Source organism: Cryptosporangium japonicum (genome assembly GCF_039524755.1).
GTDB classification, from domain to species: Bacteria; Actinomycetota; Actinomycetes; order Mycobacteriales; family Cryptosporangiaceae; genus Cryptosporangium; species Cryptosporangium japonicum.
Genome location: NZ_BAAAGX010000018.1, coordinates 110581 through 222732, shown reverse-complemented (window position 1 = coordinate 222732; position 112152 = coordinate 110581). Strand labels below are relative to the sequence as shown.

Sequence of the window (112152 nt, the reverse complement as noted above, 5' to 3'; positions counted from 1 at the left end):
GGCCGGCCACCGCCACCGACGAACCGGCGCTGTAGTACTCGAGCGCGTAGCTGTAGACCTCGCCGACCACTCCCCCGGTGAGGTACAGCGCGAGCCACGCGCGCCGGCCGAACACCCGCTCGGCGATCGCTCCGAACATCAACAGCCCGATGCCGTTGGTGAGCACCTGCCCCCAGCCTTCCGGGTTCACCAGGATCGGCGTCACCAGGCGCCAGACCTGCCCGTCGAAGAACGCGGGGTCGCGGGCCAGCGCGTCGGAGAAGGCGGGCACCGCGTACCCCAGCGCGGTGGTCGCGGCCGTCACCGCGAACACCGCCCAGGTGAGCGTGGTTTTCATGCCTCGAGGGGTATCACGCCCGTCCCATCGTCACCGAGGCATAGGGGGAAGTGGGCTGGGGGGCGCCGCCCTCGTTCTCGACGCTCACCGCCAGCTGGTCGCCCGGCGACAGGTTCTCCACCACCCGGGATCCGCTCCGGGCGTCCGGCGGCAGCACCGAGAGGTTGCGTGCGACCCCGCCGGACACCCGCCAGAGCTGGTACGTCTTTCCGCTCGGCACGGCGCCGAGCCCGTCGAACGTCAGCACGGCCGCGCCCTGCGACGCCGAGTACACCGCGGTGAAGCGGCCCGCGGGCGCGTCCGGTGAGACACGCAGCGTCGCGTCGGGCGCGGCGAGCACGGCACGCATCCGAGCGCTCTCCTCCTGGGCCGCCACGACCCGCGCGCGCTCGTCGCCGACCCGCGTCTCCTGCACCCACCAGGTCGTCCCGATCGCGCCGGCCAGCACGGCGACCGCGGCGGCCACCGCGGCCAGCCGCCGGCCACGCGGCGGGCGCAGGCCGGCCACGCGTGACGGGGTCTGCCGCGTGGCCCGCGCCGCGGCCAGTACCCGGTTGCGCAGCTCGGGCGGCGGCGCGACCGCCGAGGCGCCGCCGAGTCGCGCCGCCGCCTCCGCGAACCCCGCCACCTCGGTCGCACACGTGGGGCACGTCCGCAGGTGCCGCTCGACCGCGGCCCGTTCCGTGTCGTCGAGCGCGTCCAGGGCGTAGGCGCCGTTCAGCAACTCCGGGTGATCGTTCATCGGCCTACTCCGAGGCAGTCGCGCAACCGGATCAGGCCGTCCCGCATCCGGGTCTTCACAGTGGGGAGAGCGAGGTCGAGCGTCGCCGCCACCTCGCGGTAGGTCTGCCCGCCGTAGTACGCCAGCGTGATCGCTTCCCGCTGGACGTCGGTCAGACCTTTCAGGCACCGCCGCACCTGCTGGTGCTCGAGCCGCCCGGCGACCTCGTCGGCCACCACGTCGTACGCCGGCGCTTCCGGCACCGCGACCCGCTTCTCCCGGTCGGTCGCGGCCTGCGCCGCGCGTACCCGGTCCACCGCGCGCCGGTGCGCCAACGTCACGATCCATCCCGACGCCGTCCCGCGGGCCGGGTCGAACCGGGCGGCCGTGCGCCAGACCTCGACGAGCACCTCCTGGGCGACCTCCTCGGCCTGCGCGGGGTCACGCACCACGCGCAGGATGACGCCGTAGACACGCGGCGACACCTCGTCGTAGAGCCGCGCGAACGCGTCGTCGTCGCCCCGGCCGACCCGGGCGAGCAGGGTGCCCAGCACGTCGGTGTCACCACCGTCGGGCGGTGGTGCGGCAGCGCGAGCGCGCCTCCAGCGGTCCATTCGTGCCCTCCTGAGTCGACGGGTCCGCTGGTCATTCGGAGCCGGTGGCCCGAGGGATTGGTGGTGCGTCGAACCTTCGCTACCACACGCTACGGGGTTGATTCCGACGCTCGAGAGGTTCAGCCTCAGTGCGCGGCGGGTGAGGGGGATTCGCGCCATGGGCGGTTCGGTCAACGTTGAGCGGGACAGGTTCGACTCCCGGGACATGGGGGAGGTTCAGGAGCTGATCAGCCGTCGGTACGTCGAGCACCAGCCGCGGATCTCCGGTGACGTGCGCGCGTTCCGGTTCTCGTCCCGGTCGGTCCGGGCCGGGGGCCTCACGCTGGACCGGGCCAAGTACCGGGCGAACATCGTGATCAACGCTGACCCGTTCGACACCACGCTGGTCCTGCGGGTCCGCGAGGGGCGCTTCGACATGTCGTCCGGCCGTGCGCGGGTGGTGGCCGGCCCCGGCGAGTGCGTGCTGTACCCGCGTCACGTCCCGCTGGACTTCGTCATGGACGAGGTGGCGTACGAGGTGATCCAGATGCCCGGTGAGCTGACGAGCCGGGCCGCGGCCCGGCTCGGCGTCGACCCGGCGGAGTTCCGCTTCGAGGGCATGACGCCGGTGTCGGCGGCCATGACCAGGCACTGGCGGGCGACGACGGCCTACATCACGGGCGTGTTCAGCGGTCCGGAGCCGCTCGAGGTGCATCCGCTGCTGTTGTCCGCGGTGCTGGAGGCGGCCACCACCGCGGTGCTGGCCACGTTCCCGAACACGACGATGACGACGGACTACGTGCCCGGGTCGGGCTGGTCGGCCCCCTCGGTGGTGCGTCGCGCGGTCGAGTTCATCGAGGAGCACGCCGCGGAGCCGGTGACGCTCGAGGCGATCGCCGCGGCCGCCGGCGTCGGCACCCGCTCGTTGCAGGCCGCGTTCGCCCGGCACCTGGACACCACGCCGCTCGGCCAGCTGTACCGGGTGCGGCTGGGCCGGGTGCGTGAGGAACTGCAGAACGCGCAGCCCGGCGACGGTTCCACGGTCGCCGACGTCGCCCGCCGCTGGGGCTTCGCCGACCGGGGCCGGTTCGCCGCCGCCTACCGTTCCGCCTTCGGCGAGCTGCCCAGCCAGACCCTTAGGCAGGGATGAAAGATCCCTGGATGAACGTGTCCTACCTGTTGGCCGCGGAACGGGTGATGCTTGGTCCCGTCGGCAGGCGACGAGGGGAGGAACGATGGCGGACCGGGCGCAGTTGGCGGATTTTCTCCGCTCGCGGCGGGAGGCGTTGCAGCCGGAGGACGTCGGGCTTCCCCGCGGGCCGCGCCGGCGCACCGGTGGGCTGCGTCGCGAGGAGGTCGCCGCGCTCTGCGGTATGTCGACCGACTACTACAGCCGGATCGAGCAGCAGCGCGGTCCGAACCCGTCCGAGCAGATGCTGGCGGCGATCGCCCGCGGGCTGCACCTGACGCTGGACGAACGGGACCACCTGTTCCGGATCGCCGGCCACACCGCCCCCCAGCGGGCCGTCCGCACCGACCACGTCAACCCCGGCATCATGCGGATCCTCGACCGGCTCGACGACACTCCCGCACTGGTGTTCACCCACCTCGGGGAGGCGCTGCGCCAGACGAGGATGGCGAAGGCGCTGCTCGGCGACCAGATGAAGTTCACCGGCATGGCCAGGGCCACGGTCTACCGCTGGTACACCGACCCCCGGTCGCGCCTGATCTATCCCGAGGAAGACCACCCGATCCACGGCCGGGCGTTCACCGCGAGGCTGCGTGACGCGTACCTGGTCGAGGGCAAGGGGTCACGGTCGGCGGCGCTGGTGGAGGCGCTGCTGGCCGAGAGCCAGGAGTTCGCCGCGGTCTGGTCCGAGCACGACATCAGCGCGGGCCATCCCGAGTTCAAGCGCATCAGCCACCCGGAGCTCGGCGTCCTCGAAGTGCAGTGCCAGACCCTCCTCGACCCGGACCAGTCGCAGAGCCTGCTGGTCTTCACCGCGACGCCAGGCACCGAGAGCTACGAGAAGTTGCAGCTCCTGTCGGTCATCGGCGACCGCGTCGACGTCTGAATTCACTCATCGCACCACTTTCCTGGAGACACCCATGTCCAAAATCGCCCTGATCACCGGAGCCAACCGCGGGCTCGGCCGGAACACCGCGCTGCGCCTCGCCGAGGACGGCGTCGACGTGATCCTCACGTACCGGTCGAACGCCGACGAGGCCCAGGAGGTCGTCGACGAGCTGACGAAGCTCGGCCGCACGGCCGTGGCCTTCCGTCTCGACGTCGGTGACCTCGCCGCGCACGAGGCGTTCGTGGACGAGGTCCGCGCGGCGCTGGCCGACCGGTGGGGCCGGGACACGTTCGACTACCTCGTGAACAACGCCGGCACCGGCATCTACGCGACGGTCGCCGACACCACCGTCGAGCAGTTCGACTCGCTGCTCGGCGTGCACCTGCGCGGCCCGTTCTTCCTCACCCAGCGGCTGATCCCGCTGCTGGCCGACGGTGGTCGCGTCCTCAACCTGTCCACCGGTCTGGCCCGCTTCACCAGCCCCGGCTACGCGGCGTACGCGGCGATGAAGGGCGCGGTCGAGGTGTTCACCCGGTACCTGGCCCAGGAGCTGGGGCCGCGTGGCATCACCGTGAACACGCTGGCTCCCGGGGTGATCGCGACCGACTTCGCCGGTGGCGCCGTGCGGGACAACGCCGGGCTGCAGGAGATGCTGTCGCAGCACATCGCACTGGGCCGCGTCGGGCTGCCGGACGACATCGGCAGCGTGGCCGCCTCGCTGCTGAGCGACCGCAGCGGCTGGATCACCGGTCAGCGCATCGAGGCGTCCGGGGGCCAGAACCTCTAAGGCGTGTCCCCCAGCGCGACGAGCACGTCGCGCAGGGCGTCGAGCGCGGCCCTGGTCGTCTCCGGCGGAACTCCACGCAGGTAGGCGGCCTGGGCCGCGGCGGCGGCCCGGACCGCGTCCTCGGCGGTGGCCACCCCGGCCCCGGTGAGGACGACCCACGAGCTGCGGGCGTCGGACGGGTCGGGGTCGCGGTCGACGAGGCCGGCCGCGGCCAGGCGCCGCAGCAGGTTGCTCATGCCGCCGGACGAGAGCATGAGCCGTTGGGCCAGGTCGGACGGGCGGAGCCGGTACGGCTCCCCGGACGCGCGCAGCACCGACAGGATGTCGTTCTCGGCCTTGGTGAGTCCGAGCTTCGCGAGCTCGGCGTCCACCGCGCGGGCCATCAGCGCGGAGAGCCGGGTGGCCCGCTTGGCCAGCGCCCACTCCTCCCCGACGGCGCCGGGCAGCTCGGCGCCCCAGATCTCGAAGGCCCCATCGGTGCGGTCCCGCTTCACCTGGCCATCCTAGCGCCGCCCTTGCGTCGCAAAAGCTTTCGGAATAGCTTTGCAGAAAGCTTTCTAGGGAGGCGCTTTGCGTACTGCACTCGTTCACGCCCATCTCGTTCCCGGCGACGGCGGTCCCGAGGTCCCGGACGCCACCGTGCTGATCGAGGACGGCGCGATCGTCGACGTCGGAGCGGGCATCGAGCCGCAGGGGGCGGAGATCGTCGACGCCACCGGGCTGACCGCGATTCCCGGTCTGGTCGACGGTCACCAGCACGTCTGGCAGGCCGGGCTACGGGGCGCCGGCGCGGATCTGTCGATCACCGGCTACCGCGACACCGTGCTCCCCCGCCTCGCGGCGTTCACCCCCGAGGACCTGCACGCGGCGACGCTGCTCGGCGCGGCCGAGTCGCTCAACGCCGGTATCACCACGATCTTCGACTGGCGGCACGGCGCGCTCGCCCCCGAACACACCGAGGCGGCCGCGGACGCGCTCGCCGCGGTCGGCGTCCGGACGTTGATCGGCACGCCCGAGGTGAGCGGGCCGGACCAGGCGCTGGCGATCATGGGGCCGGAGATCGACGACTACGACCGGGCCGTGCGCGACATCGAGCGCGGCCGCTCGCTCGGCGTCCTGATCTCGTTCCACGCCCAGGGCGCCTGCGTCGCGCGCCTGCACGCCGACGGGCTCCTCGGCCCGGACCTGAACATCGCGCACCTCAACGCGATGAGCGAGCCGGACGCGGTGTGGCTGGCCGAGGCCGGCGTCGGCGTGACGATGGCCCCGACCTGCGAGGCCGCGATCCGGGCCGCGGCCGCACCGTACGCGCGGTTCGCCGCCGCCGGTGGGCGTCCCGGCCTGAGCACGGACACCGCGATCAACGGCCCGGCCGGCTTGTTCGAGCCGCTCCGGGCCCTGCTCTGGTCCGAGCGGGTGCGCACCGGCGAGATCGTTCCGGCGGCGAGCTTTCTCCCGTCGGTCACTGTCGACAGCGCGCGGGCGATCGGGCTGGCCGACCGGATCGGCACGCTGACCGTGGGCAAGCGGGCCGACGTGCTGCTCATCGACGGCTTCGCGCACCTCACCGGCGACCGGGCCGGTGCCGTCGTCACGTCCGCGGGCGTGGAGAACGTCCGCCACGTGCTCGTCGACGGGCGCGTCGTGAAACGCGACGGCCGCCTGGTCGGCCTCGACCTGGCGGCCCTCCGCGGGTCGGCTCAGAGGATCGGGCGACCGCCGGTGACCGCGATGCGCGCACCGGAGATGTAGCTGCCCTCGTCCGACGCGAGCAGCACGTAGACCGGCGCGAGCTCCGCCGGCTGTCCGGCCCGGCCGAGCGGCGTGTCCTGGCCGAACTTCTCCACCTTCTCCGGCGGCATCGTCGCCGGGATCAGCGGCGTCCAGATCGGGCCGGGGGCGACGCTGTTCACCCGGATGCCCTTCTCGCCGAGCAGCTGCGCGAGGCTCGCGCAGAAGTTCGCGATCGCCGCCTTCGTCGCCGCGTACGGCGCCAGCGTCGGCGAGGGCATGTCCGAGTTCACCGACGAGCTGCCGATGATCGCCGAGCCGGGCCGCATGTGCGGCACCGCGGCTTTCGCCAGGTAGAAGAACGCGGAGATGTTCGTCGCGAACGTGTGCTCCCACTCGTCGTCCGGGATCTCCTCCAGCGACTCGTGGGTCATCTGGAACGCGGCGTTGTTGACGAGGACGTCGACCTGGCCGAACTCCTCCACGGCCTTGGCGACGATGTCCTTGCAGTGCTGGGGCTCCGACACGTCGCCGGGGACGAGCACGGCCTTCCGGCCGGCGTCCTCGACGTACTTCGCGGTCTCCTTGGCGTCCTCGTGCTCGTTCAGGTACGAGATGAGGACGTCTGCTCCTTCCCGGGCGTAGGCGATCGCGACGGCGCGGCCGATGCCGCTGTCACCGCCGGTGATGATCGCGGCCTTGCCGACGAGGCGGCCAGAGCCTCGGTAACTGTTCTCGCCGCAGTCCGGGCGCGGCGTCATCTCCGACTGGGTTCCGGGAACGTCCTGTTGCTGCGCGGGCTGGTTCATGCGCCCCGGCTTCCCGACGAACCAGCCGATAAACAGTCTATGAACCCAGGTAATAATGAAGTACATTCACTATGTGCCGACTTCAGTGAATGCCCTCGACCTCGTGCTGGAACTCACCGTCCTGCTCGGTGAGGACATGACGCAGAGCCTGGCGAGCGATCACCTCACCGAGCCGCGCGCGCACCTGCTCTGGGTGCTCGGCGCCCAGGGGCCGAGCACCCAGAAGAGCCTGGCCGAGGCGTTGAACGTCAGCGCACGGAACATCACCGGGTTGGTCGACGGGCTGGAGCAGACCGGGTACGTCATCCGCGCACCGCACCCGGACGACCGGCGCGCGACGCTCGTCTCGACGACCGAGCGGGGCGCGGCCATCGTCGACGCTTTCCAGTCCGGCCAGAAAGAACTCGCCGAGCAGCTCTTCGGGCCGATGGCACCCGGGGAGCTCGATCAGTTCGTCACCAGCCTCACGGGCGTGGTGGAGCGGCTGCGTGCCGCGATCGCCGAGGGGAGACCAGCATGATTCGCCGGGCCGTCCTGTTCGAGCTACGGATCTACCGCAACCTGGCGCGCTGGGTGGCGCGCCGGCCCGACGTGCGCGGCGGGGAGCCGTTCGGGTACGCCCAGCTGGTCACGCCGGTGCTGTGCCTCTGGATCTTCGGGTCGGCCGTCGAGACCGTGGTCGTGCACTTCATCCTGCCGTGGGAGGGCATCCGGCTGGTCGCCGACGTCATCGGCGTCTGGGGCCTGCTCTGGATGCTCGGGCTCCTGGCCGGGATGCGCACGTACCCGCACCTGGTGACACCCGAGGCGCTCCGGGTGCGCCACGGCGGGAACTTCGACCTGACGCTCCCCTGGGGAACCATCGAGAGCATCACGCAGCAGCGCACGAACCTCGAGTCGTCGATCCGGACCCTGCGGCTGATCGACGACGAACTGTTCGTGGCCGTGAACAACGAGGTGAACGTCCGCGTCGTGCTGACGGAGCCGATCGTCGTGAAAGGTCAGGAGGTCACCGCGGTGAACTTCCTCGCCGACGCCCCGAAGGCCCTGGTGGCTCGGGCGAAGGCCCCGGCGGCCCCGTAGGACCGCCGGGGTCACCGCCTACGTGCCCTGGAGCCAGGCGTCGACCTTGTCCTGGTTGGCCTCGACCCACTTCTTGGCCGCCTCGTCGGCCGGGACCTTGTCGACCGCGATCGCCTTCGCGACCTCGTTCTGGTCCTCGGCCGACCAGGTGAAGTTCTTCACCAGCGTGTACGCCGGGCTGCCGGAGTCGGCGAACTTCTTGCTGACGATCTTGTTGAGGTCGTACTCGGGGTAGTCACACGCAACCTTCTTCGCGTCGGCGTCGCACCCCGGCTTGTACTCGGGCAGCTTCACGTTCACGGCCGGCACCTCGTTGAGGAACCACTGCGGCGTGTAGAAGTACATGAGCAGCCACTTCTTCTGCTGCTCGGCCTGACGCATCGCGGTGATCAGCGCGGTCTCCGAACCCGAGTACACCACCTTGAAGTTCAGCTTCAGGTTCTGCACCAGCGCCGCGTCGTTGGTGACGTACGACGGGTCCCCGGCGAGGAACTGTCCCTTGTCGCCCGACTCGGACGTCTTGAACTGGGCCGCGTACTTGTTCAGGTTCTTCCAGTCCAGGACGTCCGGGTGCTCCTTGGCCAGCCACGGCGGCACGAACCAGCCGATCTTGCCCGGCACCCCGGTGGAGCCCGCGTCCACCGCCACCTTGTCGTCGGTGATGTACTTCTTCACCAGGTCGTCGTGGCCCCAGTTCTCGATGACCACGTCGACGACGCCGGTGGAGAAGCCCTGCCAGGCGACCTGCTCGAGGATGTTCTTCTTGACGACCTTGCAGCCGAGCTGCTTCTCCGCCACGTACGCGACGACCGCCGCGTTCGACTCGTAGCCGACCCACGGGTTGATCGCCAGGTTGACCGTGCCGCACTTGCCCTTGCTGCCGGCGTCGCTCCCGCCGGAGTCGCCGACCTTCGCACCGCCGCAAGCCGTCGCGGCCAGCAGTAGCGCGGCGACCGCAGCAGTAAGTCTGAGCTTGGAAAACATGCTGCTCCTAGCGGGGGTTGGGGGAACCTAGGAAACACGCTCCTGCGCCGCGGCCCGGGTGATGCGGTCGAGCAGGACGCCGAGCAGGACGATCGCGGCGCCGGCGGCCAGGCCCTTGCCGAACAGGCTGATCTGCACGAACCCGGCGACGACGTCGTAACCGAGCGCGCCTGCCCCCACCAGGCCACCGACCACGACCATCGCGAGCACGTAGATCGTGCCCTGGTTGACCGCGAGCGTGATGCCGCGCCGGGCCATCGGCACCTGGACCTTCGTGATGATCTGCCACGGGCTGGAGCCGACGGCGGTGGCCGCCTCCACGGTGGTCGGCGAGACGCCGCGGATCGCGTCGGCGATGATCTTGATGCAGACCGGGGCGGCGTAGACGACGGCCGCGACGATCGCGGTGAACCGGCTGGCCTCGAACAACGCCAGGAACGGCACCAGGTAGACGAACGCGGGCATGGTCTGGGCGGCGTCCAGCACCGGCCGGATCACCGCGTCGGCGCGTTCGCTGCGTCCCATCCAGATGCCGACGGCCAGACCGAGCACCACGGTGACGACGGTGGCCACCAGCGTCGCGGCCAGCGTCACCATCGCGTCGAACCAGACCCCGGTGCCGATGATCAGCACGAGCAGCACCAGCGACAGCAGCGCCGTCCGCCAGGTGCCGAGCACGTAGGCGAACGCGGTGATCGCCGCGATCACCAGCCACCACGGCGACTCGGACAGCAGCGCCTCGAGCGGGTTGAGCACGGCCGCGGTGAAGCCGTCCTTGAGGCCGCCGGTGAACCCGGCCAGGTGGAGTTGACACCAGTCGCTGACCGAGGTGGCCGCGCGGATGATCGGCGAGCCGACGTTCGGGCTGTCCGGGAACTCGGCCGCCCAGAGGTAGGTGTAGGAGAGGTACACGCCGACCAGCGCGGCGACCCCACCGCCGAGCACACCGTAGCGCCGCGTCTTCGACGGGCGCACTTCCCGTTCGGCGCGCACGCTCGCCGCCGTCGTCACCCGGTCGAGCACGATCGCCAGTACGACGATCGACAAGCCGGCGTTGAACGCGGTGCCGACGTCGAGGGTCTGCAGGGCCCGGACGACGACCTGGCCGAGGCCGGGCGCGTCGATCAGCGCCGCGATCGTGACCATCGAGAGCGCGGCCATGATCGTCTGGTTGATGCCGACGACGATGCTCGGCTTGGCCATCGGCAGCAGCACCTTGCGCAGCAGCTGCCCGCGCGTGGAGCCGAGCGACTCCCCCGCCTCGACGCTGTCGGTGGGCACCTCGCGGATGCCGTGCGCGGTCAGCCGGATCACCGGTGGCACCGCGTAGATCAGCGTGGCGATCGTCGCGGCGGCCGGTCCGATCAGGAACAACAGCGTGAGCGGCGCGAGGTAGACGAACGTCGGCATCGTCTGCATCAGGTCGAGCACCGGCGTGACCACGTTGTTGAAGCGGTTGGAGACACCGGCCCAGATGCCGAGCGGGATGCCGATCAGCAGCGAGAGCAGCACCGCGGTGATCGTCAGCGCGAGCGTGTCCATGCTTTCCTGCCACAGGCCCTGCGCGCCGACGAAGAGCAGGCCGGCCAGCGTCAGCAGCGAGACGCGCCAGTTGCCGAACGCCCACGCGGCCCAGGTCGCCAGTGCGACGACGCCGAGCCAGCCGACGTAGGGCAGCGGCCGGTCACCGACCGGCTGGGAGATCAGATGTTGCAGGAAGACGACGATCTGATCGATGCCGACCTTGATCTCGTTGAAGAAGTAGAGGAAGAGCGGGTTGGAGTTCCGGTTCGCGCCGACCGAGCCGTTCAGGTCGTTGAGCGACTGGTGGAAGTCGTTGATGTCGGCCGGTGCGAGCGCGAGCGTCTGCTTGCCGTGGAAGACGGCGTAGCCGACCAGCCACACGGCCAGGATGCCGACGATGCTCCACCCGCGGTTCGGCTTCCCCAGTGCTTTCGTGCGGGGCAGCGCGATGCTCACGATTCGGCCACCACGCCGAGCACCTCGGCGTCGCCGACGACCCCGAGCAGCTCGCCGTCGTCCACCACCTTCAGCGGCGCGTTCGCTTCGAGCACGGCGCGGACGGCGTCCTTGACCAGCACGTCCGGGCCCAGTTCGGGGCCGTCGAGCGTGTCGTCCGGCTCCGGGGGCCGCATGATCCAGCGCAGCGTCAGCACGTTGGCCTTCGGCACTTCGTGGACGAAGTCGCGCACGTACTCGTCGGCGGGCGCGCCCACCAGCTCCGCGCCGGTGCCGAGCTGCACCTGGCGTCCGTCGCGCATGATCAGGATGCGGTCGCCGAGCTTGAGCGCCTCGGACAGGTCGTGGGTGATGAAGACCATCGTCTTGCCGACCTCGCGGTGCAGCCGGATGACCTCGTTCTGCATGTCGCGGCGGATCAGCGGGTCGAGCGCGGAGAACGGTTCGTCGAACAGCAGCACGCCCGGGTCGCCGGCCAGCGCGCGGGCCAGGCCGACCCGCTGCTGCATGCCGCCGGAGAGCTGACGCGGCAGCGAGTTCTCGAAGCCGCTCAACCCGACGAGGTCGATGACCTCGTGGGCCCGGGCCAGGCGGTCGGTCTTCTTCTCGCCGCGGATCTCCAGCCCGTAGGCCACGTTGTCGATCACCCGGCGGTGCGGCAGCAGCCCGAAGTGCTGGAACACCATCGAGACCTGGTGGCGACGCAGCTCGCGCAGCGCCTTGTCGTCGGCCTCGCGGATGTTCCGGCCCTGGATCAGGACCTCGCCCGCGGTCGGCTCGATCAGCCGGGTGAGGCACCGCACCAGCGTCGACTTGCCGGAGCCCGAGAGTCCCATCACGACGAACACCTGGCCGGGCTCGACGTCGAAGCTCAGGTCGCAGACCGCGGCGAGGCAGCCGGTCCTCTCCTTGAGTTCGGCGCGCGGCAGCGCGGCCAGCTCGGGGTCGGCGGGCACCCGGTCCGCTTTCGGCCCGAACACCTTCCAGAGGTTCCGGACGCTGATGTCCGCGTCGCCGCCCGGGAGGTCGTCCGCCCGCTCCGGTGTACCTGATCGTGCCGTGGTTGCCGTCACCGTTAAGGCTCCTCACGCGGGCGCCAGAGTTGCGCATCATGCAATGAAGCGCAGTGAGTGCAACACAGAGTCTTGCGCGCGACCCGGAGTGTCAACCCTTCCTCGCAGAATTAACGACCCGGGTACTTTCGGCGGCTCGCGGGGGCGGGCGACGCGTGAATTAGATCGGCCGCAAAGTCGCCTTAAGCGCGACTGAATGATGTTCACGGTTCGCCTGTTACGCGTGAGGCTGAGGACCGTGCACAGACGCCGCCGCTCGCCGAACCGTGCCCGTCTCGTGATCGGTGGGGTGGCCGTCGTCGCGGCGCTGGCTACCGGCGGCATCGCCGTCGTCGGCCTCATCGGCGACGACACGTCCGGGGACACCAGTGCGGCGATCCAGGCCGCCGAGACCCTCGAACCGCAGGCGACGGACTACCCGGTGGTCGACGACGAGTCGGCCGAACCGTCGGCGAGCCCGAGCGCCTCGGCCGTGCGGCCCCGCTTAGCCGGCGGACTTCCCAAGGCCGCGACCGGCACCTCCGCCGACCCGAAGCCGAGCAGCGCGAGCCCCAGCCCACGGCGCTCGACGAAGGCGCCCGGCGCGAGCACCGGATCGCCGGAGCTCGCGGTGCTGGCCCGGATCAACGAGGCCCGCGCCGAGGAAGGGCTGAGCGCGCTGACGATGGACACCAAACTCGTCGCCGCCGCCCACCTGCACAACCTGGCGATGGCTGACGGGTGCGGGCTCTCGCACCAGTGCGACGGCGAGTCCGGCATCGGCGACCGGATCAGCGCGCAGGGCGTCCAGTGGTCGTCGGTCGCGGAGAACGTCGGGACCGGCGGGCCGGTGGACGACAACACCAGCGGCCAGACGCAGATGGCGGTCGGTCTGACCGACAGCATGCTGGCCGAGGTGCCGCCGGACGACGGTCACCGCAAGAACATCCTGAACCCGGACCTGTCCCGGATCGGCATCGACGTGATCCGGGACGAAAACGGCACGGTGTGGCTGACGCACGACTTCTCGGGCTAATAGCTGTCTGGTGCGCTACACATTGACGTGAATCCCCACGCCCCGGGGAAGGTTGCTGACCACAACCAAGCGAAGGGGATGGACGTCATGAGGTTCGCGCGTCGCTGGTCCTGGGTGGCCGTGCTGGTCATCGGGCTGGCCCTGTTCTACGCCGTGCGCCGGGCCACGCTCGACACCGGGAACCCGAATCTGATCCCCTCGCTGATCCTGCTCGGCGCCGCCGTGGTGCCGATGGCGTTCGTCGCGTTCCTGGCCGGGCGCCGGATCGAGTACGGCGTCAGCGGCGGCACCCTCGCGCTCACCGCGCTGGTCGGCGGCGTCATCGGCGTCGTGACCGCGGGCGTTCTGGAGTACGACACGCTGCACGGCCTCGAGGTGCTGCCGATGGTCGCGGTGGGGCTGATCGAGGAGAGCGCGAAGCTGATCGCCCCGCTCGTCCTGGTCTTCGTGCTCAAACCACGCAAGCCGGCCGACGGTCTGCTGATCGGGGTGGCGTCCGGTGCCGGCTTCGCGACGCTGGAGACGATGGGCTACGCGTTCGTCACGCTGATCCAGTCGAAGGGCGACATCGGCGCGGTCGACGACGTGCTGTTCCTGCGCGGCGTGCTGAGCCCGGCCGCGCACATGGCCTGGACCGGCCTGACCGCGGCCGCCCTCTGGTACGCGGCCGATCGTCGCTGGCACACGTCCGCCGTCGCGCGTTTCGTCGGCATCTTCGTGGTGGCCGTGGCGCTGCACACGGCGTGGGACTCACTCGGCAACACGGTGGCCTACGCGATCCTGGCGGCCGTGAGCCTCGGCCTGCTGGGCGTGACCACCCATCGGCTCGCGGCCCGCGGTTACGCACTCGCGCACGCATAGAACGCCGACCTCCGGGCACGCCTGGACGACACCGGAGGAGGTTGTGCAGATGACTAGTAAGCCGTTCGCCGTGGTGACCGGCGCGTCCAGTGGCATCGGGTACGAACTGGCCAGGCAGTTCGCCGCCCACGGATTCGACCTGCTGATCACCGCCGAGGACGAGGACGTGAACGCTGCCGCGATCGACCTGCGCCGCGACGCCGGCCACCGCGTCGACGTGGTCCAGGTCGATCTGGCGTCCGCCAGCGGCGTCGAGTACCTCCACCAGGCGATCGTCTCGGCCGGCCGCCCGGTCGACGCGATCGCGCTGAACGCCGGGCGCGGCGCCGGTGGTGACTTCGTCCGGGACACCGACCTCCGCGACGAACTGGAGATCGTCGACGTCAACGTCCGCTCGACGGTCCACCTGGCCAAGCGCGTCCTCCCGGCCATGGTGGAGCGCGGTGAGGGCAAGGTGCTGTTCACGTCGTCGATCGCGTCGACGATGCCGGGCACGTACCAGGCCGTGTACAACGCGTCGAAATCGTTCGTGCAGTCGTTCGCCGAGGCGCTGCAGGCCGAGCTCAAGGGCACCGGCGTCACGATCACCTCGCTGATGCCGGGGCCCACCGAGACGAACTTCTTCGAGCGCGCCGACATGCTCGACACGAAGGTCGGCGCGAGCGACAGCAAGGACGACCCGACCGACGTCGCGAAGCAGGGGTTCGAGGCGTTGATGAAGGGTGAGTCGCGGGTCGTCGCGGCGAGCTTCAGCACGAAGGCGCAGGAGGCCGCGGCGAAGGTGATGCCCGACCGCTTGAAGGCGGAGATGCACCGGAAGATGGCCGAGCCCGGATCGGCCGAGAACTGAAACGACCGGCCGGGCCGCTTACCGCGGCCCGGCCGACCCGTCAGGGCTTGAGCACGACCTTGATGCAGCCGTCCTTCTTGTCCTTGAACATGTCGTAGGCCTCCGGGGCCTGCTCCAGCCCGAGCGCGTGCGTCCGCAGGTCCTCGGTGCCGAGCGGGTCGTCGGCGCCGGTCAGCGCGGGCATGATCTCGTCCACCCAGCGCTTGACGTGCGCCTGGCCCATCCGGAGGGTCACGCCCTTGTCGAACAGGTCCATCATCGGGAACGGGTCGGCCTGGCCCCCGTAGACCCCGATGATCGACACGGTTCCGGCCCGGCGGACACTCGCGAACGCCGTCCGCAGCGCCGCCATCCGGTCGACGCCCATCTTGTCGATCGCGGGCTTCGACAGCGCGTCCGGCAGCAGACCGGCGGCGCGCTGCGCGAACTCCTGGAACGGCGTCCCGTGCGCCTCCATGCCCACCGCCTCGACGACGCCGTCCGCGCCGCGCCCGTCGGTGAGGTCGGCGATCGCCGCCGGGACGTCGTCGACCTCGCGCTCGTCGAGCACGGTGATGCCGTGCCGGCGGGCCATCTCGAGCCGCTCGGGCACGTTGTCGACGGCGATCACCTGGTTCGCCCCGAGGTACTTGGCGATCCGGGCCGACATCTGCCCGATCGGGCCGAGACCGATCACCGCGATCGTGTCACCGGGGTTCGTGTCGGCGTACCGGACCGCCTGCCAGGAGGTCGTGAGGACGTCGGACAGGTAGAGGAACCGCTCGTCCGGGTGGTCAGACTCGACCTTGATCGGGCCGAACTGGGCCTGCGGGACACGCAGGTACTCCGCCTGCGCGCCCGGCACCTGCCCGTAGAGCTTGGTGTAGCCGAACAGCGACGCACCTTTGCCCTGGTCGTAGTTCTGGGTGGTCTCGCACTGGGCGAAGAAGCCGCGGCTGCACATCCAGCAGTGCCCGCACGAGATGTTGAACGGAATCACGACACGGTCGCCGGGCCGGATGTGGGTGACCTCGGGACCGACCTCCTCGACGATGCCCATCGGCTCGTGGCCGAGGATGTCGCCCGGGTCGAGGAACATTCCGAGGACGTCGTAAAGGTGCAGGTCGGAGCCGCAAATCGCGGTGGACGTCATCCGGACGATCGCGTCTGTCGGCTGCTGGATGGTCGGGTCGGGGACCGTCTCGACGGAGACCTTCTGGGTACCTTGCCAAGTCAGAGCACGCATCGTCGCGTGATGCCCCGGTTGCCCCTCACCTATGCGCCAGGACGGCGGCGCAGAACACGAAGCTGACCGCACTCCGTGCCGATTTGACCGAACAGAGGTCTGGTGTGCGGGAGGGGCGCGTCGTGCGGCGTTCTGCATTCTTCAGGGCGGCGTGCACGGATCGTGGCCTGCTCGCCCTGGTGGGTGGGCTCCTGCTGGCCTCCTCCTGGCTGATCTTCGGCAACACGCCCGAACCGCACCGCACGACGCTGTTCTGGGCCGTCCAGGCCCCCGGCGACCTGATGTTCTTCCTGAGCGCGCTGGCCGTGACGCGCAACGTACGCGACGATCGGCGCGCGTACCGGTTCTGGCGGCTGTTGACGTTCGCCGGTGGCGTGTTCGTGACCGCGGACGTCCTGCGCACGGCCGAGGGCGTGGTCGGGCTGGAGACGACCGAGTCCGGACCGGTGCAGCTGGCCTGCCTGGCGATCGGGCAGACCGCGATCTTCGCCGCGCTGATCGGCTATCCGATGCTGATCGGCTCCGGGGCGGCTCGGCAGCGGTTCCTGCTGGACGCCTCGATCGTGCTGGCCGGGGTCGGGGCGATGGTCTGGTTCCTGCTCGCTGACCCGCGGGCCGCGAACACGACCGGCGGCGGCGTCATCGGCGGTCTGGTGATCGGTGTCGGCGTTCTCGCGGTCGGGTTCTTCGCGGTGAAGCTGGTGCTGAGCGGCCACAGCCCGGTCGGGTTGCCGGCCGCGGCGACGATGATCGCGTCGGCGATCGTGCTGGTCGGACAGATCGTGGTGCTCCCGATCTACGCCGGGCCGCTGGACCCCGGTGTCGCGCTCGCCGCCCAGTTGCTCCCCACCGCGTTGATCGCCGCCGGACCGCGGCTCGAGCTGCTCCGGTTCCGGGTGGATCCCGAGCACTTCCGCCTGCGGACCCGGCGCCGCCCCTACAGCGTGCTTCCGTACGGGGTCGTCGGCGGAGTGCAGTTGCTGTTGTTCGGCGCGTTCGTGATCGACGACGAGCTGACACTGCGCTGCTGGGGCATGCTGATCGCGATGTGCCTGGTCACCGGCCTGGTCGTCGTCCGCCAGCTGTTGTCGTTCGGCGAGAACTCACGCTTGATCGGGGAGCTGGACCACGCGAACCTCCAGCTGCGTCACCAGGCCGACCACGACGTGCTCACCCAACTGGCGAACCGGCGGCTGTTCACCGAGCGGCTGGACGCGAGCGCGGGCGCCGGCGAAGACTCCGTGGCGTTGCTCGCGATCGACCTCGACGGCTTCAAGCCGATAAACGACCGCTACGGCCACCACGTGGGCGACGCGGTGCTGATCGCCGTGGCCGAGCGGATCCGTCGCTGCGTGCGTCCGACCGACACCGCGGCGCGCCTCGGCGGCGACGAGTTCGCGGTGCTGATGCCCGGTGCGACGCCCGAGTCGGCGGGGCAGCTGGTCGCCCGGCTCGAGCGGGTGCTGTCCGAGCCGATCGGGATCGGCGAGCTCCGGCTGAGCATCGGGGCGAGCATCGGGGTGACGGTCGGCAGCGCGGAGGACCCGGAGACACTGCTCCGGGCCGCCGACGCGGCGATGTACGCGGTGAAGCACCATCGAGCGCCGAAAGATCTCATGCAACACCAGTAGCTCGGCCGGCGACGGACGGGGTGTGACGATCTCCGACCAACGGACCGACCGCCAGTTGTGGGCGGACGCCGCGCAGCGGGACGGCGACGCGTTCGCGGCCCTGTTCCGGCGGCACGCGCGTGCGGTGTACAACCACTGCTTCCGGCTCACCGGCTCGTGGAGCGTCGCCGAGGACGCGGTCTCGGTCACGTTCCTGACCGCGTGGCGCCGCCGCGACGAGGTACGGCTGGCGCGCGAGTCGGCGCTGCCGTGGCTGCTCGCGGTCGCGACGAACGTGAGCCAGCACCAGCAGCGCTCGGCTCGGCGCCGGCTGGCGCTGGTGGGGAGGTTGTCGGCCGATCCGCCGACGATCGACCACGCCGACGACGTCGCCGCCCGCCTCGACGACGAGCGCCGGATGCGCGAGGTGCTCGAGGTCGTCCGCGGCTTACCGAACGCCGAGCGGGAGGCGCTGGCCCTCTGCCTGTGGTCCGGCGTCTCCTACGCCGACGCCGCCGAGGCGCTCGGCCTCGCCGAGAGCAGCGTCCGGGCCCGGGTGAGCCGTGCCCGCGCCCGCCTCGCCGCCCACTTTCCCCAGCCCGACCTGTCGCTAGGGGGCGACCGATGAACCTGCAACTCCCGCCGGAACGTGACCTCCCTCCGCAGGCCTTCCGGTCGATCGAGTCAGCCTTGATCACCGAGGTGACCAGCGCCCCTCGGCGGCGGTGGCTCGCGCCCGTCGCCGCGGCGGTGGCCGTGCTCGTCACGCTCGTGGTGGTCGTGGGCGCGCTCCGGAGCGGCGACGAGGAGCGCGTCAGGCCGGCGGCGCCCTCGCCGGTACCTACCCGATCGGTCGAGCAGCCGACCGGGAAGCGCGAGTCGATCGTCCCCGGCTGTGTCGCCTCGTACGTCCTCGGCGGCACGCCGGCGGAGAAAGCCGGGGTCAAGGGCGCGAAGCTCTACAACCTGCTCGGCACCCCGTCGGACGGCGTCGCGCTGATCTACGCGGGCGACTACGCCCTCTACTGCACGATCGGCGGAGACGTGATGGCGTACAACGCGGGCGGCGGCCCGGTCGCCTCGATGAACTGGATACCCGAGCCTTACCGGATCGACTTCCAAGCCGCCGGCCGGAACGTCGACCGGGACGGGCGGACCACCGCGGTCAGCGAGTACCGGGGCGGCCGGATCACGAAGAACGTCGCCCGGATGACGCTCGAGTCCGGCGGCACCATCACCGAGGCGCACCTCGAGAACGGCACGTTCCTGGTCCGCTTGGAATACCCGGCGCATTCCACCGGCGAGCCGCCGCGGCCCACGTTGCGTGCCTACGACGCCGCAGGCAACGAACTGCCGGACCCCGGCCACCCCGAGTGCCTCGCGACCCCCGACGGCCGGATCGTCGACAACGACGACCTGCGCAGCGGCGCGACGACCGGCTGCGCACCGGCGGCGGCGTGGCCCTAGGCCTGCTGGTTGATACGCACCATGTTGCCGGCCGGGTCGCGGAACGCGCAGTCGCGGACGCCGTAGGGCTGGTCCATGGGCTCCTGGATGACCTCGGCGCCGCTCTTGGCCACCTGCTCGAACGTGGCGGCGAGGTCGTCGCTGGAGAGCACGATGCTCGCGTAGCTGCCCTTGGCCATCAGTTCGGCGATCGTGCGGCGCTCGTCGTCGGTGATGCCGGGGTCGGCGGCCGGTGGGTGCAGCACGATCGAGGTCTGCGGCTGGTTGGGCGGGCCGACCGTGATCCAGCGCATCTCGCCGTACCCGACGTCGAGCCGGACCTCGAACCCGAGGGCGTCCCGGTAGAACTCGAGCGACTTCTCCGGGTCGTCGGCCGGCAGGAACGTGTTCGCGATGGTGATGTTCATGCCGCTCACGGTAGGTGAGGTCAGCCGGGGGAAGCTTCTCGATTCCTGACCGGTCGCACGACTTGTTTGGCGACGCAGCGAGGGACGCCCTCGGCGTGTGCGCCTTTCTGGCGACGGTACGCGGACGGGGACATCCCCACGAGCTCCGAGAACCGGGTGCTGAACGTACCCAGCGACGAACAGCCGACCGCGAAGCAGACCTCGGTGACCGACATGTCGCCCCGCTGCAGCAGCGACATCGCCCGCTCGATGCGCCGCGTCATCAGGTAGCTGTAGGGCGACTCGCCGTACGCCGCCCGGAAGGCCCGGCTCAGGTGACCGGCCGAGAGGTGGACGCCCCGGGCCAGCGCCTCGACGTCGAGCGGCTCGGCGTACTCCCGGTCGATCCGGTCGCGGACGCGGCGCAGCAGCGCGAGCTCACGCAGACGCGGGTCGGTGGTCACGGATCACAGCCTGCCTCGCCGACTAGCGTGGAGTCCATGGACCTCGCGGGGAAAGTCGTACTCGTCACCGGGGCATCGGCGGGTATCGGAGCGGCGACCGCACGGCTCGCCGCGAAGGAAGGGGCCCGGCTCGTGCTCGCCGCGCGCCGGAGCGACCGGATCGACGCGCTCGCCGACGAGCTGCCGGACGCGGTCGCGATCCCCACCGACCTCACCGACTCCGCGCAGATACCGACCGCGGTGCAGGTGGCGCTCGACGCGTACGGCCGGGTCGACGTGCTCGTCAACAACGCCGGCCAGGGCCTGCACGTGCCGCTCGAGCACGTCGACGCGGACGACTTCCGCGCCGTGCTGGAGCTCAACGTCGTGGCGCCGCTGATCGCGATGCAGGCGGTGCTCCCGACGATGCGACGCCAGGGCGGTGGCGCGATCGTGAACGTCAGCTCGGGCACGTCCCGCCTGGTGCTGCCCGGCCTGGGCGCCTACGCGGCGACCAAGTCGGCGCTCACCATGCTCTCGGCGGTGGCGCGCAAGGAGCTCGCGGCCGACGGCATCGTGGTCTCGACCGTCTTTCCGGCGATCACCGCGACCGAGTTCCACGACGTGCTGCGCGCGGGTTCGCTCAGTACCCGGCCGGGTATGCCGCCGCCGCAGTCGCCGGAGCAGGTGGCCGACGCGATCCTCGACGTGATCCGCACCGGCGCCGAGGAAGCCGTCCTCGCCAACTGAGCCCTGCCCGCGTTCCGCGCGGTCGAGGCGGCGCACGACCACTTCGGCCGGCTCGACGTCGTCGTGAACAACGCCGGGTACGGGCAGTTCGGGATGATCGAGGAGATCTCCGAGGCGGAGCGGGCCGAGCGGGTGTCCAGGCCGGGCGACCCGGAGGCGAGCCGGGCGGCGATCCTGAAGGTCGTCGACGCGGAGAAGCCGCCGCTGCGGGTGTTCTTCGGCGACGGCCCGTTGGCGATCGCCACCGCGGACTACGAGTCCCGCCTGGCCGAGTGGCGGGAGTGGGAGCCGGTGTCGATCGAGGCCCACGGCTGACGCGTGGGCACCGGGTGGCGGCACGCCACCCGGTGTCCGGCGCTCAGGCGGCGCCCCGTCGCATCGCCCGGATCCCCACCCAGAGGCCGCCGACGCCCACCAGCACGGCGGCCAGCAGCCCGGCGCCGACGGTGCCCGAGAACACCTCGCCGTTGAACAGCACCCGTTCGGCGTCGACCAGGTAGGTGAGCGGGTTGACGTGGGACAGCGCCTTGAGCCAGCCCGGCCCGTTGTCCAGCGGGAGCAGGATCCCGGCGATGAGCAGCAGCGGGAAGAGCAGGGTCTGCTGCACGGTCCAGAAGATCCACTCCTGGCCCTCGCTGACCAGTGCCAACGCGTACGACAGCGAGCCCAGCCCGACGCAGAACACCGACAGCATCGCGAGACCGACGAGCACCCCGACCGGATGCAGCCGGAACCCGAACGGGATCGTGGCCAGGATCAGCACGACGGTCTGCGCGAGCATCGGGACGATCTCCTTGAGCGCACGCCCGATCAGCAGCGCCGGCCGGCTCAGCGGCGAGACGAGCATCCGCTCGTGCGAGCCGGTCTGCATCTCCAGCTGCAGGTTCGAGCCGGTGACCGACGTTCCGAACAGGCACGACATCACGACGACGCCGGGCACAAACCACTGCAGCGACCCGACGGTGTCGGGCAGCAGCGGCGCGAACAGCGCCAGGAAGAACACCGGCTGCACCATCGTGAAGATCAACGAGAACGGGCTGCGTAGAACGGGCCGCAGTTCGCGGCTGAAAACCACAGCGGTGTCCCTCATGCTGCTGCCCCTTCCCGGAGGCTCCGGCCGGTGAGTACGAGGAAGACGTCGTCGAGCGTGGGGCGGGTGACTTCGACCGCGGTCACCGGGATCTCGGCCTCGTCGAGGCCGCGCAGCAGCTTGGGCACGAGCTGGGTGCCCTCGGGTACGGAGATCGTGACCGTCGCCCCGGCCACCTCGACCCGGCCGCCGAACGCTCCGGCCCGGTTCGCGGCCGCCGCCGCCGCGGCCGCGGTGTCGAAACCCAGCACGATCCGGTCGCCGACGTGCTCGGACTTCAATCGGGCCGGGCTGTCGTCGGCGATCAGCTTGCCGTGGTCGATCACCACGATCCGCTCCGCCAGCTGGTCGGCCTCGTCCAGGTAGTGGGTGGTCAGCACCATCGTCGTGCCGTGGTCGGAGTGCAGCCGCCGGATGTGTTCCTGCAGGTTGACCCGGTTCTGCGTATCGAGACCGGTGGACGGCTCGTCGAGGAAGAGCAGCGGGGGCGTGTGGATCAGCCCCATCGCGATGTCGAGCCGGCGACGCTGGCCACCGGAGAGCGAGGACACCATCCGGTCGGCGACCTCCGCGAGCCCGAGCGACTCGATCAGCTCGTCGGCCCGGCTGCGTGCCGCCACCCGGCCGAGCCCGTACGCGCGGCCCTGGCTGATCAGCTCGTCCCGGCCGCGCTGGCTGTGGCCCGCGCCGTTGCCCTGGCCGATGTAGCCGATGCGCGCGCGTACGTCGCGCGGGTTCGTGCGGACGTCGAACCCGGCCACCTCGGCCGTGCCCGACGTCGGGGTGAGGAGCGTCGTCAGCATCCGCAGCGTCGTGGACTTGCCGGCGCCGTTCGGGCCGAGGAACGCGACGAGCTCCCCCGGCCGCACCTCGAGGTCCAGGCCGCTCACTGCTTCAACCGTCTTCTTCTTCACGGTGAAGTGCCTGGTCAAGCTCTCTGTCTTGATCATAGGTCCAACGGTAGAAGTCATTCCGGCCACTTCCTGACCGCAATGTCGAGCATCCTGGAGCCATGGCGAACACGAGCGAGCGGACGCTGCGGTTGCTCTCCCTGCTGCAGACCCACCGGTACTGGGCGGGCACCGATCTGGCCGAGCGGCTCGGCGTCAGCGAGCGGACGCTGCGCCGGGACGTCGATCGGCTGCGTGAACTCGGGTACCCGGTCGACGCTTCGCGTGGCGTCGCGGGCGGCTACCAGCTGCGGTCGGGCACCGCGATGCCGCCGCTGCTGCTCGACGACGAGGAGGCCGTGGCGATCGCGGTCGGGCTGCGCACCGCGGCCGGCGGCGCGGTCGAGGGGATCGAGGAGACCTCGGTGCGCGCGCTGACCAAGGTCATCCAGGTGATGCCGCCACGGCTGCGCCGCCGGGTCGAGGCGCTCCGCGCGTACACCGTGCCCGGCGTCTTCTCCGGCGGTCCCACGGTCGACGCCGAGGCGCTGGCCGTGATCGCCAGCGCGTGCCGTGACGACGAGCGCCTGCGCTTCTCCTACACCGCGCGGGGCGCCGAGCGGACGTCACGCCTGGTCGAGCCGCACCGGCTGGTCTCGCTGGGGCGACGCTGGTACCTGGTCGCGTGGGACGTCGAGCGCGGCGACTGGCGGACGTTCCGCGTCGACCGGCTGAACGCGCCCCAGCCCACCGGGGCCCGGTTCCGCCAGCGCGAGCTCCCGGCCGAGGACGCGGCCGCCTTCGTGCGGCAGCGCCAGATCGATCGCCCGCACCGGTACACGATCGAGGTCGTCGTGCACGCGCCCGAGGCGGCGATCCGCAGCGCGTTCGGACGCGAAGCCGACGTGTCGGCGCTGAGCGAGGGCACCTGCCGGGTGGTGATCCGCAGCGACTACCTCGAGTGGCCGGTGGCGTCGCTGGGCTGGCTGGCCGCCGACTTCGAGGTCGTCGGTCCACCCGAGTTCGTCGAGGCACTGCGGGCCACCGGCGAGCGCTACCGGCGGGCGGTGTCAGGCCCAGCCGGCGTCGTGGGCTAAGAGGGCCACCTGGGTGCGGTTGTCGAGTTCGAGCTTCACGAGCACGCGGGTGAGGTGCGACTTGACCGTGGCCACGCTGACGTAGAGCTCGGCCGCGATCTGGGCGTTCGTCCTACCCGACGCCACCGCACGCACGATGTCGCGCTCGCGTGGGCTCAACGCGTCGAGCGCGGCGCGGGCCCGTTCGAACGCACCGGCCTCGACCGCGACCCGGTCGATGAGCTTCCGCGTCACCTGCGGCGACAGGATCGGGTCGCCGGACGCGACCCGGAGCACCGCGTCCACGAGCTGGTCGGGCGGCGTGTCCTTCAGCAGGAACCCGCTGGCCCCGGCACGCAGCGCCTGCAACACGTACTCGTCGGTGTCGAACGTCGTCAGCACGATCACCTCCGGCGCCTCGGGGCGACGGCGCAGCCGCCGGGTGGCGGTGACCCCGTCGACCTTCGGCATCCGGATGTCCATCAGCACGACGTCGGGTGCGTGTGCGCTCACCGCCGGCGGGACGTCCACCCCGTCCGCGACCGCCCCCACCACCGCGATCGTGGGTTCCCGGCCGGCGCCGTCGAGCATCATCGTCAGACCGGCACGCACCATCGCGTCGTCGTCGACGATGAGGACCCGCACCGGCGCTGTCACGCGGGCCAGGGTAGCCGCACCCGCAGGTGGAACTCCCCGTCCGGACCGGTGCCGTGCTCCAGCGCGCCCCGGGCCAGCTGGACCCGCTCGGTCAGGCCGAGCAGACCCAGGCCGGCGCCGGGCAGCGGCGACGCGGTCGTCGCCACCGGCACCGGGTTGCGCAGCTCGATCCGCAGGCCGTCGCCGGGCGCGCCGGTCAGCGTGATCGTCACCGGTGCGCCGGGCGCGTGCTTGCGGGCGTTCGTCAGTCCTTCCTGGACGATGCGGTACACGGTGCGCCCGGTCGCGGCGGGCACGTCGGCGTCGGCGAGGTCGTTCTCGAACGCCACCGTGGTGCCGGCGTCCCGGGACTCGGCGACCAGCCGGTCGAGGTCGGCCAGGCTCGGCTGGGGGCGGAACTCGTCGTCCGGTTCGTCCTCGCGCAGCACCGTGATCACCCCGCGCAGCTCCTCCAGGGCCTCGCGCACCCCGGACCGGATCACCCCCGCCGCGGCCGAGAGCTTCTCCGGCGCCGAATCCGGCCGGTACTCCAGGGCACCCGCGTACGTCGCCAGCAGCGTCAGCCGATGCGCCAGTACGTCGTGCATCTCGCGGGCGATCCGGGTGCGTTCGGCCAGCCGGGCCTCGGCGATCCGCCGGTCCCGGTCGGCCTCGGCCCGGCGGGCCCGCTCCTGCAGGGACACCAGCAGCTCGCGCCGGACCCGCACCACCGTGCCCCAGCCGATCAACGCGGCCCACGCGACCGTGATCAGCACCAGCCACCAGGCGTAGCCCAGGCTCCCGGTCGGACGCCACGCGGCCTGCACGGCCTGCGCGGCGACGCTACCGACACCGACCAGCGCCGCCACCCGGAACGGACGCGACTGCGCGACCAGCATCGACGCGGCGGACGCACTCGGTGTCGCCGCCGGGGAGATCAGCGTGAGCACGGCCAGGACGATCGCCGCCGGCACCGGCCAGCGCAGCAGTACCGGCACGAACGCGACGCTGACCACCCCGACCACGAGGTCCAGCACGAGCAGCCGGTGCGCGGCCTCCGGGAGACCGTAGAGCGTCGCGGCGACGATCGCGGTCAGCGCCACGGCGATCGGGATCTCGACGCGGAGCCCGGGGCTGCGTCCGCCGCCCCACCCGGGGCGGGTGTCGGCGCACTCGGTGGTGGTCATCTCGTCAGGCTAGGTCGGGCCCACCGCCGCCGATACCGACCTTGGTCGGAACCGCTCTCGCCTTTGTGCCGAAGCGGTGGGACGCCGTTCGGCCGCAGTCTCTGGGCACTGTCCGAGCCGGTAGGAGGCCGAAAATGTTCAAGACCGTCCAGCGTGGTGCCGCCGTCGTAGCGGCCGGGGTGTGCGCACTGGTGCTCTGGGCCGGAGCCGGTGGCGACGCGGTCGCGAACGGCCGGCCCGTCGGCGGCGGTGCCGTGCTGGTCACCGGTGTCCTCGCCGGGCTAGCCGGGTGGGCGCTGCTGGCGATCCTGGAGCGCTTCACCCGCCACGCGTACGCGATCTGGGCCACCGTGGCCACCGCCGTCTACGGCCTGTCGCTGATCCCGATGGCGGCCGCCGCGGAGGGCGCCGCGAACGTCGGCGTCCTGCTCGGCCTGCATACCATCGTCTACGTCGTGCTGATGGTCGCGTTCGGTCAGTCCGTCAGGGCGGCCCACTGCGTGAAGCCGGTGGTGTGACGGGTGCGGCCGGTGGGCAGCACGGCGAGCGCCTCCAGGCCGGGCTGGCCCTCGATCCAGGCCAGCCCGCGGTCGGGCCCCATCGCGAACGCGGCCGTGGCGCTGGCGTCCACCCAGGCCAGCCGCGGCCCGACGACGGTGACGCTGGCCAGCGCGTCGGCGGGCGCACCCCGGTGCGGGTCGACGATGTGCCTGCCCCGCTCGGCGGTGCCCGACGTGGCCACCGCGACGTCGCTCGCGGTGACCACCGCGACCAGCTGGCGCGGGCGCAGCGGGTGGGCCACCCCCACCCGCCACGGGCGCCCGGCACCGGCCTCGCCGACCAGCTGGACGTCGCCTCCGCCGTTGACGACGTGGCTGGTGGACCCGGCCGCGACGAGCATGTCGCTGGCCCGCTCCACCGCCCAGCCCTTGACGATGCCGGTCGGGTCGAGGAACCCGTGCGGCGCCTCGCTGAAGTACCCGTCGCTGGCGATCGACGCCACCCGCACCAGGCCGAGCACCTCGCGCACCTCGGCCGGGCACTCGTCGACGGTCAGCTCGCCGCGGCTGAGCCGGGAGACGACGCTGTCGGGCTGGTAGGTCGAGAACGTGCGGTCCACCCAGTGCAGCCAGCGGATCGCCGCGTCCACCGCGTCCGGGTCGACGCCGACGCCCCTGGCGTCGAGGGAGAAGACCGTTCCCATGCACTCTTCGACCCGTCGGACCGGCGTGGCCCGCAGGGCCGCGGTGAGCGACGGGCTCGCGTACGCCGTCGCGGTCAGGCTCACAGCCCCGCCTGGTCGAGCGCGCTCTGCAGGGACTCCTGGTAGCTCTTCGTCGTGTAGGTCGCGCCGGAGACCGTGTCGACGTCGGCGCTCTGCGCGTCCAGCGTCGCCTTCTGCAGTTTCGGCAGCGCGTCGCCGGTGACCTGCTTCGACTTGGCGTCCTTGGTGGTCAGCCCGGCGATCTCGACCTTCGTGATCTGCTTGCCCGAGACCGTGACCTTCACCTGGAACGACTCGTACTGGTTCGTCGCCTTGTCCCCGGTGGCTGTCTTCGCCTCTCCCGCCGGTGCGCCGGCGTCGGCGGGAGGCTGCTCGACCTCCGCCGCCGGCGGCTGCTCGGCGGCCTGCGCGGGCGTCTCGGCCGGTGCCAGGTTCGCCTTGAGACCGATCAGGCCGCCCAGACCGGCCACGGTTCCCAGGAGGGCGTACAGGAATCGACGCACGGAAGAGCTCCTAGAACTCGAACGACTCGTGGTGGATGCGGCGACGCGCGACCCCGGCGTCCCGGAGCGACTCCCGCGTCGCGGACGTCAGATTCTCCGGGCCGCACAGGTAGACGTCGTGGTGGCGCAGGTTCGGCACCAGGTACTCCAGCTGCTCGGCCGAGAGCGGGTCGCCGCCGAGCTGCTCGCGGGTGCCGACCAGGTAGTGCACCCGGGCGCCGCGGTCGAACGCGATCTCCTCGATCTCGGCCCGCAGCACCAGGTCGGACATGTGCCGCGCCCGGTAGATCAGCGTGATGTCGCCGGGCCGGCCGGGCAGCGTCTCGAGCAGCGCACGCAGCGGGGTGATGCCGACACCCGCGCCGATCAGCAGCACCTTCCGGCGCCGCCGGACACCGCCGGTGAACGCGCCGTACGGGCCGCTGGCCATCACCTTCGTGCCCGGCTGCAGCTGGGCGAGCGACGCGCTGTGGTTGCCCGCGTCCTTCACCGTGATCCGCAGCCGCCCACCGGAGACCGGCGCCGAGAGCGAGTACGGGTTCGACGCCCACCAGCTCGACGGCGTGAGGAACCGCCACCGGAAGAACTGGCCCGGCTCGGCCTTGAGCTCGTCGAGGTACCGTCCGCTCAGGTACACCGAGACGACGTCCGGGCCTTCCGTCCGGACACCCTCGACACGGAGCCGGTGACGCATCGCCGAGCGGATCGGCGTCAGCACCCGGTACCAGAGCAGCAGCAGGCTGACCACGCCGTACAGCGCCGACCAGGCGTACTGCGCGGGCTTGTTGCCGGCGAAGTCGGCGCCGGTGGAGAACTGGTGCAGGAACGACAGCGCGATCGCCAGGTAGGTGCCGAGGTGGATCAGGTGCCAGGCCTCGTAGCTCATCCGCTTGCGGGCGGCCCGGGCCGAGAGGGCACCGATGACGACGAACATCGCCGCGCCGATCGTCGCGTAGAGGACGTCGGGGTAGTCCTTGAGCAGCGAGACGCCCTGGCCGACCACCGACGTGCGTGCGTTGACCGCGTAGCCCCAGGTGATCAACAGACCGTGGGCGACCAGCATGCTGACCGTGTAGCGCCCGCCCATCGCGTGCCAGCGGGTCAGGCGGTCGGTGCCGATGCCGCGCTCCAGCGCCGGTACCCGGGCCATCAGCCCGAGCAGGATGATCGCGCCGTAACCGGCGAGCAGGCCGGTGATGCGGCCGGCGTTGGTGAGCCAGTCACCGAGCCCGGAGATCGTGGTGGTGTTCGTCCACCACAGCCACAGCGCGCCGACGGCACCGACGCCGATACCCACCAGAACCGGCGTCGGGCCGACCCGCAACGCCGGAGCCCGACCGGCCGGCGCCCTGACCCCGTGCGCCGGCACGTACTGATTGTTCAGCGTGGCGGTCATGTTGGCCTCCTGTGCCGTCCTGTAGAGAAGGCACGCGGGAGGGCGGTCAGAAGTTCAGGGGTTCCCGCAGGATTCTCGCTCTACGAGACGGACCGGGAGTACCGTGAGCCGCCGCAGCCGCCGGTCGGGCTGATCGATCCGGTCGAAGAGCCGGGTGGCCGCGAACCGCCCGAGCGCCTCCGGATCCTGGTCGACCACGGTCAGCGCCGGACGCAGTGAACTCGCCAGCGGGAAGTCGCCGAAGCTGACCAGCGCGACGTCGGTGCGGTCGAGCCGCTGCAGCGCCGGCACGATCGCGATCGAGCACTTCGGGTTCGACGAGAAGATCGCGGTCGGCGGGTCGGCGCACGCGAGCAGGTCGGCGGCGTGGTCACCGGCCGCGTTCCCGCCCGCGCCGGCGAACCGGATGAGCGATTCGTCGGTGTCCAGGCCGGCGTCGGCCAGCGCGGCCCGGTACCCCTCGAGGCGGCGGCGGGTCGTCGCGATCTGCACCTCGTCGCCGATGTAGGCGATCCGGCGGTGGCCGTGCCCGATCAGGTGCGCGATGGCCGTCTGCGCGCCGCCGACGTCGTCCTCCACCACGGTGTCGGCGGTCAGCTTGCGGGGCGGGCGGTCGATGAAGACCAGCGACGTCCTGCCCTTCCAGGGCTCCAGATAGGACTGGTCCGCGCTCACCGGCGTCGAGATGAGGCCGGCGATCTGGCGGCCGAGCAGGGCCTCCACGCCGGCGCGCTCCAGCGAGCCGTCGGTGCCGAGGCTGGTGACGAACGTCGCGACGCCCCGGCCCCGTGCGACCTGCTCGACGGTATGGGTGACCGCGGCGAAGAACGGGTCGGAGATGTCGGGCACGGCGACGCCGATCGCCGGGTCGCGCCCGAAGCGGAACGTGCGCGCCAGCAGGTTCGGGGTGTACCGCAGGTCTTCGATGGCCTGCTCGACCCGCCGCCGGACGTCCTCGGAGACGTATCTGTCGTTGTTGACCACCCGCGACACCGTTTTTGCGCTTACCCCTGCGCGTTCCGCGACCTGCCGCATGGTGGCCACAGCGTCACCTCCGGACCGGCATGTTACCGAGTCGGCAACCGGTTCTGACACCGGTGACATCTGTTGCGGATTCGTTACTTGTCACCGGTGACAGTGACGCAGGACACGCCTAGTGTGCGTTACCACCGGATGAACGGGGTGATCCGTTTTGACGACGCCGCTCCTCGAAGCACGGGGACTCAACCGCAGTTTCGGACACGTACGAGCACTCCGCGACGTCGACTTCGAGGTGTACCCGGGCGAGGTCACCGCGTTGATCGGCGACAACGGGGCCGGCAAATCCACTCTGGTCAAGGCGCTCTCCGGCAACCTGGAGCTCGACTCCGGCGAGCTGTTGTTCGAGGGATCGCCGGTGCGGATCACGACCCCGCAGCAGGCCTCCGCGCTGGGCATGGAGGTCGTCTACCAGGACCTCGCGCTCGCGCCGCACCTCAGCCCGGTGCAGAACATGTTCCTGGGCCGGGAGATCCCCCGCCGCGGTGTGCTCGGGAAGTTGGGGTTCCTCGACGAGAAGGCCATGCGCACGCGGGCCGCGGCCGGGTTCGCCGAGCTCGGCGGCACGGTCCGGGCGCTGAACGCGCCGGTCGGCTCGATGTCGGGTGGGCAGCGTCAGCAGATCGCGATCGTGCGGGCGATCACCTGGGCCGCGCGGCTGGTGTTCCTCGACGAGCCGACCGCCGCGCTGGGCGTCGTACAGACCCGCAACGTCCTCGACACGATCAAGCGGGTGCGCGACAAGGGTGTGGCGGTCGTGCTGATCTCGCACTCGATGCCCGAGGTGCTCGAGGTGGCCGACCGCGTCCAGGTGCTGCGCCTGGGCACGCGCGTCACGACGTTCGCCGCCGCCGACACCACCGTCGACCAGCTGGTGGGCGCCATGACCGGCTCCCTGGAGGTCCCCCGATGACGGCCACGGAGACCCTGCCCGACGACGTCGTCGAGGAGGAGAACCCGTCGCTGCTGCAGCGGCTGGGAGCGTTGCAGTCGGTGTGGATCCTCGGCGTGCTGCTGCTCATCGTGCTGTTCTTCTCGGTCGTCGCCGGCGACCGCTTCCTCTCCACCAGCAACTTCTCGCTGATCTCGCAGAACGTCGCGGTCTGGGCCGTCATCGCCGTCGGCATGACGTTCGTGATCGTCACGTCCGGCATCGACCTCTCGGTCGGCTCGGTGCTGGTCTTCGCGTCGGTGATCAGCGCCAAGACCATGGAAGCCGCCGGTGGCGAAGGCTGGGGCGTCGCGGGTCTCGGCATCCTGGCCGCGCTGGTCTCCGGCCTGGCCTGGGGCGTCCTCAACGGCGTCCTGGTCGCGAAGGCCAAGATCCCGCCGCTGATCGTCACGCTCGGATCGTTGTCGGTGGCGCTCGGCCTGGCCCAGGTCATCACCGACGGCATCGACATCCGGGCCGTCCCGGAGGTAATGACCGACTACAACACCTACATCAAGATCCTCGGCATCCCGGCGCTGCCGTTCACCGCGTTCGTGGTCGTCGTCATCGGTGGCGTGATCCTGCACCGGACGAAGTTCGGCCGCTACACGTACGCGGTCGGCTCGAACGAGCTCGCCGCCCGGCGGGTCGGCGTCCGGGTCGACCGGCACCTGATCAAGGTCTACGGCCTGGCCGGCCTGCTCTCCGGTTTCGCCGCCGTGCTCGCGCTGTCGCAGTTCGGGACGACGACGATCGCCGGCCAGTCGCTCACCAACCTCAACGTGATCGCCGCCGTGGTCATCGGCGGTACCTCGATCTTCGGCGGCGAAGGCTCGATCTTCGGCACCGTGGTCGGCTTGTTCATCCCGGCGGTGCTGCAGGCCGGGTTCGTCATCGTCGGCGTCCAGCCGTTCTGGCAGGGCGTCGCCGTCGGCACGGTCCTGGTCGCCGCCGTCTACTTCGACCAGAGTCGCCGGAAGGCCGCCGCCCGCGGTTCCGGCGCCAAACGCTCCTCTCTCCGGTCAATGCTGATTGGGAAGGCGTCGTCATGAAAAAGTTGCCCCTCGCCGTCGTCTGCGTCGCCACGCTCGCGCTGGCCGCGTGCTCCTCCTCCAAGCCTTCCGACGACACCGGATCCGCCGCCGACAACGGGCCCGCCGCCTCGTCGCAGGCCTCGGTCGACAAGGCCAGCAAGAACTACGACATCCAGTTCGTCCAGGGCGTCCAAGGCGACGAGTTCTACATCACGATGCAGTGCGGGATCGAAGCCGAGGCGAAGAAGCTCGGCGTCACCGTGAAGACGCAGGGCCCGACGAAGTTCGACCCGACACTGCAGAAGCCGATCGTCGACTCGGTCGTCACGTCGAAGCCGGACGCGCTGCTGGTCGCGCCGACCGACGTCACCGCGATGCAGGGGCCGCTGAAGGCGGCCAAGGCCGCCGGGGTCAAGGTCGTGCTCGTCGACACCACTGTCGACGACCCGTCGGTGGCGGTCTCGGCGATCGCGTCGGACAACATCGGCGGCGGCAAGGCCGCGTTCGAGGCCATCCAGAAGCTCGCTCCGCAGGGCGGCAAGGTGCTGGCGATGGGCGTCACGCCCGGTATCTCGACGACCGACCAGCGCGCGAAGGGCTTCGAGGACGCGGTGAAGGGCGACTCGAAGTTCACCTACGTCGGTATCCAGTACTCGAACAACGACCCGGCCACGGCGTCGAACCTGATCAGCGCCGCGCTGCAGAAGGACCCGGACATCGTCGGGGTGTTCGCGCTGAACCTGTTCTCGGCCGAGGGCACGGCGACCGGCATCAAGCAGTCCGGCAAGGCGGGCAAGATCCAGGTGGTCGGCTTCGACGCCGGACCGAACCAGGTCGCCGCGTTGCGTGCCGGCACCGTGCAGGCGTTGATCGCGCAGCAACCGGCCGAGATCGGCAAGTTCGGCGTCGACGCGGCGGTGGCGTCGCTGGACGGCGGCAGCGTGACGCCGAAGGTGCAGACCGGCTTCACGATCCTGACCAAGGACAACATCGACGGCGACGGCGCCAGCGCCGTCTACAAGTCCAAGTGCTGAGTTAGCCCGGCCCGAGGTTCTCCAGCTGCTTGCGGACGTCGTCGGCGGCTGGAGAACCGAGGTCGGTGTAGAGCGCCAGCGCGTGTTCGAGGTGGTCGCGGACCCGGTCGGTGGAGTGGGCCAGGCCCAGGTGCGCGCGGGCCTGCTCGGCGCGCTCGCCGATCGTCGTGGCCAGCGCGAGCGCCTCGGCGAACCGGTCGGCCGCCGACGCCGAGCCGCGGCCGAGTTCCGCCTCGGCGAGGCCGTTGAGCGCGCACGTCTCGCCGTACCGTTCGCCGATCGCCGCGAACAACGCCACCGCCTGACGCAGGTAACCGGCGGCCTCCCCCGGCCGCCCGAGGCTCAGGTGCACCTCGCCGAGGTTCGTGAGCGCGGTCGCCTCTCCCCCGTCGTGCCCGAGGACGCGGAACTGCTCGAGCGCGTCGGCCAGCAGGTCGATCGCCTCCTCGTTCCGGCCGAGCCGCATCAGGATGTCGCCGAGGTTGGTCTCGGTGTTGGCCTGCCCCACCCGGTCGCCGATCGTGCGGAACAGCGCGAGCGCGGCGGTGTGGTGCCCCTCGGCCTCGACGTAGCGGCCGGTCTGCTGACAGATCACCCCGAGGTTGCCGACCGTCCGCGCCTCCCCCACCGCGTCGCCGAGCTCGCGGAACACCACGAGCGCCCGCTCCAGGTGCTCCAGCCCGTCGGGATACCGACCCATCTGCCAGTAGACGACGCCGAGGTGCGAGAGCGCGGCGGCCACCCCGGCCCGGTCGCCGGCCCGCGACGCGGCGTCGAGCGCGCAGCTGTGCACGGTGAGCGCGTCGGCGGAGTACCCGCCGTTGTCGAGGTAGACGTAGAGCGTCGAGGCCAGCGCGCCGGTGACGTCGGACCGGTCGCGCGCCGCCGTGTACTGCGCGACCTCGATCAGCACCGCCCGATGCCGGTCGAGCCACGCCCGGGCGTCCTCGGCCGCCGGGAACACCGGAAGCGGCGTCCGGATCGTCGGTGGGGCCGGGCGCCGGTGCCGTTCCGCCGGGTAGAGCACGTCCATCGCGGCGGAGGAGGCCGCGACGTAGTAGTCGAACAGCCTCGTCCCGGCGTCCGCGTCGTCGCTCGGCTCGGACTCCGACCGGGCGTAGGCACGCAGCAGGTCGTGGAGGTCGTAGGCCCCGGCCGCCACCGGCCGGACCAGGTGCGCGCGGGCCAGCGCGTCGAGCGCACCGACCGCGTCGCTCACGTCGACATCCGCGAGCGCGGCGGCCGCGTAGGCGTCGAACTCCGCACCCGGGTGCGCGCCGAGGAGCCGGAACATGCGCGCGACACGCTCGGGGAGGCGCTGGTAGGACCAGGAGAACACGGCACGCACGTCGGCGCGCGGATCGCCGCCGACGTCGAGCAGCTCCAGCCGGGCACGGTGATCGGCCAGCTCCGCGACCAGGTCGGCCAGCGGGCTCCGCGGGCGGGCGTTGGCCAGCTCGGCGGCGATCCGGAGCGCGAGCGGCAACCGCCCGCACTGTTCGCTCAGTTCCTCGGCCGCGTCCGGATCGTCGTCGACCCGGCGGCCGACCAGCGACCGGAGCAGCGCGATCGCCTCGGCCGGTTCCAGCAGGTCCAGGAACATCCGGTGCGCGCCGTCCACCGCGACCAGACCGCTGAGCACATCGCGGCTGGTGACGAGCGTCGCGCAGGTCGGTGAGCCGGGTAAGAGCGGGCGGACCTGCTCGACCGAGGACGCGTTGTCGAGCACGAGCAGCAGCCGCCGCCCGGACACCTCGGTGCGGAAGCGCGCGGCGCGCTCGTCGGTGCCGAGCGGAACGTCACGCGCGGCGACGCCGAGCGCAGTGAGGAAACCGGCGAGCGCGGCGGACGGGGCCACCGGCGGTTCGGTGCCGTACCCACGCAGGTCGACGTAGAGCTGGCCGTCGGGGAAACGGTCGCGGATCCGGTGGGACCAGCGGACGGCGAGCGCGGTCTTGCCGACACCGGCGGTGCCGTCCACCGCGGACACCACGACCGCACCGGTCGGGCGGGGGCCGGCGAGGCGCTCGGTGAGCTCGCGCAGCGCCGGTTCGCGCCCGATGAAGGCCGGGACGTCGGCCGGCAGCTGCGCCGGTACGGGTCGGCCCGCGCCGGGCACGGTCCCGGCGTCGTCCGCGGTGATCTCAGCCGTGGCCGGGGGCGGCTCCGTCGCTCCCGGCGCGGCTCCGGGTCTCGTCGGGGGTGGCTGGTCGTCGGCGTGGAGGGCGGCCTCGTACGTCGCGCGCAGCTCCGGCCCCGGCTCCACGCCGAGGGCGTCGACGATTCGTGCCCTGGCGCGGGCGTAGGTGTCGAGCGCCTCCGCGGTGCGACCGGCCCGGTGCAGCGCACGCACCAGTTCGACGAGCAGCGGTTCGGCCAGCGGCTCGGCCGTCACCAGCTCACGCAGGGTGTCGACGACGGCGGCCGGCCGCCCCAGATCACTCAGCGTGCGGGCCCAGAGCGCGACCGCACTGCGGCGCTGCTGTTCGAGGTTCTCACGCACGCCGGCCGCCCAGCTGCCGGGCACGTCCGCCAGCGGGGCGGACTGCCACAGGTCGAGCGCGGCACGCAACAACGTGGCCCGGCGTTCGTCGGGGCAGCCCTCCGCGCGCGCCTCGGCGACCAGGCGGCGGAACAGGTGCGCGTCGACCTGGTCGGGGTCGACGTGCAGCGCGTACCCGCCCGAACGACGCTCGACGACGACGTTCGACCCGACGAACGCGCTCCGGATCCGCGCGATGTGCGCGTAGAGGACGTCACGCGCCTTGGCCGGCGGCTCGTCGTCCCAGACGCGGTCGACGAGCGTCTCGACCCGGACCGGCCGGCCGACGTCGACGAGCAGGGCCGCGAGAACAGCCCGGCGCTTGACCGGCCCCAGGTTCACGACCCGATCCCCGACCGTCATCTCCAGCGGTCCGAGCAGCCGGAACTGGGGCATTCGTCCCCTCCCCCGTAGTTGTGACTCCCCAGTAAACAGGGACTCGGCCACCGCACAAGATTTACGCAAGGTCGGAGGGGCAGTGTCCGTTCGGGCAGGCGAGCGCCGGGATCCGTGCCGGCTCGGGGCAGCACGGCAACCGGCTCGCCATCCCCCTCTGCCCCCCTGGTAGATCGTGGTTGCCCGGTTGGCCCTCCACCGGTCCTCCGGGTCACGTTCGCGCCGCCCGAGTCCGATCGGCTACCGCCCGACCGGCGCCAGGGTCAAATACGCCATACCCAGAACGGTGCGGTACCCACTGAGCCAGCTCGCCCGATGGCTGTCGGCCTTCCGACGCCGGGCCGCCGCGTCCGGGTGGTCGGGCTCGGCGGCCAGCCACTCCTCCACCTCGGCCTGATAGCCGGACTCGAACTGCTCCCACTCGTCCTCGGTGGCGGTCTCCGTCCACACCGGCCGGAACCCGGCCCCGACCGCGAGCTCGACGAGGCCGGCGAGGTCGGTGTGGTCGTCGACGGCGGCACCGGGCCACATCCGCGCCAGCTCGGCGTCGGTGGGGGTGCGCTGCCAGAAGCCTTCGGCGTAGAGCACCCGTCCGCCGGGCGCGACGAGCCGACGCAGTTCACGCAGCGAGCCGGCGAAGTCGCCGGGCACGTCGGTGAGCGCGTGGCCGGACCCGACGCAGAGCACGAGGTCCGCGGGTCCCCGCTCGGTGCCGACCGCGGACTCCTCGACGAACTCGACCCGGTCGGCCAGGCCACGGCGGCGTGCGAGTGCCCGGCCCCGGGCCACGTCGCCGGGGTTGATCTCGATCCCGACGCCGGTCGCGGCCGGGACGGCGTCCAGCAGATGCAGGAGGAGCGCGCCCCAGCCGCTGCCGACGTCGAGCACGGTCGCCGGCCGACTCCGGGCGAGTCGTTCGACGATGCGCCGGGCGCGTTCCGGTGAGAGCGGACTGTGGAACTCCAGGCTGCCGGTCATCAGAAACCGAACGGTACAACTGGCTCGAGTGTCCCGTCACGCAGCTTTTCGAGGACGTGGCGCTCGTGCGGTACGACCGGCTCCGGGAGCGCGTCCAGCGTCACCCACCGCAGGTCAGCGGCGTACTTCGGTTCGCGCCGCCGCGGTTCGCCGCGCCACGTCCGGCACTCGAAGAAGAAGTCGACACGTTCGTCGATCGCGTGGCCCGACCCGCGGGTCCGGTGCATCACGCAGAGCGGCGTCAGCGCGTCCGGCTCGATCCCGACGCCGAGTTCCTCGGCGGCCTCCCGGCACGCGGCCTGGAACACCGACTCACCCCGCTCGACGTGGCCGGCCGCGCCGAGCGCCCAGTGCCCGTCCAGGTAGCCGGTGTGCTGACGCAGCTGGAGCAGCACCCGGTCGTCGTCGCGGAGCATCACGTAGGCGGCGGGCACGACCGTGAAGCGTTTGGTGAACACGCTCGAGTCTATTTCCGGGCGCGTCCGGCCGGTTCTGAAACCGGGGCAACCAATAATGCGAAAACGGAGGTAACGGGACTAATCGGGGGGACTGGGAATGGTCCGGATCACCGCGCTCGCGCTCGTCGCCGCGGCCGTTCTGGCGGGGTGCGGGTCGGCCTCCGAGACCCCGGGCGCCGCGCAGGCGCTCGTGGCCGGCGAGGCCGCGGCGGCGGTACTCGAGGGCAACGTCTGGCAACCCGTCGACCTCACCGGGTGCTCGGTGCCGTGGGGGCCGGCCGCGATGGTCGAGGAATCCGGCATCAGGCGGCGCGAGTTCACGTTCACCACGCACGGGTCGATCCAGGTGCGTCAGGTGGAGGTGCCCGACGACCCGAACACCGCGGACACCTACGCGCTCGCCTACTCGCGGAGCGGTACGACGCTGCGGGTCCGGGCCGGGCTCGGCACGGAGTCGTGGTCGATCCGCGGGCTGACGAGCACCCGCCTCCTCCTCGAGGACGAGAACGGCGACGAGTGCTGGCTGCGCCGGGTGCGGTGACGGAATGGACCGCCCGGCGACCGGGTTGGCGTCGACATGACGACTGTGGGATTCATCGGCAGTGGACACATCGGTGGCACCGTCGCCCGGCTCGCGGTGGCGGCCGGCTACGACGTCGTCGTGAGCAACTCGCGCGGCCCGGAGACGCTGGCCGAGCTGGTGGCCGAACTCGGCCCGAAGGCACGCGCGGCCGCGGCGAGCGAGGCGGCCGCGGCCGGCGACCTGGTCGTGGTGTCGGTGCCGTTCGGGAAGTACCGGCAGGTTCCGGCCGAGCCGCTGGCCGGGAAGACCGTGCTCGACACGAACAACTACTACCCGGGCCGCGACGGGGAGTTCCCCGCGCTCGACGACGGTTCCACGACGGCCAGCGAGCTCCTGCAGGAGCACCTGACCGGCGCGCACGTGGTGAAGGTGTTCAACAACATCTACTGGGAGACGTTGCGTTCGCTGGCCCGGCCGAGCGGCGCGCCGGACCGGTCGGCGCTCGCGATCGCCGGTGACGACGCCGACGCCAAGGCCGCAGCGACCGCGTTCCTGGACACGATCGGTTACGACGCGGTGGACGCCGGCCCGCTCGCCGAGGGCCGTCGTTACCAGCCGGGCACCCCGGCCTACGGCGGCATCTACGCCGGCGACTCCCTCCAGGACGCCGTGACCGGCCCCGCCGACAAGGTCCGCGCCGCCTTGGCCGCCGGCTAGCCGCTGACCCGCACCGGCTGTTTCGGTTGGTCAGGGTAAAAAAGCTCGTCGAAGAGCACCCACTTCTCGACCGTGATCTCGTACAGCCGGTGCGGCGTGGCCTCGGCGGCCAACGCCTCCGGTGCGATCGCGTCCGCGGCTTCCGGCCAGCGGCCGGCGTAAGCGGCGATCTGCTCGTCGATGCCGACGGTCGGCAGTTCCCGGCCCGCGCCGACGAACGTCACTCCCCGGACGTCCTGCTCGATGCCTTCGAGCTCGATCGCGAGGATCGCGCCGGCGACGCGCGGATCGGCGCGGAGGTTCGCGCAGTGCTCACGGTTGGGGCGGGACATGAACCAGATCCGGTCCGGGCCGAACGCGCTCGCGAACCAGAGGTTGCACACCACCGGCGCTCCGGTGGCGTCCAGCGTCGCCAGCTGGATCACCTTCCCCGAGCTGACGTAATCCTCCAGAAGCTTGCGGGCGTCCGCCACCGGGTCTCCTCACCTCGGGAACCCTCAGTGTGGCCGCTCGATCGATTCCGCGTGGTCGACTCAGCACTCTGAGCAATCACGTACCCCACCATAAGGTGACCAAGTGACACGTGAAATTGCGGTGACCGGCGCGACCGGGCAGGTCGGCGGACGGGTGGCGGCGCAGCTGGCCGCGTCGGGCGTACCTCATCGGCTCCTGGTCCGCGGTTCGGTGCCCTCACCGGGTACGCGGGTGTCGATCGGAGCCGGTTACGCCGACGGGCCGGCGGTGCGCGGCGCGCTCGAGGGCGTCGGCACCCTGTTCCTGGTTTCCGGACGTGAGTCCGCGGACCGGGTCGCCGAACACCGGACCGTGATCGACGCGGCGGTGGCGGCCGGGGTCGAGCGGATCGTGTACCTGTCGTTCCTCGGCGCCGCGCCGGACTGCACGTTCACGTTCGGCCGTGATCATTGGCACACCGAGCAGCACATCCGCGGTACCGGGCTCGGCTTCACGTTCCTGCGCGACTCGTTCTACACGTCGATGCTTCCCGCCCTGGTCGGCCCGGACGGCGTGCTGCGCGGCCCGGGCGGCACCGGGCGCGTCAGCGCGGTGGCCCCCGGCGACGTCGCCGACGTCGTCACCGCCGTTCTCACCGACCCGGGTCCCGGCGAGCGGACCTACGAGCTCACCGGCCCGGAGGCGATCAGCCTGGCGGAGGCGGCCGAGGAGCTGGGACGCCGGGTGGGCCGGCCGATCCGGTACCACGAGGAGACCGTCGCGGAGGCGTACGCGTCGCGGGCCGTCCACGGGGCGCCGGACTTCGAGGTCGACGGTTGGGTCACCTCGTACGTGGCGATCGCCGACGGCTCGCTGAGCCGGGTCAGCGACGCCGTGGAGCGCCTCACCGGGCACCCCGCGACGACGTTCGCCCAGTACCTCGACGCGAACCCCGAGAGCTACGCGCACCTGCGCTGAGTGATACTTCGCCCCATGACCGACCCGCAACACCCGGACACCGCCACCGACCCACCCGACCCGGCCGAGCACGAGCGCTGGGTCGCCGTCGCCGATCAGGTCGCGTCCCGGCTCAGCACCGACGTCGTCGCCCGTGACCGTGCCGGCGCGGCACCGCACGCGGAGGTGGAGCTGCTGCGCAGCGCAGGCCTGCTGCCGTTGCTGATCCCGGCACGCAACGGCGGCCACGGCGGGAGCTGGCTGACCGCGTTCGACGTGGTCGCGCGGGTCGGCCGGGCCGACACGTCGATCGGGCACGTGCTCGGATACCACTACCTGCACAGCTGGCGTACCCGGCTGGCGCGGCGCGTCGACGTCGTCGAGCGGCTGGCCACCGAGACGGCCGCGAACAACTGGCTGTGGGGCGGCGCGGGCAACCCGCGTGACGCCGGCCTGGAGCTCGAGCCGACGACCGGCGGTTACCTGGTCCGGGGCAAGAAGTTCTTCGCGACCGGCGCCGAGGTGTCCGACCGGGTCATCGCGTCCGGCACCGACACCGTGACCGGCGAGAAGTACGGCTTCGCGCTGCCGACGCGCACCGCGGGTGTCGTGCACGGCGAGGACTGGGATTCGCTCGGCCAGCGCGCGTCGGCGTCCGGATCCATTGCTTTTGACGGGGCTTTTCTCGCCGACGAGGACATTTTGGGGCCGGGCGAGCAGACCGACCCGGGCGCACCGCCCTATCCCAGCCTGTCGGCGCTGGGATTCCAGGTCCTGCTGGGGCTGCTCGCGGTGGCGACCGCCGAGGGTGCGCTGCGGTTCGGCGCGGAGTACACGCGGACGAAGTCCCGGGCGTGGGCGACGTCCGGGGTCGCCGAGGCGGCCGACGACCCGCTGGTGCGGGTGAAGTACGGCGAGCTGGAGTCGCAGGTGCGTGCCGCCCGCGCGCTCACCGACCGCGCCGCGGCCGCGTGGGTGGCCGCCGCCGCGCAGGGCTGGGATCTCGGCCACGACCAGCGCGGCGAGGTCTCGGTGGAGCTCTCGGCGGTGAAGGTCGTCACCACGAAGGCCGCGCTCGACGCCACCCAGGGCGTGTTCGAGCTCACCGGCGCGCGGGCCACCAAGACCGGCACCGGCCTCGACCGGTTCTGGCGGGACGTCCGGACGCTGACGCTGCACGACCCGGTCTCGCACAAAGCGATCGAGGTAGGCGACCACCTGCTGCGTGGCGCCTACCCCGAACCGTCCGGCTACAGCTAGCGGGTGGCCGCGATCTCGTCGTACGTCGGGAACTGCGACGAGATCGCGCTGCCGGTGAAGTTGCCCACCCAGCCGTCCTCGTCGTGGAAGAACCGGACCGACTTGTACTCCGGGTTCGTGCCCATGTCGAACCAGTGCGTGGTGCCGCCTGGCACCGACAGCAGGTCACCGGCCTCGCAGAACACCGCGTGCACCTTGCCCCCGACGTGCAGGTAGAAAATGCCCGAGCCGGACGCGAAGAACCGGTCCTCGTCGTCGTCGTGGGTGTGCTCGTTGAGGAACTTCTCGCGCGAGGTGCGCACCAGCTCCGGCCACGACGGATCGTCGCTCGGCCGCATCTGCACGACGTCGACCAGGATGTAACCCTCGGTCTTCTTCACCGCGTCGATCCGGTCGGAGTACGCGGCCAGAACGTCCTCGTTGGTCGAATCGTCCGGAAGATCCTGCAGCGGCCACTGCTCGTACCGAACGCCGTGTTCTTTGAGAACGGCCGCGATCTCTGTCGGGTCCTCGGTCCGCAGCTCCGGCTCGGCCGGGGAATCGTCGGCCCAAACAGTCAGTAATGTCATGACAACCTCCACCTTGCTGCAGTCCGCATGCTGGGATTCCTACCCCGCCGCTAGGAGTTCTTCCTGGTCAGGATGCATGCTCTAAGACGTGCCCATCAAGACCCTTGCCCGGCGTCCGCGCCGGACCGTGCTCTTCGCGACCAGCGCGCTCGCCGCGCTGCTCGCCGTCGCCTCCTGCTCGCAGAGCGACTCGACGGAGAGTGACGCTTCGTCCTCGCCGTCCACCGGCCCGACGGCCAGCGCACCGCTCCCCAAGCCGTTCGACGCCGACCCGGTAACGGTAGCTCTCGTCCGGCAGAGCGGCGCGGGCGACTACTTCGAGGCCTGGGGTCAGGGTGCCCAGAAGCAGGCGACCGCGGCCAACATCAAGCTGACCGTCACCGACGCCCGCAACGACAACGCCAAGCAGGCCTCCGACCTGCAGCAGGCGATCGACTCGAAGCCGGCGGCGATCATCGTCGACCACGGCCAGACCGACACGATCGCCCCGCTGGTGAAGAAGGCCGTCGCCGCCGGCATCCCGACGATCGTCTACGACGTCGCGCTGCCCGCCGACGTCACCGGCTACATCAACACCAGCCAGTCCGACGAGAGCCTGGCCCAGGCCGTGCTCGACCAGATGGTCAAGGACATCGGCCAGAACCAGAAGGTCGGCCTGGTCTCGGCCACCGGCTTCGCCCCGCTCGACCGGCGCGGCGCGGTCTGGAAGAAGGTCATCGCCGACAACAAGCTCCAGCAGGTGTTCTTCACCGGCAAGGTCACCGAGTCGACCGCCACCGACAACATCCCGCTCGTCGACGCGGCGCTCAAGCAGCACCCCGACGTCAAGGCGATCTTCGCGCCCTACGACGAGATCACCAAGGGTGTCGTCCAGGCCGTCAAGCAGAACAACCTGCAGGACAAGGTCAAGGTCTACGGCATCGACATCTCGAACGCCGACCTCGAGGTCATGACCGCCGCGGGCAGCCCGTGGGTGGCCACGGCCGCGACCGACCCGGGCCAGATCGGCGCCGCGGTGGTGCGGACGATCGCGCTGAAGCTCGCCGGTCAGTTCAACGAACCCTCGGTGCAGTTCCCGGGTGTGCTGATCACCCAGCAGGTGCTCAAGGAGAAGAACATCACCACGGTGGGTGACGTCGTGAAGGCCGAGCCGAAGCTGAAGCTGGACACCGTGTCGGTGGCAGACTGGCTGCCGAACGCCGCCTAGTCACCAAGAGAACCAATGAGCTCGCCTGTATCGACGCCCCGTACCGAAGCCGCCACGGTTTCGGTACGGGGCGTCGGCAAGTCGTTCGGTCCGAACGTCGTCCTGCGCGGCGTGGACCTGGAGATCACCGGCGGTGAGGTCGTCGCGCTCCTGGGCGCGAACGGCGCCGGGAAGTCGACGCTGATCAAGATCCTGGCCGGGGCGCACCCCGACCACACCGGCGAGATCCTCGTCGACGGGGAGCCGGTGCGGCTGGCCTCGCCGACCTCGGCGCGGGCGCTCGGCATCGCGACCGTGCACCAGCGCGTGCGTGAGGGCATCGTGCCGGGGTTGTCGGTCGCCGAGAACCTCGCGTTCGACGAGCTCGCCGGGGGCGGGGCGTCCTGGGCGCTCCGCCGTCGCGAGGTGCTGGAGGTCGCCCGCCGTGCGGTCGAGGTGCTCGATCTCGGCTGGTCCGACGCCGTGCTGCGGCGGGACGTCGCGACGCTGGGCATTTCCGACGCCCAGCTGCTGGTCGTCGCGCGCACGTTGCTGCAGCGCCCGAAGCTGCTGATCCTCGACGAGCCGACGTCGGCGTTGTCGTCGGCCGAGGCCGACCGGCTGTTCGGGGTCGTGCGTCAGCTGCGTGCGGACGGGCTCGCGGTGTTACTGGTCAGCCACCGGCTCGGCGAGGTGGACGCGATCGCCGACCGCGCGGTGGTGCTCCGCGACGGGCGGGTCACCGCCGACGTGCCGAAGCCGCTGAGCTGGGAAGTGATTCTCCCGGCCATGCTCGGAGCCGGCGCCGAGGGGCTGCGGGCCACCGTCCTCGAGCACGACGAGCCGACCGCGGGGACCGCGACGGTGCCCGGGGAAGCCGTGGTGAGCCTGCGCGGCGTGCGGCTCTTCGCGGAGAGCCCGGAGTTGGGCCTCGAGCTGCGTGCCGGCGAGGTCACCGGGATCGTCGGCCTGATCGGGGCCGGGAAGTCGGAGCTGGCGCACGGCCTGTTCGGGTCGGCGCGCTGGCCGGCCGGAACCGCCGAGTTCGCCGACTCGGCGACCGCGCCCCGCTCCCCCGGCGAGGCCATCCGCCGCGGCGTCTACCTCGTGCCGGAGGACCGCGCCGACCAGGCGCTCCTCCCCGGCTGGTCGATCCAGCGCACGCTGAGCCTGCCGTTCATCACCAAGGTCGCCAGCTCGCTCGGCGTCCTCGACCAGGGCGCCGAGCGCGACCGCGCGACGACCGTCATCGAGAAGCTCGGCATCGTCGCCCGCGGGCCACGCACCGAGCTCAACGAGCTCTCCGGCGGCAACCAGCAGAAGGTCGTCGTCGGCCGCTGGCTGGTCGAGGACGCCCGGCTGCTCCTGCTCGACGAGCCGTTCCGCGGTGTCGACCTCGGTGCCCGCCGCGACATCGGTGAGCAGGTCCGCGCGGTCGCGGACGCCGGCGGAGCGGTCGTGGTCCTCTCGGCCGACGTCGACGAGGTCCTGGAGATCGCCGACCGCGTTCTCGTCCTGGTCGAGGGTGCCCTGACCCTCGACTCCCCCGTAACACAGGTCAGCCGCGACGACGTCGTGCGCGCCTTTTCCGGAGAGGTCGCGCAGTGAGCACCACCATTCGCGAAGCCGTCGTCCGTTACGGCTTCGTCGCCGTCACCGTCCTGCTGGTGGCGTACTTCCTGATCAGCGAACCGAACTTCCGGACGAGCTCCAACCTCTGGGGGCTGCTCGTCTACGCCGCCCCGGTCGGTATCGCCGGGCTGGGCGTCACGATCGCCATGACCGTCGGCGGCCTCGACCTGAGCGTCGGCAGCACCGCCGGTTTCGCGGTCTCGCTCGCCGCCTGGACGATGGTGATCGGCAACCAGGTCGGCGGCGTCGCGATCGTCGTCGTGCTGATCGCCGGTGGCGTCATCGGCCTGATCAACGCGGCCCTGATCGTCTGGGCACGCATCCCCGACCTGCTCGCGACGCTGACCACGATGTTCGCGATCATGGGCCTCAAGCTCGTGCTCGTCGACGGCAAGTCGATCTCGTCGCGGATGACGCTCGACGACGGTTCCACCGCACCGGGGCGCTTCACCGACGGCTTCCTCTACCTGGCCCAGGGCAAGATCGGCCCGGTGCCGTTCCCGGCGATCCTGCTGATCGTCATCTCGGTGCTGGTCTGGTTCCTGCTCGAGCGCACCCGCTGGGGCCGCCTGCTCTACGCGGTCGGCGCCAACCCGGAGGCCTCGCGGCTGGCCGGCGTCCGGGTGGGGCTCTACCGCAGCGCCGCCTACGTCGCCGCCGGCGTGCTGGCCTCGGTGGCCGGTCTGCTGCTCGCGGCCCGGATCGGGCAGGGCGACGTCTCGGCGGGCAACTCGCTGCTGCTCGACGCGGTCGCGGTCGCGCTGGTGGGCACGTCGGTGCTCGGCCGGAACGTGCCCAACGCCTGGGGTACCGTGCTCGGCGCCCTGCTGGTGACCGTGATGGTCGTCGGCTTCAGCATGAAGGGCCTGCCGTACTACGTGCAGGACGTCGCGAAGGGCGCGGTGCTGTTGGTCGCGCTGCTGTTCAGCTACACGTTGTCCACCCGCCGGGCGACGCTCCCCGGCCAGCCGACCTAGGTGGGTTCCATGGATCTTCTCGACGTCGAGTCGGTGCCGGGCTACATCGCCGCACTGCCGGACCTGGCGTCCCGGGTGGGGACGATCGAACAGGTCCGGGAGGTCGGTGACGGCAACCTCAACCTGGTGTTCATCGTGCGGGGCAGCGCCGGGTCCCTGGTGCTGAAGCAGTCGCTGCCGTACGTACGCACCGACCCGAGCTGGCCGATGACGCGTGAGCGCTCCTCGCGGGAGGCGTACGTGCTCGCCTCCCACCAGGCGATCGACCCGTCCCACGTCCCCGGCCTGATCTTCTACGACGAGACGCGGTACGTGCTGGCGATCGAGGACCTCTCCGACCACCGGGTCTGGCGGACCGTGCTCAACGAGCGCACCGAAGCCTCGGACGACGACGTGCTCGCCGCCTCCGCCCTCGGCGAGTACATCGCGAACGTCGGCTTCGGCACGTCGGTGTTCGGCCTCGGCTCGGCGGCCCACAAGCAGGCCGTGGCCAGGGCGATCAACCCCGAGCTGTGCGAGATCACCGAGGACCTGGTCCTCACCGAGCCGTTCGTCGACCACGACCACAACGTGGTGCACCCCGCGAACGTCGCCGACGTGGCCGAGCTCGCCGGTGACCCGGCGGTGCGGCACGCGGCCGGCCTGGCGAAGTTCGCGTTCATGACCAGGGCGGAGTCGCTGCTCCACGGTGACCTGCACACCGGCTCGGTGTTCGTGCGGTTCGGGGACGCGCCGTCGATCCGGGCGTTCGACTCGGAGTTCGGCTTCTACGGGCCGCTCGGCTTCGACCTGGGCATGCTCTGGGCCAACTACGTGCTGGCCGCGGCCCGGGCGGTCGCGCAGGGCCAGTCGTCGCGCGCCGCTCAGCTGCTGGGACTCGGGCGGGTCACCTGGGACGCGTTCGAGCGCACCTACCGCGACCGGTGGCCGTCGCGCTTCGACCCGCGGGTCGCCGGGGACACCGTGCTGGAGTCCCTGCTCGCCCAGGTGTGGACCGACGCGGTGACCTACGCCGGGGCCGAGGTCGCACGCCGGGTGATCGGCTTCGCGAAGGTCGCCGACATCGAGACGCTCCCCGAGGCCGAGCGGGTCCAGGCCGCCCGGCGCGCCCTCCGCGCCGCACGCACGCTCCTCACGTACCGCGGCACCGGCCCCAGCCCCGACGCACTGAGCGAGATCACCGCCGAGCCCCTCGGGCTGTGAGGCTCGGTCGATCGAGGCCGGTCAGGCCGGGTAGGCCCCGCCGGCGATGTCGTCGAGCAGCGTCGGGCCGGTGGGCTCCCAGCCGAGCCGCTGGCGCGTGAGCACGCTCGACGCCTGGATGTCGGTGGCGAACACCCGGCCGATGAAGCCGAGGCGGGCCTGCGCCTGCTCGGGCGTGACCGACTCGGTCGGGACGCCGAGCAGGCGGCCGATCGCCTCGGCGATCTCCCGGGTGGCGACACCCGGCTCCGCCACCACGTGGACCGCGGCACCGGGCGCCGACTTCTCCAGCGCCAGCGCGACGGCCTTCGCCGCGTCCCCGAGGTGAACCGCCGCCCACCGGTGGGCGCCGTCGCCGACGTACGCCGAGACACCCTGCTCCTTGGCCTTCTGCGCGAGGAACGCGATGAAGCCGTGGTCGCCGGTGTAGTGCACGGTGGGCGGGAACCGCAGCGACACCGCGCGGATACCCCGCTCGGCGTAGCTCAGCGCGAGCTGCTCGGCGCCACCGCGCGGCGACTCCGGGCCGGTGAACGGGCTCGCGTCGTCCTCGGTGAGCACCTGCCCCGGTTTGTACAACGCGACGCCCGACGCGAACAGGAACGGCTTGCCGGTGCGCGCCAGCACCTGCCCGAACGCCTCGATCGCGGCCCGTTCGGTCGCACCGGCGGTGGCGAAGTCGGCGTGGTTAAACGCGAGGTGGACGACACCGTCGGCGTCCTCGGCGCCGGCCCGCAGGCTGTCGAGGTCGTCCAGGTTGCCCCGCCGCACCTCGGCGCCGTAGGCCTTGACCTTCGCCTCGCCCTCGTCCGAGCGAACCAGGCCGACGACCTGGTGGCCCGCGTTGATGAGCGCCGGGACGACGCCGGACGCGATCCCGCCCGAGGCACCGGTGACCAGAACACGCATTGTTCTCTCCTAGCGATGTCAGTGACTGACATCAGAGACGGTACACGCCGATGTCAGTCACTGCCATCACTAGACTGGGGCGGTGGCGCGATGGGAACCCGGAGCTCGGGAACGACTGCTGATGGCGGCGCTCGACGCTTTCACCGACGAAGGCTTCGAGGCGGCCACGGTGGCGAGCATCGCCGGGCGGGCCGGTGTCACCGAGCGCACGTTCTTCCGGCACTTCACCGACAAGCGCGAGGTGCTGTTCGAGGGCTCCGCGATCCTGCTGGAGGTCGTCACCGGGGCCATCGCCGCAGCGCCCGCGGGCCTCACGCCGATCGAGGTGATCACGCGCGCGTTCGAGGCGGTCGGCCCGTTCTTCGCCGAACGCCAGGTGTTCGCGCGCCGCCGTTCGGCCGTGATCGCCGCCAACACCAGCCTGCTCGAGCGCGAACTGCTCAAGCTCCAAGCCCTCAAACACGCCAACGCCGACGCCCTACGCACCCGCGGCGTGCCCGACCCCGACGCCACCCTGGCCGCGGAATTCGGCGCCACGATCTTCCACGTCGGTTTCCAACGCTGGATCGACGACCCAGCGGAAACCGGCCTGGCTCACCACGTCCGCCGAGTCTCCGACGAGCTGATCGCGCTGGTCAGCGGGGCAGCTCCGGCCTAGCGTCGTCGTTCGCCGGCTCGACGAGCGAGTACTCCGTCCAGTCGCTGTCCGCACCGATCGTGCGGCCCGCGCCCACGGCGTGCACTCGCCACCGCTCCCGGTGGGGAGCGTCCGAGGAGATCGCCCGGAGTGTCACCTCGGTGCTGAAAGCCTTGTGGGTCTCGAGCCCGGTCCAGCCCTCCGTCGTCGCTCGCTGCCGTTCGACGACGTAACGCGTGGCACCGGGAACGGCCTGCCAGGAGAACACGATGTCGTCGTCGAGGCGGGCCTCCTGGTTCGCGGTGGGCGTCAGCGGAGCCGGGGCGGCGAGCCCGACCGCGACGACCACGGGATCGCTGGTCGCGGTACGACCGGCGGCGTCGACGACCGAAACGGTGACCGAGCGCTCGCCGACCTGGGTGAACGTGCGCTTCACCGTCGGCTCCGACGTCCGGGTCTGCTCGCCGTCGCCCCATTCGAAGACGTAGCGGGTGATGGGCGCCGAACCGGCCCCGGAGGCGGACGCGGTGACGGTGTGCGGCGACGGGCCGGACGCCGAGTCGACGGTGAGTTCGACGGAGGGCGCCACCACCGCTCCGGTGACCGACACGGCCACCGCCGCACCACCGTCGACGGGGTACAGCCGAAGACGTCGTGAGAACGTTCCCACCGGGAGGACCTTCGGATCCGCGGTCACGGACAGCGTCACGCTCCGCCCCGGCGCGATCGGACGGCTCGACACCTGCGCGTTCAGGCCTCCGGCCACCTCGACGCCGACCACCGAGGGGCGCTCACCGCCGTTCGTGACCGTGACCGTTCCGGTCAACGACGGTCCGAGCGCCAGCGACGTCGGCGACACGCGGAAACTCGCCGGCTCAGGTGCGCCCGGGACGGCCCTACCGCCCGGCGGCCGGGAGCCCCGGTCGTCGCTCGATCCGCCGCTGGGCGCGGGAACCACCGGGTCGGCCGCAGGACCTCCTCGGTCGGAGCCACCGGCCGACGGCCCGGGAGACGGCTGGGCCTCCGCCTGCCGCAACACCCCGCCGAGCGGCGGCCAATGCAGGAGCATCCCGGTGACCACCACGAGCATCAGCCCGGCCACACCGGCGATAGCTGCGCGCCGATGCCGGGACCGTCGGCGCGGAGGTGGCATCGGCGCCGGAGGAATCCCACCGGCGCCCAGGTTGTCATCGGCGTCCGCCGCCGACCCGGCCGCGAACGAGACCGGGGGTGGCCAGCCGTCGGTCCAGCCCGGGTCGTTCCACGGCGTCATCGCCGCGAGCGGGAGCGGGACCGGAGCCGGATGCGTCGTCGCCCGCTCCACGACCCGATCCAGGTGTTCCGGGCCGGGTGGAACGACGATCGAACCGCCGAGCAGGCGAAGCGCCGCCTGACCCTCACCGATGGGGCCGACCAGCGCCATCCGCTCCCGTCGACAGGTCGGACACGCGTCGACGTGGTCGGCGATCCGGTCGCGCAGTTCGCTGCTCACCGCGCCGAGCCGCCCGTCCCAGCCGACGAGCACCTCCGGCAGCGCGTCACACACCTCGGGCCGCCGCTTGGCAACCAGCAGGGCGCCGAGATAACGATCGACCCGGTCCAACGCGGCCCGCATCTCGGCCCGGTCACGGCGCGTGGGCGGATAGTGGAATGCCTCGATCAGCGTGTTGTGCGGCAACCGGGCGCGGCTGTGGAACACCGCTACGAGCCGGTCCTCGACGTCCAAGCCGGCGAGGACGTCACGGACGTCGGCGGGGACGGAGGCCGCGCACTCCTCGCCCCGGACCGGTGAGCTGTTCGCGAGCACGCGCTGTTCGACGTACCTGGCCACGGCCAGCGGCCAGGCCGAGGCGCGAATCGGTTCGCGGTCGATCGCCGAACGATGGGCGATCGTCTCCATCACCAACTCGAATGTCTCTTCCGCCGCGGTACCGGCGGTCAGCACGCACGTTTCATGAATCAGTCCGCCGTCGGCCTCGGCTATGCGGCGGACATCCTCCAGCGCCGTTTCCACCCGCGCCCCCCAACGCCGTAGCCACGCTGCGGGGAGTATTCATCTCCCGGGGACAAATATGCAATTTCGTGATTAATTGCCTGCTTCGGCCCGGTCGGCGTTCCGGTGTGCCGCCAGGGTCCGCGGGTGACCGCGGCCGTACGAGGCCTCGATCATTTCGGCGGCACGCCTGAACATCTCGACGGCGTCGGCGCGACGGCCGATTCCCCACAGCGCGGCAGCATGGATCTCCGACCGGCGAGCCCGTCGTCCGGCGTCGTCCGCACCGCCTTGCGCCACCGCTTCGGCTCTCCTCACCACGGACAGGGCCTGGTCCGGTCGGCGCTGGTGATGTCGCAGCACCGCGAGATTGGACAGATAGGGCTCCAATGTCGGCGAGTCCGGGCCGTACACCGAGCCGATGATGCGGATCGCCTCTTCCAAGGCGGTCTCGGCGTCGCGGTATCGCCGTATCCCGTCGAGTGCGGTGGCCTTGGTCAGGAGCGCTTCCGCGGTGACCGGGCTCGGACCGAGTGTTTCGGTCCAACGATCCAAAGCCGGCGCGAGCGCCTCGAGCGCTTCGAGGTGACGTCCGTCCGCGACGAGATCATCAGCGAGCGCATGCCGACAGGTAGCGACCGCATGGGCGGCGTCCGCCCCTTCGGGCAGGCGCCGACTACGCAGGTAGTCGTCCGCCAGCGCGAGCGCACGCCGACTCAGGACAACCGCTTCGCTCGGCTCGCCACGCCACCGCAAATACCGCGACGCACCGAGAAGAATCGTCACCGCGGGCGGAAGCACATCGCCGTCGAGGACCTCTTGACGAGCGATCGGATACTCCGCCGCCGTCAGCGCATGAGGAAGAATGCGCTGCCACCACGAGCGGGCCGTCGGCGAATCCGCCCGGGCGGAGCCCGCGATCGTGTCGAGCATCCGCACCGCCGCGCGAACACTGTCGTCCCAGTTCCCGTGCTGCGTGGCGACGTCCGCCTGCACGGTCCGCGTCACCGCGTGGACGGAGATCAGCCGACGCGCTGACGTCGGATCGGCGTAGTGGCGCGCCAACCCACGGTCGGTGAGTGGACGGACGGCCCGCTTGAGTCGCACCGGACTCGTCACGACGGTGTCCAACGGCGCGTTCAGCTCCTCGGCGGTCGCCTCCAGCAACTCGACCGGGATCGGCGCGCTTCCGAGCGCCGCGAGGATCCGGAGCAGCGCCGCCGACTCCGGGTCGACGCGACCGAGCGCGGTCCGGAAGGCCGCACCGACGCTGACTCCGTAGCTCGGCACCACGTCGGCATCGAGCAACTCGGTGCGGCACACCTCGAATTCCACCAGGTACTCGTCCGGTGACGGCGTCGACCGGACGGCCTGAGCGAGCGCCAGTGGCAACCCGTCGAACAACGAGGCCAGCCGCTCGCAGACCTGCTGATCGGTCGGGCGCCACTCCGCTGAGCCCTCCGGCCCTCGGAACCCGCGACGGAGAAAGTCGACCGATTCCGGCACGGACAGCTTCGGCACGGCGATCTCGGCCGCGACACCCGGCAGTACCCGCCGCTCGGCGCGCGTCGTCACGATGACGTGACCACCCGCCGGGAGCGAACCGCCCGGGTGCGGCAACAGTCGTTCCACGTCGACGTTCGCCACGTCGACGTCGTCGTACACCAGCAGCCAACGGTGTCGTCCGCCGAGCCCGCGAAGGACTCGGTCCAGCGGCGCGGCTCCGGACGTGTTCCCGGCCAGACCGAGTTCACCCGCGAGTTCCGCCAGCCGGGCACGCACCAGGGTTTCCGAGGCCGACTCGATCCACCAGATGATGCGGTAGTCCCTGGCGTGCGCCCGGGCGTACTCGGCCGCGAGCGTGCTCTTCCCGATGCCGGGCGCCCCGGAGAGCACCACGACCGCCGGATCAGCCGGCTCCAGCGTTCGGCGGATCGCTGCGAGAAGGTCCGGTCTGGCGATGCTGACGGTGGGGTCAGCCGGCCGGGTGTTGGTGAGCGGAACACCCAACGGGTCGTGTCCCCAGCGGGCCGCGTCCAACGCGTCGAGGAAACGTTCGCGTGCCGCCTGCCGGTCCAGGTCGCGGAGATCGAGCCAGACCCGGCCACCGAATTCGGCCTGCCACTCCGGACAGTCCGCCGGCGGATCGGCGACGAGGATCGGGAACAGCCGCACCAGGCCGTCCCGGCGTTCTTCCGCCCGGGCCAGGCGCCATTCCTCCATGGAGAACTGAGCGCGGAAGTACTCCGGCGAGAGCACGGCGACCGTCACCCGCGCTCCGACGGCGGCACTCCGCATCAGCGCCGGCCACTCACTGCCGACGACGAATCGACTGTGCTGCCAGATCACCAGATAGGCGGCTGCCTCGAGCACCTCGGCGGCCCACCGCGCCCAGCCCTCGTCCGCCTGGGTGAAGCTGACGAAGTAGTCCCACTCCCACGTCGGAGCGCTCGACATCGCGCCATCATGTCACCGGGAACGGCAGCTACCAGGGGATGACGCCGTTCGTGTCGGCGCTACCGACGAGGGAGAGGTCGCCCCAGAGCCGGCCCGTGGTGGCGTCGGTTTCGCCGGTGGCCAGGGACACCACCACGGAGGCGCCCTGTTCGGCCGTGCGGAAGCCGGCGTGGCCGTTGAGGTCGGTGGCGCAGTAGCCCGGGTTGGCGGCGAAGACGTCGATCCCCGGCAGCTCTTTGGCGTACATCGCCGTCACCATGTTCAGCGCGGCCTTCGACGTCGGGTAGGGGATTCCGACGAGCTGGTACAGCGGGTTGGCCGGATCGGTCACCGTGGAGATCGAGCCGACCTCGCTGGACACGTTCACGATCCGTGCTGTCGGAGCTTTGCGCAGCAGCGGCAGGAACGCGTTGGTCACCGCGATCACGCCGAACACGTTGGTCTCGAAGACCTGCCGCACCGCCTCGCGGGTGGTGCCGCTCGGCAGGCCGCGCGCTTCCGCGTGGTCGCCGATGAGGCCGGCGTTGTTGATCAGCACGTCGAGGTGTCCGTGGTCGGCTTCCACCTGCGCGGCCGCGCGCTGGATCGAGTCGTCGTCGGTGACGTCGAGCGGCACGAACGTGGCGCCGAGAGCCGACGCGGCCGACGTACCCCGGGAGGAATCCCGCGCCGCGACGAGCACCGTGTAGCCACGCGAGCCGAGCAGCCGTGCGGTCTCGTAACCGATGCCCTTGTTGGAGCCCGTGATGAGGGCGATCTGTGTCATGCCCCGACCCTGGAGCCACCGGGGAACCGCGTACAGAGCACCAGCGATACCACCCACCTGCCCCGGGCTTACAGCACGCTGGAGGACATGAACCCGCGCGCGGAGATCGGCGACTTCCTGCGTACGCGACGGGCCCGGTTGCAGCCGCGTGACGTCGGCCTGCCGGACGGCATCCGCCGGCGCACACCGGGCCTGCGTCGCCAGGAGGTCGCCCAGCTCGCCGGGATGTCGATCGACTACTACATCCGGCTGGAGCAGGGCCGCGGGCCGAACCCGTCCCGCCAGGTGCTGTCCGCGCTGGCCCGCGCCCTGCTGCTCACCCGCGACGAGCGTGACTACCTCTTCCGGGTCGCCGGCGAGAAGCCCCCGGGAACCACGAGTCCGCGCCGCGAGCTCACCCCCGCGATCCGGGTGATGCTCGACTCGCTGCGGGACGTCCCGGCCTTCGTCGTCGACGCGAGCTACACCGTGCTGGCCTGGAACCAGCTCGCGACGCACTTCCTCAGCGACCTCTCGCAGGTGCCGGAGGACGACCGGAACATGATCCGCTGGGTGTTCCGCCGCCCCTACGACGACCCGCACTGGGACGACGAGGCCGCGCTGGCCTTCAACCGGTCGATGGTCGCCGACCTGCGTGCCGCCCACGCCGGCGACCGCGGCGTCGAACGCCTGGTCACCGAGCTGCTCGGCACCTCGAGACGGTTCGCCGAACTGTGGGCCGCACACGACGTCGAAGAACGACGACGGGTCGTGAAATCGGTGGTGTCACCGGAGCACGGACCGCTGGAGTTCGAATGCCAGGTGCTGCACATCCCGGAGACCGGCCAGCGCATGATCGTCTACTGCCCCGAGCCCGGCTCCCCCACCGCCGAGGTCTTCGCCCGGCTCAGCCGCGTGTCTCGACCTTGAACTGCAGGAGGAACTCGACGATCTCCGTGTGGTGACGGGCCTGGAGGAGGTCGCGGCCCCACGCGTACATGCCGTGGCGGGCGACGACGACGGCGGGCGTCGCGGGGTCGAAGACCTTCGCGACGTCGTCGCCGAGGACCTTCATGTCCTGGGAGTTCGGGACGACCGGAATCGTGACGGTCTCGTCGTGGGCCAGCCGGCCGATGCCCTTGAGCATCTCGAGGTCACGCAGCTCGATACCGTCGGGCCACCAGTGCCCGGCGAGCACGGCCTGGAGAGCGTGGACGTGCACCACCGCGCCGGCGCCCGAGAGCTGCGCCACCCGGGCGTGCAGTTCCGCTTCGGCCGACGGGACCAGGTCGGGTCGGGGCTGTTCGGGCACCGCGCGGCCGAACTCGTCCACCACGACGACGTCGGCGCTGGTCAGTTCGCCCTTGTCGAGGCCGCTGACGGTCACGGCCAGGCGCAGCGGGTTCCGGTTCAGCACGATCGACAGGTTGCCGGAGGTGCCGCGCATCCAGCCGATGCCGGCGAACCGCGCCGACTCCGCCGCCAGCGCCGTGCCGGCGCCCTCCAACACCCCGCGGAAATCCGTACGGTAGTCCGGGCCGGTCATGCCGGCACCACGTCGACCTCGTCGAAGGTGGCGACGACCGGGTGGTCGCCGAAGTCGGCGGTGTAGTTCGGCTCGCCCTCACGGCGGACGCCGATCACCTGCCAGCCGGCGGCGCGGGCGGCGTCCAGCTCGGCCGGCAGGTCGGTCAGGAACAGCGCGTCGCCACCGGCCACCCCCAGCGCGGACGCGATCTTCTCGTACGACGTGGCCTCGCGCTTGCTGCCGGCCTTCACCGTGTCGAAGTAGTCCTCGATCAGCGGCGTGAGGTCACCGGCGTCGGCGTGCCGGTACCAGGGCACCTGGCTGGCGATCGACCCGGACGAGAACGACACCAGCCGCAGACCGCGCTCGTGCCATTCGCGCAGCTTCGGCACCACGTCCTCGAAGAAGTGGGAGCGCAGCTCACCGGCGGCGAACCCGGCCGCCCAGAGCTGACCCTGGATCGTCTTGAGCGGCGTCGCCTTGACGTCGCTGTCCATCCAGCCGTGCAGCACCGCGACGACGGCGTCCACGTCGGCGTCGTCGGACAACCCGCCCTCGGCGCGGGTGTCGGCCACGGCGGAGGCGATCGCCGGGTCGTCCGCGTGCGCAATGATCCACGGGCGGAGACGCGGCCGGGCGTAGTCGTACAGGTCACCCTGCACGAAACCGGCGGCGCTGGTCGTGCCCTCGATGTCGAGGACGACCACGCGTGCGGTGTAGGTCATCGGTTCTGCCTTTCGTGGTACTCGCCGACCCGGGCCGGCTCGAAAACGCCTCGGTCGGTGACGATCCGCCGCACGAACTCCGGCGGCGTGACGTCGAAAGCCGGGTAGTAGCCGCGCTCGACCAGGGCCGACGCGGTTCGCGCGCCGAGCGTCGACAGCACCTCGGCGCCGTCGCGCTCCTCGATGACGACGTCCGACGCGGTCGCGGCGGTGCGGTCGGGGGCCAGCACCAGCGCGTAGAACGGGACGTCGAACGCCGACGCCGCCACCGCGTGGGACAGCGTGCCGACCTTGTTGATGACGTGCCCGTCCATCGTCACCCGGTCGGCCGCGGTGACCAGCGCGTCGACCGACCCGAGCGCGCCCTGCCCGGCGAGCACCGACGCCGCCGTGGAGTCGGTGATCAGCGTCAGCGGCTGGCCCATCTCGGCCAGCGTGTGCGCGGTGAGCCGGGCGCCCTGCAGGTACGGGCGCGTCTCGGTGACGACCCACTCGTACTTGCGCCCGGCCAGCTCGGCCTGCTGCACGAGGCCGATCAGGTACGCGTCCATCCAGCAGTGGGTCATCACCCGGGCGCCGTCGGGGATCAGCTCGGTGGTGAGCCGGCCCAGCTCGGCGCTGCCGCCCCGGTAGGCGGCCTCCAGCCGGGCGGTCTCGGCCTCGACGAGCTCGGCCAGCTCCGCGGCCGAGCCGACGGTGCCGACGGCGTCGAGGACCTCGCGCACGGCGTCCCGGACGTGGTTGTTCGTGGGCCTGGCCGCGGTGAGCAGCTCACCGTCGTCGGCCAGGGCCCGCAGAGCGGTTCCGAGAGGGTCGGCCCGATGGAGGCGGGCGCTCAGTCGCAGCCCGGCCAGCCCGGCGTAGAACGGACCCGAGCTCTGCGTCACCATCGCGCGGATCGCGACCGCGACCTCGCCCGCGGTGCGGGTCAGCACCCACTCCTCGCGGGCGGGGAAGACGCGGCGGTCGAGGATCAGCACACCGTCGTCGGTGAGACGGACGCTGTCGTCGAGGACGGGCCTCACTGCCGGGCCTCCCAGGAGGTGCTGACGAGGTGCGCGAGCGCGCGGGGATCCGGGCGGCTGCCGCAGATCTCGCGGTCGACGAGCAGCTTGTGGCCGAGGTCGAGCACGAGCGCGGATGCCGGGCCGGGGTCGGGCAGCGTCTCGAGGTCCGACGCGTGCGAGTAACCGGCGACGCGGCGCACCAGTTCGACGGCGGCGAAGCCCAGCGTGTCGTGCCAGACGTCGCGCAGTTCACGCAGGAGCCAGCCGTCGTCGAGCAACGGGTCGACGCGGGTGGGCCAGCCCTCGCGCCAGGCGGCGCAGAACGCGTCCCAGCACTCGGCGATGCTCGCGAGGTGGGCGCTGTTCCGGCTGCGCACGGCCGCGATGACGACGTTGGCGACGTAGAGGCCGAGGTCGAGGCCGATCGGCCCGACCATCGCGAACTCGGGGTCGATCACCCGGACGACCGGTTCGCCGTCGCGGTGACCGACCATCACGCTGCCGCTGTGGAGGTCACCGTGGACCAGGGCCTGGGCCTTGGCGCCGAACGCGGCGCGGACCGCGGCGAGTTCGGTGCGGACCGCCGGGTCGGCACGCAGCCGCTTCACGCCGTCCTCGAGCGCCGGGTGGTGGTGGTTGTGCTCGGCCTCGACGAACGGATCACCCAGCAGGTACTGGAGCGTGACCTCGGCGAGCAGCGGGTTGACCGACTCGGCGATCAGCGCCGCGCGCACCCGCGGATCGGCGCCGGCGACGCTCGTCGCGAACGTGACCCGCCCGATCAGCTCGCCCACCTCGGCCGACGTCCGGCCGAGCTCGGCGCCGTCGTTGAGGGCGGTGCGCAGCACGGTGAGGTCGGAGAGGTCCTCCATCGTGAACGCGAACCGGGTCTCGTCGACGTCGAGGATCGTCGGCGTCTGCCTGGGCGCGTACTCGGCGAACGTCCGCAGCGCTCTCGCTTCGATCAGCGCCCGCTCGGGGCTCATCGGCGCGGACGGCCCGAGTTTCTGGATCCACGGCGGGGCCTGCTTCACGGCGACGCTCGGGATCGCGGGGTCGTCGGGAACCGCCACGAAGACGCGGTTCATGTTGCCGTCGCCGACCTCGCGCACGGTGCCGGTGGCGGTCGCCGGGACCGATCCGCGCCCGATCAGATAAGCCCAGATCTCGGCGGGTTCCAGGACCACCGGTTCTCCTTTGTTCTCGCTGGTCAGCGTTCCAACCGTATGCAGTCTCCCTCGCTGAGGGCGAAACCGCCCGGGCGCCTCCCACCCCTCGGGCGCGCCCGTCCGTTTCGCCACTTATGCCCCCCGTTACGGGGCCGCGCGGACCGGTGAGGAGGAGGCATTATCGCGGGCATGAAGTTCGCCGGCGATACCGTCACGGATCTGGCCAACACGCTCGGTAGTGACGCGCGGGCGCTGGCCCGTGCCCTGCAGTCCGACGTGCTCGTCGACGCGCCCGCGATTCTGCACGCGCTCGCGGTGACCGCGCTGCACCTCTCGACGTCGGCGGCCGAGATGGCGCTGGCGGTCGACGACGTGAACGGGCCGTCGGCCGCGGAGCTGCGCGCGGTGCAGGTCGCCTTCGCCGAGTGCAGCTCGACGCTGCTCAACAGCATCGAACCGGTGCAGCGCTTCGCTGCTCAGTCGTCCTCGAGGTCACCCTCGGTCGCCAGGTAGAGGTCCTGGAGCGCCGCCAGCGTGTCGGCGTCCGGGTGCTCCCAGAGGCCGCGGTCGGCCGCCTCGATCAGGCGTTCGGTGATCGCGTGCAGCGCCCAGGGGTTCGACTCGCCGAAGAACTTCTGGTTCTCCTCGTCGAGCGCGTACGTCGCGGCCAGCTTCTCGTACATCCAGTCGGCGACGACGCCGGCCGTGGCGTCGTAGCCGAACAGGTAGTCGACGGTGGCGGCCAGCTCGAACGCGCCCTTGTAGCCGTGCCGGCGCATCGCCTCGATCCAGCGCGGGTTGACCACGCGGGCCCGGAACACCCGGGCGGTCTCCTCGTGCAGGCTGCGGGTGCGCACGGCGTCCGGGCGGGTGCTGTCGCCGATGTAGGCCTTCGGCGACTGGCCGGTCAGCGCCCGGACGGTCGCGATCATGCCGCCGTGGTACTGGAAGTAGTCGTCGGAGTCGGCGATGTCGTGCTCGGCCGTGTCGACGTTCTTGGCCGCGATGTTGATCCGGCGGTACGCGTTCTCCATGTCCGGGCGGGCCGGCACACCGTCGAGGTCACGGCCGTAGGCGTAACCGCCCCACACCGCGTAGACCTCGGCCAGGTCCTTGTCGTCGCGCCAGGTGCGTGAGTCGATCGCCTGGAGCAGCCCGGCGCCGTACGCGCCCGGCTTGGAGCCGAACAGCCGCATCGTGGCCTGGCGTTCGCTCTTCTGCTCGGCCAGGTCGGCGAGAACGTGCTCGCGGACGTAGTTGTCGGGCTCGTCGAGCCCGGCGACCAGCTGCACGGCGTCGTCGAGCATCGCGATGACGTGCGGGAACGCGTCCCGGAAGAAGCCGCTGATGCGCATCGTGACGTCGATGCGTGGGCGGTCGAGCTCCGCGCGCGGGATGAGTTCGAGCCCGCTGACCCGGCGGGACTGCTCGTCCCAGACCGGGCGGACGCCGAGCAGCGCCATCACCTCGGCGATGTCGTCGCCGGCGGTGCGCATCGCCGACGTGCCCCAGATCGACAGGCCGACCGAGCGCGGCCAGTCGCCGGTGTCCTCGCGGTAGCGGGTGAGCAGCGACTCGGCCATCGCCGAGCCGGTCTCCCAGGCCAGGCGGCTCGGCACCGCCTTGGGGTCGACCGAGTAGAAGTTCCGGCCGGTCGGGAGCGTGTTGATGAGCCCGCGCAGCGGGGAGCCACTCGGCCCGGCGGGGACGTATCCCCCGTTCAGGGCGTGCAGCACGTGCGCCATCTCGTCGGTGGTCTTGTTCAGCCGCGGCACGACCTCGGTGGCCGCGAACTCGAGCACCTTCGTCACATCGGCGTGCTGGTCGACGTCGACCGACGAGGCGACGGAAGCGGCCTCGGCGGGGTCCCAGCCGCGTTCCTCCATCGCGGCGACCAGGCCACGGGCGACCGCGTCGATCGTGTCGACATCGGACCGGGCCTCGTCGCCGGCCTCGGAGAGGCCCAGCGCCTCGCGCAGGCCCGGCAGCGCGGCGACCTGACCGGCCCACATCTGGCGGGCACGCAGCATCGCGAGGACGAGGTTCACCCGCGCCTCGCCGGTGGGCGCGTCACCGAGGACGTGCAGGCCGTCGCGGATCTGCACGTCCTTGACCTCGCACAGCCACCCGTCGACGTGGAGCAGGAAGTCGTCGAACTCGGCGTCGTGCGGGCGGTCGTCCAGGCCCAGGTCGTGGTCGAGGCGCGCGGCCTGGATCAGCGTCCAGATCTGCGCGCGGATCGCCGGCAGCTTCGCCGGGTCGAGCGCGGCGATGTTCGCGTGCTCGTCGAGCAGCTGCTCGAGGCGGGCGATGTCGCCGTAACTGTCGGCCCTGGCCATCGGGGGCACCAGGTGGTCGACGAGCGTGGCGTGCGTGCGCCGCTTGGCCTGGGTGCCCTCGCCCGGGTCGTTGACCAGGAACGGGTAGATCAGCGGCAGGTCGCCGAGCGCGGCGTCGGAGCCGTCGGCGGCCGACATCCCCACGGTCTTGCCCGGCAGCCACTCCAAGTTGCCGTGTTTACCCAGGTGGACGACCGCGTCCGCACCGAACTCGGAGGCGAGCCACCGGTAGGCGGCCAGGTAGTGGTGGCTCGGCGGGAGGTCGGGATCGTGGTAGATCGCGACCGGGTTCTCGCCGAAGCCACGCGGCGGCTGGATCATCACGACGACGTTCTCGCCGCGCAGTGCGGCCAGGACGATGTCTCCGTCGTGGACGTAGAGCTCGCCGGGAGGCGGGCCCCAGTGCTCGAGCATCTTGTCCCGGAGGGAGGGATCGAGGGAGTCGAAGTACGTCCGGTACTCGGCCGCCGGGATGCGGACCGGGTTCGCGGCGAGCTGCTCCTCGGTGAGCCAGGCGGTGTCGTGGCCGCCGGCCTTGATCAGCGCGTGGATGAGCGCGTCGCCGTCCTGCGCCTCGACGCCGGGCAGGTCACCGACCCGGTAACCGGCGTCCTGCAGCGCCTGGAGGAGTTTCACCGCGGACTTCGGGGTGTCCAGGCCCACCGCGTTGCCGACCCGGGCGTGCTTGGTGGGGTAGGCGCTGAGCATCAGCGCGATCTTCTTGTTCTCCGGCGCGATGTGGCGGAGCACGCCGTGCTTCACCGCGATGCCGGCCACACGCGCGGCCCGCTCGGGGTCGGCGACGTAGACGGTGAGGCCGTCGGCGTCGATCTCCTTGAACGAGAACGGCACCGTGATGATCCGGCCGTCGAACTCCGGGATCGCGACCTGGGTGGCGTTGTCGAGCGGGGAGAGCCCGTCGTCGTTGGCGTCCCAGGTGGCGCGGCTGCTGGTGAGGCAGAGCCCCTGCAGGATCGGGACGTCGAGCGCGGCGAGCGCGCCCACGTCCCAGGCGTCGTCGTCGCCACCGGCGCTGACGGTGGCGGGTTTGGTGCCGCCGGCGGCGAGCACGGTGACGACGAGCGCGTCCGCGGTCTCGAGGGTTCGCAGCAGCTCGGCGGGCGCGGTGCGCAGCGAGGCGCAGAAGATCGGCAGGGCCTGGCCACCGGCGTTCTCGATCGCGTCACAGAGCGCTCCGACGAACGCGGTGTTCCCGGCGATGTGGTGGGCGCGGTAGTAGAGCACCGCGATCGTCGGCCCGTCGCCCGTCGATTCGCGTTCCAGGATGCCCCAGGTGGGCATCTCGACGGGGGGCTCGAAGCCGAGGCCGGTGAGCAGGACGGTGTCGCTGAGGAAGTTGTGCAGCTGCTGGAGGTTCGCCGCACCGCCCTGCGCGAGGTAGGCGTGCGCCTCCGCCGCGACTCCGATCGGGACCGTCGAGAGCTGCATGAGGTCCGCGTCCGGCGCGATCTCCCCACCGAGCACGACGACCGGCAACGGCCCCGCGAGCAGCGCGTCGAGCCCCTCTTCCCAGGCCCGGCGTCCGCCGAGGATCCGGACGACGACCAGGTCCACGCCGTCGGTGAGCCCGGGCAGATCGTCGACGCCGGTTCGAGCCGGGTTCGCGAGCCGGTAGGGCGCGCCGCTGGCCCGCGCCGAGAGCAGGTCGGTGTCCGACGTCGAGAGCAGCAAGATCACGCGGGGCGTCCTCACTCGGGGTCCGCGCCCCGGGTCGTGGTCAGCGGTGCCTGGAGTCTCCTGGCTCCCGGATCGACGCTCCCCTGCTGCCTTCCCGCTGATGCAGTGGCTCGGATGCAGGCTCGCTCCCCGGTGACAGTGGCGGGACCGCGCCGGATTCACACCGGCTTCCTCCACCTGACACCGCTCATGGCCTTTCAACACTGGTGATCAGGGTCCCAATCGTCAAGTGGGCCCAATGGGGATCACCGGAGCGACACGTAGCATCCGGACTATGCCCACCGCCGTGCCCTTCCGCCAGGCTGCCGACAGCTGCCCAGGCGCGTTGCAGGTGCACGAGGCGGCCGACGGCGGGCTGGCCCGGGTGCGCATCCCCGGTGGTGTGGTGAGCCTCACCCAGTGGCGGGCACTGCTGCCGTTCGCCCCGCTGGAGCTGACATCTCGGGCGAATCTGCAGATTCGCGGCGTCACCGATTCGGACGCGTTGGCCGCGCGGCTCGCTGACGTCGGACTTCTGCCCTCGGCCACGCACGAGCGGGTACGCAACATCGTGGCGTCGCCGCTCGGCGGGGCCGGCCCGGTGGTCTCCGCGCTCGACCGGGCGCTGTGCGCGGACGGAGAGCTGTCCGAGCTGCCCGGCCGGTTCCTGTTCGCGATCGACACCGATCGGGACGTGGTCTCGCTGGGCGCCGACGTGACCGTGCTGCTGGGCGCCGACCCGGTCCCGGTGCTGCTGGCGGGGGTCGACAGCGGTCTGCGGGTCCGGGCCGGCCAGGCCGTTGCGGCCCTGATCGCCGCCGCGCGGTGCTTCCTGCTCGAACGTGCGGCGCAGGCCTCGAAGGCCTGGCGTCTGTCCGAGCTCGACGACGCCGTGGCGCGGGTCGCCCGCCGGATGCAGCCGGCCCTGGCCTGCGCCCTGGTCGAACCCTCCGTGCTCGCGCCCCTCCGCGGCGCCGACCCGATCGGAGCGCTCGACGGGGCGGTGGGGGTGGTGGTCCCGCTGGGACGGCTCACCGGAACGCAGATGGACGCGATCACCGAGGTGGCCCGGAACGAGATCATCGTCACGCCCTGGCGGGGAGTGGTGCTGCCCGGCGTGGGGCCCGAGGCGCTGGCTCCGCTGGCCGAGGCGGGGCTGGTGACCGATCCGGCGTCGGCCTGGGCGAGCGCCTCGGCCTGCACCGGCCTTCCCGGCTGCGCCAAATCCCGCACGGACGTCCACGCCGACGCGGCGACCGCACTGCGCAACCCCGGCGCGCTGCTCCCCGTGCACTTCGCCGGGTGCGCGCGGCGGTGCGGGCACCCGGCCGACGTCCACGTGGACGTACTGGCCACCACGGACGGATACCAGGTCGACGGCGAACCCGTTCCCGTCGACGAGCTACCCGCGGCCGTGGCGGCCGCCAGGAGGATCAAGCGTTGACTGGGCAGTACATCCGCGACGGTGCGGAGATCTACCGTCATTCGTTCGCGATCATCCGGTCGGAGGCCGACCTGAGCGGCCTCCCGGCGGACGTCGCCCGGGTGGCGGTCCGCATGATCCACTCCTGCGGCATGGTCGACCTGGTCGACGACCTGGCGTTCTCGCCGGGCGCGGTGCCCGCCGCGATCGAGGCCCTCCGGTCCGGAGCCCCGATCCTCTGCGACGCGCAGATGGTGGCCTCGGGCGTGACGCGGCGGCGTCTCCCCGCGTCGAACGAGGTGATCTGCACGCTGAACGACCCCCGCGTGCCGTCGCTGGCCGCCGAGCTCGGCACCACCCGCAGTGCGGCCGCGCTGGAGCTCTGGCGCGAGCACCTGGAGGGGTCGGTCGTCGCGATCGGCAACGCCCCCACGGCGCTGTTCCACCTGCTCGACCTGATCGCGGCCGGTGCACCGCGCCCCGCGGCCGTGCTCGGCATCCCGGTGGGCTTCGTCGGGGCCGCGGAGTCGAAGGACGCGCTCGCGGCCAACGACCTCGGGCTGGAGTACCTGATCGTGCGCGGACGCCGGGGCGGCAGCGCGATGACGGCCGGGGCGCTCAACGCGCTGGCCAGCGAGGAAGAGTGATGAGCGGACGGTTGTACGGCGTCGGTCTGGGACCGGGCGACCCGGAGCTGGTCACGGTGAAGGCGGCCCGCCTCATCTCGGCGGCCGAAGTGATCGTCTACCACTCGGCCCGGCACGGGCGGAGCATCGCGCGGTCGGTGGCGGCCCCGTACCTGCGCGAAGGGCAGATCGAGGAGCAGCTGATCTACCCGGTCACCACCGAGGCCACGTCGCACCCCGGCGGGTACCAGGGCGCGCTCGACGAGTTCTACGCGTCCTGCGCGGCGCGCCTGGCCGCCCACCTCGACGCCGGTCGGGACGTCGTCGTCCTGGCCGAAGGCGACCCGTTCTTCTACGGGTCGTACATGCACCTGCACAAGCGGCTGGCACCCCGGTACGAGGCCACCGTGGTGCCCGGCGTGACGTCGGTGAGCGGGGCCTCGGCGACGCTCGGGCGGCCGCTGGTGGAGCGGGACGAGGTGCTCACCGTGCTGCCGGGAACGCTGCCGGCGGCGACGCTGGCCGACCGGCTGGCCGGCGACGACCCCGCGGTGATCATGAAGCTCGGCCGGACGTTCGGCGCGGTGCGCGAGGCACTGGAGACCGCGGGCCGGCTCGACGAGGCCTGGTACGTGGAGCGGGCGACGACGTCGTCCGAGCGCACCGCGCCGCTGGCCGACGTCGACCCGGAGACCGTGCCGTACTTCTCGGTGGCGGTCCTGCCCAGCCGGCTCTCCCCCGGCCTGTCCGATCTCGCCCCGGCACCGGCCGCCGCGAACACGCCGTCACCGGGTGAAGTCGTCGTGGTGGGGCTGGGTCCGGCCGGGCGCGAGTGGCAGACGCCGGAGTCGCAGGCCGCCCTGGCGGCCGCCGACGACCTGGTCGGCTACGGCCCGTACCTCGACCGGGTACCGCCCAATCCGCGGCAGCGACGCCACCCGTCCGACAACCGCGTCGAGGCCGAGCGGGCCGCGTTCGCGCTGGACCTGGCCGCGCGCGGGGCCCGCGTCGCGGTGGTGTCCTCCGGTGACCCCGGCGTCTTCGCGATGGCCGCGGCCGTGCTCGAGGTCGCGGAGGAGCCGCGCTGGAAGCACGTGCCGGTCCGGGTCGTCCCCGGGCTGACCGCGGCGCAGGCGGTGGCGAGCCGCGTCGGAGCGCCGCTCGGTCACGACTTCTGCATCCTGTCGCTCTCCGACCGGCTCAAGCCCTGGGAGGTCATCTCGTCCCGGCTGGCCGCCGCCGCGGCCGCGGACTTCGTGATCGCGATCTACAACCCGGCGTCGAAGAGCCGGCGCGAACAGATCGTCGCCGCGAAGGCGCTGCTGCTCGAGCACCGCGACGCCGACACCCCGGTCGTCATCGGCCGCGACGTCGGCGGCCCCGAGGAGAGCGTCCGGATCGTCCGGCTCGGCGAGATGGACCCGGCCGAGATCGACATGCGGACGCTGCTCATCGTCGGCTCGTCCCAGACCCGCACCGACGGCCACACCGTCTACACGCCGAGGCGCTACCCGGCCTGACGTTCCAGCCAGGCCGCGGCGGCCTCCGGGGTGGTGACCACGCTCGCGGAGGGTGGGACGGGCGGGCGCGTGATCATCAGCACGGGGAGGCCCAAGGTGCGGGCCGCCTCGAGTTTGGGGTACGTGGCGCTGCCGCCGCTGTCCTTGGTCACCACGACGTCGATCGCGTGCTCACGCAGGAGGGCGAGTTCGTCGGCGTAGGCGAACGGGCCGCGGGCCAGGAGCACGGACGAGCGCGGCGGCAGCGGAACGGACGGCGGGTCGACGCACCGGATCAGGAACCACTGGTCGCACCCGGCGAACACGTCCAGGCCGCGGACCCCCGTGGTCAGGAACACGCGCTGTCCGGGCGGGAGCACCTCGGCGGCGTCGGCCAAGGACCCGACGCGCACCCAGCGGTCACCGGGCACCTCGTCCCACCCCCGCCGCCGCAGCACCGCGAGCGGCACCCCCACCCGCGCGCACGCCTCGACCGCGTGCGCGGTCATCCGGGCCGCGAACGGATGCGTCGCGTCGATCACCGCGTCGAACCCCGGCAGGTACGCGGCCAGGCCGGCGACCCCACCGAACCCCCCGATCCGCACCTCGCCGGGAGGAAGCAACGGCGACCGCACCCGGCCCGCCAGTGAGCTGACCACGTCGTGGGCGCCCACCAGCGACGACGCCAACCGTCTGGCGTCGCCGGTGCCGCCCAGGATCAGGACTCGCGACACCGCGCGGCCGAGTACAGGTGCGAGTCGGAGAACTCCGAGGCCGTCAGCACCGACCCGACGACGATCACCGCGGTACGGACGATGCCGGCCGCGGCCACCGCGTCGGCGATGTCCGCGAGCGTCCCACGCAGCACCACCTCGTCGTCCCGGCTCGCCCTGGCGACCACCGCGACCGGGCAGGAGGCCCCGTAGTTCGGGACCAGCTCGGCGACCACCTCGGTGATGCGCTGCACGGCCAGGTGCAGCACGAGCGTGGCGCGGCTCGCGCCGAGCGTCGCCAGGTCCTCACCCGGCGGCATCGGCGTCGCGCGCGCCGACGTCCGGGTGAGGATCACGGTCTGCCCCACCCCGGGCACGGTGAGCTCGTGCTTCAACGCCGCGGCCGCCGCCGCGAAGGCCGGCACGCCCGGCGTCACGTCGTAGTCGATGCCGAGCGCGTCGAGCCGGCGCATCTGCTCGGCCATCGCGCTGAACACCGACGGGTCGCCGGAGTGCAGCCGGGCCACGTCCAGGCCGGCCGCGTGCGCCGCCGCCAGCTCGACGACGATCTCGTCCAGGTTCAACCCGGCCGTGTCGACGAGCCGCGCCCCGGCCGGGCACCACTCCAGTAACTCGGCCGGCACGAGCGAACCCGCGTACAAGCACACCGGCGACGACTCGATGAGCGCTTTCGCGCGCAGCGTCAGCAGATCCGCCGCGCCCGGACCGGCCCCGATGAAATGAACGGTCACCGCTTCGTCACCACCCACTGCGTCACCGGCATCATCGGCTTCCACCCGAGGAACCCGCCCACCGGGGTGGCCCGGCTGATCGAGACCCGGGTCAGATCCCCGCCCAGCGACGCCTGCCAGCGCGCCAACACGGCCTCCGACTCGATCGTCACCGCGTTCGCCACCAGGCGCCCACCCGGCTTCAACGCGTCCCAGCACGCCTCGACGACCCCGGCCGCGGTCACCGCGCCGCCGATGAACACGGCGTCCGGCGCGTCCAGCGCGGCCAGCGCACCCGGCACCGACCCCACCTCCACGGTGAGCCCGGGCACCCCGAGCGACGCGGCGTTGCCCGCGAGCCGCGCGGCCCGGTCGGGGCGGTGCTCGATCGCGACCGCACGGCACGAGCGGTCGGTACGCAGCCACTCGATCGCGATGCTGCCCGCGCCCGCGCCGACGTCCCAGAGCAGCTGGCCGGGCATCGGCGCGAGCCGGGCCAGCGTGATCGCGCGCACCTCGCGCTTGGTGAGCTGGCCGTCGTGGTCGTAGGCGTCGTCCGGCAGGCCGGGCACGAGCGGCAGCAGCGCCGCGTCCGGCGACGCGACGCAGTCGATCGCGATCACGTTCAGCGCCGCCGTGGTCTCGCCGTCCCACTCGTCGGCCCGCACCGTCCGGAGCGATTCGTGGGCCGAGCCCAGGTGCTCCAGCACGGTCAGGGTGCTCGCGCCGTACCCCCGCGCGACCAGCAGCGACGCCACCGCGCCCGGCGTCGTGCCGTCCGCGCTCAGCGCCAGCACCCGACGACCGGGGTGGATCGCCGTGTGCAGCCGCTCGATCGGGCGCCCCACCAGGCTCACGATCTCGATCTTCTCCTCCGGCCAGCCCAACCGGGCACACGCCAGCGAGATCGACGAGGGGTGCGAGAACACCCGCACCCGGTCGGCGCCGAGCTGGCGCACCAGCGTCGAGCCCACGCCGAAGAACATCGGGTCGCCGCTGGCCAGCACCGCGATGCGGCGCTCCGCGTTGGCGGCCAGCAACGACGGTATCGACGGCAACATCGGCCGCGGCCAGGAGATCCGCTCCGCGGGCACGTCGCCGGGGAGCAGGCCGAGCTGACGCCGGCTGCCGAACACGACCTCGGCCGAGCGGAGTGCGTTCCGCGCGGGGTCCCCGAGCCCGGCCCAGCCGTCAGCACCGATACCGACGACTGTGACCATTTCAGAGGGGAAGACGGACGTCACGGCGACAAACCGTAATCCCTCACGGGAGCAAGGCAACCGGCAGCCGTCGGTGCAGTGACGACGATCTCGATCTTCGGGGAACTGCAGGCGACGCCGGAACGACCAACCCCAGGACGTCGGCTCCAGGAGATTGCGGGTCAGTGCATGTGGTTTCGTCGGATGGCTGTGATCGGTGCGCTGGTCACGGCGTTGCTGGCGATCGGCGCCGCTCCGGCGGCCGCGCACACCGTCGGCGGTGTCGGCGCGACGAACTTCCGCACGACGCTCGAGCGTTACGACGGGGTGCCCGGCGTCGAGCTGAGCGTGGTGGAGAACGGCAGCAAGCTCGAAGCCCGCAACTCGACCGGCACCGACGTGGTCGTGCGGGGGTACCAGAACGAGCCCTACGCGAAGATCGGCCCGGGCGGGGTGTTCGTCAACGAGAACTCCCCGGCTTACTACCTGAACGCCGACCGGTACGGCGTGACCACGGTTCCGGCCGGCGCGGATCCGCGCAAGCCGCCGAGCTGGCGCAAGGTCTCGGGCGACCGGTCGTTCCGCTGGCACGATCACCGCACCCACTGGATGCAGACGACGCTCCCACCGCTGGTGAGCCAGGCCCCGGACGAGTTCCACGAGATCAGCCGGTGGACGGTCACGCTCGACTACCGCGGTGAGGCGCTGGTGGGCACGGGTGTGCTGGCCTGGGTGCCGGGCCCGGCGCCGTGGGGATGGTTCGCGGCGGTCCTGGGGCTTTGTGCGCTTCCGGCGCTGCTGCTCCGCCGGGGGTTGGCGTTCGTGGTCGGCGCGGTCGTGGTGTCGGATGCCGCGCACAGCGTCGGGGTGACGCTGTTGGAGCCGGCGAACCAGGTCGTGTCGCTGCTGCCGCAGTTCGCGGTGTGGGCGATCGGCGGGTTGGCGATCTGGCTGCTGGTGCGGCGGCACGACGCCGGGCCGTGGGCGGCGGCGGTGGTGGGGGTCTGCGTCGCGGTCGCGTCCGGGTTCCCCGATCTGCCGGTGTTCTGGCGGTCGTCCGCGCCGACGGTTCTGCCGCTGGTGGTGGACAGGCTGACGGTCGCGGTCGGGCTCGGGGCGGGGCTCGGCCTGGTGGGCGCGTTGGCGCTCCACCTCTACCGCAACCGCACCACACACCCGGCCAGCGTCGGGGCCGCTGTGCCGGAGGCGGGCTCGGCCGCTGCGCCGGATGAGCCGGGCGGCGGGGTACCGAAGCCGGTTGGGGCTCCCGGTGGGCCGGACAGGTCGTCGGGTGAGCCCGATGGCGGGTCGGGTGAGCCGGTCGCGGAGGGCCGGGAGCAGGCGGTGGAGCCGCTCGTGCCGGTTGCGGCCTCGGGTGCGCCGGTCGCGTCGGGGGGTCGGGCTCGGGGTGGGCGGATCAGCCGGCGGCAGGCCGTGGGGCTGGCGGTGGCCGGCGGTGCCGGGGCCGTCGCGGGCGCCGGGCTGCAGGCAGCCGCGAACCCGGACCCACCCACGGCCGCTCCGGAGGTCGGCACCGTGCCGCTCGGCTCGGTCGGCCGCCAGACCGTGCCGTTCCACGGCGCCCGCCAAGCCGGCATCGCCACCCCGAGCCAGCGCCAGGCCCACGCCCGGATCGCCGCGTTCGACCTGGTCCCCGGGGCCGACCCCGCCGCACTGCGCGGCCTGCTCCAGCGCTGGACGACCGCCGCCGAAGCACTCGCCGCCGGACGTCCGGCCGGTGACCGCACCGACACGATGACCGCCGACAGCGGACCGGCCTCCCTGACGATCACGGTCGGATTCGGCCCGACCCTGTTCGGCCGGGCCGGCGTCCCGGCGAGCGCGCGCCCGGCCGCGCTGACCCCGCTCCCGGCGTTCCGCGGCGAAACGCTCGACCCGGCACGCAGCGACGGCGACCTCGGGGTGCTCGTCGCGGCCGACGACGCGGTCGTCGTCTTCTCCGCGCTACGCACGCTGGAGCAACTCGCCGCCGGGGTGGCCACCCCACGCTGGCAGTTCGCCGGCTTCACCCGTGGCCGCGGCGTCACCACGAACGAGGGCGCGACGGTCCGGAACCTGATGGGCCAGCTCGACGGCACCAAAAACCCCAAGCCCAGCGAGGCGACGTTCGGCCGGCAGGTGTTCGCCGCCGACGGCTGGATGACGAACGGCTCGTACCTCGTCGTCCGGCGCATCCGGATGCTGCTCGACGACTGGGAGAAGTTGCCGGTCACCGACCAGGAGCACGTCATCGGCCGGAAGAAGGACAGTGGGGCTCCGCTGTCCGGCGGCGTCGAGACCACCGCGGCGAACTTCGGCCAGCGGGGTGCCGACGGTCAGCCGCTGATCCCGGCTAACTCGCACATGCGCCTGGCCACGGCCGCGTTCAACTCGGGCGCCGCGATGCTGCGCCGGGGGTACTCGTTCGCGGATCCGCTGCCCGGCGGGGGCCTGGAGGCGGGTCTGATCTTCCTGGCCTGGCAGGCCGACCCACGCACCGGTTTCGTCCCGGTGCAGCGGAACCTGGTCGACGGCGAGGACCGGCTGAGCCGTTTCATCCGGCACGAGACCAGCGCCCTGTTCGCGATGCCCGGCGGCGTCGCCAAGGGCGAGTACTTCGGGCAACGACTCTTCGAGGAGCTGGGGCTGTGACGCCGCGGATCGGGATCGGCGTGGCCGCGGCCGGGCTGCTCGTGCTGACCGGGTGCGCCTCGTGGGGCCCCGAGGGCGGGCCCGGTGGGATCGGGCGGTCGGACGCGCCGGTGACCGCGGGCACGTCGGCGGCTCCCGCGGTGGCCGCGACCCGCGGGCCGGACGGCGTCCAGCGGATCACCGTGACGATGACCGACGACCTGCGGTTCGAACCGGACCGGGTGCGGGCCCGGCCGGGCGTCGTCGAGTTCCGCCTGCAGAACGTCGGGGTGACGCCGCACGACATGACGGTCGCGGAGAGCACGGCGGGCAACGTCAACGGTGGGCAGACCGCCACGCTCCGGGTGACGGTGGAGAAGCCCGGCGAGTACCCGTTCCCGTGCCTTTACCACGCCGAGAGCGGCATGCGCGGCGTGCTGGAGGTGGCCGCGCAATAGCTGGGGACGATGAGCACTTAGGACGACCTTCCTAGACGCACGGTCATCACCTAACCTCGATCAGTGAGGGCCCGTGCCGCCTAGGAGGACGTCGTGCGTCGACTGTTCATCGTGCTCACCGGAGCATTGACCCTGTTAGCCGTAGCGGCGCCCGCGTCGGCGTTCGCTCATGACCGCGTCACCAACCCGTACCTGCACTCCGCGCTGGACGTGCTCACGCTCGCCGTGGTCACCGCACCGCTCTGGACCGCGTACTTCTGGGGTCGCCGCAACCGGGGTGCGCTGCTCGCGCTGATCGCCGGCCTGCAGCTCCCGGTCGCCGTGGTGGCGTTCGTCCCGATCGCCGACCCGGTCCTGCACACGATCGCGCTCACCAGCGGGTTGGCGCTCACCGCGGCCTCGATCGCGGCCGTCCGCCACGCCACCCGGATCCAACTGGTTCCGGTCGGGGGTGGCTCAGACCAGTAGCACGCCGACGACCCGGTTGGCCCCGTCGAGCACCAGCTCGGCCCGGGGGCAGCCGGGTCGCGGCTCGTCCCACCCGTGCCCGGGGCGCCCGACGGCGTGGAACGCGCAGTGCGGATCGCCGACCCAGCCCCACGCCAGCAGCGTGTCGCGCCCCTCGTACGTGTAGTGCCCCAGCGAGGCGATGCGGTCCCCTTCGGGCCGGCGGTAGAACCGCGCGACCATCCCGGGAACCGCACGCCCGTCGCCGCGTACGTCGATGTCCTCGATCGTCCGGTGCGGTGTGAACCCGGCCAGGTCGAGAGGCGACCGGCCGAGCACGGAGAGCGTCAGGACTCGGAGGCCGACGTCGCCGTCGAGCGACGCAGGGCCATCAGACCGGCGATCAGCCCCGCCACCCCGGCGACGAGCCCGGCCACCCCGAGTCCGATCGCGAGCCCGTTGCCACCGGAGTCGCTCGTCGACGTCGTCGCGGCGGCCGCGCTCGGCTCGGCGTCGGCGTCACCGTGGCCGTCGCCCTCGGCCGTGCCCTTGACCAGGGTGAGCTCCGGGGCCGGGTTCTCCGGCTCCTCGCTGCCGGTCTGCTCCTCGATCCAGCGCGAGATCTCGCCGTCCGAGTAGGTCTGGAGCGCCTTGAAGAAGATCTTGTCCTTGTCCTCCGGCAGCGGACCGACCGAGATCTCGAACTCCTGGAACTCGCCCGGCTGGATACCGGTGGCCTTGCTGGTCGCGGTGAACGTGACCCGGTTGACCGCCTCGGTGACCTGGGTGCCGTGGGCCTCGATCGGCTTGGCGAGCTTGCCCGAGGTGGTCGTGGCCTTCCAGCCGGGCACCGGCTTGACCGACACGGACGCGAACGGCGAGTCGGCCGGCAGGGCGATTTCGAGCTTGGTCGTGGCGGCGGTGGAGCTCTCGTTCGGCACGCGGAAGGTCAGCGCGCTGTAGCCGCCCTGGGTGGCCTCGCCGGGGTCGACCCGGACGTGCGCGGAGGCCGGTCCGGCGAGACCGAGCGCCGCGACGCCGGTGGCGAGCACGACCGCGGCCGCGCGGGCCAGGAACCGGCCGCTGGGCCGCCGGTCCGTCGTTTCCGTCATTTCAGTTCCTTTCCCGGGGATTTCGTAGTGAGGTCGGTGGTGCCACGGCCACGCGTCCAGCGGGCGCGGCGAGTAGAGCGCACGACGGCGGCACACGTCGCGCGACGGCCGCGTTCGACTGTCGTGCGGTTGCGTCGCCGAACCGCGTGCGGTGTGCCGCCATGCCGTCACGGCCCCGCGTTCGACGCGGGGTCCGCAGGGTCAGGCCGGGGACGAAGCCGGTGGGCCCCGGCGGATCACACTGTGGCGCCACCCCGGCGCCGGGCGCACGACCCTCCGCGCCGCCGAAACCAGCAGCGCCGGGCGCGTGGCCGGCACGATCAGCGTCCGGAGCAGGAAGAACCAGAGGCCGCGCAGCGGCGCGACACCACGCGCCATCCAGCGCAGGAGCCGCCACGCGGCGGCCTCACCGCCGCGGAGCCAGAGCGCGGTGACCAGCCCGGCGACCAGGTGCGCCAGCACCATCCCCGGCGGCAGCGGCACGCTCGAGAACGCCGCCTCGCCGTGGTGCCCGGCGTGGGGCAGCGCCTCGAACAGGTAGTGCAGCCCGAACTGCGCTCCGAGCAGCACCGCGGCGATGACCGGGAACCGGCGTTCCGGCCCCGCGAGCGCAAAAGCGACGACGAGCACCAGCCCGGCGCCGGCGAGAATCGCGGGCGCCGACGGCATCGAGCCGGCCGCCACCGTGTGCAGTAGGACCGACAAGCTCAGGCAGACCAGGGTGAACACCCCGGCGCGCGACTCCCGCGCGAAACCCTGGCTCGTCATGCGCCGATCGTCCCACATCAACGCCGAGTGACCGTCGCCTCGCTAACTTAAGTGACGCGTAAAACCGACCCAGGCGGCCGCGTCGCTCGGCAGCCGACCGTCGGTGAGGGGCGCGCTCGTGAGGATCACCTCACCGGGCGGGAGCGGCACCGGCGTGGACGACAGGTTCACCGTGCAGGTCCCGCCCGAGTCCCGGGCGAACGTCAGCACGTCCGGTGACGATTCGAGCCAGCGCAACCCGCCCGAGAACCGGCGGCGGAGCCGGAGCGCGTCGCGGTAGAGCGTCAGCATCGAGTCGGGTGCGCCGTCCTGCGCCTCCACACTCAGTGACCCCCACCCGGGCGGTTGCGGCAGCCACGTCGGCGTCGAGCCGAACCCGTACGGCGGGGCCGTGCCGCTCCACGGGAGCGGGATCCGGCAGCCGTCCCGACCGGGGTCGACCCCGCCGGACCGGGCGTGCATCGGGTCGCGGATCGCCCCGGTGGGCACCTCGTACTCCGGTAGCCCCAGCTCCTCGCCCTGGTACACGTACACCGCGCCGGGCAACGCCATCGCGAGCAGCGCGGCCGCCCGGGCCCGGCGGGTGCCCAGCACGAGGTCGGAGGGCACCCCGGCCCGCTTCGCCCCGAACGAGAACGACGTGTCCACGCGCCCGTACCGGGTCACGACCCTGGTGACGTCGTGGTTGGACAACACCCAGGTGGCGGGCGCGTCCACGGGTGCGTGCGCCGCCAGCGTCGTGTCGATCGACGCACGCAGGCGCTCCGGGTCCCACGGGCAGGCGAGGAAGTCGAAGTTGAACGCGGTGTGCAGTTCGTCGGCGCGCAGGTACTTCGCGAAGCGTTCGGCATCGGGCAGCCACAGCTCCCCGATCAGGATCGCGTCGTAGGAGTCGGCGATCGCCCGCCAGGAGCGGTAGATGTCGTGCAGCTCGTCGCGGTCGACGTACGGGTGCTCCGCGCCGGGGAGCAGATCGGGGAGCGCGGGGTCCTTCACCGGCAGCACCGCCGAGTCGATCCGCACCCCGGCGGCGCCCCGGTCGAACCAGAACCGCAGCACGTCCTCGTGTTCGGCGCGCACCACCGGATGCGTCCAGTTCAGGTCGGGCTGCTCGGCCGTGAACAGGTGCAGGTACCAGGAGCCGTCGGGCAGCTGCGTCCACGGCGAGCCGCCGAACTCCGATCTCCAGTTGTTCGGGCGGTCGCGGAACCAGAACAGCTCACGCTGATCGTTGACGAACCAGGGATGCCGGTGCGAGACGTGGTTCGGCACGATGTCGACGATCGTGCGCAGGCCCAGCGAGGACGCCTCGGAGATCAGCTTCTCGGCCTCGGCCAGCGTGCCGTAGGTGGGGTCGATGTCCCGGTAGTCGATGACGTCGTACCCACCGTCCGCCCCCGACGACGGGTACCACGGGTTGAACCAGAGCGCGTCCACGCCGAGGGAGGCCAGGTACGGCAGCCGGGCGCGGACACCGGCCAGGTCGCCGATGCCGTCGCCGTTCCCGTCGGCGAAACTCCGCGGGTAGATCTGATAGATCGCGGCACTGCGCCACCACGTCATCCTTTGAGACTCCCCGCACCGATCCCGGCGATGATGTGCCGTTGGAACACCAGGAACAACGCGACCATCGGCACGCTCGCGATCACCATTCCGGCGATCACGTGGCTGACCGGCGCGTCGTAGGAGAACTGCACCAGCGCGACGCTGATCGGCGACTTGTCCGTGTCGAAGAAGACCAGCAGCGGCCAGAGGAAGTCCTGCCAGACCGCCACGACCGCGAAGATCGAGACCACGCCGAGCACCGGGCGCGACAGCGGCAGCACGACGTGCCAGAGCCGCCGGACCGCGCCCGCACCGTCGATCTCGGCCGCCTCGAGCAGCTCGGACGGGAGCTGATCGAAGAACCGCTTCAAGAGGTACAGGTTGAACGCGTTCGCGACCGCGGGCAGCCAGATCGCGAGCGGGCTGTTCAGCAGGTTCACGTGCACCAGCGGCACGTCGACGATCGTCAGGTACTTCGGCACGAGCAGTGCGGACGCCGGCACCATGAGCGTCGCCAGGATGCCGCCGAGGATCACCGCGCCGAACACCGGACGCAGCCGCGACAGCGCGTACGCCGCCAGCGTGCAGAACACGATTTGCAGCGCCCAGGCCCCGGCGGCCTGCAGTGCGGTGTTGCCCAGGTGGGTGGCCAGGTCGAGGGTGTCCCAGGCGTCCCGGTAGTTCTCCGGGTGCCACTGCGACGGCACCAGGGTGGGCGGCGTCCGCACCAGTTCCTCCGCCGACTTCGCCGCGCCGACGACCATCCAGTACACCGGGAACAGGAACGCGATCACGAAACCCGCGACCACCCCGGAGAACACGGTCCAGTAGAGCACCCGGTGCCGGGCCAGCGTCGACGACGAGATCAGCGTCCTCACGACGCCTCCCGCGTCAGCCGCAGGTACACGGCGGAGAAGGCCCCGAGGAACACGAGCAGCATCGCGCTGAGCGCGCAGGCGCTGCCGTAGTCCAGGTAGACGAACGCGTACTTGTAGATCAGGTAGAGAACCGTGATCGTCGCGTCCTCCGGGCCACCGCCGGTCATGATGTACGGCTCGGTGAACACCTGCATGGTCGCGACGATCTGCAGCAGGAGCAGCATCAGCATCACGAACCGGGTCTGCGGAATCGTCACGTGCCGGATGCGCTGCCAGAGCGAGGCGCCGTCGAGCTCGGCGGCCTCGTACAGCTCGCCTGGTATCCCCTGGAGCGCGGCTAGATATATCAATACGGTGCCACCGAGGTTGGCCCAGGTCGCGACGAGAACGAGCGAGACGAGCGCGGTCGACGTCGAGTTCGTCCAGTTCGACGTCGGGAGGTGGAGGAACCGCAGCGCCTCGTTGAACAGGCCGGGCCCCGGGTCGTAGAACCACTTCCACAGCAGCGCGGTGACCACCGGCGGGATCATCACCGGCAGGTACACGGCGATCCGGAAGAACGTCTTCGCGTGCCGCAACTCGTTGAGCAGCACCGCGAGCGCGAACGGCACCGCGAACCCGATCACCAGCGCCAGCCCGGTGAACGTGAACGTGTTGCGCCAGGCCGCGCCGAATTCCGGGTCATCGAACAGGAGCCGGAAGTTGTCCAGCCCGACCCACGTCGCCTCGTCCACCGAGTTGGACTGCTGGAACGCCAGCATCAGCGCGCGGACGGCCGGATACCAGGAGAACAGCGCGAAGCAGAGCAGCCCACCGGCGAGGAACGCGTACGCGGTGAGGTTCTCGGTGATCCGGCGTCGCCGCCGGGGCCGGGGCGATCAGGGTGGGGACGGCCATCAGCGCTGGTTCGCCAGCAGGCGGTCGATCTTGTCCGACGCGTCGGACAGCAACCGGTCGATGTCCGCGTCGCGTTTCGTCAGCACCGACGACATCACGCCGTCCATCACCGAGTAGATCTGCTGCGCCTGCGGCGGTTCGAGCTTGCCCGGCACCTCGGTCGTCTGGAACAGCTCGTAGTTCTGCACCGGCACGTTCGCGAACTCGGCCTTGAGTTTGTTGTCCGCGTCCGCGGTGGCGCCGGTCCAGAGGTTGGGCTGCGGCAGCCCGACCGGGGCCTGGTTCTTCGCCGCGCGCTCCCAGTTGTTCGCGCCGGTACCGGGGGTGAGGTTCTGGAACTCGACCCACTTCACGCCGGCCTTGATCTGCTCCGGCGTCGCCTTGCGGTTGAACATGTAGCCGTCACCGCCGAGGAGAGTCCCCTTGGCGCCGGGCATCGGCGCGATCGCCAGGTCGTCGTAGGAGCCCTGGTACTTCTTGACGACCTCGGGGATGTTGTCGGGCGCCGAGAGGTACATGCCCAGCTTGCCGGAGCCCATCATCTGCTGGACGTCGGTGATCTGCAGCAGTTGCTTGGTGCCCATGCTGTTGTCGGTCCAGCGCATGTCCTTGAGGGTCTGGAGCACGGCTTTGCCCTGGGGCGTGTCGACCGTGGCGCTCTTCCCGTCCTCGGACACCATCGTGCCGCCCTGCGAGTACATCTCGGCGGTGAAGTGCCAGCCGCCCTGGTTGCTCGCGCTGTAGTCGGCGTACCCGACCGTGCCGTTGCCGAGCCCGGCGATCTTCTTCGCGGCCGCCCTGAACTCGTCCCAGGTCGTCGGCGGCTTGGCCGGGTCGAGGCCGGCCTTGGAGAACAGCGCCCGGTTGTAGATCAGGCCCATCGAGTAGTTCGTGCGGGGCAGCCCGTAGGTCTTGCCGTCGCTGACGAAGATGTTCTTCACCGAGTCCTGGATGTCGCCGTAGCCCTTGACCGCGTCGACGTACTCGGAGACGTCCGCGGCCTGCTTGCGCTTGACCACGTTCGCCACGTCGGTGAAGTAGACGTAGAAGACGGTCTCCAGCTGGCCGCCGGCCAGCTTCGCGTCGAACGTCTTCGGGTCCATGCAGGGGAACGCGTCGTGGGCGACGACGTCGATGGTCGGGTTCTGCTTCTCGAAGATCGCGATGTCCTCTTCGAAGCTGCGCCGGTCGATCGCGGCGGACTTCGGGGGCTCGCAGTTGACCGTGATCCGAACCTTCCCGTCGGCGGACGTGTCGTCGTCCGAACTGGTGCACGCGGCGCCGGCCAGGAGTAATCCAGCGGCCAGCGCCACACCGACAGCACGGGTTGCTCTCATCGTCGAGTGCCCTTCGTAGTGGCGTGCGGCGCGTGCCGCAGACCATAAGGTCGCTCGACAAAGGATCGCAATATCTGGATCGAGATTTGAAAATTCTCGACTTTCTGAATGCAGTCAGCGGTTACTGCAGGTCAAAAGGCCTATTTCGACGTTGACCGCGAAACGATTTGCGCGGCTTACGTCGCCGCCCGAGCCGTGCTTGCGCGCACCACCAGCTCCGGCTCGAAAAGCAGCTCGTCGGGGGCCACCGAGGCGCCCCGGATCTGGTTGGCGAGCAGCTCGACCGCGGCCCGGCCCATCGCCTCGATCGGCTGGCGCACTGTCGTCAGGGGCGGATCGGTGCAGTTCATGAACGCCGAGTCGTCGAACCCGACCACCGAGAGGTCGGCCGGCACCGAGAGCCGGCGACGCCGCGCGGCCCGTACCGCGCCGAGCGCCAGCACGTCGCTCGCGCAGATCACCCCGGTGACGCCCCGGTCGATCAACTTCGTGGTCGCGGCCTGCCCGCCCTCGAGCGAGAACATCGCATTCTCGACGTATTCCGGCGGGGTGGGGACGCCGAGCTCGGCGGCGATCGTGCGGAACTCCGCAAGTTTGCGCTGGGACGGCACGTGGTCGACCGGGCCGAGCAGGAGCCCGATCCGCTCGTGCCCGAGCGACCGGAGATGACCGAGCGCCTGCTCGACCGCCACCCCGTCGTCGCACGAGACGCGCGGGAAGCGCAAGCTCTCGATCCCGGCGTTGACCAGCACCACCGGTAACCGACGGGCGGCCAGGCGCTCGTAGTGCGCGTGCTCGGCATCGGCCTGGGCGAACAGGCCGCTGGCGAACATGACGCCGGACACGTGCTGCTCGAGCAACAGGTCGACGTACTCGGCCTCGCTGACCCCGCCCGCGGTGCGGGTGCACAGCACCGGCGTGAAGCCCTTCTGCGCCAGCGCGTCGCCGACCACCTCGGCGAACGCCGGGAAGATGGGGTTCTGCAGCTCGGGCAGCACCAGGCCCACCAGCCGTCCGCGTTCGCCGCGCAGCTGGGTGGGGCGCTCGTAACCCAGCACGTCGAGCGCGGTGAGCACGGCTTCCCGGGTGGCGTCGGAGACCCCCGGCCGTCCGTTCAGGACACGGCTCACCGTGGCCTCGCTGACGCCGACCTTCTGGGCTACTTCCGCAAGCCGCCTCGTCACGCTTGCAAAATAGCGCAAAAACTCGACAGCGATTCGTGTTCGCTACTGTTCCCCCGTGGCTCAAACCCTCCGCAAGGTGCTCAGCAAACTCCGTCCGAAGCGCGCTGCGCGCCCGGGCCCCTCGCCGGCCGAGGTGGCCGCCCGGGTCAACGGCGGCCCGCCCGCCCCGAGCGGACGGCACCTCGCCTACGCCCCGAACCTCGACGGCGACGCCGACCCGGGCGAGATCGTCTGGACGTGGGTTCCCTACGAGGACGACCCGAGCCAGGGCAAGGACCGGCCGGTGCTGGTCGTCGGGCGCCAGAGCGGGAAGCTCCTCGGCCTGATGCTCTCGTCGAAGAGCGACCGGGAGGGGCAGCGGCACTGGTTCGCCCTCGGTGCCGGGGCGTGGGACCGGGAGAACCGCCCCAGCTGGATCCGTCTCGACCGCGTCCTCGAGGTGGACGAGGACGGCATCCGCCGCGAAGGCGCGATCCTCCCCCGCGACCGCTTCGACGCGGTAGCGAAGGAACTCCGCACCGAATACAACTGGGCTTAGCCCGCGGCGGCGCGGAGGCGGTTCGCGGTGGCGACCGCGTCGTAGTCGGGGCCGACGCCGGCGACGAGGATGGCGCTGCCCGGGATGTGGTCGGTGCGCAGGTGCAGGATCTCCTGGTACGCCGGTGAGGCGTACCAGGACCGGGCGCGGTCCAGGTCGGGGAACTCGATGATCACCAGCGTCCCCGGCCACTCGCCCTCGATCACCTCGGGCATCGTGCCGTGGACGACGAAGCGTCCGCCGAACGGATCCATCGTGGGCTGGATCCGCTCGATGTACTCGAACACGTCGGGGTGGTTCGCGGTTTCGTACAGGTGCGCGAGTGCGTAAGCAGCCATGCACCCACTGTCCCGGCCGCGCGACCGGGCGTCGATTACGTCGGAGGTAAGCTGGACACCCCAAGCTAATGGGGTTAGCTTCGAGGGATGCCCAGAGCAGGATTGACGCCGGCCATCGTCGTCGCCGAGGCCGCCCGGCTGGCCGACGAGGTCGGGCTGGAGAAGCTGACGCTCGCGGTCGTCGCCCAGCGGCTCGGCGTCGCCCTTCCGAGCCTGTACAAACACGTCAAAGGCCTGGACGCGCTGCGCCAGCACATCGCGGCGCTGGCGTCGAGCGAGCTCGCCGACGCGCTCTCCGAGGCGGCGGTCGGCCGGTCGGGCCCGGACGCCCTGCGTGCCATGGCCGACGCCTACCGCGAGTACGCGCGTACCCACCCCGGCCGCTACCCGGCCACCACCCGGGCGCCGGACCCCGACGATCCCGCGCACGTGCGTGCCGGAGAACGCGCCCTCACCACGATTTACGCGGTCCTTTCCGGGTACGGCCTCACCGGCGACGACGCGGTGGACGCCACCCGCACGCTACGCAGTTCATTGCACGGATTCGTGTCACTGGAAAGTGGGGGTGGTTTCGGTATGCCACATGACGTCGACCGTTCTTTCCGGCGCCTCATCTCGACATTGGACACGGCATTCCGCAGTTGGCCGGAGCGGTGATCCCCACCTGGCTGGAGGCGGGGTTCTGGGGCCTGCTCGGCGGAGCCGCACTGGTGATCGGCGCCGCGGTGGCCTGGTGGGTCCCGGTACGCCGCTCGATCGTCGCCGCGATCATGGCGTTCGGCGCCGGCGTCCTGATCTCCGCGCTCGCGTTCGACCTGGTCGCCGAGGCCGCTGACGACGCCGGCGTCGGCCCGACCGCGTTCGGTTTCCTGGGTGGCGCGGTCGTCTACGTCCTGGCCAACGTCGCGCTCGACCGCCGGGGCGGACGGCACCGCAAACGCGCCGGTGACGAGCAGCCCTCCGAGAAACAGCAGGGCGGCAGCGGTGCCGCGATCGCGATCGGAGCCCTGCTCGACGGCATTCCCGAGTCGGTCGTGCTGGGCGTGAGCCTGCTCGGAGGCGCCCAGGTCAGCACGGCCGTGATCGCCGCGGTGTTCATCTCGAACATCCCCGAGGGCCTGTCCAGCGCGGCCGGGATGAAGGCCGCCGGCCGCTCGGCCCGGTACGTGTTCGGCGTGTGGGGTGGCATCGCGATCGCCAGCGGCGTCGCGGCGCTGGTCGGGTACGCCCTCCTCGGTGGCGCTCCGGCCACGGTGCTCGCCGTGATCACCGCGGTCGCGGCCGGAGCGATGCTGACGATGATCGCCGACACGATGATTCCGGAGGCTTTCGCCCGTACGCAGATCCTGACCGGATTGGTGACTTCGCTGGGATTCCTCACCGCATTCGCGATCCATCGGGCCTGACCCCCGATTGGACGGCAAATTGCGGCACCGAACTGCGTGTCTGTCCTAATCGGTCGAAAGATTGGAACTGCTGCGCGAATTTTGCACGCGGACAAGCGTCCGTGGTGCCATGGTTGTCATCTGGTGGGGCGACCGGACACTGGCGATGCCGGGGGTGTGATTGGTCTTGGCGTCACTCGTGGGTAGACCTGTAGCCCGGAGCGCGTCGGTGAGCAGTGAGACGAACACTGCGTGGATCGTCGCGCTGTTCGGCGGCGCGGTCGCCATCGGCGTGGTCAACCTGGCCCCGTCCGACGCACGGCCGATCGTGTGCAGCGCCGTGGAGATCGCGACAGTGGCCGTGCTCGCCGTCGGTCTCCGGGTCAACCGGCCACCGCAGCGCGTGATCGTGTGCCTGGTCTTCGGCGCGGTCGCGCTCGTCACCGCCACCAAGCTGGCCCACCGCGCCGACACCGCGTTCGGCGTCAGCTTCACCCTCCCCGATCTGCTCGTCGACTGGCTGTACCTGATCGCCTACCTGGCGCTGGCGCTCGCCCTCGGCATCCTGCCGCTCCACGGCCGCCGCCAGACCAAGCTCACGAGCTTCACCGAAGTCGGCATCCTGGCCTGCACGATGGTGGTCCTGGCGTGGTCCGGCGTCGTCGATCCGGCGCTGCACTCGTCCCGGATCGACCCGGTCGTCGCGGTGACCGCGTCGCTGCTGCCGATGCTCGGTCTGCTGATGGTCACCACCACCGCGCGACGGCTGCTGACGATCGGCCGGCGCTCACCGGCCGGGATCCTCACCGTCGTCGCGCTGGTCGTGCTGCTGGTCGGCGACACCGCGTCGATGGCCACCCGCCTGGACCAGGGCGTCATCGCCGGGCCGCAGCCGTCGATGTTCGGGTGGCTGATCGCCACCGTGCTGATCGCCGCGGCCGCACTGCACCCCTCGGCGGCCATGGAGCCGGTCCCCGTGCAGCGGCCCAGCCGGGGCGTGATGGCCCGCGGGTACGTGCTGCTGATCCTCGTCGGGCCGGCCGCCACCGCGCTGGCGCTGGTCCGCGAACTCGACCACGGTTTCGAGGTCGACGTCCTGGACGTCGTGGTGCCGCTGGTCGCCACCACGGTCACCGCGATCCTGCTGGTCTTCCGCCTCACCGCGTTCGCCCGCGTCGCGGAGCAGCGCGCCACCGCGCTCGACACCCGCAGCGCGGCGTTGGAGACCGCGCTGGCCGAGCAGGTCACGCTGCGCAAGGTGCTCAGCCACCAGGCCACCCACGATCCGCTGACCGGTCTGCCGAACCGCACGCTGTTCAACGAGGCCCTCGACGAGGCGCTGACCGATGGAGAGCCGGGCTCGCTGCTGCTCGTCGACCTGGACGGCTTCGCCGACGTCAACGACCGGTACGGGCACGAGGTGGGCGACGATCTCCTGCTCGCGATCACCGAGCGGCTGCTGACGACCGTGCCGCCACCGCACACGCTCGCCCGGCTCGGCGGCGACGAGTTCGCGGTGCTGCTGTGCCGCACCGACGAGGTCGAGAGCCTGCGGTACGCGCAGGAGATACTCGCCGCGCTGCGCTGTCCGTTCCAGGTCGGGCCGTACCAGCTCCACACCGCGGCCAGCCTGGGCCTGCGTCCGCTGGACCCGGAGACCGGCACCGCGCGCCTGCTCAGCGACGCCGACCTGGCTCTCTACGCGGCGAAGGCCGCCGGGCGCGACCAGGTCGTCAGCTACGACACGCAGTTGCGGACCAGACACCTGGCGCAGGCCCGGATGGTCGACCGGCTCCGCGACGCGCTCGAGCACGACCAGCTCTCGGTCTTCTACCAGCCGGTCGTGGACCTGGCGAGCGACCGCTGGGTGACGGTCGAGGCGTTGGCGCGCTGGGAGACCGAGGAGTGGTCGGTCAGCCCGGACCAGTTCATCCCGGCCGCCGAGGACAGCGGCCTGATCGTCTCGCTCGGCACGTTCGTCCTGCGTCAGGCCTGCCGGGACGCGGTCGTCTGGCACCGCGAGCACGGCACCCGGCTGGCCGTGAACGTCTCCGTGCACCAGCTGCGTGAGCCCGACTTCGCGAACACCATCCGCAGCGCGCTCACCGACAGCGGGCTGCCGCCGCGCGCGCTCTCGCTGGAGATCACCGAGAGCGTGCTGGTCGGTGCGGGCACCCAGCGCGCGCAGGTGATCGCGCATCTCACCGAGCTGCGCGAGGCCGGCGTGCTGGTGGCGATCGACGACTTCGGCACCGGTTTCTCCTCGCTGGCCTACCTCCAGACGTTGCCGATCGACACGATCAAGATCGACCGCGCGTTCGTGCCCTACGGGGAGGCCTACGACCGGCGGCAGTTCGCGCTGGTCCGCGCGATCGTGCAGCTGGCGCGCGGGTTGCGGCTCGGCACCGTCGTCGAAGGGGTCGAGACGCCCCAGCAGGCGCGGATCCTGCGGCTGCTCGGCTGCGACCTGGGACAGGGCTACTACTACAGCAAGCCGGTACCGGCCGCCGAGATCAGCGCATCGCTGGAGTTCGCCTGACCCGCAGGTAGAGCAGCGCACCGACCGCGACGACGGCGGCCCACAGCAGGTAGCGGCCGGTGAGCACCGTGAGCGCCAGCACGATGCCCAGCGCGGCGATCGCGACCGGGCGTCCACGCAGCAGTTTCACCGCCGCCGCGACCCCGACCGCGTAGACGGTCACGAACAGCCCGGTGGTCGCCAGCACGAGCGGGCCGGGCCCGATGCCGGCGGCCAACACCCCGGTCAGCGCCGCGAGCACCGCGACGACGAGCACGCCGAGGCTGCGTCGGGGCACCTCACCGGCGCTGCTCCCCCGCCCGAGCCACGCCGGCAGCGCGCCGTCCCGGCCCAGCGCCGCGCCGAGCTTGGCCGCGCCGGCGAAGTACGTGTTGATCGTGCCGAACGTCAGCAGCAGGGCGGCCAGCGCGGCGAGCAGCCGGGCGTCGCCGCCGAGAGCCGCGGCGAGCAACTCGCCGAGCGGCGCGGCGGACGTCCCGGCCGCGGACCCGAGCACCCCGATCACCGCGACCGCCACGGCCAGGTACAGCACCCCGACGACGACGACCGCGGCTGCGGTGGCCCGGGGCAGGTCACGCTCGGGCCGGCGGAACTCCGCGGTGAGGTGCGTGATGGCCTCCCAGCCGACGAAGCTCCAGACCAGCAGCGCGACGGTCGGGGCGAGCGCGCCCCAGCCATGCGGTGCGAACGGGGTCAGGTTCCCGGCCCGCAGGTGCGGCACCGAGAGCACGACGGCGACGAGCAGGAACGCCACCAGCAGCAGGGAGAGTCCGAACTGGACCCGGCCGGAGAGGCGGACGCCGAACGCGTTCGTGACACCGGCGCCGACGATCAGCGCGACCGCGGTGAGGGCCCGGCCGCCGCCGGTGGCCGACTCGACGTACGCACCGGCGAAGAGCGCGGCCGCCGCGGCGCCCGGCGGAACCGCGAAGAAGAAGCACCAGCCCACCACCGACGCGGCCGGTGGGCCGAACGCCAGCCGGGCGTAGGTCGACACCCCGCCGGCGTCGGGGTAGCGGGCGCCGAGCGCCGCGAACGTGGCCGCCAGCGGCGCCGACGCCATGACGAGCAGCACCCAGGCGAGCAGCGACGCGGGACCGGACACCTCGGCCGCGAGCGCGGGCAACGCGATGACGCCGGTGCCGAGCACGGCGCCGACGTACATCGCCGTGCCGTTGACGAGATTCATGAACCTCACCCTCGGGCGGGACGAGCGTCGCGAACAGGTCGGATCCGAGCGGACTGCGCTAAATTCCTGCCATGGGCCAGGCGCACGTCGTCGCAGTCGCGGTGACCGGCTCGCTGCCCGTGTTCGAGCTGGCGGTGGCGTGCGAGGTCTTCGGGCTCGACCGCAGCGACATCGTCGACCCCTGGTACGAGCTGCGGTTCTGCGCGGCCGAGCCGGGGCCGTTGCGTACCGCGGCCGGGCTGGGCGTCGACGCGCCGTACGACCTGGACGATCTGGTCGCGGCCGACACCGTGCTGGTGCCGGGCATCCACCGGAGCACCCAGCTGGCGCCGCCGGAGCCGCTGCTCGACGCGCTGCGCCGCGCCCACCGCGCGGGCAGACGCATCATCTCGTTCTGCGGTGGCGGTTACGTGCTCGCCGCGGCCGGGCTCCTCGACGGGCGGCGGGCGACCCAGCACTGGATGAACGCGCTCGACTTCGCGCACCGGTTCCCGCTCGTCCAGGTGGACCCGACCGTGCTCTACGTCGACGACGGCCAGATCCTGACCAGCGCGGGCACCGCCGCGGCGATCGACCTGAGCCTGCACGTCGTGCGCCGGGACCACGGGTCGGCGGTGGCGGCGGAGGTGGCCCGCCGGATGGTCGTGCCGCCGCCCCGGCAGGGCAGCCAGGCGCAGCACCCGACGCCGCTGGCCGCCCGACTGGGGGACACGCGGCGGCCGGACGACCTGAGCGCGGTGCTGGCCTGGGCGCAGGAGCGGCTCGACCAGCCGCTCACGGTGGCCGACCTGGCCCGGCAGGCGCACCTGAGCCCCACGACGTTCGCCCGCCGGTTCCGGACGACGCTCGGCGCCACGCCGCTGCAGTGGCTGGTGGAGCAGCGGGTGCGCCGCGCGCAGGAGCTGCTCGAAACCACCGACGAGCCGGTCGAGCGGATCGCCCGGCTGGCGGGGTTCGGGACACCGGCCAACCTGCGCCACCATTTCCAGCGGCTGGTCGAGGCGTCGCCGCAGACGTACCGGCACGTGTTCCGTTATCGAGCGAGGATGCACGCGTGAGCTGGTCGGAGACGCAGGAGCAGCGCTGGAGTGCGGTGGTGCGCTCGGTGGCCGGGATGGTGCCGTCCGGCTCCACTGTGGTCGTCGACGGTTCCGACGAACTCGCCCGGCGCCTCTCCGAAGCCGGTGTACCCGTCGCCGCCACCGGCGACGTACGCATCCGTGCGGGCGGACCGCGGAGCGAGGCCGACGTCGTCGTGGATCTGCGAGATCCGGGGTGGCCGGTGATCCGGCACGTGGCCACGCGGCTGGCGAACGCCGACCGCTGGCACCTGACCGAGTCACGCGCGTTCTTCGCCGCGAAGGCCGCCGGCTGGGACCGCCGGTTCGGCGACGACCGGCCGGCCTACGCCACTGCCGTCGCCGACACGGAGTTCCGACCCGGCGGGGTCGTGGTCGACGTCGGGTGCGGTACCGGTCGGGCGTTGCCCGCGCTGCGTTCGGCGGTCGGGCCCGCCGGTGTGGTGGTGGGGCTCGACCTCACCCCCGAGATGCTCGCCGAAGCCCACGGCCACGGCGTCGCCGAGCGTGCCCCGCTCGTGCTGGCCGACGCGTGCCGCCTCCCGTTCGGCTCCGCGACCGTCGACGGTGTCTTCGCCGCCGGGCTCCTCATGCACCTGCCCGATCCGGACGCCGGCCTCCGCGAGTTCGCGCGGGTCACGCGCAGCGGAGGGCGGCTGGCGTTCTTCCACCCGACCGGCCGGGCCGCGTTGGCCGCGCGGCACGGTCGCGAACTGCGTCCCGACGAGCCCCTGTCCGCGGGCCCGCTCCGCGGAGCCACCACGCGCACGGGCTGGGACCTCACCCGCTACGACGACGCCGAACACCGCTTCTTCGCACTGGCGATCCGCCGCTGACGTCTCAGAACCGCAGGATCTCGGCGAGGGCGCCGGGTTCCCAGCCGGGGGCCAGCACCGCCACCCCGTCGGCGTCGGCGGCGGCGCGGAGGCGTGCGGGTCCCGCGTCGGCGACCGGGACCGCGACCCCGTCCCCCAGCCGCACCGGCTGCAGCCTGGTGATCGGGCCGGGCGCGCGTACCGCTCCTCCCACCGGGAGCCGGAACACCGGCCGGGGCGCGCGGCCGAGGAGCCCGTCGAGCAGGGGGACGAGCAGGGTGAGCGCTCCGACCAGTCCCGCGAACGGGTTACCGGGCAGCCCGACCACCCACCGCCCACCGGGCAGCGACGCCAGCAGCTGCGGATGCCCCGGCCGGCACGCCACCCCGTCGACGAGCAACTCCGCGCCCAGCTCCGTGAGCACGGCGTGCAGGTGGTCGGCCCGGCCCACCGACGAGGAGCCGGTCACCACGACCACGTCCGGTGCCTCCCCGACCAGCGCCGCGCGCAGCCGCGCGAAGTCGTCGGGCACCGGCACCACTGACGGCGGGGCCGCCCCGGCCGCCTCGATCAGCGCCACCACCATCGGGCCGAGCGCGTCACGCACCTGCCCGGCCAGCGGCAACCCGGCCGACACGACTTCGTCGCCGGTGACCACGAGCCGCACCGCCGGCCGACGCCGCACCGCGACCGTGTCGGCACCGCCCTGCGCGAGCAGCCCCGACAGCGTCGGGGTGAGGTGCCGGCCGGCGTCCGCGAGTACGTCGCCGCGGAGCAGGTCCTCCCCCGCGCGCCGGATGTGCACCCGCCGGGGCGCCGGGGCCTCGAGCACGCCCCCGGCCACGGCGGCCTCCTCGTACGGGATCACGGCCGCGGTGCCGTCGGGAACCGGGGCACCGGTCGCGATCTCCACCGCCGTGCCCGCCTCGACCCGACCGGGGTCGGCCTCACCGGCGAGCACCCGCCCGACGACCCGCCACGGCCCGTCGCCGGCCACGGCGTACCCGTCCATCGCGGCGGTGTCGGCGCCGGGCACCATCGTTCGCGAGTGGACGGCGTCGGCGAGCACCCGGCCGACCGCCGATCCGAGCGGCACGGTCTCGGCCGGGAGGGGGTTTGCGCACCCACGTGCGCGGGCACGCGCGTCGTACCAGCTCGTCGTACTCGTGTGGGCTTCCACCAGGGTCACGGCCGCTCCCCACTCGGCGTGGGCTTTTGTCTACAGTATGCGACCTCGGGCCATTTAGGAAGCCGACCGCAGACGCTCCTCGACCCGCGCGACGACGGCCGCGAGGTACGGACCCCGCCGGACGTGCACCGACGCGTTGGGCGAGTCGGGGCCGTGACGCCGCAACATGTCGGCCACCCGGTCCTCGAACCGCATCCGGACCCCGTCCGGCCCGACCGTCTGGTCCGCGTACGTGAGCGCGTCGGAGAGCGCCGACCGCTCGTCGTGGTAGCGCCCGAGCTCGTCGGCCAACCCGCGGGCCTCCGCGACGAAGGCCGCCCCCGAGTGGTGGGCGACCAGGCCGCACAGCCGCTCGGCCCAGTGGCGGCGACGCAGCTCGTCGGCCCCGTCGAGCGGGTGGAAACCGGTCGCGCGGAGCGCGGGCGCGTAGCCGATGTCGTGCAGCCAGGCCCCGGCGATCAGTAACTCCCGGTCGTCGGCGGGCACGGTGTCGACGAGCTCCGCCGCCCGCCCCGCGACCCCCGCGGTGTGACGCAGGCGTTCGGAGTCGACGCCCAGCAGTTCACCGGCGAGCGCTCGGGCGTCGTCGACGATCGTCAAGCGGGTCCTCTCACGGCGTGGGTCGGGCCGGGACGGTCTGGCTCCGGTGGAGCGGAAGCGACCGGGGGTGCAGCGGGTGCTCGACCCAGAGGAGCTGCGTCCACGCTTCGATCAGCGAATCCGGCGGGGAGGTGACGTCCGGGGCGTGGAAGCGCACCCGGTAGTCGCACGACAGATCCGGACAGCCGATGTATGCCTTGGTCCCCATGGAAAAGTGGTACACCCGCTGACGGACCCGGAAAATTAGCCCGAAGATGGGTGTTAATCCTCCGCGACACAGGTATTGCGCTGCGCGCCGAGCCCGGTGATCGAGCACTCCATCACGTCGCCCGGCCGGAGGAACACGTCCCAGTGGGCCCCGTTGCCGGCCGGTGAACCGGTCAGCAGCAGGTCGCCCGGACGGAGCTCGGTGACCGTCGACGCGTACTCGATCAGCCGGGCGACGTCGAAGATCATGTCCTTGGTCGACTCGTCCTGACGCACCACGCCGTTGTGTTCGAGGCGGATCCGCAGCTGCATCGGGTCACCGACGAACTCCGCCGGCACCAGGAACGGGCCGGTCGGGAGGAACGTCATCGCGTTCTTGGCGACGAACCAGTCGGTGCCGATCGCCTTGAGGTCGGGGCGGTAGAGCCGGTCGCGCGTCGTGATGTCGTTGCAGATCGTGTACGCGGCGACGTGCTCCATCGCCGCCGACCGCGGGATGCGCCGGCCGGGCTTGCCGATCACCAGCGCGAGCTCGAGCTCCCAGTCGTGCTGTTCGCCCTCCCGGGGCAGGACGACGTCGTCGAACGCGCCGCACATCGCTCGCGGCGAGCCGAGGAACAGGTACGGGGTACCGCTCTCGGCCCTGGCGTCCATCATCGCGGCGGCGTCGGCCCTGGCCTCCTCCGGCGTGGCGCCGTGCGCGGACTCCCGCTCCGCGGCGACCAGGTCGATCACGTGCTGCCGGTAGTTGGCGCCGCTCTGCAGGATCTGACCGGGTTCGAGCGGCGGCAGCACCAGGAGCGTGTCGCCGCCACGCCAGTCGCCCCGCGGGTCAGCGGCCAGCCGGCGCAGCGACGCGAGCGTGGAATCCCAGTCGACGAGCAGGTCACGGACGGTGCGGCCGAGCGGCGAGACGTCACGCACCCGCCCGTCCACGACGAGGCCGGGGAACGGACGGCCACCCACGTGGGCGAACGTGCCGAGCGCGAACTCCCCGGCATGGGTGGGGAACGACACGGTCGCCTCCTAGGCGTCTTTCGACGTCAACACCCTTGAAGCGTAGTAGCCACCGGCTCGGTGGCCTCGCTCCGGACACCTGGTGTTACCTCGGCGAACGTGGGTTCATTCACTGTTTCCGCTCGCGTCGGGGCGCTGAGCGTGGCGCCGACCGCGGCCACGATCACCAACCCGATCGCGCCGACCGCGCCGATCCCCACCCCCTGGCCGAGCAGCACCGCACCGGTGAGCGCGGCCACCGCGGGTTCGAGCGCCAGCAGCACGCTGAACGTCTTCTTCGGCAACTGGCCGAGCGCGAACAACTCCAGCGAGTACGGCACCACCGACGCGAGCACCGCCATGCCCAGCGCCATCGCCAGCACCGGCCCGGAGAACAACGATGCTCCGGCCGCGGCCAGCCCGACCGGGAGCGTGAGCAGCCCGGCGACGACGCTGGCCACCGCGAGCCCGCCCATCCCGACCCCGGTGCCGGCGACCCGCGCGCCGGCCAGGATGTAGGCCGCCCAGAACGCCGCCGCGACCAGCGCCCAGACCACACCGGCCACCGTGAGCGGCTGCTCGAACCCCTCGACGCCGAGTACGGCGACGCCGGTGAGCGCCAGCCCCACCCAGATCAGGTCCCGGGGCCGCCGGGACAGCACGGTCGCCAGGCCCAGCGGGCCGAGGAACTCCAGCGTCACGGCCGCTCCGAGCGGGATCCGGCTGACCGCCTCGTAGAACGCCCCGTTCATGCCGGCCAGCGCGCCACCGAGCAGCACCACCGACGTCCACTCCGCGCGCGTCCACGACCGGACGCGTGGGCGCACCAGCACGAGGAGGGCGATCGCGGCGATCGACAACCGCAGCGCGGTCGCGCCGGCGGCTCCGACGGTCGGGAACAGACCGCTGGCCACGGCCGCACCGAGCTGCAGGGAAGTGACGGACCCCAGAACTGCCAAGACAGGAACGAAACGCACGCCGACCAGCCTGCCCGCCGATCCCAATTCAGAAAAGCTCAATTCTCTGGACGATATTCGTAAGCTGACGTGATGCTTGACCTGCACCGACTTCGGCTTCTCCGAGAGGTCCACCTCCGGGGCAGCCTCGCTGCCGCGGCCACCGCGCTCCGCTACTCCCCGAGCGCGGTCTCCCAGCAGCTGGCCGTGTTCGAGCGCGAGGTCGGTGTACCGCTACTGGAGAAGGTCGGGCGGGGCGTGCGGCTGACCGCGCAGGCCCAGATCCTGGTGGGTCACGCCGAAGTCGTGCTCGAACGGCTGGAGCAGGCCGAGGCCGAGGTGGCCGCGTCGCTGAGCGGCGTCACCGGCACGGTCCGGGTCGCCTGTTTCCAGACCGCAGCGCTCAGCCTGGTGCCGACGATGCTCGGGCACGTCCGGGCGGCGTACCCGCGGCTGCGGGTCGAGCTGACCCAAGTCGACCCCGACCTGTCGATGCCGGCGCTGCAGGCTCGCGACTTCGATCTGGCCGTCGCCGAGGAGTTCCCGGGCCAACCGGAGCCCCTGCTGACCGGGCTGGACCGGGAGGAGGTGGGGCCCGACCCGCTGCGGCTGGCGCTCCCACCGGCGCTCGCGCACTGGGAGCTCACCGACCTCGCGCAGCTGGCCGACCAGCCGTGGATCGTGGAGCCGCCGAGCAAACCGCCGCGCCGCTGGGTGACCGCGCTGTGCCGGGCCGCCGGTTTCGAGCCGGACGTCCAGCACGAATCGGCCGACATGCTGCTGAACGCCCGGCTCGTCGAGACCGGGCACGGCGTCTCGCTGCTGCCGGATCTGGTGTGGCAGGGCGCACCGCCGCCGGTGGCGGTGCGTGACCTGCCCGGTGGCCGGGTGTACCGCCAGATCTACACCGCGGCCCGCGTCGGGAGCGGTCAGCATCCGGCCATCAAGGCCGTGCGGGCCGCGTTGCGCGCGGCCCACGCCGCGGCCGCCGTGAGCACGTGATCGTGCAACTGCTCAAAAATGAACGGGAATCCCGGGCCGGATGTGAACCCGAGCGCACAAAGATCCGTGATTTCGACACGACAGCCGGCCGAGGGGTGAGCAATGTTCGGGTCGACTTACGGAAACCACGCCAGTCGGCCCGACATCTACTCCGGGGCCCGGCGCAGATTCTCCGGTGTGGGAACGATCGCGGCCGGGTTCGTCGCGCTCGTGCTGGTGCTCGGGGCGCTGCTCACCAGCGAACTCGGCCGCTACGGCACGTCGGACTCGCCGTCGGACACGCAGGGCACCGCGCTCGGCGTCCCCGCGCCCACCCCCGGCGCGCCGGACGACACGCCCCCGAGTGCGGATCCGGCCGCGCCCGCGGCACCGGCGGCCCCCGGCGGCACGCCTGACGACGCGCGGCCATCGGCGTCGCCGAAGCCGTCGGAGACCCCGGCCGCGCCGGCCGGTGACGCCACGAACCGGGCCGTGCTGACGGCGCTCAACAAGTCGCTCGACGAGCTCGGCTGCGACGACGTCGCGTACTCCGCGACCTTGCAGAAGGCGTCGAAGACGCACCTGGCCTCGATGATCAGGACCGGGTACCTCAAGCTGGTCGGCCCCGGCGACAGCGACCCGGGCACCCGGGCTCGGGCCGCCGGTTACCGGCGCAACGTCCTGGAAGCGATAGTGCTCGGCGCCGAGACACCGGCCGAGGCGGCCCGGGTCGGCTTCACGAAGGCCGGCGACACGACGGTCCGTACGCAGTCCAGCGGAGCACTGAAGTGCGGTTACCGCTCGGCGGGAGCCGCCATGGCGCTCGACTCACGCAACGTGCCGATCACGGTCATTTTCCTGGGGAAGTAGCCAGCGCCCGGGCTTCCTCCTCCTCGATCCGCGCGTTGAACTCGGCCTTGGAGGACTGCCAGCCGTCCTCGTCGCGCCCCCGGCGCCAGTACCCGGAGATCGAGAGCTGCTCCCGCTCGACGCCCCGCTCGACCCGGAGGTGTTTACGCAGCTCCTTGACGAAGTTCGCCTCGCCGTGGACGAACGCCAGCAGCGAACCGCCGGGGAACTCCAGTGCGCGCACGGCTTCGACGAGCGCGTCGCCGACCGGCCGGTCACCGCGGTGCAGCCAGACGATCCGCGCGTCGGCGTCGGTGGCGAGCTTCTGCTCTTCCTCCGGCCCGGCGACCTCGATGAACGCGTAGGCGGGCTTCCCGGCCGGCACCCGCTCGAGCGACGCGGCGATCGCCGGCAGCGCGGCCTCGTCGCCGACCAGGAGGTGCCAGTCGGCGTCCTCGGTGGGTACGTACGCGCCGCCGGGGCCCTGGAACAGCAGGCGGTCGCCGGGCTTCGCGGCGGCGGCCCACGGACCGGCCACACCCTCGTCGCCGTGCACGACGAAGTCGATCGCCAGTTCCCCGGACCCGGCGTCCCAGCTGCGGACGGTGTAGGTCCGCACACGCGGCCAGGTCTCGCGGGGCAGCGTCTCGCGCACCACGTCCAGGTCGAACGGCTCGGGGTACTCGACGCCGTCCTGCGGGAACATCAGCTTGACGTAGTGGTCGCTGAACTCGCCGGCCGGGAACTCGGCGAGGCCGTCGCCGCCGAGCACCACGCGGACCATGTGCGGGGTGAGCTGCTCGGTTCGCAGCACGGTCGCCGATCGAATCGACCGCTTCCGGCGGGGCTGGGTCATCCGGAACCTCTCTCTGCTCGTTACTAAGGGCAGCCTAACCCCTAAATCTGGGAACCTCGCTTGACTGTCCGGGCTTGTGGGGTAATACCCTTTTTGAGCCGTTACCGGCGACAAGCGAGGAGTGAGCATGGCTCTCAGCACCATGAGCCCCCCGGCCATCCCGACCCCGGAGGAGCTCTGGGCGCGTGCCGCGGAGGAGCTCGCGAACGCCGGCGTGATCGGCGTGACGATCGTCTGGGCGGACAACAACGGCATCCCGCGGTCCCAGACCGTGCCGATCGACCAGCTGGCGAGCTGCTCACGCTACGGCGTCGGCCTCACGTCGCTGTTCGCCGTGCTCGACTCCCACGACGGCACCACGTTCGCCCACCAGGACCTGTCGACGCCCTCCGGTGAGGTGCGGCTGGTGCCGGTCATCGACCGGCTGGTGCGGCTCAAGGGCCAGCCGGCGTTCGCCTGGGCACCGGGCCGCCAGCTCGGCGCCGACGGCCTCCCCACGCCCTACGACCAGCGCTCGGTGCTGGAACGGCAGGTGGAACGCGCCCAGGACGCCGGGATCGCCGTCCGCGCCGGCTACGAACTCGAGTTCTACCTGTGCAAGGACGCCGAGCTCACGCCCGCGCACCGGGGACCGGCGTACAGCCCCACCGCGCTGCTGCGTGTCGACGAGTTCGTCGCCCAGCTCCTCTCCGACCTGAACGCCGACGGCGTACCGGTGGGCCAGCTGCACGCCGAGCACGGCCAGTCCCGGTTGAAGGTCACCATCACCGCGACCGACCCGGTGAGCGCGGCCGACCGCCAGATGCTCGCCCGCCAGACCATCCACGCCGCCGCCCGTTCCCAGGGCCTGCGGGCCAGCTTCGCGCCGGTCGTCGACGTCGCGGGCATCGGCAACGTGTGGCGGCTGCACAGCTCGCCGTGGCGCCGGAACAAGAACCTGCTGATGAACGGCGACGGCCCGCACGGCCTCTCCGACGAGGGCGTCGGTTACTTGGCCGGGCTGCTGCGCGACCTGCCGGCCATCGCCGCGGTGAGCGCTCCGAGCGTCCCGTCGCTGACCCGGCTGCGGCCGAGCGCGTTCTCGGGCGCCTACGCGTTCTGGGGCATCGGGAACCGCGAGGCCCCGCTGCGGTTCCTGCCGTCCACCTCGATGCTCGGCCCGTCACACGCCAACATCGAGCTGACGCCGTCCGACGCGTCGGCCAACCCGTACCTGGCGCTCGCCGTCGTGATCGGCGCGGGCCTGGCCGGCATCGAGGAGAAGCTGACGCTGCCGGAGCCGGTGCAGGAGGACGTCGGCGCGTGGCCGGAGGAGCGCCGGACGAGCCAGGGCATCCGGCGGCTGCCGGTCAGCACCGACGAACAGCTCACCGCGCTGCAGGAGAACCCGCGCATCGCCGCGGTGCTCGGACCGGAGCTGGCCGGCGCGTTCGCGGCCGTGCGGCGCTCGGACCACCTCTGGGCCCAGGACCGGTCGATCGAGGACGTGATCGACGGCCACCGCTGGCTCTACTGATCACCCACCGTCACGAGCCGTAACGCGTTCTCCATCCGGCTCGCGACCCCGCGGAGGTACGGGGCCCGGGCCCGGTGGGCCCGGGCCTGCGGTGAGTCCGGGCCGTGCCGGCCGAGCATCTCGGCCATGCGCTGGTCGACGCTGTACGGCCGTCCGTGCGGGCCGACGGTCTGGTCGGCGTAGGTGAGCGCGTCCGAGACCAGCGAGACCTCGACCGGGAAGTCGGCCATCGCGGCACCGAGACCACGCGCTTCAGCGACGAACCGCGCGCCGGAATGATGGGCGACCAGGCTGGTCAGGCGCTTGGGGAGGCCTAACCGGTCGAGGTAGCGCGCCCCGTCGAGCGGGTGGAAGCCGGTGTCGCGCACCTCGTCGGCGTACCCGATGTCGTGCAGCCAGGCCGCGGCCACGAGCAGCTCACGATCGTCCCGGTCGACGACGCCGGCGAGCTGCCCGGCGCGGGCGGCCACCCCGGAGGTGTGGAACCACCGCTCGGCCGGCGGCGGGAGCAGCGCCCGCGCCAAGCCCCGCGAAAGCTCGGTTCCGAACTCGCACGTCGTGACCACCATGGCTTGAGTGTTACGCGCTGTGTCCAGAGTTGCCGGGGAGCAGAAAGGCTGCTCATATCCTGTTCACCCAATGTTCGCTTTGGCCGGACGGGACTTCCGACCCTGGGGCGGGCCCCCGGTTCGACGCACACTCGTCCCCATGGACACCCTCCGCCGGGCGCTCGCCGTGCTCGACCACCACGAGTGCCTCGCCCTGCTGGCGAGCGTCCCGGTGGGGCAGGTGGTGTTCAGCTCGCGGGCGCTGCCGGAGATCCTGCCGGTGAACTTCCGGGTGGACGGCGACGGCGTGGTGTTCTCGGTCGCGAGCGGCTCGGCGCTGGCGCGGGTCAGCGACGGCACCGTACTGGCGTTCCACGCCGACCGCGTCGACGCGTCCTCCCGGACCGGCTGGAGCGTGACCGTGGTGGGGCGGGTCGGCGAGGTCACCGACGAGACCGAACGCGCCCGGATCCGGGCGCTGCCGTTGGAGTCGTGGACCAGCGACACCCGCGATCACGTGCTGCGGATCAGCGCCGAGCGGGTCACCGGCCGTCGTCTGGGTTGACCTGCTCGGAGAGTTGCGCGCACGCGGACCGGTAGAGGCTCTCGACGGCACGCGCGCCCCACCCGGAGTGGACCGGCAGGGCCAGCGCGAGCACGATGACCAGCGCGAGCAGCGGGCGACCGGCCGGCAGCGGCGGTGCCATCAGCGCGGTGGCGCGCGCGGTCGCGTCGCCGGTGGTGGCCCGGAGCACCGGTTGCGGCGTGCGGCGCACGACCGGGGACCGCCCCGAGCGGACGGCCGACCGGGCCAGCGCGGCCTTCGCGATCGCGCGGGCGGCGACCGTGCGGTCCCCCACGGCGTGGGCCGCGTCCTCGTCGGCCCAGCGTTCGACCTGCTCGATGACCGACGGGACGAGCGGCCGGAGCAGCGGGTTCAGCCACGTGGCCACCCGGACGAGCAGCACGTGGGCGTAGTGGCGGCGGCGCAGATGGGAGCGTTCGTGGGCGAGCACGACCTCCTGCTCCCCCGGCGCCAGCACCGCGAGCAGGCCGGTGTGCATCACGACCAGCCCGGGCCGGCCCGGCACGGCGTACGCCTCCGGGTCGGGATCGTCGACGATGAGCACGCCGTCGACCGGGCGCGTGTGGCCCCAGGTGTTCTTCGCGGCCAGCAGGTCACGCACCGCCGACCAGGCGACCGGCACGACCGCCGCCGCCGCGGCGAGCAGCGGCAGCACGACGAGCAGCACGACCGCGACCCGGCCGGGGGTGTGCAGCCCGTAGCCGTCGGGCAGCGGCGCCTCCCAGAGCAGCGGGCGCAGCAGTGCCACGGCCGCGGCTCCCGCGCCGATCGCGGTCGCGGCGGCCACCCCGAGCGCGATGAGCGTCAGGCTCCAGGTGGCCGTGGCCGGGTGGACGCGGCGGAACAGGCCGGGTGCCGCCGGGCCGAGGAGGCCGGCCACCGCCCAGGGCAGCACCGCCGCGAGCAGCCAGCAGCTCACGCCGAACCAGTTCAGCGTCCCCCAGGTCATTCGGGCTCCGTCTCGGCCAGCAGATCCGCCAGGATCGCCTCGTCCTCGTGGCTCAGGTCGGCGACGAACCGGGCGAGGACACCGCGCCGGTCGCCGCCGGAGTCCAGGATCTTGCGCATCCGCCTGGCGGCGGCGCCCACCTGCATCGCTTCCGGTGTCTCCACCGGCCGGTACGCGAACGACCGGCCGGAGCGCTCACGCGCTAACACCCCCTTGGTGTGCAGCCGCACCAGCGCGGTCTGCACGGTGGTGTACGCGAGCTCGACGGAGAGGGCGTCCCGGACCTCCGGGACGGTGAGCGGCCCGGACGAGTCGGCCAGGACGTCGAGCACGGCGCGCTCCAGCGATCCGCTCGACCGCCGCGCCTGGCCCCGCTGTTCGTCCACTGGTACCTCCTACCGCTGTGAGCACCTATTCTGCCGCGATCACGCCGTCCCAGGCGGCCTTCGCCCCGGAGTCACCGACCCGGTACGTGGCGTAGACCGATCCGACCGCGACGACGACCGCCAGCACGCCCAGCCCGACGGTCAGCGCGGTCTTGCTGGAGCCCGTGCGGGCCGCGGGCACGAACCGGTGCACGGCCCAGACCGCGACCGAGACCAGGAACAGCCCGACGGTCCAGGGCAGCAACTGGTCGGCGAAGTGGGCGTGCTGCGCGACCTGCGGGCTGCCGCCACCCATCCGCTGCCGGAGCCAGTCACCGGCGTTCGCGGTGACCGGGACGCTGATCAGCGAGAGCAGCGCGGCGATCGGCAGCACGACCCCGATGCGGTGGCGCGCGTTCGGCCAGAACGCGCTGGCGACGAGCAGTAACGCGGTGATCGGGATCATCACGACGACGAAGTGGACGAGTAATACGTGGGCGGGCAGCCCGTTGATCTCGGTCGGCACGGCGCATCTCCTTTAGCGTTCAACTACTTCCCATTATTACTACATACCTGTGTAGTAACTAGGTAAGTCGTGAACCCGCACCCGAGTGCGCACGTATCCGAGTTACCCGAACCGGGTTCCACCGCGGCCGGCCGAAAACTCCCCCCTCCCGGCCGACCGCGGTGGCTAGGAAAGCAACTTGGTGGCGAGGATCGCCGCCTGGGTGCGGCGTTCGAGGCCGAGCTTCGACAGCAGGCTCGAGACGTAGTTCTTCACGGTCTTCTCGGCCAGGAACATCTCCTCGCCGATCTGCCGGTTCGTCATCCCCTGCGCGATCAGTTCCAGGATCTTGCGCTCCTGGCCGGTGAGCCGCGCCAGTTCCGGCGGCTCCTGGTCGTGCCCTTCCCGGATCCGGGTGAGCACCTGCTGGGTCACCGCCGGGTCGAGGAGGCTCTGCCCGGCCGCGACCCGCCGGATCGCGTCGACCAGGTCGGTGCCGCGGATCTGCTTGAGCACGTAGCCGGCGGCACCGGCCATGATCGCGCTGAACAGCGCCTCGTCGTCCTGGTACGAGGTCAGGATCAACGCTTTGATCGTCGGGTCGGCCGACCGGACGTCGCGGCAGACGTCGATGCCGTTGCCGTCGGGGAGGCGGGCGTCGAGCACGGCGACGTCCGGGCGGAGCGCGGGGATCCGCCGGGCGGCCTCGGGCGCGGAGCCGGATTCCCCGATCACCTCGATGTCACCGCTGGATTCCAGGAGCGCGGCCAGACCACGACGGACGACCTCGTGGTCGTCGAGGAGATAGACCCTGATCACGTCTTCACGCTAGGGCGTTCGGCGCGTTCCCGGCACGGGCTAAAGTCCCGAATCGTGGCTGACGTTCCACTCGGACGACTGCGGCTCGACGCCCTGCTCCGTGAGCTGGTCGTCCGGGCCGAGGACCTGCTCGACACCCAGTCCCGGCTGCACCGGCTGCTCGACGCCGTGGTGTCGATCGCCAGCGATCTGAGCCTGCCCGACACGCTGCGCCGGATCGTCGAGCTCTCGGCGGAGCTGGCCGACGCACGCTACGCCGCGCTCGGCGTCGTCGGGCCGGACCGGATCCTGGTCGAGTTCATCACCGTCGGGCTCGACACCGAGACACGCGTCGCGATCGGCGATCCGCCCCACGGCAAGGGCATTCTGGGCCTGCTGATCAACGAACCGGAACCGATTCGCCTGCACGACCTGAGCGAGCACCCGGAGTCGTACGGGTTCCCGCCCAACCACCCACCGATGACGTCGTTCCTCGGCGTCCCCATCCGGGTGCGCGGCACCGTGTTCGGCAACCTGTACCTCACCGAGAAACGCGGCGGTGGCGACTTCAGCGAGGAGGACGAGGACGTCGTCGTCGCGCTGGCCGCCGCGGCCGCGATCGCGATCGAGAACGCGCGGCTGTTCGAGGAGACCCGCCGGCGCGAACAGTGGCTCACCGCGTCCACCGACGTCACCGCCGCACTGTTGCGCGGCGCGGACCCGGACGAGACGGCCGAGCTGATCGTGGCCAAGGCCACCGAGATCGCGCACGCCGATTCCGCGCTGCTGCTCTCCCCCGGCGAGACGCCGGACGAGTTCGACGGCCCGGCCGTGCTCGTGCCGCTCGTGGCCGGGGGTCACCAGCTCGGGTCGATCGTGGTGCTCCGCGCGCCCGGCGGGAACCCGTTCGACGACGCCGACGTGCGGATGGTGCAGGCGTTCGCCGGGCAGGCCGCGCTGGCGGTGGAGTTCGGCCGGGCCACCGCCGACCGGCAGCGGCTGGCCGTCTTCGAGGACCGCGACCGGATCGCCCGCGACCTGCACGACCTGATCATCCAGCGGCTGTTCGCGGTCGGGCTCGGGCTGCAGGGGGTTACCGCGATGGTCGGGCGGCCCGACGTCGCGGAGAAGCTCACCGCGTTCGTCGACGACCTGGACGAGACGATCCGGGACGTCCGCAAGACGATCTTCTCGCTCCAGGAACCGGCCGAGCGGCCCAGCGGGCTGCGCGGCGAGGTGCTGCGCATCGTCACCGGGGCCGCGGGCACGCTCGGTTTCGAGCCCCGGCTGCGCCTCGACGGACCGATCGACGCGGCCGTTCCGGACGCCGTCCGGCCCGATCTGCTCGCGGTGCTCGGCGAGGCGCTGACGAACGTCGCGCGGCACGCCGGGGCTGGCAGCGCCGAGGTGACGGTCGCGGTGGACCCCGCGGCCCGGCGCGTAATGCTCGAGGTCACCGACGACGGCGTCGGGCCGGGCGACGCCGTCCCCGCGGGCCATGGAACCGTCAACATGGCGGCGCGGGCGCGGCGTCTGGGCGGTGTCTGCACGCTCGAGCCGGCCCCCGGCGGCGGTGCCCGTCTGCAGTGGACCGTTCCGTTCGAGGTCTGAATGAACGGGACCCCACGCTCGCGTCGTCTAGCTGACGGAGGGCCCGACACCGGCAAGGAGAACCATCGATGCGTCAGCCGAAGTACACGCGCGGCCGCCGTGCGTTGCGGTTGCTCGGGCTGACCAGGAGCCCGTTGCGGCGCCGGGTCGATCGGCTGGAGCGCACGCTCCGGATGTTCTCGGCGCTGGCCGTCCTGGCGGTGTCGGTGATCTCGTTCCTGGTGGTGCTCGGCACCTACCACCGCGGTCTCGACGAGGCCGCCGCGCTGCGGTCGCACCTGCGTCAGGTGCCGGTCGTCCTGCTCGCCGAGACCTCCGGCGGGCGCACCGCGGTCGGCTCGGTGCCACCGGCGCCCGGGCCCGGCGTACCGGCCACCTGGACGCTCCCCGACGGCACGATGCGCACCGGCAACGTGTTCGGCGCGCCGCCCGGCGCCATCGACGGCGCGTCGGTGGAGGTGTGGATGGACCAGGACTTCACGCCGGTGCGTCCCCCGGTCGAGCCCGCCGACCTGCGGTTCCGGGCCGGGGCGACGGTGATCGGCTGCGTCAGCATGTTCGGCCTGATGATCTGGGGCCTCTACCAGTGGGGCCGCGGTCGCCTGGACGAGCGGCGCGACGCCGACTGGACCCGTGAGTGGCTCCTGTTCGAACGACAGTGGCGCGACCGGCTGCACTAAGCGGGCACGAGCGCGGGCACTGCGACGACGACGTCCGCGAGGGTGAGCAGCGCCGGCCGGTGGGCGGCCAGCAGCGCCGTCCGGCCGGCCAGCAGACGCCGCAGCATCGCGAGCGCCGGTTCGCCGTCGGCGTCGAGGACGGCCGTCGGCTCGTCGAGCACCACCACGGCGGAGTCACGCAGGAACACGCGGGCGAGCCCGACCCGCTGGCGTTGCTCGTCCGACCACTCGTCGTCGAGGACGTCGAGCATCTCGCCGAGGCCCGCCGCGGCCGCCGCCTCGGCGACCTGGGCGTCGGTGGCCGACCAGCCCATCCGGATGTTCTCCGCGATCGTGCCGGCGACCAGCGCCGGCCGCTGCGGCACCCAGGCGACCTCCGACCACCAGGCCGAGGGGTCGAGGTCGTCGAGATCGACGCCGTCGACCGTCACCCGGCCCTGCTCCGGACGCACCAGCCCGAGCGCGACGGTCAGCAGGTTCGACGCGTCGTCGGAGCCGAACAGCGCGGTGACACGTCGAGGACGGACCTCGAACGAGACACCGTCCCTGACGTTCTCCAGCCGTAACGTTCTCTCCGACAAGTCCACGGAAAGAGAACGGAGCCCCGGCTCGAAGGGTTCGAATTCCATCGATGTAATTCAGGTCACCGGGATGTCAGCCGTGCCGATGCGCTGGCGGAACACCCAGTACGACCAGCTCTGGTAGAGCACGACGAGCGGGGTGAAGATCGCCGCGACCCAGGTCATGATCTCCAGCGTGTACGGCGTCGAGGACGCGTTCGTCGTCGTCAGGCTGTAGGCGTCGGCGGTGGTCGAGGGCATCACGTTCGGGAACAGCGCGGTGAACAGCGTTACGACCGCGAGCACGATCGCGGCGCCGCTGGCCAGGAACGCCCAGCCCTCGCGGCCGGCCCGGATCGCCACCACGGTGGCGATCAACGCGACGGCCGCACCCGCGACCGTGGCCCAGGTGACGGGTTTGCCCAGGGCCAGTTGTGTCCACAGCAGGAAGCCGGCGCCGACGACGACGGTGGCCGCCGCGACCCGGACCGCCAGCGCGCGGGCCCGCACCCGGATCTCGCCGTGGGTCTTCAACGCGACGAACACGGTGCCGTGCAGCAGGAACAGTGTCAGCGTGGCCAGGCCGCCGAGCAGGGCGTACGGGTTGAGCAGGGTGACGAACGTGCCGGTGTACTCGGCGTCGGCGTCGATCGGCACGCCGCGGACGATGTTGCCGAACGCGACGCCCCAGAGCACGGCGGGCACAAACGAGCCGACGACGATGCCGAGGTCCCAGTAGCGCTTCCAGCGGGCGGAGCTCCGCTTGCCCCGGTACTCGAACGCGACGCCACGCACGATCAACGCGACCAGGATGATCAGCAGCGGCAGGTAGAAGCCGCTGAACAGCGTCGCGTACCACTCCGGGAACGCGGCGAACGTGGCGCCGCCGGCGACCAGCAGCCAGACCTCGTTGCCGTCCCAGACCGGGCCGATCGTGTTGATGAGCACGCGGCGCTCGGTGTCGTCGCGCCCGAGAAGCGGTAACAGCATGCCGACGCCGAAGTCGAAGCCTTCGAGGAAGAAGTAGCCGACCCAGAGCACGGCGATCAGCAGGAACCAGACGGTGGTGAGTTCCACGGGAAACGTCCTCAGTAGGCGAACGCGACGGGGCGCTCGGTGGTCTCGGCCTCTTCGGAAGGGCCTTGCTTCGCGTACTTCGCCATCAGTCCGAGCTCGACGACGGCGAGCGCGCCGTAGAGCAGCGTGAAGACGGTGAGCGACGTGGCGATCGTGGCTGCTGACACGTTCGGCGAGACGCCGTCGGCGGTGCGGAGCAGCCCGTGCACGACCCAGGGCTGCCGTCCCATCTCGGTGAAGATCCACCCGAACGAGTTCGCGAGGATCGGCAGCGGGATGGCCCACACCGCGGCCTTCCACAGCCAGGGCCGTGGTTTGCGGAGCAGGACCAGCAGGAGCACGGCCACGGCGGTCGCCAGCAGCCCGAAGCCGATCATCAGGCGGAACGACCAGTAGGTCACCGGCACCACCGGGCGGTAGTCGCCGGGGCCGTACGCGATCTCGGAGTCGCGCTGGACGTCGTTGATGCCCTCGACCTCGCCGTCCCAGCTCCCGGTGGCCAGGTAGGACAGCAGCCGGGGCACGCGGATGCTGAACACTTCCTCGGACCCGTCCAGCGACCCGATCGTGAAGATCGAGAACGACGCCGGCGCCACCGTGTCGTAGAGCGCCTCGGCCGCGGCCATCTTCATCGGCTGCTGCTCGGTCATGATCTTGGCCTGCACGTCGCCGCTGATCACGACCCCGATCGAGGCCACCAGCAGGAACCACGCCCCCAGCTTCAGCGACGGCCGCATGACGTCGGTGTGCTGGTGGCGGGCCAGGTGCCAGGCGGCCACCCCGATCATCAGCGCCGCCCCGGTCATGAACGCGGCGAACACCACGTGCGGGAACGTCACCAGCGTCGTGGGGTTCGTGAGCACGGCCGGGAAGTCGACGAGCTCCGCCCGCCCGGTTTCGACGTTGATCCGGTACCCCACCGGGTGCTGCATCCAGGAGTTCGCGGCCAGGATGAAGTAGGCCGAGAGCACCGTGCCGATCGACGCCGCCCACATGCAGGCCGCGTGGACCGCTCTCGGCAGCTTGTCCCAGCCGAAGATCCAGAGCCCGAGGAACGTCGACTCGAGGAAGAACGCGAGCAGGCCCTCGATGGCCAGCGGCGCGCCGAAGATGTCGCCGACGTAGCGGGAGTAGTCGCTCCAGGCCATGCCGAACTGGAATTCCTGCACGATCCCGGTGGCCACGCCGAGCGCGAAGTTGATCAGGAACAGCTTTCCCCAGAACTTCGTCGCCCGCTTGTAGTGCTCCTTGCCGGTGCGCACGTACGCGGTTTCCAGGATCGCGACCAGCACCGACAGGCCGATCGTGATCGGCACGAAGATGAAGTGGTAGACGGTGGTGATGCCGAACTGCCACCGGGCGATGTCGAGCTGATCCATGGTTCCCAGCTGAACACCGGGTGGCGGGAAGAGGTCAGGGACCAAAGTCCTCTGTTTATCGACCCGCGCCTGCGAAACCCTGAAGTCATGAGTCTCGGCACCGATACCACCGCCATCGATCTCGCCGAACGCGTCCGACACCTCGACGACACGGACCTGGCTCGCGTCGACGCGTGGTGGAGGGCGAACAACTATCTGACCGTCGGACAGATCTATCTGCAGGACAACGCCCTGCTGCGTGAGCCGCTCCGGCCCGAACACATCAAGCCGCGGCTGCTCGGGCACTGGGGCACCAGCCCCGGTCTGTCGTTCCTCTACGCGCACCTGTCCCGGCTGATCCGCCTCACCGGCCAGCAGGCGCTCTACCTGGCCGGTCCGGGGCACGGCGGCCCCGCGCTGGTCGCGGCCGGCTGGCTGGAGGGCACGTACAGCGAGGTTTACCCGCGCGTCGGCCGCGACGAGGCCGGCCTGCACCGGCTGTTCCGCCAGTTCTCCGCGCCGGGTGGCATCCCGAGCCACGTCTCGGTCACCACGCCGGGGTCGATCCACGAAGGCGGCGAGCTGGGGTACGTCCTGGTGCACGCGTTCGGCGCGGTCATGGACAACCCGGAGCTGCTCGCGCTCGCGGTCGTCGGTGACGGCGAAGCCGAGACCGGGCCGCTCGAGGGTGCGTGGAAGGGCATCTCGTTCCTCAACCCGACGCGTGACGGCGCGGTGCTCCCGGTGCTGCACCTCAACGGCGCGAAGATCTCCGGCCCCACCGTGCTCGCCCGCAAGGACCCGGCCGAGGTACGTGACCTGTTCTCCGGCCACGGCTACGACGTGATCGAGGTCGAGGGCTCCGATCTGCCGGGCATGCACTACGGCTTCGCCGAGGCGCTGGCCACGGCCTGGGCGGCGATCCGCCGCATCCAGCAGTCCGCGCGGGACGGCGAGTGGGACGGCTCGCGCCCACGGTGGCCGATGATCATCCTGCGTACGCCGAAGGGCTGGACGGGCCCCGAGGAGGTCGACGGCACGGCGGTGGCCGGCACGTTCCGCGCGCACCAGGTGCCGCTGTCCGGCGTCAAGGACAACCCCGAACACCTGGCCCAGCTCGAGCGGTGGATGCGCTCGTACCGTCCGGACGAGCTGTTCGGCCCGGACGGGACACCGAACGACGACGTGCTGGCCGCGAACCCGGAGGGTGACCTGCGGATGTCGGCCACGCCGCACGCCAACGGCGGGCTGCTCACCCGGGACCTCGACCTGCCCGACTTCCGCGACTACGCGATCGAGGTCGAGGCGCCGGCCGGCACCAGGGCGGAGTCGACCCGCAAACTCGGCGAGCTGATGCGTGACATCTACGCACGCAACCCCGACCGCTTCCGGCTGTTCTCCCCCGACGAGACGAACAGCAACCGCCTGGGCGCGGTGTTCGAGGTGTCCGACCGGGCCTGGGCCGAGACGGTGTTGCCCACCGACGTGTCGTTGAGCCACGACGGCCGGGTCATGGAGGTGCTGTCGGAGCACAACTGCCACGGCTGGCTCGAGGGGTACACGCTCACCGGCCGGCACGGGCTGTTCGGCACGTACGAGGCGTTCGCGATGGTCAGCGCCTCGCAGACCGTCCAGCACAGCAAGTGGCTGGAAGAAGCCAACCACCTGTCGTGGCGGGCGAAAGTGCCGTCGCTGAACATCTTGCTGACGTCGACGGCCTGGCGGAACGACCACAACGGGTTCTCCCACCAGGGACCGGGTCTGATCCAGACCGTGCTCACCCAGCGCGGCACGGTGTCCCGGATCTACCTGCCGCCGGACGCGAACTGCCTGCTCTCGGTGGCCGACCACTGCTTCCGCTCGCGGTCCTACGTCAACCTGATCGTCATCGACAAACAACCGCAACTGCAGTATCTGACGATCGACGAGGCGATCGAGCACTGCGCCCGCGGTGCCGGCATCTGGGAGTGGGCCGGGAACGACGACGGCACCAGCGAACCCGACATCGTGCTCGCCAGCGCCGGTGACGTCGTGACGATGGAGACCGTCGCGGCGGCGCAGATCCTCACCGAGCGGCTACCCCACTTCCGCACCCGGGTCGTGAACGTCGTCGACCTGATGGCGCTGGCCCGGCCGAAGGACCACCCGCACGGCATGGAGCCGATGCTGTTCCGCGAGCTGTTCACCGACCACGTGGACGTCGTGTTCGCGTTCCACGGGTTCCCGGGAGCGATCCACCAGGTCGTGCACGGACGCCCGGACGCCGACCGGTTCCACGTCCGCGGGTTCATCGAGGAAGGCACCACGACGACACCGTTCGACATGACGGTGAAGAACAAGGCGTCGCGGTACCACCTGGTGATCGACGCGCTGAACAACGCGCGCCGCACGCCGCCGGGCGCCTCGGAGCTCAAGGCGTGGTGCGAGGCGCAGCTGGAGAAGCACGAGAAGTACGTGGTCGAGCACCTGGAGGACATGCCCGAGGTGGCCGACTGGGTGCTTCCCGCGCGGGGCACGGCGCCCTACTAGGAAAGGCGGCGGACCAGCTCGACGCGTGATCGGACGCCGAGGCGGACGAAGATGTTGCGCATGTGGTGGTCCACGGTTCGCACGCTCAGGTAGAGCTGGGCGGCGATCTCCCGGTTCGTCGCTCCCTGGGCGGCGAACCGGGCGATCCGCAGTTGCTGTGGGGTGAGATCGGGCGTCGGTGCGCTCGCCGGGCGGGCGTCCTCGCCGGTGGCGCGCAGCTCACCCTGGCACGCGCGCGCCCAGGGTTCGGCCTCCAGCTGCCGGAACGTGTCCAGGGCGTCGTGCAGCACTTCCCGAGCGGCCGACGCGCCCCGGCGTCGGCGCAGCTCGTGCCCGTACAGCAGCTCGGTGCGGGCCCGTTCGAACTCGTGCCGACCGAGGCGGTGCAGGCGCATCGCCTCCCGGTAGTTCTCCTCGGCCACCCCGGGGTCGGTCGCCACCAGCGCACGACACCGGGCCGCGAGCGCCATCGGGGCCGGGCTGCCGGTCGCCCCCGCCCAGGCGTCGAAGTAGCCACCGACCGTCGCCGCGGCCTCGCGGTCGCCGCAGCGCAACGCCGCCTCGACGAAGTGCGGCGCGGCCATCATCCGGACCAGCGGATGGCTCCGTCCGCTCGCGGTGACGAGCACGCGCAGCCGCGCCATCGCCTCGGCCGTGCGCCCGACGGTGAGGTCGAGCGCGCCGAGCGCCCAGTTGGCCATCGCCACCGACATCCCCGGGCCGCGGTCGTCGGCCTCGGCGATCGCCGCACGGGCACGCACCACGCACGTCGGCTCGTCGCCCCGGGGAACCGCGAGCAACGCGAGGCTCGCCAGCTGGAAACTCGCCGAACCCGGTTGGCCGAGCGAGCGGGCCAGCGCGAGGCCCTCGTCCGCGGTGGACGCGGCGCCGGCGTGACGACCCAGCCAGAGCTGCGCGTACGTGCTGAGCTCGAACGTGCGGGGCAGCGCCGCGATCTCGCCGCGTACCTGCGCGGAGGCCCGGGCCCGCACCGCGAGCCCGAGGGCGGCGTCCTCCTGGCCGAGAACGCACGCGGTGAGCGCGGCCCAGCTCAGCAACGTCGGATCGTCGTGCCGGGTGCTCAGTTCGAGCACCCGACGCAGCGGAGCGGTCGCGTCGGCGTGCCGTCGTTCGAAGGTCGCGGCCATGCCGGTGCAGAACTCGAACATCAGCTCGGCGGCGCCGGACTCGTCGCCGCGGCGCAACGCGATGACCCGGTGGAGGGTGCGGAGGTAGCGCCGTCGGTCGCCGGAGACGAAGTCGACTTCGCTGGCGTGGATGAGCGCGATCATCGCGTCGGTGCGGTGGGGTTCGCCGAGCCGGTCGGCCGCGGCGAGGAGCAGTTCCTGCGCGGTGGTGGGGGCGCCGGTACGCAGCTCGATCTCGCCGCGCAGCAGGTCGCGGAAACCGAGCAGCGCGGTCTCCGGGTGCGGTGGGCGGAGCCGGGCGAGCAGGACACCGGCGCGGTGCGGCCGGCCCGCCAACCAGGCGTCCTGGGCGGCGGTGAGCAGGTGCGCGGCCCGGTCTTCGGGTTGCCGGGTCAGCTCGGCGACCCGTTCCACCGCCTCGGAGGCCGCCGCGTGGTCCCCGTTGCGTCGCACGGCGTCCGCCGCGTGCGCCAGCTTCCGTGCCGCGGACGGTTCGCCGGGGTGGGGTGGGGCGAGGGCGGCCACGTGCCAGGCGTGGCGGAGGCGGAGGTGGGCCTCCGCCCGCGGATCGGCCCCGGTCGACTCGGCGAGCACGTCGGCGAGGAGGCGGTGGGCCGCCCGGCGGTCCTCGTCGGACGCCGCCCGGTACACCGCCCCACGCAGCAGCGGGAAGCGGAACCGCACCGCTCCGTCGACCTCGTGGACGAGCCCGGCCGCCTCGGCCGGCGCGAGCGCCGACAGATCACCCCCGGCCGCCGAGGCCACCCGCCCGAGCGTCCGCACATCGACGTGCTCGTCCGCCGCGACCAGCAGCAGGAGCCGCCGAGCCGCGACCGGCAACCGCGCGAGGCGCTCGTCGTACTCCCGGCGCACCCGGCTGTAGAGCGGCAGCGTCTCCGGGAGCGGCGCCCGGCCGTTCCGCTGATCGGCCGAGAGCGTTCGGGTCAGCTCCTCGATCGCGCGGGGGTTGCCGGCGCACCCGCGCCCGATGGCCGCCGCGACGTCGGCGGGGACGGTTCCGGCGAGGAGCTCCCCGGCGTCGACCCCGGGCAGCGTGACCGACGGCAGACCCGGCAGCGGCGGCCGGTCGTCCGGCATCGTGAACAGCATCCTGATCGACTCGGTCGCGATCCGGCGGGCGACGAACGCCAACACGTCCCTGGAGGAGTCGTCGACCAGGTGGACGTCGTCCACGCAGCACAGCACCGGCTGTCTTCGGCTCGTCCGGGTCAGCAGCTCGACCACCGCCACCCCGAGCGGGAACCCGGCCGGAGCCTCGCCGGCCATCAGCCGCGCGAGGGTGGCCGCCTGCCGTTCGGGCAGCGACGACATCCGCTCGGACAGCGGCATCAACAGCCGGTGCAGCGCGGCGAACGGGAGGCCGGCCTCGGTCTCCACCCCTTCCGCGGTGAGCACCACGGCCCCGTCGGCGGTGTCCGCGGCGTGCCGGAGCAGCGACGTCCGGCCGATCCCCGGTGGCCCCTGCACCACGACCGCGTGCACGTCGTCGAGCAGCGCGCTGATCTCCGGCGGGATGAACATGGATGGACCACGGGGGCGGTCACGCAAAAGTTCGCGACACGACGATGGCCCCGCTCTCGCGGGGCCATCGTTGGTTCGGGGGTTACTTCTTCTTCGCGTACCGCGCCCGGAACTTCTCCACCCGGCCGGCGCTGTCGAGAATGCGCTGCTTGCCGGTGTAGAAGGGGTGGCTCGCCGACGAGATGTCGACCTCGACGAGGGGGTAGGTGTTCCCGTCCGCCCACTCGATCGTGCGGTCGGTGCTCACCGTCGAGCGGGTCAGGAACGCCTCGTCCGCCGACCGGTCACGGAACACCACGGGACGGTACTCGGGGTGGATGCCAGGCTTCATGCCTTCGTTCCTCTCTCTTCGTTCTCGGTTGGATAACCCAACTGACCACGCCCGCATTCCCGGGAATACTTGAACATGGTTTTCGTTATGCTAACCGCGAGAAGAGGGAGGGCCAACATGGCCAAGGGCAACGAGCTCCGCCCCGTGGTGAAGCTGCGATCGACGGCGGGCACCGGCTACACGTACGTCACCCGCAAGAACCGGCGAAACGACCCCAACCGGCTCACGCTGACGAAGTACGACCCACGCGCCGCCCGCCACGTCGAGTTCCGCGAGGAGCGCTGAGAGTACGAAAGGGCCCGGCAACGGGCCCTTTCGTGTGCGTGGGGTCCGGGCCGGGTAGCGACAGTGACATGACTGCGAACCCCTCGGACGCCACGCCCTCCGACATCGAAGCCCGCGACGCCGCGGCCCGCGACGCGGTCCCGAATCCCGACGCCCCGGACGTCACCGGCTACCTGCCCGAAATCGACGCCCACCCCCCGCAGGAAAAACGCCCGGCGCTCCCACCGGTGCCGAAGTGGGTCGTCCCCGCCGTGGCCGCCGTACTGGTCTTCGCCCTGCTGGCCTTCCCGTTCGGCTGGTCGATCTGGGCCGCCCTGATCGGAGCCCTCGCTGCCGGCGCGGTGTCCTACGCCTTCGTCTTCAAACTCTGACGGGCGACGACGCCGTCTATCAGCCCGCGCTGCAGGGGGTTGCGGCGCGGGCTGATCACCGTTGCGGCCTTTCCACGCGAAGTCCACAGCTGAGTGATTGCATGGCGGAGCCTGGCGCCTCGCAGGGTTGCGGCGCGGAGCCGGCCCGTATGGCGGGGTTGCGGCGCGGGGCACGCTGCGGCACAAGCGGGCGGCGCGGGGGCCGCTGCGGCAATCACGGCGCGGGCCTGATCGGCGCGACGGTCATCCGCGTGAGGTACCTAGCCAGGTGATTGCGGCACGGGGTCCACTTCGCCGCCGCAAAGGGCAGCGCGAAACCGGCCCACGCCGCAGGGGGCTGCGGTCGCCCCAGGCGAGCTACCTGGCCAGGCGATTGCGACACGGGCCCACCGCACCGCACGAGGTGATCGCGAAACCGAGCCACGCCGCAGAATTGCGGCACGCAGTCGGGCCGCGCCGCCGCCTTCCAAGCCCCAACCGCGGGATTGCCGTGCGCGCTGACCGCCGCAGCGGGCCTCCCTCGCGGGGTCCACAGCCGCATGGATGCGGCGAGGGGCCGCTCTGTGTGCCGCAAGAGGTGCGCGAATCCGGACCAAACCGGGGACTGCACGGGGAACCTTCCCCGCGCTGCGACCGCTCCGCGCGAGGTGCACAGCCGCGTGGGTGCGGCGCGGAGTTCGCTGGGCGACAACGGTGCGACGCAGAGCCGGGTCGCCCGGCAGGGATCGCGGCACGAAGCCGGCCGCACTGCCGCCGCCCGGGGCCGCGCCTCAGGGGGTGTGGTGTGGGCCTTAACCGCCCCGGCGGGCTTCCGCGTCAGATAGAGGCCGCGTGATTGCGGCTCGGGTCGATGCGCACAACAGTGCGGCACGAAGCCGAAGAGCGCCGTGGGACTGCCGGGCGGGGCCGGTCCGCACAGCAGGGGATTACGGGGTGGACCTGGGCCGCGCCACGGGCACTGCTGCGCAAAGTCGGGCCGCTGCCTCCCTTGCGCCGCAGGAACGTAGTGCGGGCTTCACCGCCGCTGTGGCCCTGCTGCGAGGTTCACAGCCACGTGGTTGCGATGCGGGGCCGCAGCGCCGGAGAAGTGCGACGCCGAGCTCGATTGCATCGCGGGAACTGCTGCGCGGAGTCGGGTCGCGCCGCTCGGGTAACGGTGCCGCCGTCCGCTGCCCCGCGAGGAGCGCAGCGCACAATCTGCCGCCCCGCGAGGGCCGCAGCGCACGATCCGCCACCCCGCGAGGGCCGCAGCGCACAATCTGCCGCCCCGCGAGCACGGCAACGCACAATCCGCCGCACCCCGAGCACGGCAACGCACACTCCGCCGCACCCCGAGCACGGCAACGCACACTCCGCCGCACCCCGAGCACGGCAACGCACAGCCGCCGGCGCGGCGCGGAGTTGGGCCGCACCGCGCCGATGGGGCGGAGTTTGCTGCGCTGCGAGTAGGGCGGCACGCCGGCCCAGCACCCTCGCCGATCACCGCGCGAACAATCGCCATTAGCCCGCCGATCGCGGCACGCCGCAGGCCGGGCCTCACCGATCGCAGCCATGCCGTCGCCCGCACC

111 protein-coding genes, 2 pseudogenes and 1 riboswitch (1 of these 114 only partly in view) are annotated in these 112152 nt (G+C 71.7%); of the genes and pseudogenes, 51 read left to right on the top strand and 62 right to left on the bottom strand.

Annotated features, from left to right (window positions below; translation table 11 throughout):
- The 3 genes in view from ABD437_RS24310 to sigK are tightly spaced (at most 13 nt apart) and all read right to left on the bottom strand, a layout consistent with a single transcriptional unit that may run on beyond the window.
- Positions 1-337, bottom strand: the 5' portion of a protein-coding gene (locus ABD437_RS24310; RefSeq protein ID WP_344651220.1) for a rhomboid family intramembrane serine protease. 212 nt of this gene lie to the left of the window's left edge; only the first 337 of its 549 coding nucleotides appear in the window; it begins with the start codon at positions 335-337; its stop codon lies off the left edge, out of view.
- A 13-nt stretch (positions 338-350) separates the two neighbouring features.
- Positions 351-1079, bottom strand: coding sequence for an anti-sigma factor (locus ABD437_RS24305; protein ID WP_344651219.1), 729 nt, complete (start codon positions 1077-1079; stop codon positions 351-353).
- A complete protein-coding gene (sigK, locus tag ABD437_RS24300) occupies positions 1076-1672 on the bottom strand; it encodes an ECF RNA polymerase sigma factor SigK (protein WP_344651218.1) in 597 nt (198 codons plus the stop codon). The genes ABD437_RS24305 and sigK overlap by 4 nt, the downstream gene beginning before the upstream one ends.
- Before the next feature lie 205 nt (positions 1673-1877).
- Here sigK and ABD437_RS24295 point away from each other — a divergent pair, with 205 nt between their 5' ends.
- The 3 genes from ABD437_RS24295 to ABD437_RS24285 all read left to right on the top strand — a co-directional run bounded on the left by ABD437_RS24295 (position 1878) and on the right by ABD437_RS24285 (position 4516).
- Positions 1878-2801 (top strand): AraC family transcriptional regulator, encoded by a 924-nt coding sequence (locus ABD437_RS24295; protein WP_344651217.1) that lies wholly within the window; start codon positions 1878-1880, stop codon positions 2799-2801.
- 85 nt (positions 2802-2886) lie between these two features.
- Positions 2887-3726, top strand: a complete 840-nt coding sequence (locus ABD437_RS24290) for a helix-turn-helix transcriptional regulator (RefSeq protein ID WP_344651216.1) — start codon at positions 2887-2889, stop codon at positions 3724-3726.
- A 34-nt stretch (positions 3727-3760) separates the two neighbouring features.
- Positions 3761-4516 (top strand): SDR family NAD(P)-dependent oxidoreductase, encoded by a 756-nt coding sequence (locus ABD437_RS24285; protein ID WP_344651215.1) that lies wholly within the window; start codon positions 3761-3763, stop codon positions 4514-4516.
- On the opposite strand, the gene ABD437_RS24280 is transcribed toward ABD437_RS24285, so the two are convergent.
- On the bottom strand, positions 4513-5010 hold the full coding sequence (locus ABD437_RS24280; protein ID WP_344651214.1) for a MarR family winged helix-turn-helix transcriptional regulator: 498 nt from the start codon (positions 5008-5010) through the stop codon (positions 4513-4515). The two genes, ABD437_RS24285 and ABD437_RS24280, sit on opposite strands and share 4 nt — an antisense overlap.
- Before the next feature lie 76 nt (positions 5011-5086).
- On the opposite strand from ABD437_RS24280, the gene ABD437_RS24275 reads away from it, so the two are divergent.
- Positions 5087-6268: an amidohydrolase family protein gene (locus tag ABD437_RS24275; protein WP_344651213.1), complete on the top strand. Its 1182-nt coding sequence runs from the start codon at positions 5087-5089 to the stop codon at positions 6266-6268.
- Here ABD437_RS24275 and ABD437_RS24270 read toward each other — a convergent pair.
- On the bottom strand, positions 6217-7056 hold the full coding sequence (locus tag ABD437_RS24270; protein ID WP_344651212.1) for a glucose 1-dehydrogenase: 840 nt from the start codon (positions 7054-7056) through the stop codon (positions 6217-6219). The two genes, ABD437_RS24275 and ABD437_RS24270, sit on opposite strands and share 52 nt — an antisense overlap.
- A 73-nt stretch (positions 7057-7129) precedes the next feature.
- Between ABD437_RS24270 and ABD437_RS24265 the strand changes: the two genes are divergently transcribed.
- Together ABD437_RS24265 and ABD437_RS24260 are read left to right on the top strand one after the other, a co-directional pair.
- A complete protein-coding gene (locus tag ABD437_RS24265) occupies positions 7130-7576 on the top strand; it encodes a MarR family winged helix-turn-helix transcriptional regulator (RefSeq protein WP_344651211.1) in 447 nt (148 codons plus the stop codon).
- Positions 7573-8139 (top strand): hypothetical protein, encoded by a 567-nt coding sequence (locus ABD437_RS24260; RefSeq protein ID WP_344651210.1) that lies wholly within the window; start codon positions 7573-7575, stop codon positions 8137-8139. The genes ABD437_RS24265 and ABD437_RS24260 overlap by 4 nt, the downstream gene beginning before the upstream one ends.
- An 18-nt stretch (positions 8140-8157) precedes the next feature.
- Here the strand turns inward: ABD437_RS24260 and ABD437_RS24255 are convergent, their stop codons facing one another.
- Genes ABD437_RS24255 through ABD437_RS24245 form a run of 3 tightly spaced genes read right to left on the bottom strand, consistent with a single transcriptional unit; the run spans position 8158 to position 12107 of the window.
- The gene (locus ABD437_RS24255) at positions 8158-9123 is read right to left on the bottom strand and encodes an ABC transporter substrate-binding protein (protein ID WP_344651209.1); all 966 of its coding nucleotides are present in this window, start codon (positions 9121-9123) and stop codon (positions 8158-8160) included.
- Positions 9124-9150: 27 nt separating this feature from the next.
- On the bottom strand, positions 9151-11103 hold the full coding sequence (locus tag ABD437_RS24250; protein ID WP_425558221.1) for an ABC transporter permease: 1953 nt from the start codon (positions 11101-11103) through the stop codon (positions 9151-9153).
- Positions 11100-12107: a quaternary amine ABC transporter ATP-binding protein gene (locus ABD437_RS24245; RefSeq protein WP_344651372.1), complete on the bottom strand. Its 1008-nt coding sequence runs from the start codon at positions 12105-12107 to the stop codon at positions 11100-11102. Before ABD437_RS24245 ends, ABD437_RS24250 begins: the two co-directional genes overlap by 4 nt.
- A 307-nt stretch (positions 12108-12414) precedes the next feature.
- Here ABD437_RS24245 and ABD437_RS24240 point away from each other — a divergent pair, with 307 nt between their 5' ends.
- The 3 genes from ABD437_RS24240 (at position 12415) to ABD437_RS24230 (ending at position 14902) form a co-directional block, all read left to right on the top strand.
- Positions 12415-13191, top strand: a complete 777-nt coding sequence (locus tag ABD437_RS24240; RefSeq protein WP_344651208.1) for a CAP domain-containing protein — start codon at positions 12415-12417, stop codon at positions 13189-13191.
- Positions 13192-13278: 87 nt separating this feature from the next.
- Entirely contained in the window at positions 13279-14052 is a 774-nt protein-coding gene (locus ABD437_RS24235) for a PrsW family intramembrane metalloprotease (RefSeq protein ID WP_344651207.1), read from the top strand.
- 49 nt (positions 14053-14101) lie between these two features.
- Entirely contained in the window at positions 14102-14902 is an 801-nt protein-coding gene (locus ABD437_RS24230) for an SDR family NAD(P)-dependent oxidoreductase (RefSeq protein WP_344651206.1), read from the top strand.
- 40 nt (positions 14903-14942) lie between these two features.
- Here the strand turns inward: ABD437_RS24230 and ABD437_RS24225 are convergent, their stop codons facing one another.
- Positions 14943-16127, bottom strand: coding sequence for a zinc-dependent alcohol dehydrogenase (locus ABD437_RS24225; RefSeq protein ID WP_344651205.1), 1185 nt, complete (start codon positions 16125-16127; stop codon positions 14943-14945).
- A 122-nt stretch (positions 16128-16249) separates the two neighbouring features.
- On the opposite strand from ABD437_RS24225, the gene ABD437_RS24220 reads away from it, so the two are divergent.
- From ABD437_RS24220 to ABD437_RS24210, 3 genes are read left to right on the top strand one after another with little or no spacing between them, the layout of a single operon-like run.
- Entirely contained in the window at positions 16250-17758 is a 1509-nt protein-coding gene (locus ABD437_RS24220) for a diguanylate cyclase domain-containing protein (protein ID WP_344651204.1), read from the top strand.
- Between the two features lie 22 nt (positions 17759-17780).
- Positions 17781-18365, top strand: coding sequence for an RNA polymerase sigma factor (locus tag ABD437_RS24215; protein WP_425558220.1), 585 nt, complete (start codon positions 17781-17783; stop codon positions 18363-18365).
- The gene (locus ABD437_RS24210; RefSeq protein ID WP_344651203.1) at positions 18362-19204 is read left to right on the top strand and encodes a hypothetical protein; all 843 of its coding nucleotides are present in this window, start codon (positions 18362-18364) and stop codon (positions 19202-19204) included. The genes ABD437_RS24215 and ABD437_RS24210 overlap by 4 nt, the downstream gene beginning before the upstream one ends.
- Here the strand turns inward: ABD437_RS24210 and ABD437_RS24205 are convergent.
- Both ABD437_RS24205 and ABD437_RS24200 read right to left on the bottom strand, forming a co-directional pair.
- A complete protein-coding gene (locus ABD437_RS24205) occupies positions 19201-19611 on the bottom strand; it encodes a VOC family protein (RefSeq protein WP_425558219.1) in 411 nt (136 codons plus the stop codon). The genes ABD437_RS24210 and ABD437_RS24205 overlap by 4 nt on opposite strands.
- A 20-nt stretch (positions 19612-19631) precedes the next feature.
- Positions 19632-20054: a helix-turn-helix transcriptional regulator gene (locus ABD437_RS24200; RefSeq protein ID WP_344651201.1), complete on the bottom strand. Its 423-nt coding sequence runs from the start codon at positions 20052-20054 to the stop codon at positions 19632-19634.
- 36 nt (positions 20055-20090) lie between these two features.
- On the opposite strand from ABD437_RS24200, the gene ABD437_RS24195 reads away from it, so the two are divergent.
- Together ABD437_RS24195 and ABD437_RS24190 are read left to right on the top strand one after the other, a co-directional pair.
- On the top strand, positions 20091-20783 hold the full coding sequence (locus ABD437_RS24195; protein ID WP_344651200.1) for an SDR family NAD(P)-dependent oxidoreductase: 693 nt from the start codon (positions 20091-20093) through the stop codon (positions 20781-20783).
- 12 nt (positions 20784-20795) lie between these two features.
- Positions 20796-21098: pseudogene (locus tag ABD437_RS24190) on the top strand (SDR family oxidoreductase); the annotation flags it as partial.
- 43 nt (positions 21099-21141) lie between these two features.
- Here ABD437_RS24190 and ABD437_RS24185 read toward each other — a convergent pair.
- Positions 21142-21873, bottom strand: a complete 732-nt coding sequence (locus tag ABD437_RS24185) for an ABC transporter permease (protein ID WP_344651199.1) — start codon at positions 21871-21873, stop codon at positions 21142-21144.
- Complete coding sequence (locus ABD437_RS24180; protein WP_344651198.1) at positions 21870-22823, bottom strand: ATP-binding cassette domain-containing protein; 954 nt, start codon at positions 22821-22823, stop codon at positions 21870-21872. Before ABD437_RS24180 ends, ABD437_RS24185 begins: the two co-directional genes overlap by 4 nt.
- A gap of 62 nt (positions 22824-22885) precedes the next feature.
- Between ABD437_RS24180 and ABD437_RS24175 the strand changes: the two genes are divergently transcribed.
- Positions 22886-23860, top strand: a complete 975-nt coding sequence (locus ABD437_RS24175) for a helix-turn-helix transcriptional regulator (protein WP_344651197.1) — start codon at positions 22886-22888, stop codon at positions 23858-23860.
- Here ABD437_RS24175 and ABD437_RS24170 read toward each other — a convergent pair.
- Both ABD437_RS24170 and ABD437_RS24165 read right to left on the bottom strand, forming a co-directional pair.
- A complete protein-coding gene (locus tag ABD437_RS24170) occupies positions 23834-24505 on the bottom strand; it encodes a response regulator transcription factor (protein WP_344651370.1) in 672 nt (223 codons plus the stop codon). The two genes, ABD437_RS24175 and ABD437_RS24170, sit on opposite strands and share 27 nt — an antisense overlap.
- Positions 24493-25662, bottom strand: a complete 1170-nt coding sequence (locus ABD437_RS24165) for a sensor histidine kinase (protein ID WP_344651196.1) — start codon at positions 25660-25662, stop codon at positions 24493-24495. Before ABD437_RS24165 ends, ABD437_RS24170 begins: the two co-directional genes overlap by 13 nt.
- 134 nt (positions 25663-25796) lie before the next feature.
- Here ABD437_RS24165 and ABD437_RS24160 point away from each other — a divergent pair, with 134 nt between their 5' ends.
- Complete coding sequence (locus ABD437_RS24160; protein ID WP_344651195.1) at positions 25797-26180, top strand: DUF6069 family protein; 384 nt, start codon at positions 25797-25799, stop codon at positions 26178-26180.
- Here ABD437_RS24160 and ABD437_RS24155 read toward each other — a convergent pair.
- From ABD437_RS24155 to ABD437_RS24140, 4 genes are all read right to left on the bottom strand, one after another.
- Positions 26138-26866, bottom strand: a complete 729-nt coding sequence (locus ABD437_RS24155; RefSeq protein WP_344651369.1) for an FAD:protein FMN transferase — start codon at positions 26864-26866, stop codon at positions 26138-26140. The two genes, ABD437_RS24160 and ABD437_RS24155, sit on opposite strands and share 43 nt — an antisense overlap.
- 80 nt (positions 26867-26946) lie before the next feature.
- A complete protein-coding gene (locus tag ABD437_RS24150) occupies positions 26947-27390 on the bottom strand; it encodes an FMN-binding protein (RefSeq protein ID WP_344651194.1) in 444 nt (147 codons plus the stop codon).
- Positions 27391-27400: 10 nt separating this feature from the next.
- Positions 27401-28786, bottom strand: a complete 1386-nt coding sequence (locus tag ABD437_RS24145; protein WP_344651193.1) for a ferredoxin reductase family protein — start codon at positions 28784-28786, stop codon at positions 27401-27403.
- Positions 28787-28840: 54 nt separating this feature from the next.
- Positions 28841-29821, bottom strand: coding sequence for a LacI family DNA-binding transcriptional regulator (locus ABD437_RS24140; RefSeq protein WP_344651368.1), 981 nt, complete (start codon positions 29819-29821; stop codon positions 28841-28843).
- Between the two features lie 157 nt (positions 29822-29978).
- Here ABD437_RS24140 and ABD437_RS24135 point away from each other — a divergent pair, with 157 nt between their 5' ends.
- Genes ABD437_RS24135 through ABD437_RS24125 form a run of 3 tightly spaced genes read left to right on the top strand, consistent with a single transcriptional unit; the run spans position 29979 to position 32823 of the window.
- Complete coding sequence (locus ABD437_RS24135; RefSeq protein WP_344651192.1) at positions 29979-30737, top strand: ATP-binding cassette domain-containing protein; 759 nt, start codon at positions 29979-29981, stop codon at positions 30735-30737.
- A complete protein-coding gene (locus ABD437_RS24130) occupies positions 30734-31807 on the top strand; it encodes an ABC transporter permease (protein WP_344651191.1) in 1074 nt (357 codons plus the stop codon). Before ABD437_RS24135 ends, ABD437_RS24130 begins: the two co-directional genes overlap by 4 nt.
- Positions 31804-32823, top strand: a complete 1020-nt coding sequence (locus ABD437_RS24125; protein ID WP_344651190.1) for an ABC transporter substrate-binding protein — start codon at positions 31804-31806, stop codon at positions 32821-32823. Before ABD437_RS24130 ends, ABD437_RS24125 begins: the two co-directional genes overlap by 4 nt.
- 1 nt (position 32824) lies before the next feature.
- Here the strand turns inward: ABD437_RS24125 and ABD437_RS24120 are convergent, their stop codons facing one another.
- From ABD437_RS24120 to ABD437_RS24110, 3 genes are all read right to left on the bottom strand, one after another.
- Positions 32825-35761, bottom strand: a complete 2937-nt coding sequence (locus ABD437_RS24120) for an AfsR/SARP family transcriptional regulator (protein ID WP_344651189.1) — start codon at positions 35759-35761, stop codon at positions 32825-32827.
- A gap of 240 nt (positions 35762-36001) precedes the next feature.
- Positions 36002-36739: a class I SAM-dependent methyltransferase gene (locus ABD437_RS24115; RefSeq protein WP_344651188.1), complete on the bottom strand. Its 738-nt coding sequence runs from the start codon at positions 36737-36739 to the stop codon at positions 36002-36004.
- Entirely contained in the window at positions 36739-37197 is a 459-nt protein-coding gene (locus tag ABD437_RS24110) for an NUDIX hydrolase (RefSeq protein ID WP_344651187.1), read from the bottom strand. The genes ABD437_RS24115 and ABD437_RS24110 overlap by 1 nt, the downstream gene beginning before the upstream one ends.
- A 97-nt stretch (positions 37198-37294) precedes the next feature.
- On the opposite strand from ABD437_RS24110, the gene ABD437_RS24105 reads away from it, so the two are divergent.
- Positions 37295-37738, top strand: coding sequence for a hypothetical protein (locus ABD437_RS24105; RefSeq protein WP_344651186.1), 444 nt, complete (start codon positions 37295-37297; stop codon positions 37736-37738).
- A 36-nt stretch (positions 37739-37774) separates the two neighbouring features.
- Complete coding sequence (locus ABD437_RS24100) at positions 37775-38437, top strand: NADPH-dependent F420 reductase (protein ID WP_344651185.1); 663 nt, start codon at positions 37775-37777, stop codon at positions 38435-38437.
- Here the strand turns inward: ABD437_RS24100 and ABD437_RS24095 are convergent.
- Complete coding sequence (locus ABD437_RS24095; RefSeq protein WP_344651184.1) at positions 38434-38910, bottom strand: pyridoxamine 5'-phosphate oxidase family protein; 477 nt, start codon at positions 38908-38910, stop codon at positions 38434-38436. The genes ABD437_RS24100 and ABD437_RS24095 overlap by 4 nt on opposite strands.
- A gap of 103 nt (positions 38911-39013) precedes the next feature.
- On the opposite strand from ABD437_RS24095, the gene ABD437_RS24090 reads away from it, so the two are divergent.
- Positions 39014-39868: an SDR family oxidoreductase gene (locus ABD437_RS24090; RefSeq protein ID WP_344651183.1), complete on the top strand. Its 855-nt coding sequence runs from the start codon at positions 39014-39016 to the stop codon at positions 39866-39868.
- Between the two features lie 15 nt (positions 39869-39883).
- Positions 39884-41107: an acyl-CoA dehydrogenase family protein gene (locus ABD437_RS24085; protein WP_344651182.1), complete on the top strand. Its 1224-nt coding sequence runs from the start codon at positions 39884-39886 to the stop codon at positions 41105-41107.
- Here ABD437_RS24085 and ABD437_RS24080 read toward each other — a convergent pair.
- Entirely contained in the window at positions 41104-41676 is a 573-nt protein-coding gene (locus ABD437_RS24080; protein ID WP_344651181.1) for a 1,2-dihydroxy-3-keto-5-methylthiopentene dioxygenase, read from the bottom strand. The two genes, ABD437_RS24085 and ABD437_RS24080, sit on opposite strands and share 4 nt — an antisense overlap.
- A gap of 88 nt (positions 41677-41764) precedes the next feature.
- Between ABD437_RS24080 and ABD437_RS24075 the strand changes: the two genes are divergently transcribed.
- Genes ABD437_RS24075 through mtnK (ABD437_RS24060) form a run of 4 tightly spaced genes read left to right on the top strand, consistent with a single transcriptional unit; the run spans position 41765 to position 46674 of the window.
- Entirely contained in the window at positions 41765-42883 is a 1119-nt protein-coding gene (locus ABD437_RS24075; RefSeq protein WP_344651180.1) for a substrate-binding domain-containing protein, read from the top strand.
- Between the two features lie 15 nt (positions 42884-42898).
- On the top strand, positions 42899-44470 hold the full coding sequence (locus tag ABD437_RS24070) for a sugar ABC transporter ATP-binding protein (RefSeq protein WP_344651179.1): 1572 nt from the start codon (positions 42899-42901) through the stop codon (positions 44468-44470).
- The gene (locus ABD437_RS24065) at positions 44467-45471 is read left to right on the top strand and encodes an ABC transporter permease (protein WP_344651178.1); all 1005 of its coding nucleotides are present in this window, start codon (positions 44467-44469) and stop codon (positions 45469-45471) included. Before ABD437_RS24070 ends, ABD437_RS24065 begins: the two co-directional genes overlap by 4 nt.
- 9 nt (positions 45472-45480) lie before the next feature.
- Positions 45481-46674 (top strand): S-methyl-5-thioribose kinase, encoded by a 1194-nt coding sequence (mtnK, locus tag ABD437_RS24060; RefSeq protein WP_344651177.1) that lies wholly within the window; start codon positions 45481-45483, stop codon positions 46672-46674.
- Between the two features lie 21 nt (positions 46675-46695).
- Here the strand turns inward: mtnK (ABD437_RS24060) and ABD437_RS24055 are convergent, their stop codons facing one another.
- Positions 46696-47583, bottom strand: a complete 888-nt coding sequence (locus ABD437_RS24055) for an SDR family oxidoreductase (RefSeq protein ID WP_344651176.1) — start codon at positions 47581-47583, stop codon at positions 46696-46698.
- 82 nt (positions 47584-47665) lie between these two features.
- On the opposite strand from ABD437_RS24055, the gene ABD437_RS24050 reads away from it, so the two are divergent.
- Positions 47666-48241 (top strand): TetR/AcrR family transcriptional regulator, encoded by a 576-nt coding sequence (locus tag ABD437_RS24050; protein ID WP_344651175.1) that lies wholly within the window; start codon positions 47666-47668, stop codon positions 48239-48241.
- Here ABD437_RS24050 and ABD437_RS24045 read toward each other — a convergent pair.
- The 3 genes from ABD437_RS24045 to ABD437_RS24035 form a co-directional block, all read right to left on the bottom strand.
- Positions 48219-50165, bottom strand: a complete 1947-nt coding sequence (locus tag ABD437_RS24045) for a PKD domain-containing protein (RefSeq protein WP_344651174.1) — start codon at positions 50163-50165, stop codon at positions 48219-48221. The genes ABD437_RS24050 and ABD437_RS24045 overlap by 23 nt on opposite strands.
- 141 nt (positions 50166-50306) lie before the next feature.
- Complete coding sequence (locus ABD437_RS24040) at positions 50307-52670, bottom strand: tetratricopeptide repeat protein (protein WP_344651173.1); 2364 nt, start codon at positions 52668-52670, stop codon at positions 50307-50309.
- Between the two features lie 28 nt (positions 52671-52698).
- Positions 52699-53436, bottom strand: coding sequence for an SDR family NAD(P)-dependent oxidoreductase (locus ABD437_RS24035; protein WP_344651172.1), 738 nt, complete (start codon positions 53434-53436; stop codon positions 52699-52701).
- A gap of 87 nt (positions 53437-53523) precedes the next feature.
- On the opposite strand from ABD437_RS24035, the gene ABD437_RS24030 reads away from it, so the two are divergent.
- Positions 53524-54345 (top strand): helix-turn-helix transcriptional regulator, encoded by an 822-nt coding sequence (locus tag ABD437_RS24030; RefSeq protein ID WP_344651171.1) that lies wholly within the window; start codon positions 53524-53526, stop codon positions 54343-54345.
- Here the strand turns inward: ABD437_RS24030 and mtnB are convergent.
- The 4 genes from mtnB to mtnK (ABD437_RS24010) are packed head-to-tail and all read right to left on the bottom strand — an operon-like array spanning position 54323 to position 57862.
- Positions 54323-54961 (bottom strand): methylthioribulose 1-phosphate dehydratase, encoded by a 639-nt coding sequence (gene mtnB / locus ABD437_RS24025; RefSeq protein WP_344651170.1) that lies wholly within the window; start codon positions 54959-54961, stop codon positions 54323-54325. The genes ABD437_RS24030 and mtnB overlap by 23 nt on opposite strands.
- Complete coding sequence (gene mtnC, locus ABD437_RS24020) at positions 54958-55668, bottom strand: acireductone synthase (RefSeq protein ID WP_344651169.1); 711 nt, start codon at positions 55666-55668, stop codon at positions 54958-54960. The genes mtnB and mtnC overlap by 4 nt, the downstream gene beginning before the upstream one ends.
- Positions 55665-56693, bottom strand: coding sequence for a translation initiation factor eIF-2B alpha/beta/delta subunit family protein (locus tag ABD437_RS24015; protein WP_344651168.1), 1029 nt, complete (start codon positions 56691-56693; stop codon positions 55665-55667). The genes mtnC and ABD437_RS24015 overlap by 4 nt, the downstream gene beginning before the upstream one ends.
- Complete coding sequence (gene mtnK / locus ABD437_RS24010) at positions 56690-57862, bottom strand: S-methyl-5-thioribose kinase (protein WP_344651167.1); 1173 nt, start codon at positions 57860-57862, stop codon at positions 56690-56692. The genes ABD437_RS24015 and mtnK (ABD437_RS24010) overlap by 4 nt, the downstream gene beginning before the upstream one ends.
- A gap of 171 nt (positions 57863-58033) precedes the next feature.
- On the opposite strand from mtnK (ABD437_RS24010), the gene ABD437_RS24005 reads away from it, so the two are divergent.
- Positions 58034-58357 carry a hypothetical protein gene (locus tag ABD437_RS24005; RefSeq protein ID WP_344651166.1) on the top strand — a complete coding sequence of 108 codons (324 nt, stop codon included), beginning with the start codon at positions 58034-58036 and terminating at the stop codon, positions 58355-58357.
- Here ABD437_RS24005 and cobN read toward each other — a convergent pair.
- Positions 58321-61881, bottom strand: coding sequence for a cobaltochelatase subunit CobN (cobN, locus tag ABD437_RS24000; protein WP_344651165.1), 3561 nt, complete (start codon positions 61879-61881; stop codon positions 58321-58323). The genes ABD437_RS24005 and cobN overlap by 37 nt on opposite strands.
- 53 nt (positions 61882-61934) lie before the next feature.
- A riboswitch (cobalamin riboswitch) is annotated at positions 61935-62055 on the bottom strand.
- Between the two features lie 100 nt (positions 62056-62155).
- Here cobN and ABD437_RS23995 point away from each other — a divergent pair.
- Genes ABD437_RS23995 through ABD437_RS23985 form a run of 3 tightly spaced genes read left to right on the top strand, consistent with a single transcriptional unit; the run spans position 62156 to position 65429 of the window.
- Complete coding sequence (locus ABD437_RS23995) at positions 62156-63304, top strand: precorrin-3B synthase (RefSeq protein WP_344651164.1); 1149 nt, start codon at positions 62156-62158, stop codon at positions 63302-63304.
- On the top strand, positions 63301-63930 hold the full coding sequence (locus ABD437_RS23990; protein ID WP_344651163.1) for a precorrin-8X methylmutase: 630 nt from the start codon (positions 63301-63303) through the stop codon (positions 63928-63930). The genes ABD437_RS23995 and ABD437_RS23990 overlap by 4 nt, the downstream gene beginning before the upstream one ends.
- Positions 63930-65429 carry a precorrin-3B C(17)-methyltransferase gene (locus ABD437_RS23985; RefSeq protein WP_344651162.1) on the top strand — a complete coding sequence of 500 codons (1500 nt, stop codon included), beginning with the start codon at positions 63930-63932 and terminating at the stop codon, positions 65427-65429. Before ABD437_RS23990 ends, ABD437_RS23985 begins: the two co-directional genes overlap by 1 nt.
- Here ABD437_RS23985 and ABD437_RS23980 read toward each other — a convergent pair.
- Genes ABD437_RS23980 through cbiE form a run of 3 tightly spaced genes read right to left on the bottom strand, consistent with a single transcriptional unit; the run spans position 65417 to position 68072 of the window.
- The gene (locus tag ABD437_RS23980) at positions 65417-66142 is read right to left on the bottom strand and encodes a cobalt-precorrin-6A reductase (protein WP_344651161.1); all 726 of its coding nucleotides are present in this window, start codon (positions 66140-66142) and stop codon (positions 65417-65419) included. The genes ABD437_RS23985 and ABD437_RS23980 overlap by 13 nt on opposite strands.
- Complete coding sequence (gene cobM, locus ABD437_RS23975) at positions 66127-66873, bottom strand: precorrin-4 C(11)-methyltransferase (RefSeq protein ID WP_344651160.1); 747 nt, start codon at positions 66871-66873, stop codon at positions 66127-66129. Before cobM ends, ABD437_RS23980 begins: the two co-directional genes overlap by 16 nt.
- Positions 66870-68072 carry a precorrin-6y C5,15-methyltransferase (decarboxylating) subunit CbiE gene (gene cbiE, locus ABD437_RS23970; protein WP_344651159.1) on the bottom strand — a complete coding sequence of 401 codons (1203 nt, stop codon included), beginning with the start codon at positions 68070-68072 and terminating at the stop codon, positions 66870-66872. The genes cobM and cbiE overlap by 4 nt, the downstream gene beginning before the upstream one ends.
- A gap of 183 nt (positions 68073-68255) precedes the next feature.
- Here cbiE and ABD437_RS23965 point away from each other — a divergent pair, with 183 nt between their 5' ends.
- The 3 genes from ABD437_RS23965 (at position 68256) to ABD437_RS23955 (ending at position 71608) form a co-directional block, all read left to right on the top strand.
- Entirely contained in the window at positions 68256-70703 is a 2448-nt protein-coding gene (locus ABD437_RS23965) for a Dyp-type peroxidase (RefSeq protein ID WP_344651158.1), read from the top strand.
- Positions 70700-71140, top strand: a complete 441-nt coding sequence (locus ABD437_RS23960) for a cupredoxin domain-containing protein (protein ID WP_344651157.1) — start codon at positions 70700-70702, stop codon at positions 71138-71140. Before ABD437_RS23965 ends, ABD437_RS23960 begins: the two co-directional genes overlap by 4 nt.
- Before the next feature lie 93 nt (positions 71141-71233).
- Positions 71234-71608 carry a hypothetical protein gene (locus ABD437_RS23955; protein WP_344651156.1) on the top strand — a complete coding sequence of 125 codons (375 nt, stop codon included), beginning with the start codon at positions 71234-71236 and terminating at the stop codon, positions 71606-71608.
- On the opposite strand, the gene ABD437_RS23950 is transcribed toward ABD437_RS23955, so the two are convergent.
- The 8 genes and pseudogenes from ABD437_RS23950 to ABD437_RS23915 form a co-directional block, all read right to left on the bottom strand.
- Positions 71597-71926: a hypothetical protein gene (locus ABD437_RS23950; protein ID WP_344651155.1), complete on the bottom strand. Its 330-nt coding sequence runs from the start codon at positions 71924-71926 to the stop codon at positions 71597-71599. The two genes, ABD437_RS23955 and ABD437_RS23950, sit on opposite strands and share 12 nt — an antisense overlap.
- Positions 71927-71934: 8 nt before the next feature.
- Positions 71935-72699: a YcnI family copper-binding membrane protein gene (locus tag ABD437_RS23945; protein ID WP_344651154.1), complete on the bottom strand. Its 765-nt coding sequence runs from the start codon at positions 72697-72699 to the stop codon at positions 71935-71937.
- Positions 72700-72900: 201 nt separating this feature from the next.
- Positions 72901-73467: a hypothetical protein gene (locus ABD437_RS23940; RefSeq protein ID WP_344651153.1), complete on the bottom strand. Its 567-nt coding sequence runs from the start codon at positions 73465-73467 to the stop codon at positions 72901-72903.
- 42 nt (positions 73468-73509) lie between these two features.
- The gene (locus ABD437_RS23935; protein WP_344651152.1) at positions 73510-75030 is read right to left on the bottom strand and encodes a glycoside hydrolase family 13 protein; all 1521 of its coding nucleotides are present in this window, start codon (positions 75028-75030) and stop codon (positions 73510-73512) included.
- On the bottom strand, positions 75027-75890 hold the full coding sequence (locus ABD437_RS23930) for a carbohydrate ABC transporter permease (protein ID WP_344651151.1): 864 nt from the start codon (positions 75888-75890) through the stop codon (positions 75027-75029). The genes ABD437_RS23935 and ABD437_RS23930 overlap by 4 nt, the downstream gene beginning before the upstream one ends.
- Positions 75887-76756: pseudogene (locus ABD437_RS23925) on the bottom strand (carbohydrate ABC transporter permease); the annotation flags it as partial. The pseudogene ABD437_RS23925 and the gene ABD437_RS23930, both read right to left, overlap by 4 nt.
- 30 nt (positions 76757-76786) lie before the next feature.
- On the bottom strand, positions 76787-78124 hold the full coding sequence (locus ABD437_RS23920; protein WP_344651150.1) for an ABC transporter substrate-binding protein: 1338 nt from the start codon (positions 78122-78124) through the stop codon (positions 76787-76789).
- Between the two features lie 176 nt (positions 78125-78300).
- Positions 78301-79308, bottom strand: a complete 1008-nt coding sequence (locus ABD437_RS23915) for a LacI family DNA-binding transcriptional regulator (RefSeq protein ID WP_344651149.1) — start codon at positions 79306-79308, stop codon at positions 78301-78303.
- A 55-nt stretch (positions 79309-79363) separates the two neighbouring features.
- Here ABD437_RS23915 and ABD437_RS23910 point away from each other — a divergent pair, with 55 nt between their 5' ends.
- Positions 79364-79846, top strand: coding sequence for a type II toxin-antitoxin system PemK/MazF family toxin (locus ABD437_RS23910; protein ID WP_425558218.1), 483 nt, complete (start codon positions 79364-79366; stop codon positions 79844-79846).
- Here the strand turns inward: ABD437_RS23910 and ABD437_RS23905 are convergent.
- Complete coding sequence (locus ABD437_RS23905) at positions 79843-80184, bottom strand: DUF1330 domain-containing protein (RefSeq protein ID WP_344651148.1); 342 nt, start codon at positions 80182-80184, stop codon at positions 79843-79845. The genes ABD437_RS23910 and ABD437_RS23905 overlap by 4 nt on opposite strands.
- 87 nt (positions 80185-80271) lie before the next feature.
- Between ABD437_RS23905 and ABD437_RS23900 the strand changes: the two genes are divergently transcribed.
- The 3 genes from ABD437_RS23900 (at position 80272) to ABD437_RS23890 (ending at position 84108) form a co-directional block, all read left to right on the top strand.
- Positions 80272-80841, top strand: coding sequence for a TetR/AcrR family transcriptional regulator (locus ABD437_RS23900; protein WP_344651147.1), 570 nt, complete (start codon positions 80272-80274; stop codon positions 80839-80841).
- Positions 80841-81590 (top strand): ZIP family metal transporter, encoded by a 750-nt coding sequence (locus ABD437_RS23895; protein WP_344651366.1) that lies wholly within the window; start codon positions 80841-80843, stop codon positions 81588-81590. The genes ABD437_RS23900 and ABD437_RS23895 overlap by 1 nt, the downstream gene beginning before the upstream one ends.
- 208 nt (positions 81591-81798) lie before the next feature.
- Complete coding sequence (locus ABD437_RS23890; protein ID WP_344651146.1) at positions 81799-84108, top strand: putative bifunctional diguanylate cyclase/phosphodiesterase; 2310 nt, start codon at positions 81799-81801, stop codon at positions 84106-84108.
- Here ABD437_RS23890 and ABD437_RS23885 read toward each other — a convergent pair.
- On the bottom strand, positions 84083-85297 hold the full coding sequence (locus ABD437_RS23885; RefSeq protein ID WP_344651145.1) for an APC family permease: 1215 nt from the start codon (positions 85295-85297) through the stop codon (positions 84083-84085). The two genes, ABD437_RS23890 and ABD437_RS23885, sit on opposite strands and share 26 nt — an antisense overlap.
- A 71-nt stretch (positions 85298-85368) precedes the next feature.
- On the opposite strand from ABD437_RS23885, the gene ABD437_RS23880 reads away from it, so the two are divergent.
- Entirely contained in the window at positions 85369-86355 is a 987-nt protein-coding gene (locus ABD437_RS23880) for a helix-turn-helix domain-containing protein (protein WP_344651144.1), read from the top strand.
- Positions 86352-87212: a class I SAM-dependent methyltransferase gene (locus ABD437_RS23875; protein WP_344651143.1), complete on the top strand. Its 861-nt coding sequence runs from the start codon at positions 86352-86354 to the stop codon at positions 87210-87212. The genes ABD437_RS23880 and ABD437_RS23875 overlap by 4 nt, the downstream gene beginning before the upstream one ends.
- Before the next feature lie 4 nt (positions 87213-87216).
- On the opposite strand, the gene ABD437_RS23870 is transcribed toward ABD437_RS23875, so the two are convergent.
- From ABD437_RS23870 to ABD437_RS23850, 5 genes are read right to left on the bottom strand one after another with little or no spacing between them, the layout of a single operon-like run.
- Positions 87217-88380 (bottom strand): molybdopterin molybdotransferase MoeA, encoded by a 1164-nt coding sequence (locus ABD437_RS23870; protein ID WP_344651142.1) that lies wholly within the window; start codon positions 88378-88380, stop codon positions 87217-87219.
- A 54-nt stretch (positions 88381-88434) separates the two neighbouring features.
- A complete protein-coding gene (locus tag ABD437_RS23865) occupies positions 88435-88980 on the bottom strand; it encodes an HD domain-containing protein (RefSeq protein ID WP_344651141.1) in 546 nt (181 codons plus the stop codon).
- A gap of 10 nt (positions 88981-88990) precedes the next feature.
- Positions 88991-89188, bottom strand: coding sequence for a hypothetical protein (locus tag ABD437_RS23860; protein ID WP_344651140.1), 198 nt, complete (start codon positions 89186-89188; stop codon positions 88991-88993).
- A 53-nt stretch (positions 89189-89241) separates the two neighbouring features.
- Positions 89242-90204 (bottom strand): fumarylacetoacetate hydrolase family protein, encoded by a 963-nt coding sequence (locus tag ABD437_RS23855; protein WP_344651139.1) that lies wholly within the window; start codon positions 90202-90204, stop codon positions 89242-89244.
- 26 nt (positions 90205-90230) lie between these two features.
- On the bottom strand, positions 90231-91097 hold the full coding sequence (locus tag ABD437_RS23850) for an EamA family transporter (protein ID WP_344651138.1): 867 nt from the start codon (positions 91095-91097) through the stop codon (positions 90231-90233).
- Between the two features lie 135 nt (positions 91098-91232).
- Here ABD437_RS23850 and ABD437_RS23845 point away from each other — a divergent pair, with 135 nt between their 5' ends.
- Both ABD437_RS23845 and ABD437_RS23840 read left to right on the top strand, forming a co-directional pair.
- Complete coding sequence (locus ABD437_RS23845) at positions 91233-92141, top strand: LysR substrate-binding domain-containing protein (RefSeq protein WP_344651137.1); 909 nt, start codon at positions 91233-91235, stop codon at positions 92139-92141.
- A 177-nt stretch (positions 92142-92318) separates the two neighbouring features.
- Positions 92319-92990, top strand: a complete 672-nt coding sequence (locus tag ABD437_RS23840; protein WP_344651136.1) for a hypothetical protein — start codon at positions 92319-92321, stop codon at positions 92988-92990.
- On the opposite strand, the gene ABD437_RS23835 is transcribed toward ABD437_RS23840, so the two are convergent.
- Positions 92971-93825: a siderophore-interacting protein gene (locus tag ABD437_RS23835; RefSeq protein WP_344651135.1), complete on the bottom strand. Its 855-nt coding sequence runs from the start codon at positions 93823-93825 to the stop codon at positions 92971-92973. The two genes, ABD437_RS23840 and ABD437_RS23835, sit on opposite strands and share 20 nt — an antisense overlap.
- Positions 93826-93952: 127 nt before the next feature.
- Here ABD437_RS23835 and ABD437_RS23830 point away from each other — a divergent pair, with 127 nt between their 5' ends.
- Positions 93953-95341: a type I glutamate--ammonia ligase gene (locus ABD437_RS23830; protein ID WP_344651134.1), complete on the top strand. Its 1389-nt coding sequence runs from the start codon at positions 93953-93955 to the stop codon at positions 95339-95341.
- Here ABD437_RS23830 and ABD437_RS23825 read toward each other — a convergent pair.
- Positions 95335-95910 carry an HD domain-containing protein gene (locus ABD437_RS23825; protein ID WP_344651133.1) on the bottom strand — a complete coding sequence of 192 codons (576 nt, stop codon included), beginning with the start codon at positions 95908-95910 and terminating at the stop codon, positions 95335-95337. The two genes, ABD437_RS23830 and ABD437_RS23825, sit on opposite strands and share 7 nt — an antisense overlap.
- Before the next feature lie 139 nt (positions 95911-96049).
- Between ABD437_RS23825 and ABD437_RS23820 the strand changes: the two genes are divergently transcribed.
- Positions 96050-96454: a pyridoxamine 5'-phosphate oxidase family protein gene (locus ABD437_RS23820; protein ID WP_344651132.1), complete on the top strand. Its 405-nt coding sequence runs from the start codon at positions 96050-96052 to the stop codon at positions 96452-96454.
- On the opposite strand, the gene ABD437_RS23815 is transcribed toward ABD437_RS23820, so the two are convergent.
- The 4 genes from ABD437_RS23815 to ABD437_RS23800 all read right to left on the bottom strand — a co-directional run bounded on the left by ABD437_RS23815 (position 96432) and on the right by ABD437_RS23800 (position 99113).
- A complete protein-coding gene (locus tag ABD437_RS23815; protein WP_344651131.1) occupies positions 96432-97424 on the bottom strand; it encodes a M56 family metallopeptidase in 993 nt (330 codons plus the stop codon). The two genes, ABD437_RS23820 and ABD437_RS23815, sit on opposite strands and share 23 nt — an antisense overlap.
- Positions 97421-97810 carry a BlaI/MecI/CopY family transcriptional regulator gene (locus ABD437_RS23810; protein WP_344651130.1) on the bottom strand — a complete coding sequence of 130 codons (390 nt, stop codon included), beginning with the start codon at positions 97808-97810 and terminating at the stop codon, positions 97421-97423. Before ABD437_RS23810 ends, ABD437_RS23815 begins: the two co-directional genes overlap by 4 nt.
- A 25-nt stretch (positions 97811-97835) precedes the next feature.
- Positions 97836-98315, bottom strand: coding sequence for a DUF2231 domain-containing protein (locus tag ABD437_RS23805; RefSeq protein WP_344651129.1), 480 nt, complete (start codon positions 98313-98315; stop codon positions 97836-97838).
- A gap of 165 nt (positions 98316-98480) precedes the next feature.
- Positions 98481-99113: a response regulator gene (locus ABD437_RS23800; protein WP_344651128.1), complete on the bottom strand. Its 633-nt coding sequence runs from the start codon at positions 99111-99113 to the stop codon at positions 98481-98483.
- A 54-nt stretch (positions 99114-99167) separates the two neighbouring features.
- Here ABD437_RS23800 and ABD437_RS23795 point away from each other — a divergent pair, with 54 nt between their 5' ends.
- Positions 99168-100703, top strand: a complete 1536-nt coding sequence (locus tag ABD437_RS23795) for a sensor histidine kinase (protein ID WP_344651127.1) — start codon at positions 99168-99170, stop codon at positions 100701-100703.
- Positions 100704-100771: 68 nt separating this feature from the next.
- The gene (locus ABD437_RS23790) at positions 100772-101383 is read left to right on the top strand and encodes an Rv1733c family protein (protein WP_344651126.1); all 612 of its coding nucleotides are present in this window, start codon (positions 100772-100774) and stop codon (positions 101381-101383) included.
- Here the strand turns inward: ABD437_RS23790 and ABD437_RS23785 are convergent.
- From ABD437_RS23785 to ABD437_RS23775, 3 genes are read right to left on the bottom strand one after another with little or no spacing between them, the layout of a single operon-like run.
- Positions 101380-102012, bottom strand: coding sequence for an ATP-binding cassette domain-containing protein (locus ABD437_RS23785; protein WP_344651125.1), 633 nt, complete (start codon positions 102010-102012; stop codon positions 101380-101382). The two genes, ABD437_RS23790 and ABD437_RS23785, sit on opposite strands and share 4 nt — an antisense overlap.
- A 9-nt stretch (positions 102013-102021) precedes the next feature.
- Entirely contained in the window at positions 102022-103020 is a 999-nt protein-coding gene (gene cydB, locus ABD437_RS23780; protein ID WP_344651124.1) for a cytochrome d ubiquinol oxidase subunit II, read from the bottom strand.
- Between the two features lie 11 nt (positions 103021-103031).
- A complete protein-coding gene (locus ABD437_RS23775) occupies positions 103032-104399 on the bottom strand; it encodes a cytochrome ubiquinol oxidase subunit I (protein WP_344651123.1) in 1368 nt (455 codons plus the stop codon).
- A gap of 87 nt (positions 104400-104486) precedes the next feature.
- On the opposite strand from ABD437_RS23775, the gene ABD437_RS23770 reads away from it, so the two are divergent.
- Positions 104487-106907, top strand: coding sequence for a phosphoketolase family protein (locus ABD437_RS23770; protein ID WP_344651122.1), 2421 nt, complete (start codon positions 104487-104489; stop codon positions 106905-106907).
- Here ABD437_RS23770 and ABD437_RS23765 read toward each other — a convergent pair.
- Positions 106904-109597, bottom strand: coding sequence for an ATP-binding protein (locus ABD437_RS23765; RefSeq protein WP_344651121.1), 2694 nt, complete (start codon positions 109595-109597; stop codon positions 106904-106906). The two genes, ABD437_RS23770 and ABD437_RS23765, sit on opposite strands and share 4 nt — an antisense overlap.
- Before the next feature lie 82 nt (positions 109598-109679).
- The gene (locus ABD437_RS23760; RefSeq protein WP_344651120.1) at positions 109680-109928 is read right to left on the bottom strand and encodes a type B 50S ribosomal protein L31; all 249 of its coding nucleotides are present in this window, start codon (positions 109926-109928) and stop codon (positions 109680-109682) included.
- 117 nt (positions 109929-110045) lie between these two features.
- Between ABD437_RS23760 and rpmG the strand changes: the two genes are divergently transcribed.
- Together rpmG and ABD437_RS23750 are read left to right on the top strand one after the other, a co-directional pair.
- Positions 110046-110213 carry a 50S ribosomal protein L33 gene (gene rpmG / locus ABD437_RS23755; protein ID WP_344651119.1) on the top strand — a complete coding sequence of 56 codons (168 nt, stop codon included), beginning with the start codon at positions 110046-110048 and terminating at the stop codon, positions 110211-110213.
- A gap of 68 nt (positions 110214-110281) precedes the next feature.
- The gene (locus tag ABD437_RS23750; protein WP_344651118.1) at positions 110282-110584 is read left to right on the top strand and encodes a hypothetical protein; all 303 of its coding nucleotides are present in this window, start codon (positions 110282-110284) and stop codon (positions 110582-110584) included.
- The last annotated feature ends 1568 nt before the right edge of the window (positions 110585-112152 follow it).

Coding starts and splice junctions, on each gene's coding strand:
- ABD437_RS24035 (WP_344651172.1), bottom strand. CDS start 53,436: ATGACACAGATCGCCCTCATCACGGGCTCCAACAAGGGCATCGGTTAC.
- ABD437_RS24235 (WP_344651207.1), top strand. CDS start 13,279: ATGAGGTTCGCGCGTCGCTGGTCCTGGGTGGCCGTGCTGGTCATCGGG.
- mtnK (WP_344651177.1), top strand. CDS start 45,481: ATGGATCTTCTCGACGTCGAGTCGGTGCCGGGCTACATCGCCGCACTG.
- ABD437_RS24210 (WP_344651203.1), top strand. CDS start 18,362: ATGAACCTGCAACTCCCGCCGGAACGTGACCTCCCTCCGCAGGCCTTC.
- ABD437_RS24255 (WP_344651209.1), bottom strand. CDS start 9,123: ATGTTTTCCAAGCTCAGACTTACTGCTGCGGTCGCCGCGCTACTGCTG.
- ABD437_RS23935 (WP_344651152.1), bottom strand. CDS start 75,030: ATGACGTGGTGGCGCAGTGCCGCGATCTATCAGATCTACCCGCGGAGT.
- ABD437_RS24270 (WP_344651212.1), bottom strand. CDS start 7,056: ATGAACCAGCCCGCGCAGCAACAGGACGTTCCCGGAACCCAGTCGGAG.
- ABD437_RS23825 (WP_344651133.1), bottom strand. CDS start 95,910: ATGGTGGTCACGACGTGCGAGTTCGGAACCGAGCTTTCGCGGGGCTTG.
- ABD437_RS24030 (WP_344651171.1), top strand. CDS start 53,524: ATGAACCCGCGCGCGGAGATCGGCGACTTCCTGCGTACGCGACGGGCC.
- mtnB (WP_344651170.1), bottom strand. CDS start 54,961: ATGACCGGCCCGGACTACCGTACGGATTTCCGCGGGGTGTTGGAGGGC.
- ABD437_RS24225 (WP_344651205.1), bottom strand. CDS start 16,127: ATGCGTGCTCTGACTTGGCAAGGTACCCAGAAGGTCTCCGTCGAGACG.
- ABD437_RS23880 (WP_344651144.1), top strand. CDS start 85,369: ATGGGCCAGGCGCACGTCGTCGCAGTCGCGGTGACCGGCTCGCTGCCC.
- ABD437_RS24055 (WP_344651176.1), bottom strand. CDS start 47,583: ATGCGTGTTCTGGTCACCGGTGCCTCGGGCGGGATCGCGTCCGGCGTC.
- ABD437_RS24205 (WP_425558219.1), bottom strand. CDS start 19,611: ATGAACATCACCATCGCGAACACGTTCCTGCCGGCCGACGACCCGGAG.
- ABD437_RS23760 (WP_344651120.1), bottom strand. CDS start 109,928: ATGAAGCCTGGCATCCACCCCGAGTACCGTCCCGTGGTGTTCCGTGAC.
- rpmG (WP_344651119.1), top strand. CDS start 110,046: ATGGCCAAGGGCAACGAGCTCCGCCCCGTGGTGAAGCTGCGATCGACG.
- ABD437_RS24085 (WP_344651182.1), top strand. CDS start 39,884: ATGACCGACCCGCAACACCCGGACACCGCCACCGACCCACCCGACCCG.
- ABD437_RS24230 (WP_344651206.1), top strand. CDS start 14,102: ATGACTAGTAAGCCGTTCGCCGTGGTGACCGGCGCGTCCAGTGGCATC.
- ABD437_RS24260 (WP_344651210.1), top strand. CDS start 7,573: ATGATTCGCCGGGCCGTCCTGTTCGAGCTACGGATCTACCGCAACCTG.
- ABD437_RS24130 (WP_344651191.1), top strand. CDS start 30,734: ATGACGGCCACGGAGACCCTGCCCGACGACGTCGTCGAGGAGGAGAAC.
- ABD437_RS23775 (WP_344651123.1), bottom strand. CDS start 104,399: ATGGATCAGCTCGACATCGCCCGGTGGCAGTTCGGCATCACCACCGTC.
- ABD437_RS24140 (WP_344651368.1), bottom strand. CDS start 29,821: ATGCGGCAGGTCGCGGAACGCGCAGGGGTAAGCGCAAAAACGGTGTCG.
- ABD437_RS23945 (WP_344651154.1), bottom strand. CDS start 72,699: ATGACGGAAACGACGGACCGGCGGCCCAGCGGCCGGTTCCTGGCCCGC.
- ABD437_RS24295 (WP_344651217.1), top strand. CDS start 1,878: ATGGGGGAGGTTCAGGAGCTGATCAGCCGTCGGTACGTCGAGCACCAG.
- ABD437_RS23940 (WP_344651153.1), bottom strand. CDS start 73,467: ATGACGAGCCAGGGTTTCGCGCGGGAGTCGCGCGCCGGGGTGTTCACC.
- ABD437_RS24005 (WP_344651166.1), top strand. CDS start 58,034: ATGAAGTTCGCCGGCGATACCGTCACGGATCTGGCCAACACGCTCGGT.
- ABD437_RS23920 (WP_344651150.1), bottom strand. CDS start 78,124: ATGAGAGCAACCCGTGCTGTCGGTGTGGCGCTGGCCGCTGGATTACTC.
- ABD437_RS24160 (WP_344651195.1), top strand. CDS start 25,797: ATGTTCAAGACCGTCCAGCGTGGTGCCGCCGTCGTAGCGGCCGGGGTG.
- ABD437_RS24285 (WP_344651215.1), top strand. CDS start 3,761: ATGTCCAAAATCGCCCTGATCACCGGAGCCAACCGCGGGCTCGGCCGG.
- sigK (WP_344651218.1), bottom strand. CDS start 1,672: ATGGACCGCTGGAGGCGCGCTCGCGCTGCCGCACCACCGCCCGACGGT.
- ABD437_RS23900 (WP_344651147.1), top strand. CDS start 80,272: ATGCCCAGAGCAGGATTGACGCCGGCCATCGTCGTCGCCGAGGCCGCC.
- ABD437_RS23845 (WP_344651137.1), top strand. CDS start 91,233: ATGCTTGACCTGCACCGACTTCGGCTTCTCCGAGAGGTCCACCTCCGG.
- ABD437_RS23885 (WP_344651145.1), bottom strand. CDS start 85,297: ATGAATCTCGTCAACGGCACGGCGATGTACGTCGGCGCCGTGCTCGGC.
- ABD437_RS24105 (WP_344651186.1), top strand. CDS start 37,295: ATGGTCCGGATCACCGCGCTCGCGCTCGTCGCCGCGGCCGTTCTGGCG.
- ABD437_RS23905 (WP_344651148.1), bottom strand. CDS start 80,184: ATGGCTGCTTACGCACTCGCGCACCTGTACGAAACCGCGAACCACCCC.
- mtnC (WP_344651169.1), bottom strand. CDS start 55,668: ATGACCTACACCGCACGCGTGGTCGTCCTCGACATCGAGGGCACGACC.
- ABD437_RS23965 (WP_344651158.1), top strand. CDS start 68,256: ATGGCTGTGATCGGTGCGCTGGTCACGGCGTTGCTGGCGATCGGCGCC.
- ABD437_RS24175 (WP_344651197.1), top strand. CDS start 22,886: ATGGCGAACACGAGCGAGCGGACGCTGCGGTTGCTCTCCCTGCTGCAG.
- ABD437_RS23770 (WP_344651122.1), top strand. CDS start 104,487: ATGAGTCTCGGCACCGATACCACCGCCATCGATCTCGCCGAACGCGTC.
- ABD437_RS24115 (WP_344651188.1), bottom strand. CDS start 36,739: ATGACCGGCAGCCTGGAGTTCCACAGTCCGCTCTCACCGGAACGCGCC.
- ABD437_RS24180 (WP_344651198.1), bottom strand. CDS start 22,823: ATGATCAAGACAGAGAGCTTGACCAGGCACTTCACCGTGAAGAAGAAG.
- ABD437_RS24040 (WP_344651173.1), bottom strand. CDS start 52,670: ATGTCGAGCGCTCCGACGTGGGAGTGGGACTACTTCGTCAGCTTCACC.
- ABD437_RS23785 (WP_344651125.1), bottom strand. CDS start 102,012: ATGGAATTCGAACCCTTCGAGCCGGGGCTCCGTTCTCTTTCCGTGGAC.
- cbiE (WP_344651159.1), bottom strand. CDS start 68,072: ATGGTCACAGTCGTCGGTATCGGTGCTGACGGCTGGGCCGGGCTCGGG.
- ABD437_RS24185 (WP_344651199.1), bottom strand. CDS start 21,873: ATGAGGGACACCGCTGTGGTTTTCAGCCGCGAACTGCGGCCCGTTCTA.
- ABD437_RS23820 (WP_344651132.1), top strand. CDS start 96,050: ATGGACACCCTCCGCCGGGCGCTCGCCGTGCTCGACCACCACGAGTGC.
- ABD437_RS23860 (WP_344651140.1), bottom strand. CDS start 89,188: ATGGGGACCAAGGCATACATCGGCTGTCCGGATCTGTCGTGCGACTAC.
- ABD437_RS24165 (WP_344651196.1), bottom strand. CDS start 25,662: ATGACCACCACCGAGTGCGCCGACACCCGCCCCGGGTGGGGCGGCGGA.
- ABD437_RS23750 (WP_344651118.1), top strand. CDS start 110,282: ATGACTGCGAACCCCTCGGACGCCACGCCCTCCGACATCGAAGCCCGC.
- ABD437_RS24290 (WP_344651216.1), top strand. CDS start 2,887: ATGGCGGACCGGGCGCAGTTGGCGGATTTTCTCCGCTCGCGGCGGGAG.
- ABD437_RS24305 (WP_344651219.1), bottom strand. CDS start 1,079: ATGAACGATCACCCGGAGTTGCTGAACGGCGCCTACGCCCTGGACGCG.
- ABD437_RS24125 (WP_344651190.1), top strand. CDS start 31,804: ATGAAAAAGTTGCCCCTCGCCGTCGTCTGCGTCGCCACGCTCGCGCTG.
- ABD437_RS23995 (WP_344651164.1), top strand. CDS start 62,156: ATGCCCACCGCCGTGCCCTTCCGCCAGGCTGCCGACAGCTGCCCAGGC.
- ABD437_RS23765 (WP_344651121.1), bottom strand. CDS start 109,597: ATGTTCATCCCGCCGGAGATCAGCGCGCTGCTCGACGACGTGCACGCG.
- ABD437_RS24195 (WP_344651200.1), top strand. CDS start 20,091: ATGGACCTCGCGGGGAAAGTCGTACTCGTCACCGGGGCATCGGCGGGT.
- ABD437_RS23790 (WP_344651126.1), top strand. CDS start 100,772: ATGCGTCAGCCGAAGTACACGCGCGGCCGCCGTGCGTTGCGGTTGCTC.
- ABD437_RS24120 (WP_344651189.1), bottom strand. CDS start 35,761: ATGCCCCAGTTCCGGCTGCTCGGACCGCTGGAGATGACGGTCGGGGAT.
- ABD437_RS23830 (WP_344651134.1), top strand. CDS start 93,953: ATGGCTCTCAGCACCATGAGCCCCCCGGCCATCCCGACCCCGGAGGAG.
- ABD437_RS23815 (WP_344651131.1), bottom strand. CDS start 97,424: ATGACCTGGGGGACGCTGAACTGGTTCGGCGTGAGCTGCTGGCTGCTC.
- ABD437_RS24070 (WP_344651179.1), top strand. CDS start 42,899: ATGAGCTCGCCTGTATCGACGCCCCGTACCGAAGCCGCCACGGTTTCG.
- ABD437_RS23985 (WP_344651162.1), top strand. CDS start 63,930: ATGAGCGGACGGTTGTACGGCGTCGGTCTGGGACCGGGCGACCCGGAG.
- ABD437_RS24100 (WP_344651185.1), top strand. CDS start 37,775: ATGACGACTGTGGGATTCATCGGCAGTGGACACATCGGTGGCACCGTC.
- ABD437_RS24080 (WP_344651181.1), bottom strand. CDS start 41,676: ATGACATTACTGACTGTTTGGGCCGACGATTCCCCGGCCGAGCCGGAG.
- ABD437_RS24155 (WP_344651369.1), bottom strand. CDS start 26,866: ATGGGAACGGTCTTCTCCCTCGACGCCAGGGGCGTCGGCGTCGACCCG.
- ABD437_RS23835 (WP_344651135.1), bottom strand. CDS start 93,825: ATGACCCAGCCCCGCCGGAAGCGGTCGATTCGATCGGCGACCGTGCTG.
- ABD437_RS24145 (WP_344651193.1), bottom strand. CDS start 28,786: ATGACCGCCACGCTGAACAATCAGTACGTGCCGGCGCACGGGGTCAGG.